The organism is Segeticoccus rhizosphaerae (assembly GCF_005222685.1).
GTDB classification, from domain to species: Bacteria; Actinomycetota; Actinomycetes; order Actinomycetales; family Dermatophilaceae; genus Segeticoccus; species Segeticoccus rhizosphaerae.
The window spans coordinates 1-82,940 of sequence record NZ_SWMA01000017.1; the positions used below are offsets into that span (position 1 = coordinate 1).

An 82,940-nucleotide genomic window follows, 5' to 3' on the forward strand; every position below is an offset into this window, starting at 1 on the left:
CCAAAGTGATCACACTCCAATGGTCGAGTGTTCACTTTTCACCGCCGAAACTGTCCAATCTTCGAGCGCCGTCGACATCCGGTCCTCCCGCAACAGGAACCCTCCACGGGAACAAGCAGGTCAGGGCCCCGTAGGCAATCGTGCCGCTTCGGCAGCCCCGGATGACACCCGCCGCTGACACTTCATCTGTGCAGGTCAGGGGCCTTTTCTGCAGGTCATGAAGCGGAGGGCGTGGGATTCGAACCCACGAGACGGTTGCCCGCCTAGCGGTTTTCAAGACCGCCGCACTAGGCCACTATGCGAGCCCTCCTGGCCACCGGAAGGACGAGACCGGTGAGCAGAGGCCACCGTATCGGCACCCCCACCGCAGCGGCCACCCGCACGGGCGCGACCCACTGCCCGCCGGCCCGGGGCGCCCCGGCGCCTCTGGGTTGAAGCAGCCGGGGCTCGGGTCGATGAACTCCCGGGTGCCCAGGACCCGTATTGCGTTGAGTGCCCCGATGACGCCGAACTGAAACGCTTGCCGCACCTCAGCGCCGACGATGTTGCCGGGGGTCCGGGTCCTCTCCGGTGAGGGCCACCATCTCCGCGACCTCGCGCAGTTTGCGCTGCGTGGCCTGTGAACCCTTCACAAGCAGCGCGAAGGCGTCGTCGCCGTCGATCCTGTAGCGCTCCATCAGAACGCCCTTGGCCTGTCCGATGATGTCCCTCGTCGTCAGGGCCGCGCGAAGCTCCGCCTCGGTCCGTGCCCCCACCATGGCCACTGCTGCGTGCGACGCCAGCAGCAGTCCCACACTCTCCGCCTCCTCGTCGAAGGCGGCCGCACGCCCCGAGTAGAGGTTGAGGGAGCCGGTGCTGTCTCCCTCGACGAAGAGCTTGATCGACAGGATCGACCGGACGCCCAGCTCCCCCGCGAGAGCCGAGAACTCCGGCCACCTCGTGTCCTGCGACAGGTCGTCGACCTTCACGATCTGCTGGTCGGGAGCAAGCGACTGGCACGGCCCCTCGCCCGTGGCGTACTGGATCGCGTCGAGCTTCTCGGCCATGGGGCCGGTCGCCACAGGTGTGCTGATCGCCCGCGGCGAGATCATCGTGATCCCTGCGTAGTCGGCGGCCGGCACGTCCAGCACCGCCGCCTGCACGAGGCTGCGCAACACCTCGTCGATGTGCTCCCGGGCGTGGAAGATCCGCGCGAGCTCCCGAAGCGTCCTGGTGACACCGTTCCGGTCGTCGTGGGCCTCCGACGAGCTGTGCGCCCCCTCACCGTCATCGACGGGCATCCACGCATCACCTCCGGTGGTCGCGACGCCAACGGCTGGCGGCACCACCTCACGTTACGCGATCGACGCGGCACACGAAGGCTTGTCAGAGGACCCGCGCAGTGGTTTCATCAGAAAGAACCACGGTCCAGCAGCGTCGGCCATTCCCTGTCCTCAGGACTCGCCATGCAGAGGTGTGCTGCTTCCCAGACCCGTACCGGCCCGACGATCTCCCGGCTCGTCCTGACCCACCCCGATCCCGCAGGGTCGGAGGCCGAGGACCTGCTCCAGCGGCTCCAGTCGGAGACGGACCCAGACGTCATACAGCGATTGCGCGACCGGATCGCGGTGCTCAACCTGGGGCTCGTCGAGTCGATCGCCTCTCGCTACCGAGGCCGAGGCCTGGAGTGGGAGGACCTGGTCCAGGTGGGCCGGCTCGCGCTGTGCAAGGCCGTGATCGGCTACCGGCCGGGGCGGGGGTCGAGCTTCAGCGCCTACGCCACCCCCACCATCGCGGGCGAGATCAAGCGCCACTTCCGCGACCATGCCTGGGGGGTGCGCCCGCCCCGTCGCCTGCAGGAGTTGCAACGCGAGATGCGGTCGTGCGAGGAGGAACTCGGCCAGGTGCTGGCACGGGAACCGAGCCGCAAGGAACTCGCCGAGGCCCTTCACGTCGGCGCCGACGCGGTCGACCAGGCCCACCTCGCCCAGCACCTGTCGGCCACCATCTCGCTGGATGCCCCGTCCACCCACAGCGCCACCCGTTCGCTGGCGGACCGCCTCCCGGCCGACGACGACGCCTTCGACCTGATCGACATGCGGGAGTCGTTGCGGCCGGCGATGAAACACCTCGACGTCCGCGAACGCAGGATCGTCTACCTGCGCTTCGTCGGCGGCTACACGCAGGAGCAGATCGGTCACGAGCTGGGGATCAGCCAGATGCAGGTGTCCCGGCTGTTGTCCACGATCCTCACCAAGCTGCGCGCGGACCTGACCAGCCCGGCCCGCGCGAGCTGACGAGCTGACCGGCGGGGCGGCAGCCGGATGCCTCGGAGTGCTTGACGCGCCGCATCATGGCAGGGTGAGGGTGGAAGCAAGATCCTCCGCACAGGAAGGAACAAGCCATGGGAAAGGTCTCTCTGCTGATCGGCTTCGGCGCGGGCTACGTGCTCGGCGCGAAGGCCGGCCGGGGCCGCTACGAACAGATCAAGAGCGGCACGAGCAAGGTGTGGCACAACCCACGGGTGCACACCACCGTCACCGACATGAGCAGCAAGGTGAAGGACAAGGCACCGGCCGCGGCCGGCTCGGCGTTCGACGCGGTCAAGTCACGCGTCGGCGGCGAGGACCTGCCAGCCGGGGCCCACCGCGGCACCGACGGACGGCTGCACGGCGACACGAGCGGCTACGGGCCAGGCGGCGACAGGCTGCCCTGACTCGACCCACCGTTGCTGGGTGAGGGCGTCATCCATGACGCCCTCACCCAGCAACTTCTCGGGGCGGCCTCAGATCCAGATGGCGGGATCCCGGAACATCAGCTCGTAGGGATCCTGCCCGGGATCGGGGAACCGCACCCGCGCCGGTATGCCGGTCGCCACCGCCCCCGCGGGGACGTCCCGGACCACGACCGCGTTCGCCCCGATCTGCGCGTCGTCACCGATCTCCACGGGACCGAGCACCCGGGCTCCGGCCCCGAGCGTCACCCGGTCACCGACCGTGGGATGCCGCTTGACCCGCCGCATGGAGCGGCCGCCCAGCGTGACCCCGTGGTACATCATCACGTCGTCACCGATCTCGGCGGTCTCCCCGATCACGACACCCATCCCGTGGTCGATGAAGAACCGCTTGCCGATCCTCGCCGCCGGGTGGATCTCCACACCGGTGACCGCCCGGGTGAGCTGGGACAGCAGCCGAGCGGGGAGCCGGCCACCCGGCAGCTGCCAGATGCGGTGCGCCACCCGGTGGGCCCACACCGCGTGCAGGCCGGAGGACGCGAGTGTCATCTCGAGCGGCGACTCCACCGCGGGGTCGCGCTCGACCGCGGCGTCGATGTCCTCCCGCAGCCCACGCACGGCCCGCCCGAGCCCGCCGAGGCGGGAACGGCGAGCGAGCGGGGCAGGAACGCGCAGCATCGTCGGCAACCGGTCAGCCCTGGTCGGCGAACAGGATGGTGGACAGGTAGCGCTCGCCGAAGTCCGGCAGGACGACGACGACCGTCTTGCCCGCGTTCTCCGGTCGGGCCGCGACCTGGGTGGCCGCCGCGAGCGCCGCGCCCGAGGAGATCCCGACGAACAGGCCCTCCTCGGCGGCCGCGCGACGGGCATACCGCACCGAGGCCTCCACGTCGACCGGAAGCACCTCGTCGTAGACGTTGCGGTCGAGGATCTCCGGGACGAAGTTGGCGCCGAGGCCCTGGATCTTGTGCGGCCCGGCGGGCTTGCCCGACAGGATGGCCGACTCGGCCGGCTCCACGGCAATGACCTTGACCTCGGGCTTGCGCTCCTTGAGCACCTGCCCGACCCCGGTGATGGTGCCGCCCGTGCCGATCCCGGCGACCAGCACGTCGACGTCGCCGTCGGTGTCGCTCCAGATCTCCTCGGCGGTCGTCTCCCGGTGGATCTTCACGTTGGCCGGGTTCGCAAACTGTCGCGCCAGCACCCCACCGCGCTCCTTGGCCACCTCCTCGGCCTTGGCGAGGGCACCCGACATACCCTCCGAGCCGGGCGTGAGGACCAGCTCCGCGCCGTACGCCTTGAGCAGGCCGCGGCGCTCCTGGCTCATCGTGTCCGGCATGGTCAGCACCACGGTGTAACCACGGGCCGCCCCCACCAGCGCGAGCGCGATGCCGGTGTTGCCACTGGTCGCCTCGACGATCGTGCCGCCCTCCTTCAGCTCGCCGGCGGCCTCGGCCGCGTCCACGATCGAGACGCCGATGCGGTCCTTGACGCTGCCGGCGGGGTTGAAGGACTCGAGCTTGGCCAGCACCGTCGCTCCGGCGCCGTCGGTGATCCGGTTGAGCCGGACCAGCGGTGTGTTGCCGACCGTGCTGGTGATGTCGTCGTGGATGGGCATGTACGAACCGCCTCGTGAGTCGTGTCGGAAAGGGCTGCTCACGGCAACCTTCGTCCCGTTATGTCTATTCCAAGTCCATGTTATGAAACTGCCTCCACGAGCTCGTATGCCGTCCGCGGCGCTCATCGTCGACGGCGCCACTGCGGGAGCCGCCGAGGGCGCGACGCTGCTCACACAGGGACTCCGGGGGGCGACTGCAGCGTGGTCGATCCGTAGACTCCGGCCCATGTCAGCCCTGCAGATCGTCGCCCTCGTCATCGGACTGGGCATCACCGTCGTCGCAGTAGCGCTCTTCGTCCAGACGATCGCGCAGTTCGTGGCGGTCTTCCGCGTGGGCCAGCCCGAGCCGGGACGCACCGACGATGCGGGGACCCGCGCCGTGACCCTGGTGCGGGAGTTCCTCGGGCACACCCGGATGGCGCGGCTGCCGCTGGTCGCGGCGGCGCACTGGTTCGTCATGGTGTCGTTCGGCCTGTTGATCTTCACCCTCGTGACGGCATACGGGCAGTTGTTCGACCCACACTTCGCGCTGCCGCTGCTCGGGCACTTCCTCGCCCTCGAGTGGGCGACCGAGGTCATCGCCTGGCTGTCCCTGATCGGCATCCTCGTGCTGATGACGATCCGCCAGGTCAAGCACCCTCGCAAGCTCGGGCAGAGCTCCCGCTTCTTCGGATCGACGTTCTGGCAGGCCTACTTCGTGGAGCTGGTCATCCTCGGCGTCGTCATCTGCATCCTGCTGCTGCGCGGGTTGGAGTACGCGCTCGCGCACGCGGGCGGCGAGGGCTTCGCCAGCGCGCTGCACTTCCCCCTGACCTTCTTCATCGGCAGGGCCTTCGGCGGGCTGAGCGTCGGCGCGGTCGAGGCGACCATCGTCGTCATCGCGACGATCAAGATCGTGATCTCGATGGTCTGGATGATCACCATCGCGAGGACCCCGACCATGGGGGTGGCGTGGCACCGTTTCCTGGCCTTCTTCAACATCTTCCTCAAGCGGCACGCCGACGGGCGGACCTCGCTGGCCGAGCTCCAGCCGATCAAGGTCGCCGGTGAGCCGGTCGACTTCGAGAACATCGAGGAACTGGACGAGGACGCAGCCCTCGGGGTGGGCAAGGTCGAGGACTTCACCTGGAAGGGGCTGCTGGACTTCACCACCTGCACCGAGTGCGGCCGCTGCCAGAGCCAGTGCCCGGCCTGGAACACCGAGAAGCCGCTGTCGCCCAAGCTGCTCGTCATGGCCCTGCGCGACAACGCCCACGCCAAGGCACCGTGGCTGCAGGCGACCGAGGAGACCCGCAGCCAGCTGACCAAGGACGGGGATGCGCTCGCCACGCTGTCCCAGCTGCCGCTGGTGGGCGAGACGGGGTATGACGTGTCGGCGCCGCTGGGTGCCTACAACCCTCTCGGAGAGGGCACGTCCGGAGCGGTCATCGACCCCGACGTGTTGTGGTCGTGCACCACCTGCGGCGCCTGCGTGGAGCAGTGCCCCGTCGACATCGAGCACGTCGACGCGATCGTCGACATGCGCCGCTACCAGGTGCTGATCGAGTCCGCCTTCCCGAGCGAGCTGGGCGGTCTGTTCAAGAACCTCGAGAACAAGCAGAACCCGTGGGGCATGTCCGCCCGGGCGCGGCTCGACTGGGCCAAGGACCTGCCCTTCGAGGTCAAGGTCGCGGGATCCGATGTCGAGAACCTCGACGAGGTGGACTACCTGTTCTGGGTCGGGTGCGCGGGCGCCTACGAGGACCGGGCCAAGAAGACCACCCGGGCGGTCGCCGAGCTGCTGCACACGGCGGGCGTCTCGTTCGCCGTGCTGGGTGACGGCGAGACCTGCACCGGCGACCCGGCCCGACGCGCCGGCAACGAGTTCCTCTTCCAGATGCTGGCGCAGCAGAACGTCGAGACCCTGAACGAGGTCGGCGCCACCAAGATCGTGGTGACCTGCGCCCACTGCTTCAACACCATCAAGAACGAGTACCCGCAGGTGGGCGGCAGGTACGAGGTGGTCCACCACACCCAACTGCTCAACCGGTTGGTGCGCGAGAAGAAGCTCGTGCCGATCAACCGGCCCTCCGAGGCCGACACCTCCGGCGCCGCCTCGACCGGGTCGATCGTCACCTACCACGACCCGTGCTACCTCGGCCGCCACAACGGGGTCTACTCGCCTCCCCGGGAGCTGATCGGCGCCCTCCCCGGCGTGGTGATGCGCGAGATGGAGCGCAGCCGCGAGAAGTCGTTCTGCTGCGGCGCCGGCGGCGCCCGCATGTGGATGGAGGAGAAGCTGGGCACCCGGATCAACAACAACCGCACCCAGGAGGCCCTCGACACGGGGGCCGAGCGGATCGCGATCGGCTGCCCCTTCTGCCGGGTCATGATGTCCGACGGCCTGACCGAGAAGCAGACCGGCGGGGCCTATGAGGACGTCGAGGTCGTCGACGTGGCCAACATGCTGCTCGCCGCGGTGCGCCGCGGCGGCGACACGGTGTCGGCGGACGCCAGGGAGTGAGGCGAGACCGTCGGACGGGGGGTAGGCCACGGCTCTCACCGGCGGGATCGGCTCGTCGAGGGGCGCGGCGCTGGTGAGCACACGGCATACCGGCGCGTCGTTAGGGTGGCAGGCATGACGCAGACGCTCGGAGATCTCGGGGCGGTCAAGTGCTGGGGCAGGGTCGTCGACGAGATGGCGTTCCGCTCGCCGTGCAGCGTCAAGAGCGCGCTCGGCGAGAACCCCAAACGGGTCTACGGCGACAAGAAGGTGCTGCCCTCCACCCGGCTCGGCGTGGCGGCCGTCATCCGCGACGCGTTCACCAGCGCCCAGGACTATGCCCGCAAGCGCGCGAAGAAGGGCTCCACCGAGGACTTCGACCCCACCCGTGAGGTCTTGGCGAAGGTCCTGTCGGGCGAGCTGCCCTGGTGCCAGCACTGCCACCGAGCCGACGACATCGCCACCGCGGTGCGGTTGTCCGAGGAGTTCGGCTACCGGCTGGTCGTCAACCACGGCACCGAGGCCCACCTCATCACGAGCTACCTCGCCGAACGCGACATCCCGGTGGTCATCGGGCCCCTGTTCACGTCACGGTCCAAGGTGGAGGTGCGGCGCCGCTCGCTCGCCAACCCCGGCAAGCTGCACGACGCCGGCGTCACCATCGCGATCACCACCGACCACCCCGTCGTCTCGATCGACTTCCTCGTCCACCAGGTGTCGCTCGCCGTCAAGGAGGGGCTCGACCGGGACGAGGCGCTACGCACCATCACGATCAACCCCGCGCGGATGCTCGGCCTCGACGACCGGGTCGGTTCGATCGAGAAGGGCAAGGATGCGGACCTCGTGGTCTGGTCGGGCGATCCGCTCGACGTCTTCTCGCGCGCCGAGAGGGTGTGGATCGAGGGACGCTCGGTCTACGCGTATGACGAGGCACACCACCGCGGGCAGGTCGCCGAAGCGTTCGAGTCCTGACCCGTGTCGGGCGCCGGGGACGACCCGCGGGACAGCACCCGTGGCCGGGACGAGCCGGGCAGTGGCGACGCATGGTCGTCCCTCGCCGATACCTTTGTGGACCAGGCCTATCCGTCCGTGAAGGGGCGGGTCCGCACCTTCGTGCTGCACCACCAGTTGACCGAACAGCTTCCCCCGCCCCCGGCCTCCGTGCTGGACGTGGGCGGCGGTGCCGGCAACCAGTCCGTCCCGCTGGCGCGGGAGGGTTACGACGTCACCCTGCTCGACCCGTCCCCGGCCATGCTGGCCAAGGCGAGGGAGCGCCTGGCGCGAGAGCCTGCGATGGTGCGTGGCCGGGTCCGGCTGGTGCAGGCGCGCGGTGAGGACGCCGTCGAGGCGACGGGCGGTCGGCGGTTCGACGCCGTGCTGTGCCACGGAGTGATGATGTATGTCGAGGATCCCGGCCCGCTGGTCGCTGCGTTGTGCGACTGCGTGGCCGCGGAGGGCCTGCTGTCCGTGATGGCCCTCAACGCGCGGACGCTGGCCATCCGCCCCGCCCTCGAACGCCGTTGGTCGGATGCCTTGTCGGCGTTCGAGGCGTCCGGTGAGCGCGGGGTCCTCGGTGTCGACACGCGAGCCGACACGGTGGAGGAGCTGTCGCAACGGCTGCGCTCCCACCAGGTCGAACCACTGGTCTGGTATGGCGTGTGGCTGTTCGCCGACTGGATGGCCCTGGACGCCGCGGACGCCGAGGAGGCGCGCGCCATCGCCGTCGTCGAGTTGGAGGCCAGCCGCCGCGACCCCTACCGCGGGATGAGCCGGGTCTTCCATCTGCTCGGTCGCAAGCGCGCGTCGCACGCCATCGGCTGAACGTCGCTGCCCGGACCTCGCCACCTCCCCCTCCGGCCGGCCTCCGGGCCGCTGCACCGGCGATGGCCACCTCACGGGCGTTCCTCTGACGGGTCACACTCCACAACCGAGCTCGCGATCGTCGCGGCGTCCACACCGGCCACGAGGGCCCTCCCGAGGGCTGCCGGCCCGGCCTACGTTGCCGTCATGTGGGGAGATCAGGAAGACGTTCGACAGGTGCGTCGCCACGCGTTGCGGTTGGCCGAGTCGTTGCGGGCGGATGCCACGTCGTTGTCCGCGGCGGGGCACGTGCAGTGGGACTCGACCGCCGCACACGCGTTCCGGGCGGTGCTTGCCGACGAAGTGCGGGTGACCCGAAACTGCGTTGAGGACCTGGAGCAGGCAGCAGGGTTGCTCGAGGCCCACGCGCGATCCGTCGACGAGCACCTCATGGTGCTGCGGCACCTGGCGGTGGGCTGATGACACAGGCCACGGCGGCGCCGGGAGCTGCACCGCTCGCGCGGCCGCGCCACCGGTTGATCAGCGAGTCCGAGTGGCGACGCTGGTGGCAGGCGATGCCGGCGCCCGGCCTCCCGGCCTGGGTGCGTCCGTTGCCGATTCACGGGACGGCACACGGTCGACCCCAGCCCGACGGGCCGGAGCGGGCGGTGCCGCCGGGCGCGGACGCGGTGACGGTGGGTCTGCTGGAGACGGTGGCGCAGGCCACCACGGCGCTGGAGCTGCGCACCTGCGCCGGCAGGCGGGGACTCCTCGGGGTCTTCGCCGTCGCCGAGGCAGAGGTCGTGGGCCTGCGGCGCGAGCTGCTCTCGGTCGACGGTGGAACCTCGCTGCGCGCGCTGCCCGGGCTGCGACTGTCCGGGCTGGGCGTGGACCGCCTGGTCGAGGCGGTCATGGGTCTGGTCCCACCCGACCACGAGGTCTCCGGTCGGTCGGCCGTGCGACTTCCGGTTGCCCGTGCCTTCGCGCTGGTCGACGCCGCTCGCTGCGACGCGACCGGTCTGCGGGAAGCGGCTGCGGCAGAGCTCGGCGAGGGCCAACCCCTCGGCGTCCTCAACTCCCTGGCCCGCGGCCTGCGCGGGACGCTGGACGTTCGGGTGAGCGACGTGGCGGAGCCGGGGTGTGCCTTCGCCTCGTGGTTGCTGAGCGAGGAGGGGTGGGTCTGGGTCTGGGCGCGGGGCACCGAGGTGGTCCACGTCCCGGTCAGTCGCTCCGCGATCCGGGCCCGCGTCCTCGCCGGGCTCACGGCACAGCTGGGCGGACGCCGTGGGGGCGGCGGTGGGTGACCTCGAGGTCCGTGGCGGCCGAGCCGGGGTGACCGCCGGGCTGGCCGACCTGCGACGCGCAGCCGATCACCTGGACCGGGTCGGTGACCTCCTGCGCACCGGTGGCCTGGCCGGCATACGCCTGGCGACGGACCCGGGACTCTTGGCATCGGTGGTGTGGAGCCCGCGCACCGGACTGCGTGCGATCGCCACGCTCGGCCTCGTCGGAGGGGCGCCCGGCGGCCTGCTGGCGATCGCGCTGCGGGTCGAGGTCACGGCCCGTTCGGTGCGGGCGGCCGCAGCGGCCTATGAAGCGGTCGACGCGGCCGTCGACCGGGCCCTCGACGAGGTGCAGGGCGAGCTGGTCCGGGGGGTCGGGCTCGCGATCGGGTCGGTGGCGCCGGAGGTGCTGCTGGGCGGCGGGGCGCTCGTTCTCGGCGACCGGCTTCACGACGCACTTCCGGACCCCGCGCAGGACGCACTCGAGGGGCTGCTGCTCCGCTCCGGCGTGTCGGCGGCGGCAGACGATCTCGCGCAGGACGCCGACGACCTCTGGCGCGCAAGCCTGTTCGAGGCCCCGTGGATCACCGACGTGGTCGCCGGTTCAGCACCGGAGCTCATGCAGGGCCTCGTCGAGGGCGCCGGGCCGTGGGCGGTGTGGGGCGTCAGGAGCGCGGCGTCAGCGACGGGTGCGCCCTGGCCGCCGACCTCCTACGAGGACGCGGTGGCCGTGATGATCGCGGGCGGTGCACTGTTCGGTGCCTTCGACGACCACGCGCCGCGCGAGGTGGGTCGCGTCGATCCGATGCCCGGGAGCCATCCACCCCGAGACCTGGCCGACCTGTTCAGTCAGGACGCCGGGCTCACCGATCACCGGGCCCACTCACGGGTCCGCATCGTGCAGGTCCCACAGCCGGACGGCAGCTCGGCGTGGATCGCGCAGATCCCGGGCACCCAGGAGTGGAGCCCACACGCCGGCACCAACCCGTTCGACCTCACCGGGGACCTGCACCTGATGGGTGGTGACACGACCACGGCGATGCGCTCGGTGCGCCGGGCCCTCGAGTCGGCGATGGCGGAGGCGGGCGTGCCTGCCGGTCAGCCGGTCCTGCTCAGCGGGCACAGTCAGGGCGGCATCGTCGCCGCGGCACTCGCCGCCTCCCCCTCCTTCCGCCGCCGCTTCCACGTCACCCGCGTCGTGACCAGCGGCGCACCCATCGCCCGGTTCGCGATTCCACCCTCCGTGCGCGTCCTCTCGCTGGAGCACGAGCAGGACATCGTGCCCCGGCTCGAGGGCCAGGCCAATCCCGACCGGGCCACCTGGGTGACGGTGCACCGGGACGTGTCCGGCGAGGTGCACGACCCGATCGCCGCGCACGACCGCACGCTCTATGCGGAGACTGCGCGCGACACCGAGGCCTCGACCGACCCGTCGCTCGTGGCGTGGCGCCGTGGCGAGGAGAGGTTCTTCCACGCCGGCGGCCGGATCCGTGAGTATGCCGTTGGCCGGGTGACTGGTCAGCCCTCGCCGGCCGGGCCCACCTCCGGCTCGGCCAGCTGCTCCGTCCCGCCGGCTCCGGGCACGCCGGCCCCGACCGACTCGAGCTCCAGCTCGGACTCGGCGTCCAGATCGGTTGCCGCGCCGCTGAACTGAGCCGAGTAGAGACGGTAGTAGGCACCTCGCTGCTCCAACAGCTGCTCGTGGCTGCCCTGCTCGACGATCTGGCCGGACTCCATCACGAGGATGAGGTCCGCGTCGCGGATCGTCGACAGGCGGTGCGCGATCACGAAGCTCGTCCGGTCGGTGCGCAGCGCATTCATGGCGCGCTGCACGAGCACCTCGGTGCGGGTGTCGACCGAGCTGGTCGCCTCGTCCAGGATCAGCAGGGACGGATCGGCCAGGAAGGCCCGCGCGATGGTGAGCAGCTGCTTCTCACCCGCGCTGACGTTGCTTCCCTCCTCGTCGATCACCGTGTCGTAGCCGTCGGGCAGCGTCCGCACGAACCGGTCGACGTACGTCGCCTCCGCCGCCTCGAGGATCTGTGCCTCGGTGGCCTCGAGGTTGCCGTAGGCGATGTTGTCGCGGATCGTGCCGCCGAAGAGCCAGGTGTCCTGCAGGACCATGCCGATCTGGCCGCGCAGGTCGTGCCGGGTCAGGTCGGTGATGTCGACGCCGTCCAGGGTGATCCGTCCGGAGTCGAGCTCGTAGAACCGCATGACCAGGTTGACCAGGGTGGTCTTGCCCGCGCCGGTCGGCCCCACGATGGCGACCGTGTGGCCCGGGTCCGCGACCAGGGACAGGTCGTCGATGAGCGGCTTGTCGGGTTGGTAGCGGAACGACACGTGCTCGAACTCCACCCGCCCGTGCCGATCGGCGGGGAGCGACGTCCCGGTCCGCTCGGGCACCTGCTCGTGCGCGTCGAGCAGGTCGAAGACCCGCTCGGCCGAGGCCACCCCGGACTGCAGCAGGTTGGCCATCGAGGCGACCTGGGTCAGCGGCTGGGTGAACTGGCGGGAGTACTGGATGAACGCCTGCACGTCGCCGAGGCTCATCGAGCCTGAGGCGACCCGCAGCCCGCCGACCACCGCCACGATGACGTAGCTGAGGTTTCCGATGAACATCATCGCGGGCATGATGATGCCGCTGACGAACTGAGCCCCGAAGCTGGCCTGGAAGAGCTCCTCGTTCTTCTTCGCGAAGGAGGCCTCGACCTCCTTGGAACGACCGAAGACCTTGACCAGCTCGTGCCCGGTGAAGGCCTCCTCGATCTGGCCGTTGAGCTCACCGGTGTGGGTCCACTGCCGGACGAACAGCTTCTGCGAACGCTTGGCGATCTGCTGGGTCACGATGATCGAGACGGGGATCATCACCAGCGCGATGATGGCGAGCAGCGGTGAGACGACGAACATCATCACCAGGACACCGATCACGGTGAGCAACGACGTGAGCAACTGGCTCATCGTCTGCTGCAGCGACTGCTGGATGTTGTCGATGTCGTTGGTGACCCGGCTCAGCAGCTCGCCACGCGGCTGGTTGTCGAAGTAGCCGAGCGGCAGGGTGTTGACCTTCTCCTCCACCTGGCGGCGCAACCGCATCACGGTCCGCTGCACCGCGTCGTTGAGCAGGTAGCCCTGGATCCACATGAGCAGCGAGGCACCGACATACAGGGCGACGACGAGGAGCAGCACCCGACCGAGTGCGGCGAAGTCGATGCCGAGGCCCGGGGCGAGGGTGACGTCCGAGTTGGCCCGCATGCTCGCGAGCATGTCGGCGAAGTTGCTCTCGCCCTGGGCCCGTGCGGCTGCGATGGCCTGGTCGACCGTGATCCCCTGCGGGATCCGGCTGCCGATGAACCCGGCGAAGATGACATCGGTGGCGCGGCCGAGGATCTTGGGACCGAGCACACTCAGCCCGACACTGACCACCGCGAGGACCAGGACGGCGATCACGCGTGCCCGCTCCGGCCGCAGCTGTCGGATCAGGCGCTTGGCCGAGGGGCCGAAGTTCATCGACTTCTCGGCCGGCATGCCCATGCTGCCGAACTGGGGACCGCGCGACTGCGGCTTGTTGAGCCGCGGCGGAACGGCGGCCTGGCCCTCCGGCCCACCGGGCTGGGCGGGCTCGGTGTCGGGGGCGGGTGGCTCCTCGGGCCGCTGCCCGTGCTGGTCGGTCATGCCACCTCCTCCACGGCGAGCTGGGACTCGACGATCTCCACGTAGGTCGGGCAGGTCTCGAGCAACTGCTCGTGCCGCCCCACCCCCACGAGCCGGCCGTCCTCGAGCACGAGGATCTGGTCCGCGTCGGTGATGGTGGACACCCGCTGGGCCACGATGACGACCGTGGCCTCCCGCGTGTGCGGCCGCAGGGCCGCGCGCAGCCGGGCATCGGTCGCCAGGTCGAGCGCGGAGAAGGAGTCGTCGAAAAGGTAGACCTCGGGCTCGGCGACGAGGGCCCGCGCGATGCACAGGCGCTGCCGCTGGCCACCCGAGACGTTGGTGCCCCCTTGCGCGATCGGGGTCTCGAGCCCGTCCGACATCGCCTCGACGAAGTCACGCGCCTGCGCGACCTCGAGCGCCTGCCACAGCTGCTCGTCGGTGGCGTCGGGGTTGCCGTAGCGCAGGTTGCTGGCGACGGTGCCGGTGAACAGGTAGGGCCGCTGGGGGACGAGCCCGATGCGGTGCCACAGCAGCTCCGGATCGAGGTCACGCACGTCTACGCCGTCGATGCGCACCGTCCCGGCCGTGGTGTCGATGAGCCGGGCCAGCAGCCCGAGCAGGGTGGTCTTGCCGGCACCGGTGCTCCCGATGATGGCCGTCGTGCGGCCGGGAACCGCGCGCAAGGAGATGTCCTGCAACACGGGTTGGTCCGCACCGGGGTAGGTGAACCCGGCGTGGTCGAGCTCCACCAGGCCGCTGGCGACGGCTCGCACCGGCTGCGCCGGCGGCAGGACGGACGAGTGGGTCTGCAGCACCTCGCCGATCCGCTCCGCGCACACCGACGCGCGCGGGATCATGATCGCCATGAAGGTCGCCATCATCACCGACATGAGGATCTGCATGAGGTAGGTGAGGAACGCGGTGAGCGACCCGACCTCCATGGCGCCGCTGTCGACCCGGTGCCCACCAAACCAGAGCACGGCCACACTCGACGCGTTGAGGATCAGCATGACGGTCGGGAAGATGAGCACCATCAGCCGCCCGACGCCGACCGCGGTGGCGGTCAGGTCGGAGTTGGCCTCGCCGAAGCGCTGGGTCTCATGGGGCTCCCGAACGAAAGCCCGGACCACGCGGATACCGGTGATCTGCTCGCGCATGATCCGGTTGACCGCGTCGATCTTCTTCTGCATCAGCTTGAAGCCGGGCACCATGCGCCGGATGATCAAGCCGATCGAGATGACCAGGACGGGCACGGCCACGAGCATCAGCCAGGACAGCCCCACGTCCTGGCGCAGGGCCATGATGATGCCGCCGACGCACATGATCGGCGCCGCCACCATCATCGTGCAGCTCATCAGCACCAGCATCTGGACCTGCTGGACGTCGTTGGTGTTCCTCGTGATCAGCGACGGCGCGCCGAACTGGTTGACCTCCCGGGCCGAAAAGCTGCCCACCCGCGAGAACAGGGAGGTCCGCACGTCGCGCCCGAAGCTCATGGCGGTCTTGGCGCCGAAGTAGACCGCCACGACCGAGCAGATGATCTGCACCAAGCTGACGGCCAGCATCCAGATGCCGGTGTGCAGGATGTATCCCGTGTCCCCCACCGCGACACCCTTGTCGATGATGTCGGCGTTGAGGCTGGGCAGGTAGAGCGAGGCGATCGTCCCGACCAGCTGGAGCGCCACGACGGCGAGCAGCCAGGCCCGGTAGCGACCCAGTTGCGAACGCAGGAGTCGGATCAGCACGTGAGGTCTCCCGAGGTGGTGGCAACAGCGGGTATGCCGGGTGGGTGGGTGGCGAGCGTGCCGTCCAGCAGCACGTCGACGATCTGCGCCGGGGTCAGCAGGTGGTGGTCGGCGATCTGGGCATGACTACCCGAGAACGTGAGCAGCCGCATCAGATGGATCAGCTCGGCGGGCTCCACGCGCAGCAATCCACGGTCGGGCTCGATCAGGGCAAGCATGCGGGCGTGGGCCTGGTCCCGCCACGGATCGGCTCCGCCCTCCTCGCAGTTGTCCCGCGCCCGGGGTGGCTCGATCATGCCCACGGCCGCCATCAGGGCAAAGACGTCGAGGAAGCGGTTCTGCACCACTCGCACGATGTCGGTCAGCCGGTCCCGGAGGTCCTGGTCGGGGTCGACCGCCATCAGTCCGTCGACCAGCTTGCCGGGAGCGAAGGCGGCCCGGATCGCCTCGTCGACCAGCTCGTCCTTGGAGTCGAACACCCGGAAGATCGTCCCCTCGGCCACGCCGGCGGCCTCGGCGATCTGCCGGGTCGTCACGTCGCGCCCGTGCTCGAGGAGCAGCCCCAGCGTCGCTTCGATGAGCAGCGCCCGCCGCTCGTCGCGCGGCAGCGGCGTAGCGCGTCCCGACCGCCCGGATCGGGCAGATCGCCGGCCCGGGTGGGGAGGCGGGGCGCCGGGCCCCGGCGTGGCGGGGATGGCAGCAGTCACGTCTTGCAGCATAAGTGAGTGAGCGCTCACTCACCAACTCAATTTCCACCGACCCCGCGTGGGGTCAGGCCATGTCGTCCAGGGGGCGCAGCTCGTCCGCGTAGGAGACGGAGGTGCGGCGGAGCACCCCTTCGACGGACATGGCGTACTGCCCCATCCGCCACAGGGGCGGCGAGTAGGCGTGGATCGACACCGAACCCGCATCACGGCCGACCATCCGGTGGATGTGGTCCGGCCCGAAGGAGTAGGCCCGCCCGGCGGGGACCTCGGTCTCCAGGCTGGGCACACCGATGGCCAGGTTGTGCTCGGTGACGGCTCCCTGGGTCACCGCGACCGCCCCCGAGGAGGTGTCGTGGTCGTGCCAGCCGGTGTCGTTGCGTGGAGTCCAGCACAACACCCAGACGTCGACGTGGGCGTCGCGGTGCAGCGAGACGTAGTGCCGGTGCTCGTCGCTGAACGCCACGTGCTGCGCCCACTGCGCCGGATCGCGGGCGATGGCGGTGGCGAGCTCGAGCAGCTCGTGCTGGTCGAGGTCCCGGCCGGGCAGCCGGTCGAGCGTGGTGCCCGCAGGGACCTCCGTCAGCGCGACGGCGTGCCGAGCGGCCACCCCCGTCCGGGTGGCACTGGTCTCGGGAACGGTCATGGTCATGGTCGTCTCCCTCCTTCGAGGAGTCGTCGAGGATTGTCAACGTGTATGGCGTGGCTCGCCGCCGCGCCCATGCGCAGCTGCGACGGGGTGATCGGCTCGGCATAGGGCCGGTCGCTGCCGAGCACCAGCGCGTCGATGCCGAGGACGCGGGCAAGGGCGTCGAGGGCCTGCGGCCCGTAGGACGAGGTGTCCGCGAAGACGCCGGGGTCGATCGGGCCGAGGGAGCCTCCCCGCGCCTGCAGGCGCTCGTGGTGGACCGGGGCGAGGCCCGCCCCCGCGGCGAAGCAGATCCGCAGACCGGGCAGCAACGACCGGCCCGCGACGTGCCACGCCCACCAGCTGGCTTGCAACTGTGCGGGATAGCTCACGAGTGCCGGCCACCAGCCCGGCAGCTCGGCGCCCGGCGTCGCCCCCGTGGCGGCAGAACCGCCCGCAGCGCCGGCGACCGGTCCGGGGTGGACGAGCACAGGGCGGTCGGCGCGCACGCAGACCTCGAGCACCGTGGCCAGCCGCTCCAGGTCACATGGAGTGGCCAGCGCGGTCGCCGGGACCTGGAGTCCGACGAACCCCTCGGCGAGCAGCCCTGCGAGGCCGGCGAGATCGGGCTCGGTCGTGTGGACCGAGGCCCAGGCGGCGAACGGCGGCGGCAGGGCGCGGGCCCCCTCGTGCCAGGCGTCGAGCAACGGTGTCGCCTCGGCGGCCGACAGCCCCTCGATGCCCAGCGGCGCGGACAGCGAGAGGGCGGCGACGGCGCGGTCGTCGGGCTCACCTGCGGCTCGCTTGGCCGGTTCGTGGGCCGCCGGATCCACCTCGAACGGCGGCTCACCGTCCAGGTGCAGCGTCCAACCGACCAGGCGAGGGGGCCGCTCCCGACGGCGGAGGGCCTCGACCAGAGGCTCGGGCCACAGGTGCTGGTGCACGTCGATGCTGCCTCGAGGCACGTCATACGGGCTCATGACCGGGCGCCTCCTCACCACGTATGAATGGTTTAACCGCTTCACTGAACCCTTTCAGTGAAGCGGTTAAACGCGAGTCTGTCAACCACTCTCGCGGCATCGGGCCAAGGGACGACTAGCGTTGGGCCATGGCCGGCCGACGCAAGCGACTGACCCTGCGCGACATCGCCGACGAGACGGGGTTGTCGGTCGCGGCGGTCTCCTACGCGCTGCGCGGCATCCAGGTGCCGGAGGAGACCCAGGTCCGCGTGCGCGAGGCGGCCGACCGGCTGGGCTACGAGGCCGATCCGATCGCCCGGGCCCTCGCCTCCGGCCGCACCGACACCGTGGGCGTGCTCTGCGGTTCGCTCGAGGACAACTGGCAGCAGTCGGTCGCGGCGGCCCTCGGCCGGGCGTTGCTCGAGGCGGGGCTCACGTCGGCGATCGTCGACGCCGTGAACGACCCGCTCACCGAGGTGACCATGACCAAGCGCCTGGTCGACCAGCACGTGGACGCGATCATCACCCTCCCGCTCGACCCGCGGTCACCGCACTGGGTCGAGGCGGCCCGCGACGTGCCGATCGTGGCGGTCGGCGACGGATTGCCGGGCGCGGCGACGGCCGCTGAGGTGGTCTTCGACAACACGGCGGGCGTCACCGACGGCCTCACCCGGCTGGCGGACGCCGGGCACACCCGCGTCGCGCTGCTCACGCCCGGCGGCGTCGAGACACCGGATCGCCCGGCCGAGGCCGTGGTGCGCAAGCTGGCGCCCACGCTGGGGGTCTACGCCGACTTCCTCACGACGCCCCACGACCTCGAGGCGGCGAGCCAGGTCGTGCAGGAGGTCCTGGCGAGCGAGGACCCCCCGACTGCCTTCCTGTGCCTGTCCGACTCGATCGCCTACGGGGTCTATGCGGCGGCGGCCGAGCTCGGGCGCACGATCCCGGACGACCTGTCCGTGATCGGCTACGACGACCGTCCCGTCTCGCGGCTGCTCAGCCCACCGTTGTCCACCTACCGCTGGCCGATGGCCGAGCTCGTCGCCACGGTCGTCAAGGTCACGACCAAGGCCATCGCCGGCAAGCACAGCAGGCGCAAGGTACTCCCTCCGACGCCGCAGCCGCGCGCGTCGGTGGGCCCGCCGCCGCGCTGACCGGCGCGCGACCCTCAAGAACTGCTGGTGAGAGCTGACGTCGCGTCGCTCCTCAGGTCAGGCCCTTGGACGACAGCCAGTCCTTCGCGACCGTGTTGGGGTTCTTCTTGTCCGACACGACCTCCTTCACCAGCTCGCCGAGCTGTGCCGTGTCCAGCTTCTGCGACACGGCGTTGAGCGCCGCCTTGACGGTGTCACCGGCCTTGGCCTTGTTGATCAGCGGCACGACGTTCTGGGCGGCGAAGAGGTTCTTTGGGTCCTGCAGGATGACCCAGCCGTTCTGCGCGATGGAGGGGTCGGTGGTGAAGACGTCGGCAGCATCGACCCGGCCCGACTTCAGCGCCTGGATGGTCAGCGGCCCGGCGGTGTCGAGCGAGACGAACGACTTGAAGTTGAGGCCGTACTTCTTCTTCAGACCCGGCACACCCGTCTCGCGGGTCTTCCACTCCGGCGGGCCACCGAGGTTCAGCTTGCCGGCCACTGGCTTGAGGTCACCGATCGACTTCAGGTTGTACTTCTGCGCGGTCTGCTTGGTGACCACCACCGCGTCCTTGTCCTGCGCCGCGGACTTGTCCAGGACGATGAGGTTTGCCGGCAGCGCCTTCTGCAACGCGGCATACACGTCATCGGGTGAGACCGCAGTGGCCTTCTTGTCGAAGTACTGCAGCAGGACTCCGGTGTACTCCGGGATCAGGTCGATCGATCCGTCCTTGAGGCCGGGGATGTAGGTCTCGCGGCTGCCGATGTTGGGCTTGGTCTCGACCTTGACCCCCTTGGCCTTGAGCGCCTCGGCGTAGATGTTCATCAGCAGCACGTTCTCGGGGAAGTTGGCCGAGCCGACGACGATCGTGTCGGAGGCCGCCGTCTTGCCGGTGGCCGCGTTGCCGAGGGGCGACGAGCCATTGTCGCTGCCGCAGGCGGCCACACCCAGCAATCCCACCACCGAGACCAACGTGACGAGCGTCCTCGAGCGGTTCATGGTGCTTCTCCTGTCGGTTCAGTTGATCAGGTGCGGGGGGTCAGCGTGCCGTGGAGAGCGTGTTCACGGACTCGGCCTCGATCACGTCGGAGCTTGCTGTGGTCCGAGCGTAGCGGCCGGTCAGTCCGCGGGAAACGACAAATCGCTGCACCGCGATCAGGACCAGGTCCACGAGCAGCGCCAGCACGGCCACCAGCACCGCGCCTGCCGCCATCTGGGGGAAGTCCTGCTGGGCGAGGCCGTCGATCACGAACCGGCCCAGGCCGCCGAGGGAGACGTAGGCCGCCACGGTCGCGGTGGCGATGATCTGCAGTGCCGCGCTGCGGATGCCGGAGATGATCAGCGGTAGGGCGCAGGGAGTCTCGACCTGGGTGAGCACCTGTCCACCCGTCATACCCATGCCGTAGGCGGCGTCGCGGGCCTCGGCGTCGACGTTCTGGATGCCGGCGTAGGTGTTGGTGAGGATCGGCGGAATGGCGAGCAGGACCAGCACGATCACGGTGGGCAGCAGGTAGGCGATGCTGAACGGGAGGCTGCCCGACATCACCAGGACGATCAGGGTCAGCAGGCCGAGGCTCGGCAGAGCGCGGAACGAGTTGGCGATGCCGGCGATGAGGAAGGTGCCCTTGCCGGTGTGCCCGATGTACATGCCCAGCGGCAGCGCGATGAGGGCGGCGATGACCAGCGAGATCGCGGAGTACTCGAGGTGCTGGACCAGCCGGTGCAGGATCCCCTCGGTGCCGCTCCAGTGGGCCGGGTCGGTCAGCCAGTCGATGATCTGGTTGATCACGGCGTTGCCTCCTGCCGGCGCCAGGGCGTCAGGACCTTGGTCACGCCGAGGATGATCGCGTCGAAGACGAGCGCGAGGATGACACACCCGATGATCCCCAGGCCGATGGGGGTGTAGTACTGCAGCTGGAAGCCCGACGTGAACAGCTGTCCCAGCTGCGGCACGCCGATGATCGCGGCCACCGACACGAGGCTGACGTTGGAGACGGTGGCGACCCGGACGCCGGCGGCGATGACCGGCACCGCGATGGGCAGCTCGACCCGGATCAGCCGGCCGAGCCCCTTGTAGCCCATCGCGGTCGCGGCCTGGGTGACGTCGTCGGGGACCGAGGCGAGGCCGTCCGCGACCGTGCGGACGAGCAGCGCGAGGGTGTAGAGCGACAGGGCGATGATGATGTTGACCGGGCTGAGGATCTGGGTGCCGAGGATCAGCGGCATGAAGACGAACAGGGCCAGCGACGGGATGGTGTAGAGCAAGCCCGTCACGGCCACGAGCGGTGCGTAGACGAGCCGGTAGCGGTTGGCCAGCCACCCGATCGGCAGCGCGAGCGCCAGCCCGATGAAGAGCGGCGCCAGCGACAGGACCACGTGCCAGCCGGTCCAGCGCAGCAGCGTGCTGGCGTTGTCGGAGATGTAGGAGAGCATCAGCCGGTCCCGCTGCCCGCCCCGGCGCCGCTGCGGGCGTCGCTGCGCCGGGCTTCGATGAGGTCGAGCACCTCCTGCGCCGTGACGGTGCCGAGGAGACGGCCGTCCGCGTCCACGATCACGCCGCGACTCGAGGGTGACGACAGCGCGGCGTCGAGCGCCTCGCGCAACGTGCCGTCCTGCTTGGCCGTGGTGCCCCCTCGGTGCAGTCGGCTCCCCTCCGCCGGCCCGGTGTCGTCGCTGGAAGCACGGTCCACCCAACCGGCTGGCCTCCCGTCGCTGTCGACGGCGAGGACCCACCGGTCGGCCGAACCGCCGTCAACGCTCACCGCCGAGCCCAGCCGGACCGTCTCCTCGGCGTGCACCGGGATCTCGCCGGAGCGCGCGAACCCCAGTGCGCGGTAGCCGCGGTCACGTCCGACGAAGTCGGCCACGAAGTCGTCGACCGGCCGGGCCAGCAGGTCCGCGGGGGCGGCGAGCTGCGCCAGGTGTCCGCCGACCCGCAGCACCGCCACCTGGTCGCCAAGCTTGATCGCCTCGTCGATGTCGTGGGTGACGAAGACGATGGTCTTGCCGAGCTCGTCCTGCAGCCGCAGGAACTCGTCCTGGAGCTGGTGCCGCACGATCGGGTCGACCGCGCTGAACGGCTCGTCCATCAGCATCACCGGAGGATCGGCCGCCAGCGCCCGGGCGACACCCACGCGCTGCTGCTGTCCGCCCGACAGCTGGCCGGGGTAGCGGTCGACGAGCTCGCTGGAGAGGCCCACCCGGTCGAGCAGCTCGCGGGCCCGGTCGCGCGCCTGCTTCTTGTCCCAGCCGAGCAGCTTGGGCACGGTGGTGACGTTGTCGAGGATGGTGCGGTGGGGGAACAGTCCCGCGTGCTGGATGACGTAGCCGATACCGCGCCGCAGCTCGGCGGCGTTCATGCTGGCCGTGTCACGGTCGTCGATGAGGATGCGACCACCGGTCGGCTCGATCATCCGGTTGATCATCCGCAGCGAGGTCGTCTTGCCGCAGCCGGACGGACCGACAAGGACGGTGATCTGACCGGTCGGTGCCTCCAGGGTCAGTTCGTCGACAGCCTTGGTGCCGTCCGGGTACTGCTTCGAGACGCCGTCAAAGCGGATCATGTGCTTCAACCTAACCGAGATGGCCGACACAATCATCGAGTGACAGACACCAATACCGGCGATGACGTCGCGGGACGGCCACGAGTCGACCTCGACGGCGCACCGCTCCGCCTGGCCGACCTGCCCGGCATCGCGGGCGGCTGCGGGGTCTCACCGACCGCGGCCGGCCTCGCACGTGCCCGGGAGAGTTACGAGCTGGCGGTGCGACTCGCCTCCGAGAGGCCGCTCTACGGGCGCTCCACCGGGGTGGGCGCCAACCGGGACGCCGCGACGCAGGAGGCGTATGGACGTCCGCCCACCGAGGCCTCCACCGACCAGTCCGTCCAGCCTCCGGGTGGCCGGACGGAGGCGACCGGTGCTCCCACTGGTCCGGGTGGCGCTCCGGGCGGGACGGATCCGGCGGTGCGGCTGCTGCGCTCGCACGCCGCCGGCACAGGCCCCCTCTACGAGCCGGCCACCGTCCGGTGCGCCCTGGCCATCCGCGCCAACCAGCTGCTCGCAGGAGGCGCCGGCGCCTCGCCGGAGCTTGCGACGGCACTGGCCGAGCTGGCCTCCGGCCCGGACGGCGACCTTCCCCTCGTGCACCGCCACGGTGGCCTGGGCACCGGCGACCTGACGGCGCTCGCCGAGGTGGGCCTCACGCTGCTCGGGGAACGTCCTCGCGCCGACGGGAGCACCCGGCATACGCTCACGCTGACCCGGCACGAGGCACTCCCGCTCATGTCCAGCAACGCCTTCGGGGTCGCCGAGGCCGGGCGCGGGTGGCTGGCGCTGGACCAGCTGTCCGCGGCGGCCCTGACGGTCTCGGCCCTGTCCTTCGTCGCGCTGCGGGGCAACCCCGAGGCGATCGGGCCCGCGGTCGCGCGGGCGACCCCGTTCCCGGGTGCCGCGCGCACCGCCGAGACGGTGCGCGGACTCGTCGGCTCCGACCTCGACGAGCCCCAGCAGATCCAGGACTTCTTCGGCCTGCGCACCTGGCCGCAGTCGCACGGCCCGCTGCTGGACGAGCTGGTGCGGCTGCGGCAGGTCGTGGAGGCGATGACCGGCGCCCCCTCGGAGAACCCGCTGTTCATCGACGGGACCGCGAGCCACCAGGGCGGCTTCCACGCCACCTACCTGACGCTCGCGGTCGACGGGGCGCTGCTCGCGCTGACCCGGTCCGCGGAGGCCGTCCGTTCCCGCCTCGCGCACCTGCTGTCCGGGGAGGTCGACGAGCTGCCGCGCTTCCTCGCCGGGACCGAGCCGGGTGCCTCGGGGCTGCTGATCACCGAGTACGTCGCGGGGGCGGCCCTCGGCCGGATCCGTGCCGCGGCAGGCTCCCCGGCCGGTGTGCTCACCGCCGCGGGGTCGCTCGGCGTCGAGGACCTGGCCGGGATGGCACCGGTCGCCACGGCCCGGTTCGGCGGTGAGGGTGGCGTCCTGGAGGCGTATGCCGAGCTGCTGGCCACCGAACTCGTCGCCGCCGTCCGCGCGCTGCGGCTGCGCGGCGTCGTCCTCCGAGACCGGCTCGGCCAGACCCTCCGGCTGTGCGACGACCTGCCCGCCGGCCTCGAGGACCGCGACCTGGCGCCGGATCTGGAGCTCGCACAGGCCCTCCTCCCCCGCCTGGCCACGCCGCCCTCCTGACCGGACACCGGTCAGCAGGAGGTGGCCGAGGCGACGAAGGCCCCGGCCAAGCGGTGCCACACGTCCGGGCGCCACAGCATCGTGTGCTCCAGGCCGTCGAGGCGGTGCAACCGGGCGTCCGTCCCGGCCGCCTGCGCCCGTGCGACGTAGCGCGCCGAGGCGTCGGGGTCAGTGATGCGGTCCGCCCCGCCGTGCAGGACCAGCAGCCTCCTGCCGGCCAGCTGGTCGACCGGCTCGGGCGGGCCCTCCGGCAGCCACGGCGCGAGCGCCAGGACGCTGGAGACCCCCGGCTCGCCCGCCGCCCGCAACGCGACCCGCCCTCCCATGGAGTGCCCGAGCAGCACGATCGGCCACTGGGGGAAGCGCAGCCGCAGCTGGGCGAGGGCCTCGCGCGCCTCCCGCAGTGGCGGCCCCTCGCCGTCCCAGGACCGGGAGGCGTAGCGCAGCGTCGCCACCGCGATGCGGCCGCGCCCGACGGTGCGCAGCTGCCAGGCGAACGGCAGCATCCGCAGGTATGCCGGGTCGAGGACCGTCATGGGCACGTCACCCGAGGCCTGCCCCCCGGGCAGCAGCAGCACGAGCGCACGGCACCGCCGGCCCGCGTGGACGCTCAGGTGCGCCCGGCGCTCAGGCACTGGTCACAGTTCCGCGCGGGAGAAGTTCTGGAAGGAACGGCTGGCGGTGGGGCCGCGCTGGCCCTGGTAGTGGGAGCCGTACTTTGCGCTGCCGTAAGGGTTCTCGGCCGGGCTGGAGAGCTGGAAGAAGCACAGCTGGCCGATCTTCATCCCCGGCCACAGCATGATCGGCAGGGTCGCCACGTTGGACAGCTCGAGGGTGACGTGCCCGTTGAACCCCGGGTCGACGAAACCCGCCGTGGCGTGGGTCAGCAGCCCGAGCCGCCCCAGTGAGGACTTGCCCTCCACTCGCGCGGCGATGTCGTCCGGTAGCGTGACCTGCTCGTAGGTGGACCCGAGGACGAACTCCCCCGGGTGCAGCACGAAGCCCTCCGTCTGGTCGACCTCGACCAGGTGGGTCAGGTCGGGCTGGTCCTGCGCCGGGTCGATCACGCCGTACTTGTGGTTGTCGAACAGCCGGAAGTACTTGTCCAACCGCACGTCGATGCTGGACGGCTGGATCAGCCCCGCGTCATACGGATCGAGGCGCACACGCTCGCTGTCGATCTGGGCACGGATGTCTCGGTCGGAGAGGAGCACGGCGACAGGCTAGCCTGCCCCGATCCGTCGCTCGCGATGCCGTCTCCCGCGGGGCTGGCGAGCCAGGAGGTCACCGCCTGCGGTCGCGTGCTCGACCGGGGGAAGGAGTGCGAAGGAGCCGGGCGGGCCACCCCCGGGCCGGTCGGTTACACTTCCGCGAGCGCCACCGTCACGCCTGTGCGGCTGGCTCTGCGGGCGTAGTTCAATGGTAGAACATCAGCTTCCCAAGCTGAATACGCGAGTTCGATTCTCGTCGCCCGCTCCACCGACGAATCGCGCCGCCGACCAGCCCGATTCGGTTCCTGCCACCACCTCGGCCCCTGACGTCATACAAGGCGCCCGCGCGAGCCTTCGAGCATCAGTCACCCCGCTCCTGAGAACCGGCTGAGAAGTGCCACCCGGCCTCGGGAATCCTCACCGTCGGTCGGACGTTCAGCCCGCATGACCACTACCCAACCGGCCGCCCCGGCGCAGGCAGATCCCGGCGTCGTGCGCCGCTGGCTGGCCGACGAACGAGCCGCGGCCCTCCTCCGCCTGAACGCGCTCACCAAGGACTTCGACGACATGGTCGCGGCGTCCGCGTCGATCTCGATGGACGACGAGCACGACCCCGAGGGCAGCACCATCGCCTTCGAGCGCTCCCAGGTCAGCGCCCTGGCCGACCAGGCCCGCCGACACCTCGCCGAGCTCGACGACGCCGAGGAGCGGCTGCAGGCCGGGCGCTACGGGCTGTGCGAGTCGTGTGGCTCCGTGATCCCGGCCGGACGGCTCGAGGCCCGGCCCACGGCGACGCTGTGCATGAGCTGCGCGTCCCGCCAGCGCCACTGACGGTGGACCCGGGAGACGCCGGTTTCAGGGCTGCGTCCATCCACCGGTCCGTGCGACGGCCCCGGGGTGCGTCGCGATTTCTCTCGGCGTAAGGTAAGGCTCACCTAAACCCTAGAAGTGAGGTGTGTGCCGACCATGCGCGCTCGTCGTCCCGCGGCCCTGCTGGCCGTGTCCCTGTCCGTCGCCCTCGGCCTGGCCGCCTGCGGCGGGAGCAGCAGCGGCGACCCCGCCTCTGGCGGCAGCGGCAAGGCCGAGCTGACGCTCTACAACGCGCAGCACGAGGACCTCATGCAGCTGATGGTCAACGGCTTCGAGAAGAAGACGGGCATCTCGGTGCAGATGCGCAACGGCGACGACTTCGAGATGGCCAACCAGCTCGTCCAGGAGGGCGACAAGACTCCCGCCGACGTCTTCGTCACGGAGAACTCTCCCGCGATGACGCTGGTCGCGAGCAAGGGCGGCTTCAACACGGTCGACAAGAGCACGCTGGCCAACGTGCCGAGCAAGTTCGTGCCCTCCGACCACCTGTGGGTCGGCTTCGCCGGCCGCTCGACCGTGCTCGCCTGGAACACCCAGCAGCTGAAGTCGGCCCAGCTGCCCACCTCGATCCTCGACCTCGCCGAGCCGAAGTGGAAGGGCAAGGTCGGCTTCTCGCCGAGCGGCGCCGACTTCCAGGCCATCGTCAGTGCCGTCCTGAAGCAGGAGGGCGCGGCGAAGACCGAGGCCTGGCTGAAGGGGCTGAAGACCAACGGCAAGATCTACGACGGCAACAGCACCGTGATGAAGGCCGTCAACAGCGGCGAGATCCAGGTCGGCGTGATCTACCACTACTACTGGTTCAAGGACCAGGCCGAGTCCGGCGCCAACAGCAACCACGTGCAGCTGAAGTACTTCGGCCACCAGGACCCGGGCGCCTTCTTCTCCATCTCCGGCGCGGGCGTGCTCAAGGCGAGCAAGCACCAGCAGGAGGCGCAGGAGTTCGTGGCCTACCTCACCAGCCCGGCGGGCCAGAAGATCCTGGCCGAGAGCGCCGCCATGGAGTACCCCCTCAACCCCAAGGTCGCGCCCAACCCGAAGCTCAAGCCGATCAACAAGCTGGATGCGCCCACCATCGACCCGTCCACCCTCAACGGGCCGAAGGTGGTCGAGCTGATGCAGCAGGCGGGCCTGCTCTGAGGTGAGCGTCTCCGGTCAGGTGGTCGAGGCCCTGCTCCCCGCCGGGGGCAGGACCCGACGCGGCTCGTGGAGGCAGAGCCATCCGCCCACCCTGGTCGCCTTCGCGGTCCTGGTGGTGCTGCTTGCCCTGATCCCGCTCTTCTTCGTCGTCGGCTACACCGTCGACATGGGCTGGGCCCAGCTGCGGGAGATGGTATGGCGTCCGCGCGTCGGCGAGCTGCTGGTCAACACCACCCGGCTCACCGTGGGCTGCGTGCTCGCCTCGGCCGTCATCGGCACCGGTGCCGCGTGGCTGGTGGAGCGGACGACCCTGCCCGGCAAGCGGCTGTGGCACGTGCTGCTGACCGCGCCGCTCGCGGTGCCGGCCTTCGTCAACAGCTTCGGCTGGGTGTCGATCACCCCCAAGGTCGAGGGTTTCGGCGGCGCCCTGCTGATCGTGACGCTCTCCTACTACCCGCTCGTCTACCTCCCCGTCACCGCGTCGCTGCGGGGGCTCGACCCGGCCCTGGAGGAGACCGCCCAGTCGCTCGGACTCGGCCCGTGGCGTGCCTTCGCGCGGGTGGTGCTGCCCCAGCTGCGGCCGGCCCTGCTCGGGGGCGGCCTGCTCGTCGGACTGCACCTGCTGGCCGAGTTCGGCGCGCTGCAGATGCTGCGCTACCCCACCTTCACCACGGCGATCTACGACCAGTACCGCTCCACCTTCAGCGGCCCCGCGGCCACCGCCTTGGCCGGGGTGCTGGTCATCTGCTGCGTCATCCTGCTCACCGTCGAGCTGCGGCTGCGCGGCAAGCAGCGGTATGCCCGGGTCGGTCGGGGCACCGCTCGCGCGCTCCGACCGCGCCCCCTGGGCCGGCTCACCGCGCCCTCGCTGCTCGCCGTGCTGGCCGTGGTCGTCCTTGCCATCGGGGTGCCGATGGGCAGCCTGGTGCACTGGCTGGTCGTGGGGACCTCCACCACGTTCCCGGTGGGCGACCTGCTGGTCACCGGCGGCACCTCGGTCGGGCTGGCTGCGGCGGCGGCGCTGCTCACCACGGTGCTCGCGCTACCCGTGGCGTGGCTCGCGGTGCGGCACCGGTCGGCCGTGACCACCGGACTGGAACGCAGCACCTACTTCGGCAACGCGCTGCCCGGCATCGTCGTGGCGCTCGCGCTGGTCACCGTGTCGCTGAAGTTCTTCTCGCCCGTCTACCAGACGGTCTGGCTGCTGGTCGCCGCCTACGCGATCGTGTCGCTGCCGCGGGCGATGGTCAGCGTCAAGGCCGCACTGGTGCAGGCGCCACCTCTGCTCGAGGACGTCGCGCACTCCCTCGGACGGGGCCCGCTGGAGACCTTCCGCCGGGTCACCGTCCCGCTCATCGCGCCGGGGCTCGGCGTGAGCGCCGCCCTGGTCTTCCTCGCCGTGGTCACCGAGCTGACCGCCACCTTGCTGCTCGCCCCCATCGGCACCCGTACGCTGGCCACCCAGTTCTGGAGCAACTCCTCCAGCGTCGCCTACGGGGCTGCGGCTCCGTATGCCGCCCTGATGGTCCTCATCTCCATGCCGGCGACGCTGGTGCTCACCCACGCGACATCCCGGAGGTCCAGCGCATCATGACCGGCTTGACCCTGCGCGGCGTGTCCAAGAGCTTCGGCGGCACACCGGTCCTGCACGAGATCGACCTCGAGGCGCCCGCCCGGTCGTTCACGGCCGTGCTCGGGCCCTCCGGCTGCGGCAAAACCACGATGCTGCGCCTGATCGCCGGCTTCCTCACGCCCGACTCCGGCACCATCTCCTTCGACGACCGGGTGGTCTGGGGTGGCGGCCGCAACGTGCCCGCCCAGAAGCGGCGGGTCGGCTACGTGCCGCAGGAGGGTGCGCTGTTCCCCCACCTCGATGTCGCCGCCAACATCGGCTTCGGCCTGCCACGGGCCACCCGCCGCGAGGGCCGCACGGTCGAGGAGCTGCTAGCCCTGGTCGGGCTGGCGCCGTCGCTCCGGACCCGGATGCCGCACGAGCTCTCGGGCGGGCAGCAGCAGCGGGTGGCGCTCGCCCGCGCGCTCGCGCCGTCACCCTCGGTGGTCCTGCTCGACGAGCCGTTCGCGTCGCTCGACACCGGTCTGCGGGCAGGCACCGGGCGAGCCGTGGCCGAGGCGCTGCGGGAGGCCGAGGCCACCGCCGTCCTGGTGACCCACGACCAGGGTGAGGCGCTCTCCCTGGCCGACCAGGTCGCCGTGATGCGCGACGGCCGGTTGGTGCAGGCCGACTCACCGCGGGCGATCTACGAGACCCCGGCCGACGAGGGCGTCGCCCAGTTCCTGGGTGCGTCCATCGTGGTGGACGTCTCGCTGGATGCCGCGGACCGTCATACCGGCCGGGCCTCTTCGCCGCTCGGACCGGTGACCCTGGCCGGCGCCAACGGCAACACCGGTCGGGCCCGCGCACTGGTGCGGCCGGAGCAGATCAGGCTGTGCGAGCGCGGTCAGGGGGTGCCGGCGTTGGTGACCGAGGTCAGCTACTACGGACACGACGCCGCCGTGCGCCTCACCGTCGAGGGCGACCACCGGCTGCGAGTCACCGCACGAGTGCTCGGGCTCTCGGTGCCCAGCCCCGGCGAAACGGTCGGCCTCGAGGTCACCGGCGGAGTGACCGTCTTCGACCCCTCGCACTGATCCCCGAACCGGCCCCCAGCTGGGACGTCCTGCGAAGTGGTCGCCCCGGAAGCCGCACCGCAGGACGTCCCACCACGGCACGGGGGAGGTCCCGGTGACCGGGTCAGCTGGCGGGCGCCGGATGCCCGGCCGTGGCGGCCGTGTGCTCGACGGCCTGCCGCTCGAGCCTGCGCAGGTCGCGCGTGGCGGTGTGGAGCGAGGAGGGGTCGCCCGCGCGCAGCAACCGGTCGAGGTGCCGCACGTCACGCGGGTTCAGGCCGGCGGCCCGGGCGGCGCGCAGGCTCTCCGGGCTGGTGATGGCGGGCACGACGAAGTGCGCTGCGGTACCGGCGGTATCGGTCCCCTGGCTCGGCGCCGGGTTGACCCGCAACTCGGGCTTGGCCGGCGCGACCCGCACGGTCTGCCCGGTCAGACGGGGCCCGATCAGGTTGGCGTAGGCCACGTTGCCCGCCCGGTTGGGGTGGTAGGACTCGTCGACCGGCCAGGACAGCCCGTTGATCCACTCGGTGTCGTCGCAGACGGCGTGCCCGGTGGAGGCGCTGCGCACATCGATACCGACTCCTTCGTCCGCGAAAGTGCCCCTCAGCCTCCTCCCCAGCCCGTGCTCGGCAAACCACGTCCAGCCCCTGGTTCGGTCAAGGAATGGTCAGCAACCGGATCGCCGTGACCGAACGTTCACCGATCTGCTTGCCAGGGTTACTGATGAGTAGCATGATGGAAGTTACCCGCCGGTAGGCGGGCGGAGCCGGCGGTGCCGTTCGCCGCCGACCTCATTACGGAGCATCGGAGGACGAGCCGCCATGGGCCACTACAAGAGCAACGTGCGTGACCTGGAGTTCAACCTGTTCGAGGTGCTGGGGCGCCAGGACGTGCTCGGCACCGGGCCCTACGCGGACGTCGACGCGGACACCGCGCGCGAGATCCTGCACGAGGTCGCGCGGCTGGCCGAGCACGAGCTCGCCGAGAGCCTGCTCGACTCCGACCGCACCCCGCCGGTCTTCGACCCCGAGCACAACACGGTCACGTTGCCGGAGTCGTTCAAGAAGTCCTACCGGGCCTACCTCGATGCGCAGTGGTGGCGACTCGACGTGCCGGCCGAGCTGGGCGGCACCGTGGTTCCGCCGTCGTTGCGCTGGGCCGTGGCCGAGCTCGTCCTGGGCGCCAACCCGGCGGTGCACATGTACTCCGCCGGGTTCTCCTTCGCCAAGGTGCTCTACACCCTCGGCACCGAGGACCAGAAGAAGCTGGCCCGGCACCTGGTCGACCGGCACTGGGGCTGCACCATGGTGCTGACCGAGCCGGACGCCGGCTCCGACGTGGGAGCAGGCCGCACCAAGGCCGTGCAGCAGGACGACGGCACCTGGCACATCACCGGCGTCAAGCGCTTCATCACCTCGGCCGAGGCCGACATCTACGACAACGTGGTGCACTTCGTGCTCGCCCGGCCCGAGGGCGCGGGCCCGGGCACCAAGGGCCTGTCCCTGTTCATCGTGCCGAAGTACCACGTCGATCTCGAGACCGGCGAGCTCGGCGAGCGCAACGGTGCCTACGTGACCAATGTCGAGCACAAGATGGGGCTCAAGGTGTCCACCACGTGCGAGGTCCGGTTCGGCGAGGACCAGCCTGCGGTCGGCACCCTGCTGGGCGACTCACACGACGGCATCGCGCAGATGTTCCGCATCATCGAGTTCGCCCGGATGATGGTCGGCACCAAGGCAATCGCCACCCTGTCGACCGGGTACCTCAACGCGCTCGACTACGCCAAGCAACGCGTGCAGGGGCCCGACCTGACCCAGCAGACCGACAAGTCCGCCCCCCGCGTGACGATCACCCACCACCCGGACGTGCGCCGCAGCCTGATGCTGCAGAAGGCGTATGCCGAGGGGTTGCGTGCTCTGGTGCTCTACACCGCCAGCCAGCAGGACATCGTGGCCCGGGCACAGCTCGAGTCGGGCGTCGAGGAGCTCGATCCGCAGTCGGAGGCGGGGCTGGCGAGCCGGGTCAACGACCTGCTGCTGCCGATCGTCAAGGGGGTCGGCTCGGAGCGGGCCTGGGTGCTGCTCGGGACCGAGTCGCTGCAGACGTTCGGCGGTTCGGGGTTCCTGCAGGACTACCCGGTCGAGCAGTACGTCCGGGACGCCAAGATCGACACCCTCTACGAGGGCACGACGGCGATCCAGGGACTCGACTTCTTCTTCCGGAAGATCATCAAGGACAAGGGGCAGGCGCTCACCCACCTCGCCACGCAGGTACAGGAGTTCGCCAAGGGGGCGGGCTCCGGTGACGAGCTGGTCCGCGAGCGCGAGCTGCTCGGGCAGGCCGCCGAGGACATGCAGGGCATCCTCGGCGCGATGGTGGGCTCGCTGATGGAGTCCGACCCCCGCGCCGAGGGCGGCGACGTGCGCAACCTCTACAAGGTCGGGCAGAACACCTCTCGGCTGCTGATGAGCGCCGGTGACGTGGTCATCGGCTGGCTCCTGCTCCGGCAAGCCGAGATCGCGGGGCGGGCCCTCGCCGCCCGCGCCGCCGAGCTGTCCGATGCAGACCGGTCCTTCTACCAGGGCAAGGTCGCCGCCGCCTCGTTCTTCGCGCGCACGGTGCTGCCGAAGCTCGCCGCGGAGCGCGCGATCGCCGAGGCCACCGACAACGCCCTGATGGAGGTCCCCGAGGACGCCTTCTAAATCCGGCTCCGTCACTCGCCGGGGCGGGGAAGGCGCCGGTCGTCGAGGACCGGGAAGCTCTTGCGGTAGGCGGCGACCGCGGCCAGGTCGACCTCGACGCTGAGCACCTGCTCGTCCTCACCGGCCTCGGCCAGGACCTCACCGTTGGCGGCCACGACCTGGCTGTGGCCGCCCATCGGCACCCCGGCGTGGGTCCCGGCAGTGTTGCAGGCCACGACGATGCACTGGTCCTCCACCGCACGGGCCCGCGCCAGCAGGCTCCAGTGCGCGACCCGTGGCATCGGCCACGCCGCGGGCACGACGAACATCGACGCACCGAGGTCGAGCTGGGCCCGGTAGAGCTCGGGGAAGCGCAGGTCGTAGCAGGTCGAGAGCCCGGCGCGTGCGGTCCCGGCGCCGTCGGGGACGTCGAGCACCACCAGGTCCTCACCGGCCTCCATGAGCAGGGGCTCACCCCGGCCGAACCCAAAGCGGTGGATCTTGCGGTAGGTCACCACCAGGTTGCCCCCGGCGTCGAACACCAGCGAGGTGTTCCAGAGGTCCTTGCCCTCCGGTCCGTGCGACCCGTCGGCCGGGCGCTCGACGATAGAGCCCGCGTGCAACAGGACGCCCGCGTCCCTGGCCGCCGCGGCCATGGCCGAGGCAATGGGCCCGTCCACGGGCTCGGCGCGCTCCTGCCAACCCTGGTAGGCGAATCCGCCTGCGCCCCACAGCTCCGGCAGCACGACCAGGTCGTGTCCGGCCTGGGCGCGGACCAGCTGCGCCACCCGCTCGGTGCGGTCCGCCACGCTCTCCTCATCGCCGTATGCGAGCTGGATCATCGCGATGCGCATGTCACTCTCCTGGTGTCGTCGGAGCTCCTCCGGGGGTCACCGTGTCGTCCGGCCGCGTGGCCGGCGTGGTCGAGCGCTCGGTCACCGGGCCCCGCCCGGCCAGGGCGGCGAGCTGGGCGTTGTAGGCACGCAGCTCGGCGTCGTCGTCGCGCTCCGCCTGCCGGTCGCGCCGCTTCGCCGTGGCCGCCTCCGACCGCATCCACTGCACGCAGACGATGAGCGCGAGCAGCATCGTGGGGAGCTCGCCGACGCCCCAGGCGATGCCGCCGCCCTTCTGCTGGTCGCCGATCGGGTTGGTCATCCACGACAGGTGCAGGGCGTTGAAGAAGTCCGGCGCCAGCAGCGAGGACCCGGTCATCAGGGCGACACCGAAGAAGGCGTGGAAGGACAGGGTCGCGAAGAGCACCAGGAGGCGCAGCGACGGCGGCCACCTCTTGGGGCCGGGGTCGACGCCGATGAGCACCCAGGCGAAGAGGTAGCCGGCCAGCATGAAGTGCGTGACCATCAGCACGTGCCCCGTGTGGGTGCGCAGCGCCAGCTCGAACAGCGGCGAGTAGTAGAAGACGATCAGGCCGAGGAAGAAGATCAGCGCCGCCACGACCGGATTGGCGACCGCCCGCAGGTATCTCGAGTGCACCACCGCGAGGACCAGCTCGCGCGGCCCGAAGGTCTTGTCCTTGCGGGCGTGCAGGGTGCGCAACGCGAGCGTGACCGGGGCCGCGATCACCAGCAGCATCGGCGCGCCCATGGAGATGATCATGTGCATGGTCATGTGCATGGAGAACAGCACGTGGCCGTAGACCCCCGGCGCTCCGTCGACGGCGTAGAGGAAGACCAGCCACCCGGCGATCCACGACACGGTGCGCATCACCGGCCAGCGGTCGCCACGCCGGTGCAACCGCACCACGCCCGCGAGGTAGAGACCGATCGCAACGACCGCGACGGTGGTGAACAGCCATTCCGTGCGGTATGTCGTGACCCACCGTGCCGCGGTCAGCTGCGGGGGGGCGTAGTAGCCGGTGAGGGAATAGGCCGCGTCGGCGTTCTGCGGTGGCGTCTCGGCGACGGGCGGTGCGCTGCGGGCCAGCACCGTCGCCATGCCGATGGCCGCGCTCATGATGACGACCTCGACGGTGGCCAGCCGGGCGAAGGCGCGCCTGGCCAGGGGGTCGTCACGCAGCCGTTCCACGACGACCCGACGCTGCCGCCAGCCGGCCGCGCCTAGCAGCAGGAGGCAGACGGACTTGCCGATGACAAGGCCGCCGTATGTCGTCCAGAGCCCACCGAAGCCACCGAGCCGGATCGCCGCGTTGAGGATGCCGGACAGCGCGACGAAGGCGAAGCACCACCCGGCCAGCGTCGAGTAGCGGGCCACGCTCACCGCCAGCCCCTTGCCGAGCAGGGGCCGCAGCACCAGCAGGGCGATCAGGCCGCCGACCCACAGGCTCACCCCGACCAGGTGGAACGCGAGGGAGTTGACCGCGGCGTCGTGGCCGGTGGACCCGGCGGCGTGGCCGGCCAGGGCCAGCGGCAGCACGCCGAGCAGGCTGAGGAAGAACAGCCAGGTCATGCCCGTGCGGGTGCGGGTGAACGAGGCACCTGCGGCCACGACGAGCGCGACACCGGCGCTGATCCCACCGACCCGCAGGATGTCCAGCTGCCAGACGAACGCCTTGAACTGCTCCAGGAAGCCCGGGTCACTCATCCGCACGCTCGACAGGTCGGAGAAGGACAGGACCAGCCCGACGACCGCGGTGACGAACCACACGGCAGCCGCGCCCGCGGCATACCGGGTTGCGGTGATGCGCCGGGAGGTCCTGGGCGCCTCCGGCACGATCATGCCGGCCATGAGCAACAGCCCGATGGTGGCGGCCATCGAGAGATCGTGCACCGCGCGCACCAGCGGTAGACCCCACCGCACCACCGCCCCCGTGTCGCCGAGGTCGAGCGTGGCCGTGGCGCCGGTGAACAGCGCAGCAGGGACCACGACGACCAGTGCCACCAGGGCGGCGGCCACCAGGATGCCCCGTGCAGGCCCGGCGGGCGCGCGGGCGACAGAGGGCCGTGTGGACATGGCACCAGCCTAAGTAGGGTGGGCCCATGCCCATGCACCCGGCGCCACCTCAGGACCTGCGCGGCCTGGTCCAGGCCTTCAGCCAGACGGCGCAGGCCGTCCTCGACCTGGGTCACGGCTGCCGCGACGCCGACTTCGAGCGCGAGACCCAGTGCCCGGGGTGGACGGTCAAGGACCAGCTGTCGCACATCACCGGCATCGAATCGCGGCTCGAGGGGGTACGTGAGCCGGAGGTCGCGGTGCCGGACTACGCACACGTCAACGGGGAGGTCGGCCGACGCATCGAGGAGTCGGTGCAGCTGCGGCGCGGACGGCCGGGCCCCGACATCGTGGCCGAGCTCGACCACGTGCTCGCCGGGCGGTTCGCCACGCTGAACAGTCCCGGGCTCTCCGAGGAGAGCATCATCCCCGGGCCGTTCGGGCCCGCCGAGGCCGCCGAGGTGCTGCGGCTGCGCTCCATCGACGTCTGGGTGCACGAGCAAGACATCCGCCAGGCCCTGGCCCGGCCCGGCAACCTCGACTCCCCCGCGGCGACGGTCTTCCTGCGCTCGCTGTTCGACGCACTGCCGATGCTGGTCGCCCGGCGGGCCGGGCTCGAGCTCGGCACCATCGTGATCATCGACGTGAGCGGCCCGATCCTCGCCCGGACGGGAGTTCGCGTCGAGGCGGGCGCCGACGGGCGGCCCTGGGGGCACAAGCTGTTCACCGGCGAACGTGTCGAGGACGACGTGCCCGGTGAAGACGGGCCCACGACCAGTCTGTCCCTGTCCACCGATGCGCTCACCCGCCGTGCCGCAGGGCGGGTGTCCGCGGCGGACACGGCCTACCAGGTCACCGGCGACGAAGAGGTCGCCCGGCGGGTGTTGGACGCGATCGTCGTCACGTTCTGAGCCGGCGCTGCCCCGAGCGGATCCGCTCGTCCGGTGAATTTGCGCCGGGTGGGGCCCGGCGTTAATACTTGTATGTTGCAACCAACTACAAGGACTGTCCACCATGCCCGTGAACGTCGCCGAAGCCGGCCAGTTGAGCGTGAGCCTGATCCGGCTCATGAAGCTGATGAAGAGCATCCGCACCCATGCCCCGCGGCCGCACCCCGCCATCGAGAGCGCGGCCTACCCGATCATGTTCACGCTCGTGGAGGGACCTCAGCGGGTCTCCCGCCTGGCTGACGCCGTCCACTCGGACGTGTCCACCGTGAGCCGGCAGACCTCGGCGCTGGCCGAGCTCGGCCTGCTCGGCAAGGTGCAGGACCCCGACGACGGCCGCGTCTGGATGCTGTCGCTCACCGCCGAGGGTCAGGAGCTGGTGCAACGGCTGAAGGAGCAGCGGGCCGAGTGGTTCTCGTACCTGCTGCAGGACTGGGACCACGCCGACGTGGTCGCCTTCGCCCGGAGTGTCGACCGTCTCACGACGGCCTGCGACCGCGAGCGCCAGCGGTTCATGGCCTCAGCCGTCGACTCCACCGGTGCCCGAGTCGCCACCGCCGACGAAACCCCCGCTGCCACCCCCACCGACGAGGAGCTCGCCCGATGACCACCACTGCGCCACCGGCCACCGCACCACCGCAGGACGGCGTCTTCACCCACCGGCAGATCCTCACCATCTTCGTCGGCCTGATGATGGGGATGTTCCTGGCCGCTCTGGACCAGACCATCGTGGGCACGGCGATCCGGGTCATCGCGGACGACCTGCACGGGCTGGACAACCAGGCCTGGGTGACCACGGCATACCTGATCACCTCGACCATCGCGACGCCGCTGTGGGGCAAGCTGTCCGACATCTACGGCCGCAAGGGCTTCTTCATCTCGGCGATCAGCATCTTCGTGGTCGGCTCGGCGCTGTGCTCCTTCGCGACCTCGATGTACATGCTCGCCGGCTTCCGCGCCCTGCAGGGAATCGGTGCAGGCGGGCTGATGTCGTTGGCGCTCGCGATCATCGGCGACATCGTCTCGCCGCGTGAGCGGGCGAAATACCAGGGCTACTTCCTCGCGGTCTTCGGCACCTCGAGCGTGCTCGGCCCGATCGTGGGCGGCTTCTTCGCCGGCTCGTCGTCGATCCTCGGCATCACCGGCTGGCGCTGGGTCTTCCTGGTCAACGTGCCGATCGGGATCGCCGCCCTGCTCGTCGTGGGCAAGACCCTCCACCTGCACCACGTCCGTCACGACCACCGGATCGACTGGTGGGGCGCCGCCTCGCTGATCGTCGCGCTCGTGCCGCTGTTGGTCGTGGCCGAGCAGGGTCGCACCTGGGGCTGGGGCTCCGGCACGGCTCTGGCCTGCTACGTGGTCGGCGTGATCGGCGTCGGGCTGTTCGTGGCGGCGGAGCACCGGATGCAGGAAGAGGCCCTGATCCCGTTGCGCATCTTCAACAACCGGGCCATCACCATCACCATCGTCGGAAGCGTGATCGTCGGGCTCGGCATGTTCGGCGGCATCATGTCGATCCCGCTGTACCTGCAGATCGTGCACCAGGCCACCCCGATGTCGTCCGGTTTCATGATGCTGCCGCTGGTGCTCGGCATCATGATCAGCTCGATCGTCTCGGGCCAGCTGATCTCGCGCACCGGGAAGGTTCGCATCTTCCCGGTCCTCGGCGCCGCGATCATGGTCATCGGGCTCCTGCTCCTGTGGCGGGTCAGGGCCGACACCTCGCTCGTGGTCGTGATGGCCTTCATGCTCGTCTTCGGCCTCGGGCTCGGCAACACGATGCAGCCACTCACGCTGATCGTGCAGAACGCGGTGGCGCCTCGGGAGATCGGCATGGCCACCAGCTCGGCGACGTTCTTCCGCCAGATGGGCGGCACCCTCGGGGTCGCCATCTTCCTGTCGATCCTGTTCAGCTCGGCCGGATCCAAGATCCAGGGCGCGCTCCAGCAGGCCGTGCCGACGCCGGCCTTCCAGCAGGCGCTGCACGACCCGAAGCTGATGCAGGATCCGCAGACCGCGAACTTCGTCAAGGCGCTGACCCACGCCGGGCAGGGCGGGGGCGGGGGCGGTGCCGGTGGCACGGGGATCCTCAACGACTCATCCGTGCTGGGCAAGCTGCCCGACGCGCTGGCGTACCCCTTCCGGGTCGGCTTCTCCGACGCGATGGACCTCGTCTTCCTCATCGGCGCCCTCGTCGTGGTGCTCGGGTTCATCGTGCTGCTCTTCCTGCCACGGATCGAGCTGCGGACCCAGTCCGGAATGCAGGCCGCCGCCGCGGAGCGTGCCGCCGCGGCCGAGGCGGCGGCACAGGCCGACCATGACGTGCACGGCTCAGAGGGAGCGGGGGCCGGGCCGAATGCGCCGATGGCACCGCCCTCCCCTGGTATGCAGGGCCCCGACGCGCACGGCGACGCGGACTCTTCGCCCTCCGAGGATGGACACGGGCCGGGGCGCCACGCGATCGCCGAGCTGACCGCGCCCGCCGGCGCGGCAGCGTCCGGAGACGCCAAGAACGGCGACGGCGCGGACGGCGACGGTCGAGCCGCGTCTGAGCTCGTCCTGGCTGCCCTGCGCCGAGTCGAGGCCCGGGCGGCTGGGCGCGACCTGAGCGGCCAACCCACCGGCCGTCACCGCGCCTGACCCCGAAGTTGCTGGGGGAGGGCGTCATCGATGACGCCCTCCCCCAGCAACAACGCGAGGCCGCGGGTCGAGGGGGGCGCCGCGGGAGCGCAGCACCTGCCTGACCTGATCCAGGAACCGATCCTCCTGCAGGATCCAGCCCGAGGTTGGGGATCCGCAACACCACGCGCCGGCCCATGACGACGTCGTTCTGGCGCAGCGCGTCGTCGAGGCGGTTCAGCGGTTGCTCGTGCTGTACACCGTCGACCTCGACGACCACGCCGTATTCCTCCCACTCCACGTCGAGGTAGGCACGGCCGCCCGGTCGACGACGCACGACCTGCCGGCTCGGCTCGGGCAGGCCGCGTTTGCGGCGCAGCCGCGCGAAGTCGAGGCGTTGCTGGCAGGTCATCAACAGGATCAGCGCGGCCTGCCGATCGGTGTGCGCCCAGGCGGCGGCGCGCACCGCTGCCACGATCGGCTTCACCCGCGGGATCCCGACCCGCACGATGTCCTCCTCGTGCCAGGCCATCACCTCGTGCACCCGCAGCTCGGGGAGGCGGTGCGGGTCGCGGCCATGTTGCACGCTCAGGTGCAGCGACTCGTCATACCCACGCAGTCCGGCGGCCGCGAGCGCAGTGACCCCGTCGAGCACAGCGCCCGCTCCGACCTCGAACACCGCCTGCCACCACTGTCCTGACTGCGCGAGTTCGCCGCGGTGGGTCGCGACGGTGTTTCGCCTGGACTCTGCCCAGCGACCGCACCGACGTTCGGTGCGCACCCGAGCCTTTCCGGCGCCGAACGCGCGTGCCTGCGCACGGGACACCACACCGCCCTGGGTGATGGCGAGCGCCTCGACCGCCTCGACGACCGCGGCTCGCCTGACCGTCCGCGACGTGCGCCCCTCGTCGTTGTTGCTGGGAGAAGGCGTCGTCGGCGGCCCCTTCTCCCAGCGACGAGCGGGAGGAGGGGAGGGGGAGAGATCAGGCCCAGACGAGGGCCTTGCTGGGGTCCTCGAGCACCGCCGCCACGTCGGCGAGGAACCGCGACCCGAGATCTCCGTCGACCAGGCGGTGGTCGAAGGCGACCGACAGCTGGGTCACCCACCGCGGCTTCACCTTGTTGCCGACGACCCACGGCATCTTGCGAATCGCACCGAAGCACAGGATCGCCGACTCCCCGGGGTTGATGATCGGCGTGCCGTTGTCGACGCCGAAGACCCCGACGTTGGTGATCGTGATCGTGCCGCCGCTCTGCGCTGCGGGCTGGGTGCGCCCGGCCCGCGCCGTCGACACCAGGTCGGCCATCGCGTCGGCGAGCTGCCGCAGCGACATCTGGTCGGCGTCCTTGATGTTGGGCACGATCAGCCCGCGGGGGGTCGCCGCGGCGATGCCGAGATTGACGTAGTTCTTCTGCACGATCTCGCCCGCGGCCTCGTCCCAGGTCGCGTTGATTCCCGGGTTGCGATGCACCGCGAGGCACAGGGCCTTGGCCACGATGAGCAGCGGGGACACCCTGACGTCGCGGAAGTCGCGGTCGTCGCCGAGGCGGTCGACGAGCTTCATCGTGCGGGTGACGTCGACGGTGATGAACTCGGTGACGTGCGGGGCGCTGAACGCCGACCCGACCATCGCCTGTGCGGTCATCTTGCGCACGCCCTTGATGGGGATGCGCACCTCCCGCTCGCCAGAGCGCGAGAACACCGGCGGTGCGTATGCCGTGCCGCCACCACCGTCAGCCGGCTCACCCGCCGCCGCGGGCGCCTCGGCGCCACCGCCACCCAGGAAGGCGTCGATGTCAGCGCGGGTGATGATGCCGTCGCCGGCGGAAGCGGAGACCTGGGCCAGATCCACGCCACGGTCCTTGGCGTACTTGCGGACCGGCGGCTTGGCCAACGGCCGTCCGCCGTTCCCGACTCCCGCGCCGGGCGCGGCCCCGGCGCGCGACGTCGGACCTGCGCCGGTGGCAGCGACGGGTTCGGGAGCGCGCGGGCTCTCCTGCGCCGCAGCCTGCGCCGGCGCGTTGCCGGCCACCGGACCACCTGCCTGCCCCATGACGGCCTGGACACCCTCTGCGGCCCGACCGGGCGCAGCGCCGGCCGATTCGGCAGGGCCCTTGCGCCTGCGACGCTTGCCCGACGATGCCGACGGGCCGTAGCCGACCAGATTGGCCACCCGCTCCTCGCCCTCGGCGGCTCCACCCTCTGCCTCGGGTGACGCGGACGGCTCGGCCTGGTCGCCGGCGCCCTCCACCTCGACGGAGACGATCGGCTGCCCCACGTCGACGGTGGTGCCCTCGGCCACGAGGAGCTCGATGATCTTGCCCTCCCACGGGATCGGCAGCTCGACGAGGGACTTGGCCGTCTCGATCTCGACGACGATGTCATTGGTCTTCACCGTGTCACCCGGCTTGACCTTCCAGGTGACGATCTCGGCCTCGACCAGACCCTCACCGGGGTCCGGGAGATTGAAGTGCTTGACGCCCATGTTCGTGTCTCTCCTTGTTCGCCGCGGCGCCTCAGTAGGCGAGGGCCTTGTCGACCCCGTCGAGGACGCGGTCCAGGTTGGGCAGGAACTCCTCCTCGAACCGGCTGGGCGGGTAGGGGATGTTGTAACCACCGACCCGCAGCACGGGCGCCTCGAGGTGGTAGAAGCACTTCTGCTGGATCTCGGCGGCGATCTCGGCACCCATGCCGAGGAAGGTGCTGGCCTCGTGGACGACGACCACACGGCCGGTCTTCTCTGCGGACGCGGTCACCGTGTCGAGGTCGAGCGGCGAGAGCGAGCGCAGGTCGATGACCTCCAGGGAGCGCCCCTCGTCGGCGGCCGCCCCGGCGGCCTCCATGCAGGTCTTGACCATCGGGCCGTAGGCGATCAGCGTCACGTCCGTGCCCTCGCGCAGGACCCGTGCTTCGTGCAGACCTCGCGGTGCGCCCGCGGCCTCGTCGATCTCGACCTCGGCACGCTCGTGGTAGCGCCGCTTGGGCTCGTAGAACATCACCGGGTCATCGCACTCGATGGCCTGCTGGATCATCCAGTAGGCGTCCTCGGGGTTGCTGCAGCTCACGACCCGGAGGCCCGCGGTATGTGCGAAGTAGGCCTCGTTGGACTCGCTGTGGTGCTCGACCGCGCCGATGCCGCCGCCGAACGGCACCCGGATGACCATCGGCACCTTGAGGTAACCGAGCGAGCGCGAGTGCATCTTGGACACCTGGCTGATGATCTGGTCGAAGGCCGGGTAGATGAACCCGTCGAACTGGATCTCGACCACCGGGCGGTAACCGCGCAGCGCGAGGCCGACTGCGGTGCCGAGGATGCCGGCCTCGGCGAGCGGGGTGTCGATGACCCGCTCCTCGCCGAAGTCCTTCTGCAGGCCCTCGGTGATCCGGAAGACACCGCCGAGCTTGCCGATGTCCTCACCCATCAGCACGACCTTGGCGTCCTTCTCCATCGCCGCCCGGAGACCCGCGTTGAGTCCCTTGGCGAGGGTGAGCTTCTGGCCCGCCATGTCAGTTCCCCTCCTCGAAGCCGGCGTGGTAGGCGATCAGCTCGGCCCGTTCCCGGTCGATCACCGGGTGCTGCTCGGCATAGACCTTGTCGAACATCGTGGGCAGCTCGGGGTCGGGCATGTTCTGGCAGCCGGTGCGGATCTCGGCCGCCAGCGCGTCCGCCTCCGCGTCGATGCCGTCGAAGAACGCAGGGTCCGCGATCCCCTCGCGCTCCAGGTGGGAGCGCATCCGCTTGATCGGGTCCTTCTCGCGCCACAGGTCGACCTCGGCCGAGACGCGGTACTTGGTCGGGTCATCGGAGGTGGTGTGCGCGCCCATCCGATAAGTGAACGCCTCGATCAGCGTGGGTCCCTGACCGGAACGGGCCTCGTCCAGCGCATGCTTCGTCACGGCATACACCGCGAGCACGTCGTTGCCGTCGACCCGGACGCCGGGGAAGCCGAATCCCTTGGCGCGTTGGTAGGGCGGGACCCGGAACTGCCGCTCATTGGGCTCGGAGATGGCCCACTGGTTGTTCTGCACGAAGAAGACAACCGGCGCGTGTGCCACCGACGCGAAGACCAGCGCCTCGTTGTAGTCGCCCTGGGCGGTGCCGCCATCGCCGGTGAACGCCATCACCGCGGTGTCGCGCGAGGGGTCGCCGGTGCCGACCGCGCCGTCGCGCTGGACGCCCATCGCATAGCCGGTCGCGTGCAGCATCTGGTTGCCGATGACGATCGTGTAGAGGTGGAAGTTGTTGGCGTTGGAGTCCCAGCCGCCGTGGTTCACGCCACGGAACATCCCGAGCAGGTTGAGCGGCGGGACACCCTTGCACCAGGCCACGCCGTGCTCGCGGTAGCCGGGAAACGCGTAGTCCTGCGTCGACATCGCCCGACCGGCGCCGACCTGGGCGGCCTCCTGGCCCAGCAGCGACGGCCACAGCCCGAGCTCGCCCTGGCGCTGCAACGCGTGCCCCTCGGCGTCGACGCGGCGCACGAGCACCAGGTCGCGGTAGAGGCTGCGCATCGTCTCGGGGTCGAGGCCCTCGAGGATGGGTTCGTATGGCTCGCAGTTGCCCCGGCTGACGCGCTTGCCGTCGGCGTCGAGGAACTGCACCATCTCCGGGCCACCGTCGGTGACGTCTCTCACGGGCACTCCGGGGGCCACGGTCTCGTGGTGGTGGGGGCTGCTGATCTCGCCGAGATCGCGCTCGGGAACCGGCGCGACGTCCTGGTCGCTCACGGGCACTCCTTCTACTGCGACCCAGCCGGGTGAGGCTCGGTCGGCTCGGGCCCCGGCCGAGGGGGCGGGGTCTCCGCCGATGGCCGTCCGGGGCGGACTCACGCACGCGTTGTGGCGGCGCTCACAGGCCTAGCAGGGAACACGCTACCGGGCGCGGGGCTGCGTCTCCCAGCCCGGTCGGGTCGGACAGCAAAGCGGCCAGCCCGTTGTGGTGGTGCGCCGACCGGGAGCAGGTCCAGGAGGCGGCGGTGACCATGCCGAGACCGTGGCGCGGGGCCGCCCGCCGGGAGGGTCCGCGGCGATCACGTCACGGGCATCGAGCCGATCTCGGCCACCAGCGCCTCGGCAAGGCGGGCGTAGTCCTCCAGGTCGTTGTAGGGTGCAGCGCTGAGTCGCAGCCATCCCCGGCCGGCGTGCCAGAGCACCTGGGCCTCCACGCTGGCCGCGCTCAACCGCTCGTAGAGCTCATCGGCGGCGTCCCCGGTCGCCGCGACCCCGTCCGGCAGGGCGAGCAGCCGCAGCTGGGGCGCGGGGTGCGATCCGCCGCTCGGGCTCGTGACGGCATACCCCGCCTCCGCGAACGCCTTGGTCACCAGCACGGCAGCGTCGTCGAGCAGGGTGGTGGCGCGCTGCGCGATCACCGGGCCTCCCGCCGACTCCCAGAAGTCGAGGGCGGCCGGCAGGCTGAGCCACGCGCTGTAGTCGTCGGTGCCGCGCATGTCGAACGGCCCGGGGAAGGGTTCGCCGTGCGCCCAGCTCGTCGTGAGCGGCAGGCAGCTCTCGCGGCGGGCCGGCGCCACCCACAGCACCGTCGTGCCGCGCGGTGCGTAGCCCCACTTGTGCCACGTCCCGGTCCAGTAGTCGGCTCCGCTCCCGGCCGGCCGCGCCAGGAGCTGACCGGGCACGTGGGCGGCGTCCACGAAGGAGAGTGCGCCGAACTCGCGCGCGAGCCTGGTCAACTCGGTCACCGGCAGGACCCGCCCGGTCGGCGACGTGACGTGGTCGATGACGACGAGTCGCACCCGGCCTCCACGGCCGATGACTTCCTCGGCGACCCGCCGGTGGGCGGCGACCAGTTCGTCGTCGGTGACGCCGACCGGCACGTCCACCGTGACCATGCCGGCGCCGGTGCGGTCGCACCAACGCTGCGCGGCTCGTTGCACCGCGCCATAGCCCTGGCTGTTCACGAGTATGACGTCACCCCGGCCGAGCTCACCCGTGCCGGCGAGGCTGCACAGCACGGTCGAAACCGCCTCGGTCACGTTGCGCACCAGGGCGATCGCGTCGGGCTCGACGTCGAGGAACGCGGCTCCGACAGCTCGCGCTCGGGCCACCTGCTCCGGCTTCTCGATCCGGTTGAACCGCATCGGGTTGGCTTCGGCCCGGCGCCGCCAACGCTGCTGCTCCTCCTGCACGACGATCGGCACGGCGCCGTAGGAGCCGTGGTTGACGTGGGTGATGGCTGGGTCGAGGGAGAAGGAGTCGCGCACCCGACCGAGTCTGCCAGCCGCTGAGCACCTCGAGCTCGCGGCGGGTCAGCCGGTCGAGCGTCGCCGGGTTGTGCCGGACCGCCCGGCCGGGAAACGGCCGAGGAGCCGGCGGACGAGCGCCGGGGCGAGCACGGCGTCCGAGCCACGCGTGACCCGTCGGATCGCTGGACGATGTCCCTCACCGGTGCCCGTGCGACCATCGCGTCGTGGCGGTAGAGCCGTCGGCGGACATGCTGAGGGTGCTCGCGGGCCGGTTGGCGGACGAGGGGCGGCAGGCCGCAGTCGAGCCGCGGCAGGCCACCTTCGAAGACCTCTCCCCTGGCGCCGGGTCGTTCGGCGCCCGGGCGTGGTGCCCGACATCGACGACGAGCGCAGCCTGACGAGCTGGGCCGAGGACGAGATCGGTGCCGAGCCCCTCCTCGGGGAGACCTCCGCCTCCCACTACTACTGGGACTGGGCTCTCCGGGTGGACGACTATTTCGCGCTGCTGGCCACCACGTCCCAGTATGCCGTGGCCGCACCGGACGTCCGCGCGCGTCTGTTCGAGGGGCTCGGCCGCGTCCTCGGCGCGCAGGTCCGGCTCGAGGGCCGCACACTGTTGCTCACCGTTCGCCCGTCGACGACGAGCACCCGCACCCGGAGGGGGACCACATGGCCAGGCTGATCTACTCCGCGATCACGTCGCTGGACGGCTACGTCGAGGACGAGCAGGGGCAGTTCGACTGGGCCGAGCCGGACGCCGAGGTGATGGCGGCCGTCAACGAGCTCGAGCGGCCGATCGGCACCTACCTGTACGGGCGGCGGATGTACGACACCATGGTCTTCTGGGAGACGGCCGACACCGGCCCGGACCAGCCTCCCGGGGACCGCGACTTCACGCAGCTGTGGCGGGCGGCCGACAAGGTCGTCTACTCCCGGACGCTCCGTTCGGTCGCGAGCGCACGGACGCGCATCGAGCGCCAGTTCGTCCCCGCCGCGGTGCATCGGCTCAAGGAGGCCTCGTCGGCCGATCTCAGCATCGGTGGTGCGGAGCTCGCCGGCCAGGCGATGGCTGCGGGCCTCGTCGACGAATGCCACCTGTTCCTCAACCCCGTCATCGTCGGCGGCGGGAAGGGCGCGTTGCCCCGCGGAGTGCGCGCTCGGCTCCAGCTGGTGCACGAGCGCCGTTTCGCCGGCGGTGTCGTGCACCTCCACTACCGCTGCGTCTGATCGGCCCAGGCCGAGTGGCTCAGCCGCCCGGGTTCTCACCACTGCCGCCCGCGCCCGCGGACCATGCGGGCAGCTCCTGCAGCGCCCAGCGATTGCCGTCCGGGTCCGAGAAATGGACGAACCGGCCCCACGGTTGCTCGTCCACCTCACTGACCTCGATGCCGCGCCCGGCCAGCTCCGCACGGACCGCCTCGGCGTCGCCGATCACCATCTGCAGATTGTCCAGCGACCCGGGGGTCATCGCGGTGAGGCCCTTGCCGATCGCGATCGAGCATGCCGACCCGGGCGGAGTCAGCTGCACGAAGCGGATCTCGTCGCTGACGGTGTGGTCGTGGTCGGCGTTGAAGCCGGCCTTGACGTAGAAGTCCTTGGCCCGGTCGATGTCGCTGACCGGGACGCTCACCAGTTCCAGTTTCATGTCCATGCGGCAACGGTAGGGCGCTTTCCGGTCAGGTTTCGTCCTGATATTCACGGCTTTCGGGTCCTGTCGGTGCCCAGTGCCAAGATCGTCGCTGTGGCCGAGCGTCCCCTGGTTCCCGAAGCGTGGGTGGAGCGCATCGGCGCCGTGCTGGAGTCGTTCCCACGCTGCCACCGCGAGGACGCCTGGGTCGGTGTGCGCTGGCGCGTCGGCCAGGCCACGGTGGCGCACGTGTTCGGCGGCGAGGACCAGGCGTTCCGGATCACCTTCCGCGCCGACGCCGACGAGGTCATGGCGCTGGAACACCTGGGCCCGCCGTACTTCCGCAGCGAGTGGGGCCGCAACGTCGTCGGCGTCTACCTCGACCCGGACACCGACTGGCAGGAGCTCGCGGAGCTGCTCACCGACTCCTACTGCCTCCAGGCCCCTGCCCACCTGGCCCGCCTCGTCGAGCGGCCGGACGCGCCCGAGGGCTGACTCCGCGACGTGCGGATTCGCCCGCGAGATGGTCGGGCACCCGGACGGCATACGCGACGCGCGGCATGCGGAGCCCGTCGTAATCTCGTCACATGCCGGAAGCGGGAGAGTCGAGGGCGTCGGAGGCGGCGCGCCTCGCCCGCGGAGCGGTGGACTGGCTGGTGGACGGGCCGTCGCCGGAGTCGGAGGATCCGTCGCTCTACAGCGGACTGGCCGGAGTGGTCCTGATACTGCACGAGGCGCACCACCATTTCGATGAGGACCGCTATGCGCGCGCCGCCGAGCGGGGAGCCGACCGGCTGACCGGGATGCTCGACAGTCTGGAGGACTGCTCGCTCTATGGCGGGCTCGCCGGCATCGCCGTCGCCCTGCGCGCACTGGGCCGGGACGAGGCCGCCGACCGTGCGCTCCACCGGGTCCGGGATGGATTCGACGGGGAGCGTTGGAACCAGATGTTCGAGCTGCTCCAGGGCAATGCCGGCATCGGGCTCGGCGCCCTGCTCGCGGGTGACGTCGATCTCGCCGTGGCGGCGGTCACGCCCTACCTGACCTCCGCGGATCCCACTGCAGGTGGGGTCAACTGGGCGGTGCGCCCCACGGCACCGCGGTCGCACCACGTTGCGCACGGCACGCTGGGGATCGCTTATGCGCTGGCCGCGATCGGGGACGCAGCCGGCCGCGAGGACCTGGTCGCGATGGCGCTGACCGGAGCCGCCGACGTGGTCAGCCGCAACGAGGCCGGCCCGGAGGGCTTCCTGGTCCCGCACTCCGACCCGCCGCACCGTCCCGAGCTGATCGAGCGCTACAGCTATGGCTGGTGCAACGGACCCGCCGGTGACGCCCAGGTGTTTCGCCTGCTGGCCCGGATCACCGGGGACCACCGGTGGACGGTGCTCGTGGATCGCTGCTGGCACACCATCAGACGGTCCGGGCTGCCCACCCGGATCCGACCGGGCTTCTGGGACAACAGTGGTCGGTGCTGCGGCACGGCCGGGGTGTTGGCCCTGGCCTGCGACCGCCTGGTCGAGCGCGGTGACGACGTCGGCTTCGCCGAGGTACTCGTCGACGACCTCGCCGCTCGAGCGACCGTCGACGAGGCTGGTGCCAGATGGTCCAACTTCGAGCACCGGGTCACGCCGAGCGACTTGGAACCCGAGCCTGGTTGGGCGATGGGCAACGCCGGGATCGCCCGGGAGCTGATGCGGTACGCGCGGCTCCGGGGCGGTGGCGCCCCCGGCTACGCCGTCACCTGGCCGGACCACCCACCGACCGAGCCAGCCGGCCGCGATTGACTGGTCCCATGTCATCCGACCCCTGGCAGATCGACCGGCTCGACCTGGACGGCTACCTGCGCCGGCTCGGCATCGCCGCGCGGCAGCCGAGCAGGGCGGCACTCGACGAACTGCACGAGGCGCACGTGCACACGTTCACCTTCGACAACATCGACGTGCTCCTCGGTGACCACCCCGGTGTCGGGCTGGACGCCATACAGGACAAGTTCATCGGCCGCGGACGAGGCGGCTACTGCTTCGAGCACTCCACGCTCGTCGCGGCCGCCCTGGAGCGGCTCGGCTACCGGGTCCGGCGCCATCTGGGGCGAGTCGGCGACCCCGAGGCCGGCGCCCAGCAAGGACGCACGCACATGGTCGTCGAGGTGGTCCTCGACGGCGAGCGGCTGCTGTGCGACCCCGGCTTCGGGATGAGCCTGCTGCGACCGATCTCGATGATCGACGGAGCCGAGGACGACTACCCGCCGGGCTGGCGCCACCGACTGCGTCGCACCGATGACGGCGCCTGGGCGCTCGACCGGGCGCGGGAAGACGGCTGGCAGGTCACTCACACCACCGACGAGCTGGAGGTGAAGCCGGTCGACGTCCGCATGGGACACCACTACACCAGCACCTACCCGGGCTCGCACTTCACCACTGGCTTGATGGTCGCCAAGCACCTTCCCGGCCGGCACGTCACCGTGACCGGCGACTCACTCACCGTGCGCAGACCCGGCGCGCCGACCGAGCACCGGCCGTTGGGCGACGGCGAGGTCGAGGAGTGGCTCGAGACGCTTGCGACAGGCCTGACGCCCGACGAGCGGGTGCGCCTGCTCGCCACGCTGGGGGCACCGGGCTCGTAGCCACCAGACCCGGACCCGCGCCCGGTAGCTACTGCAGCGAAACCCCAGGGCCGTCCCCCGACAGCGACAACAGACCGTCGGGGGACGCGGCGACCGCTGGAGCGGAGGTCGTGCGGAGAGCTCAGGCGTCCTGCGTCGCGACGGCGATCGCCGAAACCTCGAACTCGAGCTTGACCTTCTCGCTCACCAGCACGCCGCCCGTCTCGAGGGCCGCGTTCCAGCTGAGGTTCCAGTCCTTGCGGTTGATCGTGGCGCTGCCCTCGAAACCGGCGCGCAGGTTGCCGAACGGGTCACGCGCGGTGCCGCTCGCCTCGAAGTCGATGGTCACCGGCTTGGTGACGTCCTTGATCGTCAGGTCCCCGGTGACCCGCCAGGTCGAGGCGTCCACGCGGGAGACGTCGGTCGAGATGAAGGTGATCTCGGGGTAGGTCTCGACCTCGAAGAAGTCGGCCGACCGCAGGTGGCCGTCACGGTCCGCCGAGTGCGTGTCGATGCTGGCGGTCTTGATGGTGACCGAAGCCGACGACGCGGCCGGGTTCGACGCGTCGATCTGGGCGGTGCCGTCGAAGTCGTTGAACTGGCCGCGCACGGTGGTGACCATCGCGTGCTTGGTCGAGAAGCCGATGCGGGTGTGCGCCGGGTCGAGGGTCCAGCGCCCGGCGAGCTCGTCGGCCGAGGGCAACTCGGCACGCTTGGGGGCCACCGTCGTGGTGGCGTCGGGACGGGCGGTGCGGTTGCGACGGAACAGTGCCATGTGAAGACTCCTTGTTTGGTGTGACCCGGGTGCGGGTCTGCGTGCTGACACTCCCTCAACTTAGTTGATTGTTCAACTATTCCCTCGATGATCACTTTCTTTGTGCACGCCGGTGTCGATCGGCGGCGGCCTGAATCGTCATCTCCACGAACCGCCCGCGACGAGGAAGGATGAGCCCATGCGTTACACGCTGCTGTTGCACTACCCGGAGATGACTGCCGAAGAGCTCGGTGAGGACGCCCTGACCGAGGGGATGGCCGCCTTCGACGCCTACGCGAAGGCCCTCGACGACGCCGGCGCGTTGCTGTCTGCGGAGGTCCTTGCCCCGAGCTCGGCGACGACGACCATCAGCCGCAAGACGGGCGAGCTGCTCGTCCAGGACGGCCCGTTCGCCGACACGAAGGAGCAGCTCGGAGGCACCTTCGTGATCGAGGTGCCGGACCTGGATGCCGCGCTCGCCTGGGCGGAGCAGGCTCCGTCTGCCGTTTACGGCGATGTCGAGATCCGTCCGACTGCGACCCGATTCGTCGACGGCGCCTGGACGCAGTGGACCTTCCCCGGCGAATGACGGGGGACCTGAGCGACGTGCAGGTGCGGGCGGCGGAGCTCGCCCGCACCTCCTACGGGCGCTTGCTTGCCCTCCTCGCGGCATCCACACGTGATCTCGCCCTCGCCGAGGACGTGCTCGCCGACGCGTTCGAACGCGCGCTGCGGACCTGGCCCACCGGAGGCGTGCCAGATCGCCCGGAGGCTTGGTTGCTCACCGTGGCGCGGAATCGCGCCCGCGACGCACAGGGCTCGGCGGCCGCGCGCACCTCGGTGCCGATCGATGCAGTGGACCGCCGCATCGCCGTGATCATGTCGGTCGACCCCGAAGCCATTCCCGACAAGCGGCTGGAACTGCTCTTCGTGTGCGCCCACCCGGCCATCGACCCCGGCATTCGCACGCCCCTCATGCTCAACACGGTGCTCGGGCTCGATGCCGCTGCCGTCGCCGCGGCGTTCGCCCTGCCCCGCGCGACCATGGCGCAACGCCTCGTGCGGGCCAAGCGGAGGGTCCGTGAGGCGGGAATCCCGTTCGCGGTGCCGTCACGCGCCGAGCTCCCTGCCCGCCGCGCCGCGGTCCTGGAGGCCATCTACGGCGCCTACGCGATCCAGTGGCAGGTCGCGGGCGCTCAGGAGCGCACCTCGCTGGCGGACGAAGCCCGCTACCTGGCGGTCCTGCTCGCCTCGCTGCTCGACGATGCGGAGGCCTGCGGTCTCGCATCGCTGATCTCGTTCGCCGCGGCGCGGGCGGACGCGCGTGAGGTCGACGGCGTCTTCGTGCCCCTGGACGACCAGGACATGACCCAATGGGATCCCGCACTGATCACCGACGGCGAACGACTACTGCGCGGGGCAACGCAGATCCGCGCGCGAACGAAGGAACCCATCGGCCGCTTCCAGCTCGAGGCTGCCCTCCAGGAGGCTCACGCCGCACGCCGGTATGACGACCGGATCGACTGGCAGGGGGTCCTGCAGCTCACCGAGGCGCTCACCAGGGTCGCGCCGACGCTCGGAGCCCGGGTCGCCCTGGCGGCCGCCCGCGCACGGGTCGACGGGCCGGACGCCGGGCTGGGCGAGCTCGAAGGCATCGACGATCCACTGGTCGAACGATTCCAGCCTGCCTGGGCCACCCGTGCCCAACTCCTCCTCCAGAGCGGACGCCGCCAGGAGGCCGCCCTCGCCTACGAGCGGGCGATCTCGCTGACGACCGAACCCGCACTCCGCAGGTTCCTCCAACACCGGCGCCACACCCTGGGGTGACGAGCACCCGGATGTCACAGGCTGCCGCGCTGCCTCGTCTTCGATGGTGACAGGCAAGCAGCGAAACGGGAGCGTGACGAGATGCGAGTGTTCGTGGCAGGTGGGACCGGGGTCGTCGGGCGTCGTCTGGTGGAGCAGCTGGTGGGCCGTGGCCATCAGGTGGTCGCCACCACGACGAGCACCGGCAAGCTGGCGCAGCTGGAGGGGTTGGGTGCCGAGGGCATCGTGATGGACGGCTTGGATGCGGCCTCGGTGGGCGAGGCGGTGGCCCGCGCGCAGCCGGACACGATCGTGAACGAGATGACGGCCCTGTCCGTGGCACACGCCGGCAAGCCCAACCCCAGGAGGCCCGCTCACTTCTTCGCCACCACCAATCGGCTGCGCAGCGAGGGGACCGACCATCTCCTGGCCGCGGCCGAGGCGGCCGGCGTTCCCCACGTCGTCGCCCAGGGGCACGCCAGCATGAACGGCGTCCGCCAGGGCGGGTGGGTGAAGAGCGAGGAGGACGGTCTGGAAGTCGTGGAGGGCACGAGGGCGATCCGCCATCTCGAGGAGGTGGTCGTCAGAGCCGGCGGCGCGGTCCTGCGCTACGGCGGTTTCTACGGGCCGGGCGCCAACGAGGACCAGGTCCGGCTCGTGCGGAAGCGCCTGGTCCCTCTCGTCGGGGCCGGCAGCGGGTACTTCTCCTGGGTGCACGTTGACGACGCGGCGAGCGCTACGGTCCTTGCGGTGGAGCAGAAGGCGAGGGGCGTGTTCAACATCGTCGATGACGAACCGGCACCGGTCAGCGAGTGGCTGCCCTATCTCGCCGAGTGCGCGGGGGCCAAGCCTCCGCGTCGGGTCCCTTACTGGCTGGCCAGGCTGCTGGCCGGCGAGATGATGGCGGGCGTGATGGTCGAAGGGCGTGCCTTCTCCAACGCCAAGGCAAAGCGGGAGCTCGGCTGGGAGCCGCAATACCCCTCGTGGCGACAGGGCTTCAAGGAAACCCTCCGATGACGCAGGCAGAGGAGTTCGAGGAGCTGCGACCCCTGCTGTTCGCGATCGCCTACCGCATCCTCGGCAGCGTGGCTGAGGCCGAGGACGCGGTCCAGGAGACGTGGATGCGCTATGCGACCTCCTCGACCCGGCCCACGTCGACCAGGGCCTTCTTGTCGGCGGTGGTCACGAGGGTTTCCATCGACGTGCTGCGTTCGGCGCGCGTCCGACGGGAGACGTACGTCGGGCCGTGGTTTCCCGAGCCGTTGGTCAACGATCCGTATGACGACCCGGAGCGCTCGGCGGAGCTGGCCGACTCCGTGTCGACGGCGGCCCTGTTGCTGCTCGAGCGGCTCACCCCGCTCGAGCGGGCCGTCTTCGTGCTGCGGGAGGTGTTCGGGTTCGGCTTTCCCGAGGTCGCAGTGGCCGTCGAGCGCTCCGAGGCAGCGTGCCGCCAGCTCGCGACCAGGGCACGGCGTCACATGGACCTCGGGCGCCCTCGGTTCGAGGCGGACCGCCGCGAACGTGAGGAGCTTGCGGCACGCTTCTTCGAGGCGCTCCGAAATGGCGATGTCGACGGATTGAGGCGGTTGTTGGCCGCCGACGTGCAGATGGTGGGCGACGGCGGGGGGAAGGCGCCGGCATTTGCTCGAGGTGTGATCGGTGCCGACAACGTCGCGCGAGTCCTTGCCTCGACCTTCCCATGGCTGACCCGGATCGACGCGAGGGTGGAGGCGCACACGTTGAACGGGCACCCGGGTGCGATCCTGCGCGATCGGGACGCCAAGGTCATCGGCACGTTGACGCTGGACGTGCTCGACGGGCAGATCCAGATGATCCGCTCGGTGATCAACCCCGACAAGCTCGGGCACCTGGGTCCCGTGGCGGACGCCTGGGCGCTCGACAGCGAGGTGAAGCGGGCCCGCCGGTCGTCCAAGGACTGAGCCCGAACGGCCGTCACTCGTCGATGCGGAACCCGACCTTCATCCCGACCTGGTAGTGCTCGACCTGCCCGTCCTCGAGGTGCCCACGGATCTGGGTCACCTCGAACCAGTCCAGGTTGCGGACCGTCGCCGACGCCCGCTGCAGCCCGCTGCGGATGGCGTCGTCGACGCCGTCCTGGGACGTGCCGACGATCTCGGTGACGCGGTAGGTGTGCGTGGACATGGGCTCTCCCGGATGCTCGACGTGGTTGCTCGACGTGGTTGCTCGACCTGCTCATCGATGCTGACCCGGCCATTTCACCGTGCCCCCGCGATCTTGTCCACGGCCAGGGAAGGGCTGCCAGGTTGCCCACCCGCTAGATGCCCAGCGCTGCCACAGCAGTCCGGGTCCGGGTGACGAAGTCGAGCGCGGTGGGCGGCGGGCCCTGCGCGAGGTGCGCGAGCAGGATGCTGCGGAAGGGCAGAGCCGGTTCGATCTGCAGCACCCGCACCCCCGGGTCGGCCATGTTCACCGACAGCGCGGGCATCACCGCCGTCCCGATCCCGGCGCGCACCATCGCCTGCACCGCCGCGTTGTCGTTGCTGCGGAAGGCGTAGGACGGTCGGATGCCCGCGGCGGCGAAGCCCTGTTCGGCCAGGTCATGGCACACGCAGTGGTCGTGCCCGATGACGGGACGTCGCGCGACCTCGCTGATCGGCAGCACGTCGCGCGCCGGGTCGTCGACCGGCACCATCGCGACGAACGGGTCGCGCACGATCTCGTGGACGACCAGCTCGTCGGACTCGACGGGGCCGACCAGGAAGCTCACGTCGAGCCGGGAGCTGCGCAGCGCCCTGGTCAGGACCTCGTTGTCGTCGCTCTCGAGGACACTGACCTCGACCTCTGGACGCTCCCGCCGGACCTCGCTGAGGATGCCCGGGAGCAGTCTCGCCGACACCGACTGGAAGGTGCCGATCGCCAGACGTCCCCAGGCGCCCTCCCGCACCGAGGCGACTCGCACGTCGAGCAGGTCGGCAGCGGCCAACATCTCCCGTGCGGTCGCGAGCACCTCCCTGCCGGCCGCGGTCAACACAGCTGCTCGTGGACCGCCGCGGCGGTCGAACACCCGCGCGCCCAAAGCCTTTTCGAGTGTCGCGACCTGGCTGGTGATCGCAGCAGCAGAGTAGCCGAGGCGCTCCGCGGCACGCCGGTAGGAACCCTCCTCCTCGATCGCGACGACCGCCGCGAGGTGGCGCAGACTGAGCTCGGAGGCGGACACGCTCCCAGCATAGTGAGTGTTCGCTTTTATCGAACGCTACGGATGTAAATGGCCACTTTTCCTGCCCGCTCGCTTCTGTCACGCTGAGGTCGTCCGCCCCGAGAGCACGAAGGATGACCATAGTGACCATGACCGCTCCCCACCCCGCATCCGTCATCGACGACGCCTCCGTGACCGAATTCGCCGAGACGGGGTCGGTCCTCGTGCGAGGTCTGTTCAGCCCTGACGAGGTCGCCACCATCGAGCAGGGCATCGAGAAGGTCCTCGCCGACCCCAGCCCCCGCTTCAAGGTGGCCAGCAGCGACACCGACCCGGGCAGCTTCGTCGAGGACTTCTGCAACTGGCAGCGGATCGAGGAATTGCGGCAGATCGCCTTCAGCTCACGTGCGGCCGACGTCGCTGCGGCACTCACCGCCAGCCGTCAGGTGCGCCTCTACCACGACCACGTGCTGGTGAAGGAGCCACGCACCCGGCAGGAGACGCCGTGGCACCAGGACCAGCCCTATTACAACGTCGACGGTTTCGCCAACTGCTCGATGTGGGCGCCGGTCGACTCCGTGCCCGCCGAGTCGACGCTGGAGTTCCTGTCCGGGTCACACCGTCAGGGCTGGCTGATGCCGCGCTCCTTCATGACCAACGAGGCCAAGTGGTTCCCCGAGGGCTCGCTGAACGACCTGCCCGACGTCGAGGCCGATCGCGGCGCCCACGACATCCGCGGCTGGGCCATGGAGCCGGGGGACGCCGTGTTCTTCCACATGCTCACCCTGCACCACTCGTATGGCGTACCCGGCACCTCGCGACGCCGCGCGTTCTCGTTGCGGTTCCTCGGCGACGACATGGTGCATGCCCCACGCCGCTGGGTCACCTCCCCGCAGTTCGACGGCCTCGAGGACGAGCTGCCCGGCGGATCGCCCATGGACCACCCGCTCTTCCCCGTCCTGCGCGAGACCGCCTGAGGTCCCCGCCGCCGGGAGACCAAGGGTGGCTGCCAATCCCCGGGACCGTATGGACGAAATGGGCCGTTCGGCCGATGTGGCGGTGCGAGCAGGAGATCTAGCCTCGGTCCGGGGCAAGTCGACCGACCGCCCTAGAACTCACCGCACCGCACGCACGCCGGAAGAAGAGACGCCACTGATGAGTACCACCAAGTCCAAGGTCATCAACGGCGTCGCCGGAGCTGCGCTGCTGTTCGTCGGCGTCGGTATCGGGGCGGCGGGCAACTCCCCGGCCGCACCGGCTGCCGCTGAACCGGCCCCGACCGTCACCAAGACGATTTCGGTCCCCGGGCCAACCGTGACCGAACCCGCCGAGGCCGCCGGTCCGGTCACCACCAAGACGGTCAAGGTCCCCGGTCCGGTCACCACCAAGACGATCAAGGTCCCCGGTCCGGTCACCACCAAGACGGTCACCGTCAAGGTCAAGGCCGCCGCGCCCCAGGCGCCCGCGGTCGAGGACAAGCCCGCTGCGGTCGACACCTCCGGGGAGACGGCTTCCCAGAGAAATGCTCGCGACAAGGCCGGTGAGTACCTGGAGTACACGTCGTTCTCTCGCAGCGGTCTGATCGACCAGCTGAAGTTCGAGGGGTTCAACACCAGCGATGCCACGTATGGGGTCGACGCCGCACACGTCGACTGGAACAAGCAGGCGGCGCTCAAGGCCAAGGAGTACCTGGAGTACACGTCGTTCTCTCGCAGCGGTCTGGTCGACCAGCTCGAGTTCGATGGCTTCACCACCGCACAGGCCACCTACGGGGTGGCCCAGACCGGTCTCTGACTCCGACTCGGACCTGATGCCTTGGCGAGGCGCTGAGCCAGTCCTCGGCTCGAACCGAGGCGATCCATCAGCAAGCCCATCGCAGTGTGCAGTGACGGCCTGCGCACGGCCAACGCCGCTGTGGCCGGCCCGTTGCAGGATCAGCCGCGGCGGTCGCGGAAGGCTGCCGCCACCTCGATCAGCCGGTCGTTGGCCTCGGTCTCGGCCACCGAGCAGCGGCACCCCTCGCCGGCGAAGGGCCGCACGGTCAAACCGGCCTCGTCCGCTGCGGCGGCGAAGTCCATGGTGTCCTCACCGAGTGGCAGCCAGACGAAGTTGGCCTGCGTCTCGGGCAACTCCCAGCCCTGGTCGCGCAGCGCCTTCCACATCCGGTCGCGTTCGAGGACCAGCGCATCCACGCGTTCGGCCAGCTCGTCGTAGGCCCGCAAGCTCGCGATGGCGGCGCGCTGGCCCAGGTCGGTCACGCCAAACGGCACGGCCGCCTTGCGGAGTGCTGTCGCGACCGGCTCCTGCGCCACGGCATACCCCACCCTCAGCCCGGCGAGCCCGTAGGCCTTGCTGAAGGTGCGCAGCACCGCCACGTTGGGATGCGCGCGGTAGAGGGCCAGCGCGTCGGGCACCCGCTCGTCGCGCCCGAACTCGAGGTAGGCCTCGTCGATGACCACCAGCACATCGGACGGCACCTTCCCGAGGAAGGTGTCGAGCTCGTCGGCGTGCACGGCCGGCCCGGTGGGGTTGTTGGGGGTGCACACGAGGATCAGCCGCGTCTTGTCGGTGATCGCGGCAGCCATGGCGGGCAGGTCGTGACGCGCGTCGGCGTCGAGTGGCACCTGCACCGAGGTCGCGCCCGACAGTGCGACCACGATCGGGTAGGCCTCGAACGACCGCCAGGCGTAGACCACCTCGTCGCCCGGCTCGCAGGTGATCTGGATGAGTTGCTGCAGCACTCCCACGCTGCCGGTGCCCGTGGCGAGGTGTTCGACGGGAACGCCGAGGTGCTGGGCGAGCGAACCGGTCAGCGCACTCACCGACATGTCGGGATAGCGGTTCACCAGGCCGGCAGCGTCACGCAGGACCTCCACGACGCTGGGCAACGGCGGGTAGGGGTTCTCGTTGCTGCTCATCTTGTAGGCCGTGATGCCTTCGCGCTCAGCGGCGGGCTTGCCCGGCTTGTAGGCGGGCACCGCGTCCAAGGTGCTGCGCAGACGGACCTTGCCATCGGGAGTGCTCATACCTGCACTGTATTGCGACCGCCCACCCGGCGAGCCAAGGCCCACCGCCACCTCGAGGGGGGTTTCACCTGTCACGATGGGCGCATGAAATCGTTCGCCATCAAGGTCCTGGTCAACGCAGTCGCCCTCTGGGTCGCTGCGCTCGTGATCAAGGGCATCGAGTTCGATTACCACGACAGCTCGCTGACCAGCAAGATCGGCACCATCCTCGTGGTCGCCGTGATCTTCGGTCTGATCAACGCGGTCATCAAGCCCGTGGTGAAGTTCTTCGCCTTCCCCTTCATCATCCTCACCCTGGGGCTGCTCACGCTGGTCATCAACGCGGCCATGCTCGAGCTGACGTCATGGGTAGCGGGTGGGCTCAGGCTGGCGTTCCACGTCGACGAGTTCTTCTGGGACGCGGTGCTCGGCGGCATCATCATCACGTTCGTGAGCATGATCTTGCACCTCATCCTGCCGGACGGTAACGATGTCCACCGCTGACTGCGCGGGCGGGCGCCCGGAGCCCTCGGCCGTGACCGTCCCGACCGCCGACGGATCGATGCCGGCGCACCTCTGGCGGCCGGCTCCCGGCACCGCCTCCGGCGCGGGTGTCCTCGTCTTCCAGGAGATCTTCGGCGTCACCGACTACATCCGTTCGCGGTGCGCCGACCTGGCCGCGCTCGGCCACACCGTGCTCGCGCCGGAGATCTACTGGCGTCTCGACGACACCGACGTGGACGAGTCGCACCCGGACTTCCTGCAGCACGCCATGGCGATCGTCGGTCGGCTCGACTGGGACCTCGCCGTGTCCGACGGACAGGCAGCGTTTGCCCACCTGCGCGGTCTCCCCGGAGTTGACCGGGTCGGCCTGCTCGGCTTCTGCTTCGGCGGCGGCCTGGCGTGGAGCGTCGCGGCCAGGGAGGACGCCGACGCACTGGTCAGCTACTACGGTTCGGCGATCCCCCAGTTGCTGCACCTCGCGCCGGAGATCCAGACCCCGAGCCTGCACCACTTCGGGCTGGCCGACACCTTCATCGACCAGGAGACGGTGGAGCGGATCCGGGACGCCGTGGCCGGGCCGACCACCCGGTTCGAGACCTACGAGGGCGCCGGGCACGCCTTCGACAATCCGCACCCGGTGTTCCACCACGCGCAGGCCTCCGAGGCCGCCTGGCAGGTGACGATCGACTTCCTGGCCGCGCACTTGGCTGGCGGCTGAGCCACACAGAGCGACACGGCCCAGCCCCTCCCGTCCCCTCCCAGGGCGTCCTGCGGTCTGGCGACCCCGACAACCACACCGCAGGACCTCCCCCAAGACGTCCTGCGCCCCGGCGGCCCCGGCGGCCCCGACAACCACACCGCAGGACCTCCCCAAGACACCCTCTGGTCAACGCGGGGCGGAGCGTGCCTCTAGCCGCCCTCGGGCTGCAGCGTGCCGCCGATACCGTCCTCGAGGTACAGCGTGTCGCGGGCACCCGTCCCCGCCTGTGCCTCGGCCGCGGCCGCATCGAGGCTGCGCAGGAAGCGCATCACGTAGGGCGCCACGTGTGCCTCCGCGTCGTCGAGGGTGCACCAGTGGAGGGCCTGGATCTCGCGACGCTCCAAAGTGACGGTCTCCTGCAGTCGCGCCGGCGTGACGCCGACCAGTTCGAGGTCGAACACGAAGAGCACGGCGTCGGACCAGGCGCGGTAGGGCGGCAGCCAGTTGACCGCGGCGAGCCGGGTCGGGCGGACGTCGACCCGCAGTTCCTCGGCGATCTCACGGACGAGCGCGAGTGCGGGTGACTCGAGGGGGTCCACCACTCCGCCCGGCAGGTCCCACTCCCGCTTGTAGGTCAGCTCGCACAGCAGGACCCGGCCCTGCCCGTCGCGCAGGATTCCTTGCGCGATCACGCGTTTGGTCGGCAGCGCGGCGTTGAGGATGCCGAGAAACCCGTCCCGGCTCTGCGGCTCCGGATCGGTCGCGAGGCGCCCGAGCAGGACGTAGTCGTGCCGCTCGCCCCGTGTCGCGGCCGCACCGCGAAGGACCCCCTCGCGGCGCAGCCCGGCTCGTCCTGCGGTGCGCAGGGACGGCAGGTTGTCGGGCTCTACCTCGGCGAAGACACGTGCCAGACCAAGGGATTCGAATGCGTAGCCGATGAGCAGGCGCACCGACCGTGACGCGACGCCGAATCCCCGGTGCCGCGGAAACACCGCCCACGAGAGCCGTCCGGTATTCCCCTCCAGCCGACGCACCTCGACGGCGCCGGCCACCTCGCCGCGGTGCTCGACCAGGAAGCTGACGATCCGTCGATCGTCGGCGTAGGAGGCGTGCCAGCGCTCGATCGCCTGGCGCTGCGTCTCGGCCGACGGCACGATCCCGTCGAACCCGAACCAGTAGGCGATCTCCTCGTCATGCTGCAACCGAGCCTGCTCGACGTCGTTGAACGTCCACGGCCGGATCGTCACGTCACCGTCGCGCAGTGTCGGCTGCGGCGGCGGCGAGGTGCCTGGTGCGGAGGGTTCGGCCACGTCCGCACTCTAGGCGAGCGAACGGCTCGCCACCCCGGGCGGTAGCGGCAACCGCGGGGCTGGCCCTCAGGGGCGCCTCAGCCACTGAAGTGGCCGGCTCGAGCTCAGCGGCCGTGCTCCATCCGGCGGACGAGCTCGGGGTGGTGGCGGGCGGCCACGTCGGGGTGGGCGCGCATGCGGCTCTTGAGGGCGTTGGCGCCATACGTGTCGTGGATCGGGTTGTCGGCGTCGACGGTGACCCCGCGAGACTCCCGGGCGAGCTCCTGGGGCAGGGTGAGGCGCGGGATCCGCGCAGACAGGGCGGGGTTGAAGAAGAACGGGATCGAGATGCGGTCGGTGTCCGGCTGCGGGGTGATGACGCGGTGCACGGTCGCCTTGAGGTAGCCGTCGGTGGCGACCTCGAGCAGCTCGCCGATGTTGACGATGAGGGCGCCGTCGACGGGGGGCGCGTCGATCCACTCACCGTCCCGCTCCACCTGGAGGCCGGCCTTGCCCGGCTCCACGAACAGCAGCGTCAGGACGCCGGAGTCCTTGTGCTCGCCGACGCCCTGATCGCTCTCGCCGGCAGGGCGGCCGGGGTAGCGAACCACCTTGGTCAGTGTGGAGGGACGATCGGCGAAGGCCGGGTCGAAGACGTGCCGGTCCTGCCCGAGCGACTCGGCCCACTCCCGCAGCAGCTGCAGGGCCACGCCACCGAGGGTCTCGTTCCACCGGGTGAGCACCTTCTCGAGCTCCGGCAGTGCCGGCGGCCACTGGTTCGGCCCCTCGAGGATGTCCCAGTCGGCCTCCCCGGGCTCCCGGGCCGGGCGCTCGGGGCCGACGTCGACCTGCTCACGCCAGTCCTGACGCCCCTTGGTCCGCTCGCCTCCGAGACGGGTGTAGCCGCGGAAGTGGGGGCTGCGCACGTTCTCGATGGCGAGCTTGTCGGCTTCCGGCAGGGCAAAGAACCTCCGTGCCACGTCGAGCAGCTCGTGGCGCAGCGCAGGGTCGATGCCGTGGCCCACCAGGTAGAAGAAGCCGTAGTCGTGGGTCGCCCGCCGCAGGTCCTCGCGGAACTGCGGGGCGGTTGCCCGGTCGGCGGCCAGACTCAGGTCGAGCACCGGCAGGGAGGACATGAGGGATATAGGCGACCCGGCTGCGCGCGCCCCCGAGTCCGTCGGGTGAACTGTGACGTGCATAAGCCGACGTTAGAAGATCGGAAACTCCCGCGCATACGAGGTCACATCATGAGACCGTCCCGGCGAAGGAGGCGGTTGCCAGAAGCGGACGTCCTGCAGACGGGTCGCTCAGGCAACCAGAACGCAGGACGTCCCGGCTTGGGGGGCGACCGGGGCGGGTCAGATGTGGCGGCGGGAGGTGATCACCCGGAACCGGTTGGCGACGAAGGCGGCGTCGGTGTAGGCCGCGTTGGCCGCCGGGTTGGCGCCGGTGCCGTGGTAGTCGCTGAACGCCGCGGTCTGGTTGACGAAGACGCCGGCGGTGAGGTTCTCCGACAGCGCCACCCCGGCATCGGCGGCCGCCTCACGCGCATCCTCCAGGACCGGCTCCGAGGTGGAGTAGACCGACGCCGTCATGGCTCCGTGCTCGCGGATCGTGTCCCGCATCCGCTCGAGCGACTGCCCGGTCGAGTCGGTCGAGATGAGGAACGAGACCGGCCCGAAGCACTCCTGCGTGTATGCCGTGTCGTTGGCCACGTCGACCGACACCAGTCCGGGGGTTCGCACCACGGCATCCGGGTAGGTCGGGTGGCTGACGGCGCGGGTGTCGAGCACCACATCGCCACCGAGCCGCTGGGCCAGCCCGGGCAGGTCCGTGGCGCGCGCCCGCACGTCGTCGTTGACCGTGGCGCCCAGCACCTCGACGGCCTTGGCGTCGTCGGCGTTGAACGCGGTCAGGGCCTCCCCGAGGTGGTGGCCGAACTCCTCGAACGTCAGGCGGCCCTCGTCGGTGTCGACGCCGTCCCGCGGGAGGTAGACGTTCTGCGGCGCCGTGCACATCTGCCCCGAGTAGAGGGACAGCGAGAAGGCCAGGTTGCCGAGGAGGCCCCGCAGGTTGTCGGTCGAGTCGACCACGATCGTGTTGACCCCCGCCTTCTCGGTGTAGACGAGCTTGCCGAGCGCGGCGCCCTCCCGCTCGAGCCACCCGCCGAACCCGGGCCCACCGGTGTAGTCGACGATCGCGACCTCGGGCCGCTCCACCAGGTCCTTGGCGAGGCCCTCGCCGTCGTCCTCGGCGGCCAGCTGCACCAGCGCCCGGTCGAATCCGGCCTGGGCCAGCACGTCGCGGGCGACCTCCACGGTGATCGCGAGCGGCAGCACCGCCCGCGGGTGCGGCTTGACGACCACCGGGTTGCCGGTCGCGAGCGAGGCGAAGATGCCGGGGTAGGCGTTCCACGTCGGGAACGTGTTGCAGCCGATGACCAGCGCCACCCCGCGCGGCACGATCCGGTAGTCCTTCTGCATCCGCAGCGGGCCCTTCTTGCCAGGCTTCTCCCACACGACCGACTCCGGCACCCGCTCCTGCTCGACGAGCGCCGCGACCACCGCCTCCAGGGCGCGGTCCTGCGCGTTGGGACCGGCGGCCTGGAAGCTCATCACGAACGGCTGCCCGGAGGTGTGCATCACGGCGTTGGCGATCTCGAACGACCGCTGGTTGATCGCGTCGATGATCTCGACGCACACCGCCGCCCGCGTGAGCGCGCCGGCGTCACGCCATACCGGCATGGCTGCCTGGGCGGCGGCCATCGCGGCGGGCACGTCGAGGTGCGGGTAGCCGACCCGCAGCTCTGGCCCGTAGGGCGAGACCTCGCTGCCGACGGTGCGCCCGTCACCGGGCTGGTCCGCCAGCGCCGTGAAACCCTCCGTGAGCCGCCCCTCGAAGGCGGTCTTGCCCTCGCTGGCCGCGGTCTCGCCGTAGACCCGCGGGGAGGGCGACTCGGGGTAGCGCGAGTAGTAGGTGCGCCCGGCGAGTGCGGCCTTCGCCTCCTCCAACGTCTCGCGGTGCTTCCCGATCAGGGGGTGAACGGTGGCGGTGGTCGTCACAGGAATCCTCACGCGTCATGGATTGGCAGGTGTCCGTCGTCCGAACTCGTCTTACCGAAACTCTACGCGTCTGCGAACATGTGTCACATGGCTCCCTCAGACGAACCAGAACTCGAGCACATCGCCGTCGTCGGCACCGGCGCGATGGGCACGGGAATCGCCCAGGTGGCGGCGCAGGGCGGCCACCCGGTCCACCTCGTCGACACGATGCCCGGCGCGGCCGAGGCGGCCCGCGACCGCCTGGCCACGACGCTGAACCGGCTGGCGAACAAGGGCAAGATCACCCTCGCCGAGGCGGACACCACGATCGCCAACCTCAACGTGGCCGACGACCTCGCCTCGCTGCCACCGTGCCTGCTGGTCATCGAGGCGATCCGGGAGGATCTCGGCGACAAGTGCCAGCTGTTCGGCGAGCTGGCCGACCACCAGCCGCGCACCACCATCCTCGCGAGCAACACCTCCAGCCTGGACATCACCGAGATCGCGAGCGCCATCCCCGATCCCGAGCGCGTCATCGGCCTGCACTTCTTCAACCCGCCCCCGCTGATGCGCCTCGTGGAGATCATCCGCGGCGACCAGCACGACGACGAGGCGAGCAGCGCGCCACTGCGCACCGCCGACGCCCTGATGCGCGAGTGGGGCAAGACACCGGTCCACTGCACCTCGACGCCCGGCTTCATCGTCAACCGGGTCGCGCGCCCCTTCTACGGCGAGGCGCAGCGGATGGTGGCCAACGGGGTCGCCGACGCGGCGACGATCGACCTCGCCCTGCGCGAGTACGCCGGCTTCCGCATGGGGCCGCTGGAGCTGACCGACCTGATCGGGCAGGACGTCAACCTCGCGGTCGGCACGTCCGTCTGGGAGCAGACCGGGCGCGACCCGCGCTATGCCCCCACCGACTTCCAGCGCGAGCTCGTCGCCGAGGGTCGCCTCGGTCGCAAGAGTGGGCGGGGCATCTTCACGTATGACGAGTCGGGCCGAGCGCTCGATGCGTCACCCGACGCGGCGCGCGCCCAGGAGCTCGTGGGTGGGCCGGTGGACACCGACCCCGTGGCCCGGACCCTGGCCATGCTCGTGAACGAGGCCGTCGACCTCGTGGCCCGGGGCGAAGCCACTGCCGACGACGTCGATACCGCGATGAAGCTCGGGACCAACTACCCCAAGGGGCCGCTCGAGTGGGGGCGGGAGATCGGCTACGACGTGGTGGCGGCGCAGCTGGCCGAGCTGGACCGGGTCTTCCCCGGCGGCCGCTACCGCGCCAGCGCGGCGCTGACGGAGGCGACGACAGCGTGAGAGTCGCTGCCAAGCAGGGATCCGAGGGTCGAGGAACGCACCCGGACGGCGTGGACGGCACGGACGCCACGGACGCCACGGACGCCACGGACGGAAGCCTGGCGTGACCTCGACCGCGGACCTCGCGCACGTCCACGCGATGTGGCAGGACGACCTCGCCTCGAGGTCGTTGGGCATGGAGGCCCTGGAGGTCGACCACGACGGGTCGCTCGGCCGCTCGAGGGTGCGGATGCCGGTGACCGAGACCATGGTCAACGGGCACCGGATCATGCACGGCGGGCTGATCTTCACCCTGTGCGACTCGGCGTTCGCGCTGGCCTGCAACGCGGGCGGCCGTCTGACCGTGGCCTCCGGCTGCGACATCACTTTCGTCACCTCGGCGCGGCTCGGCGACGTCCTCGTGGCCGACGCCCGCGAGCGGACGACATACGGGCGCAGTGGCATCACCGACGTCACGGTGACCCGAGAAGCCGATGGCGCGGTGATCGCGGAGTTCCGCGGCCGGTCGCGCAACCTGTCGCCCCGGACGTGACGCCATCGCCCCGACCGCACAGCAAGGAGTCCCCGGCATGAGCAACCTGCCCGTCATCGAGCCCCGGCCAGACCTCTACGACGAAGCCGAGCGCTGGTCGCTCGATGAGATGCGGGCGCACCAGCTCGAGCGGCTCCAGTGGTCGGTGCGGCAGGCCTACGAGCACGTGCCGCACTACCGGGCTGCGTTCGAAGAGAAGGGGATCCATCCGGACGACGTCAAGGCACTCGAGGACGTGCGGATCCTTCCGTTCACGACCAAGGCCGATCTGCGGGCCAACTACCCGTTCGGGATGTTCGCCGTCCCGCGGGAGCAGGTCAACCGGGTGCACGCCTCCAGCGGCACGACGGGCAAACCCACCGTGGTCGGCTACACCGCGGAGGACATCCGCACCTGGTCCTCGGTGATGGCGCGGTCGCTGCGCGCATCGGGAGTCGTGCCCGGCGACGGGGTGCACGTGTCCTACGGCTACGGCCTGTTCACCGGTGGGCTGGGCGCCCACTACGGCGCGGAAGCCCTGGGGTGCATGGTGATCCCGATGTCGGGCGGCCAGACGGAGAAGCAGATCCAGCTGATCACCGACTTCCGGCCGCGCGCGATCATGGTCACCCCTTCCTACTTCCTGTCGTTGCTCGACGAGATGGAGCGGGTGGGCCTCGACCCTCGCGAGTCGTCGCTCGAGATCGGCGTGTTCGGCGCCGAGCCGTGGACGCAGGCGATGCGCGAGGAGATCGAGCAGCGAGCGGGCATGCACGCCACCGACATCTACGGCCTGTCCGAGGTGATGGGTCCGGGTGTCGCCCAGGAGTGCGTCGAGACCAAGGACGGGCTGCACGTCTGGGAGGACCACTTCTACCCCGAGATCGTCAACCCGCTGACCGACGAGCAGGTGGAGGAGGGGCAGGTCGGCGAGCTGGTCTTCACCTCGCTGACCAAGCAGGCGATGCCGGTGCTGCGCTACCGCACCCGTGACCTGACCAAGCTGATGCCCGGCACCGCGCGCCCTGCCTTCCGGCGGATGGAGAAGGTGACCGGGCGCACCGACGACCTGATGATCGTGCGCGGTGTCAACGTCTTCCCGACCCAGATCGAGGAGATCGTGCTCGAGGAAGAGGGGCTCACGCCCTACTTCCAGTGCGTGCTGACGCGCCCGGGCCGGATGGACGAGCTCACCGTCAACGTCGAGGCGGAGCCGAGCGTCGCGCCGGAGACCCGGGCCGAGATCGCGCGGCGGCTCCAGCACGACATCAAGTCCCGGATCGGCACGACCGCGAAGGTGAACGTGGTCGAGCCCGGCGGGGTCGAGCGGTCAGTCGGCAAGGCGCGCCGCATCGTCGACCAGCGCGGCTGACCCCCCGTCCCGACTTCGGGGGGTCACATCTGGTCGGGGGCCTGGACGCCGAGCAGGTCGAGACCCTGCACCAGCACCCGGAGCGTGGCCGCCGAGAGCGCCAGGCGCGAGGCACGCACCACCGGGTCCTCCGCCCCCAGCACCGGGCAGTGCTCGTAGAACGCCATGAACGACTGCGCCAGCTCGAACAGGTAGGTGCACAGCCGGTGCGGCTCCAGCGCGTCGCCGACCTGCGCCACCACCCGCCCGAAGCCCAACAGCCGCAGCGCCAGTGTGTGCTCGGCCTCGTGCCGTATGACGACCGGTCCCGTCGCCGACGCCGGCTCGGCCCCCGCCTTACGGAAGATGGAGCGGACTCGCGCCGCGGCATACTGCAGATAGGGCCCCGTGTTGCCCTGCAGGGCCAGCATCCGGTCGAAGTCGAAGACGTACTCGCTGTCGTGGGCGACGGACAGGTCGGCATACTTCACCGCGCCGATCCCCACCTGGTGGGCGATCTGGGCGCGGGTGTCGCCGTCGAGGTCGGAGCGCGCCTGGTCCACCACCGCCGTGGCCCGCTCCACGGCCTCGTCCAGCAGCGCACGCAGCCGGATCGGCGCGCCACTGCGGGTCTTGAGGATCTTGCCGTCGCTGCCGAGGACGTTGCCGATCTGCACGTGCACGGGCTCGACGGTGTCGGGCAGCCACCCGGCCTTGCGTGCCGTGGCGTAGACCATTTGCAAGTGCAGGTGCTGCGGCGCACCGATGACATAGAGGATCCGGTCTGCGTGCAGCTCCCTCACCCGATGCCGGATCGTGGCGAGATCGGTGGTGCCGTAACCGTATCCGCCGTCGCTCTTGCGGATGATCAGCGGCACCGGCTTGCCCTCGCGGCCGGTGTAACCCTCGAGGAAGACGCAGAGCGCCCCCTCGTCGACCACGGCGATTCCCCTGCGCTCGAGGTCATCGCAGATCCCGGCCAGCTCGTCGTTGTAGGTCGACTCCCCCGCGAGGTCGTCGTCGGTGAGGGTCACGTCGAGCTGCTCGTAGATCGAGTTGAAGTAGGCCGTCGAGAGGGCGATCAGCTCGCGCCAGAGCCGCCGGGTGTCGGGATCGCCGGCCTGCAACGCGACGACCCGGGCCCGCGACCGCGTCGCGAAGTCCGCCGAGCCGTCGAACTTGGCGCGAGCGGCTTGGTAGAACGCGTTGGGGTCCGAGCGCAGCAACCCGGCCTCCTTCGAGCCCTCCCCCACCTCGAGCAGGTGCTCGATGAGCATGCCGAACGGGGTGCCCCAGTCGCCGATGTGGTTCTGCCGGATGACGTCGTGCCCCAGGTGCTCGAGGGTCCGGGCCAGCGCGTCGCCGACGACCGTCGTGCGCAGGTGCCCGACGTGCATCTCCTTGGCCACGTTGGGCGCCGAGTAGTCGATCGGGATGACCTGGCGCTCCTCGCGGGCCACGCCGAGCCGGTCGTCGGCGAGCAGCCCCTCGACCTGCCCACCCAGCCACTCGTCGCGCAGCGTCAGGTTGAGGAAGCCGGGCCCGCTGACTTCGACACTCGCGCACACGTCATCGAGCTGCAGCTGCGCGAGCAGGGCTGCCGCCACCTCGCGGGGAGGCCGGCCGAGCCGTTTGGCGAGGGCGAGCGCCGCGTTGACCTGGTAGTCGGCGAACTGCGACGGGCGGATCGCCGGATCCGCGTCCGCGAGCTCGGCGCCGAAGGCAGCGCCCAGCCCGGCCCGGACACGTTCGGCGAGGAGGTGCGAAGGGTCGGCCACCGCCTCACGGTATCGATCCGCTCACTGGTGCTGGGAGAGGGCGTCAGATCTGACGCCCTCTCCCAGCAACAAGCGGGTATGGCGGGTGGTCAGCGGCCCGCGTCGTGGCGCCACCGCCCGGTGGAACCCCAGAAGGTCGGGTCCCACCGCACCGAGCCGATGCGGGTGTCCTCGCCGTGGCCGGGGTGCACGACCGTGTCGGTGGGCAGCGTGAACAGGCTCTTGCGGATCGAGGACTGCAGCGAGTCGTAGTCGGAGTCGGCGTGGTCGACGCCGCCGGGCCGGCCGGGTCCGAGGGTGTCGCCGGTGAAGACGACGCCGAGGTCGGGGGCATACCAGCACACGCCGCCGGGTGTGTGCCCCGGCGTGTGCAGTGCGCGCAGGCGAACCCCACCCATCACCAGGGACATGCCGTCGACGACGTTGACGTCGGGCCGCCGGGAGGGATACTGCACGACCCAGAGCGGGAAGTCGTCCTGGTGCAGGAAGATCAACCCGCCGGTGGCCTCGGCCAGCCCGACGGCGGCGCTGATGTGGGCGTCGTGGGCGTGGGTGACCAGGATCGCCTTGACCGGCGTGGCACCGGCCAGCTCCAGCAGCGCCGAGACGTCGCCCGCGGGGTCGATGACGGCGCACTCCCGTTCGTCACCACAGCACCAGACGTTGGTGTCGTGGGCACAGGTGTCACCGTCGACCCCGATCCGCCCGGGGACGACGAGCCGTTCGACCCGCGAGGTCACGCGCCCGGTCCAGCACACGTCATACAGTCACCCTATGCGCGTTCTCGTCTCAGGAGGGGCCGGATACATCGGCTCCCACACCGTCATCCAGCTCATCGCCGCCGGGCACGACGTCCTCATCGTGGACAACTTCGCCAACGCCAAGCCGACCGTGGTGAACCGGCTCGAGGCGATCACCGGCCGGCACCTGCCGGTCCAGGCCTTCGACCTGCGCGACGTCGACAAGACCGAGCACCTCTTCGCCCACGAGCAGCTCGACGCGGTGATCCACTTCGCCGGCTTCAAGGCGGTGGGAGAGAGCGTCGAGAAGCCGCTGGAGTACTACGAGAACAACCTCGGCACGACCTTCTCCCTCGTCCGGGCGATGCGCCGCCACGGGGTGGCCAAGCTGGTCTTCAGCTCGTCGGCCACCGTCTACGGCACCGACCAGGAGTCGGCGACCGAGGACCGGCCGACGTCGGCGACCAACCCCTACGGCTGGACCAAGGTGATGCAGGAGCAGATCCTGCGCGACGTCGCCGTCGCCGACCCCACGATGCGGATCGCGCTGCTGCGCTACTTCAACCCCGTCGGCGCGCACGAGTCGGGCACCATCGGCGAGGACCCGACCGGCATCCCGAACAACCTGATGCCCTTCATCGCCCAGGTGGCGGTCGGGCGGCGCGAGAAGCTGCGGGTGTTCGGCGACGACTACGACACCCCCGACGGCACCGGCGTGCGCGACTACATCCACGTCGAGGACCTCGCCGCGGGGCACGTCGCCGCGCTCGCGAGGCTGGCGCGGACCGACGACCCGATCAGCACCTGGAACCTCGGCACCGGTACCGGCACCTCGGTGCTCGAGCTGCTGCACGCCTTCGAGCGGGCGGTCGGGCGGGAGCTTCCCTATGAGGTGGTCGAGCGGCGCGCCGGCGACATCGCCACGTCGTATGCCGATCCGTCCCGGGCGCAGGCCGAGCTCGGCTGGGTTGCCAAGAAGTCCATCGACGACATGTGCGCCGACCAGTGGCGCTGGCAGTCGCAGAACCCCGAGGGATACCCCGACGCCTGACGCCACCGTGGCGCGAGCGCCTCAGGCCTGGGCGAGCTCGCGGTCGCCTGCCGAGCTGCCCTCGACACCGGATTCCTCGCCGGTCTCCCGTCGCCGCCGGGAGCGGATGACGAGCCGCCAGACGAGGATGATCACGCACGAGTAGAAGGCACCGACCAGCAGGTCGATGACGTAGTGCTCGCCGCAGTAGACCAGCACCGTCCCCATCGCGAGGGGATACAGCGCGAGCAGGACCCGGCGCCACCACGGGGCACCGATCATGAAGAACAGCGCCACCATCGTCGCGAAGCCCATGTGCAGCGACGGCATCGCCGCGACAGGGTTGAACAGGGCCTGGCCGTCGTGCAGCATCCGCTCCGCGACGCCCAGCCCGAGCCGGTTCCACCCGATCCCGGTGATCCGGTGCACCGGCTCCGAGATGACCCCGTCCTGGTAGGCCATCCACGGCGGCGCCATCGGGTAGACCATGTAGGTCGCGATGCCGACCACCGCGAGGGGCACGATCACCGCGACCCACTGGCGGAAGCGACGACGGTTGGTGATCCACAGGATCATCGCGATCAGCGGGGTCGCGATGAAGTGGGTGATGTAGACGAGGATGGCGGCCGCGTCATACCAGTGCGACTGGCCGGCGACATAGAAGTGCTGCTGCATCCAGGCGTTCGGCAGCACCCCGCCGAACAGCCAGGTGTCGAAGGTGACCGGCGCCTGGATGTGCAGCGGGAAACCGACCGCGTTGTGCGACCCCTCGACCATGACTCCCCCGGCGTAGTGGCCGAGCGCACCGTAGGAGTAGTCGTAGGCGAACATCACCAGCGTGAAGGGCATCCAGTCGAGGATCATCCACAGCCAGGCCCGCCACCCCTTGCCGAGCACGGCGATGGTGAGCCCGATGAAGATCCACAACGTGATGGCGCCGCGGTCGAGCGGAATGCCCTCGGTGCTGACGAAGTAGACGATCGCCGCGACGTAGAGCACCGCGAGAACCCATCTCGTGACACGCCAGAACTGGCGGCGGTCCCCCGTCGCCGGCTCCGACCTGCGGTCCTCCCGGGCTGCCTGCAGCACCCCTGAACGATAGGTCACCTCGCCGGGCGCCGCGCCACGGACACGGAGATCGCGCCGGGGAGGGACGACAGGGGTATGCCGCGTCGCCGCCTACCTACGGGTAACCGGATCCGCCGTGCCGAGACGCGGAGGATAAGGCAACCTTGGAGAGTGAGCTCGTTCCTGGACGACCTGGCGCGCCAGGCCCTCGACCGCGAATCCCGTGGCATGACGCGTCGTCTCGTGGTCCAGACCCACGACCAGCAGCTGGACCTCGCCGGCAACGACTACCTCGGTCTGCGTCAGCACCCGCACGTCCAGTCCGGCGCGATCGCGGCGGTCGAGGACTTCGGGACCGGCTCGGGTGCGCCGCGGTTGATCACCGGGACGCTGCCGATCCACGCCGAGCTCGAAGAGGCCCTCGCGGACCACCTCGACGTGGAACAGGCCCTCGTCTTCTCGACCGGCTACCTGGCCAACCTCGGCGCGATCTGCGCGCTCGCCGAAGCCGACACCACGATCATCTCGGACGCGCACAACCACGCCTCGCTGATCGACGGGGCCAGGCTGGCGCGCGCCGAGGTGGCGGTCTTCCCGCACGGCGACCTCGACGCGGTCGAACGGCTGCTGCGGCAGCGCACCACTCCCCGCGCGATGGTGGTGGTCGAGTCGGTCTCCAGCATCCTGGGTGACGCGGCACCGCTGACCGAGCTGGTCGAGCTCACCGACCACCATGACGCGACCCTGCTCGTCGACGAGGCCCACGCCGTGGGCGTCCGCGGACCGCGCGGCGGGGGCCTGCTACGGCAGCTGGGGCTGGCTGGCCTCGACCACGTCGTGGTGACCGCGAGCCTGTCGAAGGCGCTGGCGGCGCAGGGCGGGGTCGTCCTCGGGCACCGGATGCTGTGCGAGCACCTGGTCAACACCGCGCGGCCGTTCCTGTTCGACACGGGGCTGGCCCCCGCGAGCGCCGGCGCGGCGCTCGCCGCCCTCGACGTCATCGAGGACGAGCCGCAGCTGGGGGAGCGGGCCATGGCCCACACCGCCCGCCTGGCCGAGGCCTGTGGTCTCGAGACACCGGCCGGGCCGTTGATGTCGGTCCTGTTGCCCGGCTCCCGCGAGGCCCTGGTGGCCGCCGATATCTGTGCCGCGCACGGCGTGCGCGTCGGCTGCCTGCGACCGCCGTCCACCCCGGACGGCACCTCGCGGCTGCGGATCACCGCGCACGCCAACCACACCGAGATCGATGTCGCGCACGCCGCCAAGGTGCTCTCGGAGATCACCCAGCCCCGGTGACCCGGTTGCGCTGGAGTTCAATGAGCGCATGACGACCCACTCGCCATACCGGATCTCCTTCGTCTGCACCGGAAACATCTGCCGGTCGCCGATGGGCGCCGTGATCCTGCGCCGGCTGCTGGAGGACGAGGGGCTGCAGGGGCAGGTCGAGGTGGACTCGGCCGGCACCGGCGACTGGCACGTGGGCAACGAGGCCGACGAGCGGACCCTGCGGGCCCTGACCCAGCACGGCTACGACGGGGCCACCCACCGGGCGCAGCAGCTGGACCAGGCCTGGGTCGCCGACCACGACCTCGTCCTCGCCGCGGACCGCTCCCACCTGGAGCAGCTGAGGGACAGCGCGCCCGACCTGGCGGAGCGGGTGCGGCTGCTGCGGGAGTTCGACCCGGAGGCGGTCGCCGCGGGCCAGCTCGAGGTCGACGACCCCTACTTCGGCGACGCGGCCGGCTTCGACCGCTGCCTGGCGGAGGTCGAGCGGGCCTGCCGCGGTCTCGTCGAGCACGTGCGGGAGCGGTTCGCCGCGGGGTGACCGGGCCAGGTCACCGGGAGCAGGCGTTCGGCTGCTGGCGGCCTCTGGGAGGATGAGGACCATGGCTCGTCTCGCTGACGCATCACCCCCGATCGCCCTGGGCGCCCTCGACGGCCGCTACCGCGCCGCGGTGGCGCCGCTGGTCGATCACCTCTCGGAGGCGGCGCTCAACCGCGAACGGGTGCGGGTCGAGGTCGAGTGGTTGATCCACCTGACCGACCACGCGGTCGTGCCCGGCGTGCCGGCGCTCACGCCGGACCAGCAGTCGAGGCTCCGTGCCGTGGTCGACGACTTCGGGCCCGACGAGATCGCCGAGCTGGCGCAGATCGAGCGGGAGACCGTCCACGACGTCAAGGCGGTCGAGTACTTCCTCAAGCGCCGACTGGCGAGCATCCTCGGCGAGGAGGCACACGGCATACCGGAGCTCGTGCACTTCGGCTGCACCAGCGAGGACATCAACAACCTGTCCTACGCGCTGATGGTGCGCGGCGCGGTCACCGCGGTCTGGCTCCCCCGTGCGACCGCACTGGCCGACACGGTCGGCGAGCTCGCCCGCGATCTGCGTGACGTGCCGCTGCTCGCGCACACGCACGGGCAGCCGGCGACACCGACGACCATGGGCAAAGAGCTGGCAGTGCTCGCGTTTCGACTCGACCGACAGCTGCGCCGGGTGCGGGGCGCGGACTACCTCGGCAAGCTGAACGGCGCGACCGGCACGTATGGCGCGCACGTCGCCGCGGTGCCGGACGCGGACTGGCCCGCGATCTCACGCGAGTTCGTCGAGGGCCTGGGCCTGACGTGGAACCCGCTCACCACCCAGATCGAGAGCCACGACTGGCAGGCCGAGCTGTATGCCGACGTGGCGCGGTTCGGTCGGGTGCTGCACAACCTGTGCACCGATGTCTGGACCTACATCTCGATGGGCTACTTCGCCCAGGTGCGGGGTCACGGCACGGTCGGTTCGTCGACGATGCCGCACAAGGTCAACCCGATCCGCTTCGAGAACGCCGAGGCCAACCTCGAGGTATCGGCAGCCCTCCTCGATGTGCTCGCGTCGACCCTGGTGCAGTCGCGGCTGCAGCGCGACCTCACCGACTCCTCGATGCAACGCAACATCGGCACGGCGTTCGGCCACTCGCTGCTCGCGATCGACAACGTCGCCCGCGGCCTGGCCGGGCTCGATGCGGTGCCGGAGGCGATGGCGGCCGACCTCGAGGCCAACTGGGAGGTGCTGGGCGAGCCGATCCAGTCCGCGATGCGCGCGCTCGGGGCCCAGGGGGTCGCCGGGATGGAGAACCCCTACGAGCGGCTCAAGGAGCTCACCCGCGGGCGACGGATCAACGGCGAGCTGCTGCGCGAGTTCGTGCGCGGGCTCGGGCTGCCGGCCGACGTGGAGAAACGCTTCCTGGAGCTGACGCCGCAGACGTATGTCGGGTTGGCACCTCGCCTGGTCGACTTCCTCGCGCCGCGTGGCGCCTCCGAGTGACCCGGGACACCGTGAGCCGCACTGCTAACCTCCGCGACATGATCGTGCACGAGGCGACGTACAGCCCGAGCAACGTCGTCTCGGTCATCCACCGGACCCGGCTGCGGGCCATCCTCAAGGAGCTCAAGGCCCTGCCGCTGCCGCAGACCGGGCGCTACGCCGACTTCGGGTGCTCGAACGGCTACATCCTCGACCTGGTCCGCTCGAGCGTCCTCTCGCCGCAGTGGCGCTGCGTCGGCTACGACCGCAATCGCCGGCTGCTCGAGCTCGCCCGGGCGCGCCGGCTGGACAACACGCGGTTCGCAGCCCTCAACCTCAACAAGGGCCGGATCCCGCCGGTGCCACCCTTCACGCTCTGCACGAGCTTCGAGACCCTGGAGCACACCGGCAACTTCCGCGCCGCGATCACCACCATCGTCGAGTCCTGTGCTCCGGAGGGGTGGATCCTGGTCAGCATCCCCGTCGAGAAGCGGCTGCCCGGGTTGCTCAAGCTGCTGAGCCGGCCGCTGGTGCGTCGGCGCCCCTACGGCGACTTCTTCGGGGGGCGCAGCCGCTGGGAGTACGTCCGCGACGTCGCGCTGGGCCGCGACATCGAGCGCCACCGCGCGCCGGTCCAGGACGGGTGGGGCCCCCACCTCGGGTTTGACTGCGACCGGTTCGAGGAGTTCCTCCAGGTGGAGCTGATCGAGACCGGTCGCTGCACGCTGCTGCGGGCGGTCCGCACGTTCGGCGGCTTCAACCGGCTCTACCTGCTGCGCCGCCCCGCCGATCTCGCTGCTCGTTGAGGTCCGACTCCCCTCGCATTCGGCCGGGAATACCCCATAGGGGTATGCTGGTTGGCAGTGGTGAGACCACGCCGGACGCCCGCGGACTCCGACGCACCGACCGACCCGCTCAGACCCACAGGAGGCAGCAGTGACCGGATACTCCGGCAGCAAGGACGACTACCTCAAGCGGCTGCGGCGGATCGAGGGCCAGGTCCGTGGCATCCACAAGATGGTCGAAGAAGACACCTACTGTATCGACGTGCTCACCCAGGTCAGCGCGGTCACCAAGGCGCTGCAGGCGGTCAGCCTCGGCCTGCTCGAGGACCACGTCGGTCACTGCGTCGTCGACGCGGCCCGCGAGTCCGACGAGTCCGCCCAGGTCAAGGTGCGAGAGGCCTCGGACGCCATCGCGCGCCTGGTCCGCAGCTGAGCCGACCCCGGACTTCCCGCGCAACCGGACCACCCGACATACCGGAGGAATCATGAACAGCACCACCGTCACCGTCTCGGGCATGACCTGCGAGCACTGCGTGCGCGCGGTGACCGAGGAGCTCACGGCACTCGACGACGTCACCGAGGTGACGATCGACCTGCACGCCGGCGGCGACTCACCGGTCACGATCACCAGCTCCGCGCCCCTCGACCCCAGCGCCGTGCGCGCGGCCGTCGAGGAAGCCGGATACACCGCCACCGCCTGAGGACACCGATGGGCACCACCGCCAGCCAGACCGCCAACCACCCCGCCACGGAGCACGAGCTCGACCTGGCCATCACGGGAATGACGTGCGCGTCCTGCTCGGCCCGGATCGAGCGCAAGCTGAGCAAGCTCGCCGGGGTCGAGGCCAGCGTCAACCTCGCCACCGAGAAGGCACACGTGCGGTATGCCGACCCGTTGACCGCGGAGGACCTCGTCGCCGAGGTGGGCAAGACCGGCTACGGCGCGACGGTCATCGGTCCGCGGCCTGAGGACGGCGCGCGGTCGGGGGCCCAGGAAGGCCGTGCCGCCAGTCAGCAGGTTCGGCCACCGCGGACCTCCGATGCCGACCCCGCCGGCCAGCTCCCGCAGCGCCCTGTCGCCGGCGACGAGAGCCTGCGCCGGCGCGCGCTCGTCTCCCTCGCGCTGGCGGTGCCCGTGGTGCTGGTCGCCATGGTCATGCCGCTCGGCCGCGCCCTCGGCCCTGCCGCTCCGTGGATCGAGCTGGTGCTCGCGACACCGATCGTGCTCTGGGCCGCCCTGCCCTTCCACCGCGCGGCCGCGATCAACGCGCGGCACCTGGCCTCCACGATGGACACGCTCGTCTCGCTGGGTGTCACCGCGGCCTACCTCTGGTCCTTCGTGGCCGTGCTCACCGGATTCACCGACCACCTCTACTTCGAGGTCGCGGCAGTCGTCACCACCTTCCTGCTCGGTGGCCGGTATGCCGAGTCGCGCGCCCGCGCGTCGGGTAAGTCCGCGCTGGAGTCCCTGCTCCAGCTGGGCGCCAAGGACGTCGCGGTGCGCAGGATCGACCCGCGCACCCGCGTCACCACCGAGCAGCGGATCCCCATCGACCAGCTGCAGGTCGGCGACCAGTTCTTCGTGCGGCCTGGCGAGAAGGTCGCCACCGACGGCGTTGTCCTGGACGGACAGAGCGCGCTCGACACCGCGCTGGTCACCGGCGAGTCCATGCCGGTCGACGTCGGTCCCGGCGATGAGGTCATCGGCGGCACCGTCAACTCCCACGGGCGGCTGATCGTCGAGGCGCGCCGCATCGGCGCCGACACCACGCTCGCGCAGGTCACCCGCCTCGTCGAGCAGGCCCAGCAGGGCAAGGCGCCCGTGCAACGGCTGGCCGACCGGGTGTCGGCGGTCTTCGTCCCCGTCGTCCTCGGCATCGCCGTCGTCACCTTCGTGCTGTGGCTCGTCACCGGTCACGACCTCAGTGCCGCGCTGTCGGCCGCCGTGGCGGTCCTGATCATCGCCTGCCCGTGTGCCCTCGGCCTGGCCACGCCGACCGCTCTGCTGGTCGGCACCGGCCGCGGCGCCCAGCTGGGCGTCCTGATCAAGGGTCCGCAGGTGCTCGAGAGCACCCGCCGTGTCGACACCGTCGTGCTGGACAAGACGGGCACGGTCACCAGCGGCGAGCCGGTGCTGGTCGACGTGGTGGCGGCCGGCAACCTCGATCCGGTCGCCGCACTTCGGGCGGCTGCCGCCGTCGAGTCCGGCAGCGAGCACCCGATCGCCCGGGCGGTCGTCGACGCGGCCACGGCTCGTGAGCTGTCGGTGCCCGCGATCAGCGACTTCACCAACCTCCCCGGCTCAGGCGCCCGCGCCACCGTGAAGGACACCCCGGTGACGGTGGGCAAGCTCGACCTCTTCGACCGCGTGCCGGGGGAGCTGCAGACCGCCTCGGGCCGTCGCGCGGGCACCACGGTCTACGTCGGCTGGGAGGGCAGCGCGCGTGCGGCCCTGACCGTCGCCGACCAGGTGCGGCCGACCTCCGCAGCGGCGGTGCGGTCGCTGCGCGAACTGGGCCTCACGGCATACCTGCTGACCGGCGACCACGAGCAGGCGGCGCGGGCCGTGGCCAAGGAGGTGGGCATCGACCCGACTCGCGTGATCAGCGACGTGCGCCCGGATGACAAGCACCGCGTGGTGGTCGAGCTCCAGCAGCAGGGCCGCGTCGTGGCGATGGTGGGCGACGGGGTCAACGACGCAGCTGCGCTCGCCCAGGCAGACCTGGGACTTGCGATGGGGTCGGGCACCGACGTGGCGATGGAGTCGGCCGACATCGTGCTGATGCGGCCCGACCTCGGCGCGGTCGTCGACGCCCTGGGGCTGTCCCGACGGACACTGCGGATCATCCAGCAGAACCTCGCCTGGGCCTTCGGCTACAACGTGGCGGCGATCCCGTTGGCCGCCTTCGGCCTGCTCAACCCGATGATCGCCGGTGGAGCGATGGCCCTGTCGAGCGTGCTCGTGGTGACGAACAGCCTGCGGCTGAAGGGTTTTGCTCGGCGCTGACCACTCTGGCCGCAGCTGCTCCGCGGCAGTGCCCTCAGAGGGTGACGTCGCCCTGGGTGGTGCGGAAGCTGACCGACAGCAGTCCGGGGGTGCCGTGCGGTGCGACGAAGCTGAAGTCGATGCCGGGCTCCCAGTAGTTCTCCCGGAGCGGAAGACCGAGCCACTCCCGGACCCGGTTCGGGTCACCGGCGATCTGGAAGCCGGACAGTGCCACCCCGCCGCTCGAACCGAGCAGCGATGGGTGCACGTCCTTGGTGATCCACTGGATGTAGAAGGGCAGCTGCGGGTCGGCCATCAGGCCCTTGACGCCCAGCTGGCGCCACGTCAGCTCGACCCCGTCGGGACGGTGCCGGTTGCCGGGGACCGCCTCACGGCCCAGGCGCTGCTCGGGTTCGGTCATGTCGTCGACCGCGACGACCCAGGCCATCCAACCGCCACCGGCCTCGGATCGGGCCCGCACGGCCTGGCCGAACGGCGCCTTGTCGGAGGCGGGGTGGTCGAGGACCTCGACGACCTCGAGGAAACGGCCCTCCTCGAGCGGCAGGATGACGTTGCGCGTCCCGAAGCGTGGGTGGATCCCACCGTCACAGGGCTCGATGCCCAGCGCCGAGGCGAGACGTTTGGCCGTGGGGACCAGACCGTCGGACTCGGCGGCGTAGGAGACATGATCGACGCGCATGCGACTCATCGTGGCACAGCAGACGATCTGCGCCCGAGCCGGGTCAGGCCCGGGCCCTGCGCTGTCGAACCGCCTCGTAGACCACGACCGCCGCCGACGTCGCGACATTGAGCGAGTTGGCCTTTCCGACCATCGGGATGCGGACCTTGTGGGCGGCCGCGGCGAGGACTTCGGCCGTGAGGCCGTGCTTCTCGGCGCCCACCGCGATGGCGACCGGGCCCGTGTAGTCCACCTTGGTGTAGTCGAGGTCGGAGTCCGGCGTCGTGGCCACCAGGGCGATGCCGTGCGACTCGAGCCAGGCCAAGGTGGCGGCCGTCGTGTCGGTGGCGACCGGCACCGAGAAGACCGTGCCCTTGCTGGCGCGGACCAGGTTGGGGTTGCCCCAGTCGGTGATCGGGTCGGCGGCGATGACCGCGTCCGCGCCCGCCGCGTCGGCCGTGCGCAGCATCGCGCCGAGGTTGCCGGGCTTCTCGACCCCCTGGCACAGCAGAGCCAGGGCCGTCGGTCCGGCGTCGAGTTCGCGGCAGGTCCGTGCGACGGAGTCCACCACCGCGAGGAACCCGTCGGGACCCTCGCGGTAGGCGACCTTCTCGAACGCCGCCCGACCCAGCTGCAACGTCTCTGCGCCGAGCGCCGCCACCCGGTCCACGAGCCCTCGCTGCCCCGCCGGGTCGGCCATCAGCTCCGGACACCAATAGAGTGAGCGTGGCACCAGACCGGCGTCGAGGGCGAGAGTCAGCTCCTCGAAGCCCTCGAGCAACGTGTGACCGGCTTGTTCGCGGGCACGCCTGCGGCGGAGGGCGACGAGGGCCTTCAACCGTGCGTTGGCCGGCGAAGTGATGATGAGCTCGGTCATGACAAGGACAAGCATGCCCGATCCGGGGCACTGGTGAAGAAGGGGATCACATGACGCAACAGGGGATGCCGCACGGACAGCCGTCGATGACGCGGTTCGTGGTGCGCCAGAAGGTCACCATGATGGTGAACCGCTACATGATCCACGCGCTGGACGACGCAGGGATCGAGGGGCCGATGGTCGCAGTCGCCCAGCAGAAGCGGATGGCCTTCAAGGAGCAGGTCACCTTCTACAGCGACGAGGCGCGGACGACGCCGGTCTTCGGGTTCAAGGCGCGCACGCGGATGGACTTCGCTGCGACGTATGACGTCACGGATGCCCAGGGGCAGCCGATCGGCTGGTTCAAGAAGCAGTTCGGCAAGTCGCTGCTGCGCTCGACGTGGACCCTCGCCGTCCCTCAGGCCGGCCTCGAGGCGGTCGGCGCCGAGCGCAACCAGACCGTCGCCATCCTGCGTCGGTTCTGGGGACTGGCCCCCTACATCGGTGACATCCCTCTGCCGTGGCAGTTCCACTTCGACTTCTTCACCGGCGACGGGATCCGGGTGCTGTCCTCCAACCGCCGTCGAAAGGTCCGTGACCAGTACGAGGTGGAGCTGCCCGCCGCGCCCGACGGCACCCACCTCGACTGGCGGGTCGGGGCGGCGATGGCGGTGGCGCTGGACGCCCTCCAGTCACGCTGACCCGGGCGCGAGCGGTGCACAAAGGCAGGTGACCGGCCCGCCGCCCTGTGACACGATCGCCGCCATGGACGCCGCCGTCTTCGTCACCTGGCTGGTCAGCGCCCTGCTGATGATCGCTCTCTTCGGGGTGGTGATCCGGCGCCTGCTCGGCGTGCGCATCGGCACGGCGCGCACCCTGCTCGCTGCCTTCCTCGCGCTCTGGATCACCCCCTACACGCTGAAGGCGATGATCCCCCACTCGTCGCTGAACAACCCCAGCGGTGGCGAGTTCGGGCTCTACCTCGGGCTCTCCGTCGGGGTCGCCACCGTCTCGGCCATGCTCGTGCTCGTCGTGGCGGAGATCCTCGTGCCAACCGGGTCCGTGCCCGGCCCCCTGGAGCTCTTCCGCTCCTGGCGCGGCCGGGTGGCCCGAGCCAGGCGCTACTCCGGCATCCTGCGGATCGCCGTGCGGCACGGACTCGGTCGCTTCCTCCGGGGCAGCGCCCACAGCGGGCTGCACACCTCGACCAGTCGGCAGGGACTGGCACAAAACCTGCGCGAGGCGCTCGACGAGGGCGGGGTCACCTTCGTCAAGCTCGGGCAGCTGCTGTCCACGCGGCGGGACCTGCTGCCCGCCGAGTTCGTCAGTGAGCTCACGTCGCTGCAGGACCAGGCGACACCCGTGTCCTGGACTGACGTCTCGGCGGCGCTGGACGGGGCGCTCGGCCGCCCCGTCGACGAGGTGTTCACGTCGATCGACGAGCAACCTCTCGCCGCCGCCTCCATCGGCCAGGTCCACGTGGCCCGGCTGGCCTCCGGTGAGTCCGTCGTGGTCAAGGTGCGACGACCGGGCATCGAGCAGGTCGTCGAGCGCGATCTCGACATCGTCGGCCAGCTCGCGGCGACGCTCGAGGCGCGCACCTCGTGGGGGCACTCCATCGGACTTCGTGCCCTGGCAGACGGCTTCGCCCGGGCCCTGCGCGAGGAGCTCGACTTCACCGTGGAGCGGGACAACATGCGCGCGGTCGCCGCGTCGCTGGGACCGGCGGACGGCATACGGGTGCGGGTGCCCACGCCCGTGACCGACCTGTGCACCGCACAGGTTCTGGTGATGGACCGCCTTCCCGGCACACCCTTGGGGTCAGCCGGCCCGCTGCTCGGACGGCTCGGGGACGACGTCCGGCAGCGGATCGCGGCCACGCTGCTGGACGCGGTGGTGGGGCAGATGCTGACCGTCGGGGTGTTCCACGCCGATCCGCACCCGGGCAACATCCTGGTCGACGACGACGGCGCCCTCGGGCTGCTCGACCTCGGCTCGGTGGGGCGTCTGGACGGGACCACCCGGGAGGCCTTCGGGCGGCTGCTGCTCGCGATGGACCGGATGAACTCGCTGGCCGCCACCGACGCCCTGCTGGAGCTGGTCGACCGGCCGGACGAGATCGACGAGCGGTCACTGGAGCGGGCGCTCGGACAGGTGCTCGTGCGCTATGCCTCGCCGGGCAGCACCGTGGGCGCCGCGGCGTTCACCGCGCTGTTCCGGCTGGTGACCGAGACCGGGTTGGCGGTGCCGTCGGACATCGCCGCCGTCTTCCGGTCGCTCGCGACGCTCGAGGGCACGCTCAGCTGGATCGCCCCTGGTTTCAACGTGGTCGACCACGCGCGGCAGATCGGCCGGGAGCGCTTCGGCACGTTGCTGCAGCCGCGTGCGGCCACGCAGTTGCTCGAGGACGAGCTCGCCTCGCTGCTACCCACCCTGCGACGGCTCCCCCGTCGCGTCGACCGGATCGGGGACGCCCTCGAGCACGGCCGCCTGAAGGTCAACGTCAGCCTGTTTGCCGACCGCCGCGACCGCGCCCTGGTGATCGACCTGCTGCACCGCGTCCTGCTCACCGTGCTCGGCGCGACGGCGGGCATCATGGCCGTGGTGCTGCTCGGCATCGAGGGCGGGCCGAGAGTGACGCCGACGCTCGGCTTGTTCGCGGTGTTCGGCTACGCCCTGCTGGTGTGCAGCATCGTGCTCGTGCTCCGGGTGCTCGGCCTGATCTTCCGCCGCGAGTAGCCCGCCCCCGCCCCACTCCCAGGAGGAATCTTCGTGAGGTTTCGGCCGGCGGATTCAAGCGGTGGGTGCAACACCGTGTGGATCTGACTGTTCCGACAGTAGTTGGTCGAGGGTTTCGGCGGGGGTGCGCCAGCCGAGGCGTTTGCGGGGCCGGTCGTTGAGCTCGGCGGCGACCATGTCCAGGTAGCCCG

The 82,940-nt window shown here is 70.5% G+C and carries 78 protein-coding genes, 2 tRNA genes and 1 pseudogene; 45 read left to right on the forward strand and 36 right to left on the reverse strand.

Annotated features, from left to right (window positions below; genetic code table 11):
* Positions 1-223: 223 nt before the first annotated feature.
* Positions 224-310, reverse strand: a tRNA-Ser gene (locus tag FCN22_RS12420).
* Between the two features lie 220 nt (positions 311-530).
* Positions 531-1,280 carry a GAF and ANTAR domain-containing protein gene (locus FCN22_RS12425; RefSeq protein WP_137121877.1) on the reverse strand — a complete coding sequence of 250 codons (750 nt, stop codon included), beginning with the start codon at positions 1,278-1,280 and terminating at the stop codon, positions 531-533.
* A gap of 165 nt (positions 1,281-1,445) precedes the next feature.
* Here FCN22_RS12425 and FCN22_RS12430 point away from each other — a divergent pair, with 165 nt between their 5' ends.
* Together FCN22_RS12430 and FCN22_RS12435 are read left to right on the forward strand one after the other, a co-directional pair.
* The gene (locus tag FCN22_RS12430) at positions 1,446-2,276 is read left to right on the forward strand and encodes a sigma-70 family RNA polymerase sigma factor (protein ID WP_137121878.1); all 831 of its coding nucleotides are present in this window, start codon (positions 1,446-1,448) and stop codon (positions 2,274-2,276) included.
* A gap of 107 nt (positions 2,277-2,383) precedes the next feature.
* A complete protein-coding gene (locus FCN22_RS12435) occupies positions 2,384-2,695 on the forward strand; it encodes a hypothetical protein (RefSeq protein ID WP_137121879.1) in 312 nt (103 codons plus the stop codon).
* 69 nt (positions 2,696-2,764) lie between these two features.
* On the opposite strand, the gene epsC is transcribed toward FCN22_RS12435, so the two are convergent.
* Both epsC and cysK read right to left on the reverse strand, forming a co-directional pair.
* Positions 2,765-3,391, reverse strand: coding sequence for a serine O-acetyltransferase EpsC (epsC, locus tag FCN22_RS12440; protein WP_137121880.1), 627 nt, complete (start codon positions 3,389-3,391; stop codon positions 2,765-2,767).
* Between the two features lie 13 nt (positions 3,392-3,404).
* Positions 3,405-4,331: a cysteine synthase A gene (gene cysK, locus FCN22_RS12445; RefSeq protein ID WP_137121881.1), complete on the reverse strand. Its 927-nt coding sequence runs from the start codon at positions 4,329-4,331 to the stop codon at positions 3,405-3,407.
* Positions 4,332-4,557: 226 nt separating this feature from the next.
* On the opposite strand from cysK, the gene FCN22_RS12450 reads away from it, so the two are divergent.
* From FCN22_RS12450 to FCN22_RS12470, 5 genes are all read left to right on the forward strand, one after another.
* Positions 4,558-6,834 (forward strand): (Fe-S)-binding protein, encoded by a 2,277-nt coding sequence (locus FCN22_RS12450; protein ID WP_137121882.1) that lies wholly within the window; start codon positions 4,558-4,560, stop codon positions 6,832-6,834.
* A gap of 114 nt (positions 6,835-6,948) precedes the next feature.
* Positions 6,949-7,785, forward strand: coding sequence for an amidohydrolase family protein (locus FCN22_RS12455; RefSeq protein ID WP_137121883.1), 837 nt, complete (start codon positions 6,949-6,951; stop codon positions 7,783-7,785).
* Between the two features lie 3 nt (positions 7,786-7,788).
* Entirely contained in the window at positions 7,789-8,634 is an 846-nt protein-coding gene (locus tag FCN22_RS12460; protein WP_137121884.1) for a class I SAM-dependent methyltransferase, read from the forward strand.
* Between the two features lie 186 nt (positions 8,635-8,820).
* Positions 8,821-9,093, forward strand: coding sequence for a hypothetical protein (locus FCN22_RS12465; protein WP_137121885.1), 273 nt, complete (start codon positions 8,821-8,823; stop codon positions 9,091-9,093).
* Positions 9,093-9,917 carry a hypothetical protein gene (locus FCN22_RS12470; RefSeq protein ID WP_137121886.1) on the forward strand — a complete coding sequence of 275 codons (825 nt, stop codon included), beginning with the start codon at positions 9,093-9,095 and terminating at the stop codon, positions 9,915-9,917. The genes FCN22_RS12465 and FCN22_RS12470 overlap by 1 nt, the downstream gene beginning before the upstream one ends.
* Before the next feature lie 1,497 nt (positions 9,918-11,414).
* Here the strand turns inward: FCN22_RS12470 and FCN22_RS12475 are convergent.
* From FCN22_RS12475 to FCN22_RS12495, 5 genes are all read right to left on the reverse strand, one after another.
* Complete coding sequence (locus FCN22_RS12475; RefSeq protein WP_137121887.1) at positions 11,415-13,571, reverse strand: ABC transporter ATP-binding protein; 2,157 nt, start codon at positions 13,569-13,571, stop codon at positions 11,415-11,417.
* Positions 13,568-15,298 carry an ABC transporter ATP-binding protein gene (locus tag FCN22_RS12480; RefSeq protein WP_137121888.1) on the reverse strand — a complete coding sequence of 577 codons (1,731 nt, stop codon included), beginning with the start codon at positions 15,296-15,298 and terminating at the stop codon, positions 13,568-13,570. The genes FCN22_RS12475 and FCN22_RS12480 overlap by 4 nt, the downstream gene beginning before the upstream one ends.
* A complete protein-coding gene (locus FCN22_RS12485; protein ID WP_162308197.1) occupies positions 15,292-16,005 on the reverse strand; it encodes a TetR/AcrR family transcriptional regulator in 714 nt (237 codons plus the stop codon). Before FCN22_RS12485 ends, FCN22_RS12480 begins: the two co-directional genes overlap by 7 nt.
* Before the next feature lie 64 nt (positions 16,006-16,069).
* Positions 16,070-16,654, reverse strand: coding sequence for a cysteine dioxygenase (locus FCN22_RS12490; protein ID WP_238384706.1), 585 nt, complete (start codon positions 16,652-16,654; stop codon positions 16,070-16,072).
* Positions 16,651-17,610 (reverse strand): amidohydrolase family protein, encoded by a 960-nt coding sequence (locus FCN22_RS12495; RefSeq protein WP_137121890.1) that lies wholly within the window; start codon positions 17,608-17,610, stop codon positions 16,651-16,653. Before FCN22_RS12495 ends, FCN22_RS12490 begins: the two co-directional genes overlap by 4 nt.
* Before the next feature lie 128 nt (positions 17,611-17,738).
* On the opposite strand from FCN22_RS12495, the gene FCN22_RS12500 reads away from it, so the two are divergent.
* Complete coding sequence (locus tag FCN22_RS12500; RefSeq protein WP_137121891.1) at positions 17,739-18,743, forward strand: LacI family DNA-binding transcriptional regulator; 1,005 nt, start codon at positions 17,739-17,741, stop codon at positions 18,741-18,743.
* A gap of 52 nt (positions 18,744-18,795) precedes the next feature.
* Here FCN22_RS12500 and FCN22_RS12505 read toward each other — a convergent pair whose 3' ends face one another.
* From FCN22_RS12505 to FCN22_RS12520, 4 genes are read right to left on the reverse strand one after another with little or no spacing between them, the layout of a single operon-like run.
* Positions 18,796-19,722 (reverse strand): ABC transporter substrate-binding protein, encoded by a 927-nt coding sequence (locus tag FCN22_RS12505; RefSeq protein WP_137121892.1) that lies wholly within the window; start codon positions 19,720-19,722, stop codon positions 18,796-18,798.
* A 40-nt stretch (positions 19,723-19,762) separates the two neighbouring features.
* Positions 19,763-20,512, reverse strand: coding sequence for an ABC transporter permease (locus FCN22_RS12510; protein ID WP_202911555.1), 750 nt, complete (start codon positions 20,510-20,512; stop codon positions 19,763-19,765).
* Complete coding sequence (locus tag FCN22_RS12515; RefSeq protein WP_137121893.1) at positions 20,509-21,156, reverse strand: ABC transporter permease; 648 nt, start codon at positions 21,154-21,156, stop codon at positions 20,509-20,511. Before FCN22_RS12515 ends, FCN22_RS12510 begins: the two co-directional genes overlap by 4 nt.
* A complete protein-coding gene (locus FCN22_RS12520; protein WP_137121894.1) occupies positions 21,156-22,286 on the reverse strand; it encodes an ABC transporter ATP-binding protein in 1,131 nt (376 codons plus the stop codon). The genes FCN22_RS12515 and FCN22_RS12520 overlap by 1 nt, the downstream gene beginning before the upstream one ends.
* Positions 22,287-22,325: 39 nt before the next feature.
* On the opposite strand from FCN22_RS12520, the gene FCN22_RS12525 reads away from it, so the two are divergent.
* Positions 22,326-23,912 (forward strand): aromatic amino acid ammonia-lyase, encoded by a 1,587-nt coding sequence (locus FCN22_RS12525; RefSeq protein ID WP_162308198.1) that lies wholly within the window; start codon positions 22,326-22,328, stop codon positions 23,910-23,912.
* 11 nt (positions 23,913-23,923) lie between these two features.
* Here FCN22_RS12525 and FCN22_RS12530 read toward each other — a convergent pair whose 3' ends face one another.
* Both FCN22_RS12530 and dcd read right to left on the reverse strand, forming a co-directional pair.
* Complete coding sequence (locus FCN22_RS12530; RefSeq protein WP_137121896.1) at positions 23,924-24,547, reverse strand: alpha/beta hydrolase; 624 nt, start codon at positions 24,545-24,547, stop codon at positions 23,924-23,926.
* A gap of 3 nt (positions 24,548-24,550) precedes the next feature.
* Positions 24,551-25,126: a dCTP deaminase gene (dcd, locus tag FCN22_RS12535; RefSeq protein WP_137121897.1), complete on the reverse strand. Its 576-nt coding sequence runs from the start codon at positions 25,124-25,126 to the stop codon at positions 24,551-24,553.
* A 191-nt stretch (positions 25,127-25,317) separates the two neighbouring features.
* Between dcd and FCN22_RS12540 the strand changes: the two genes are divergently transcribed.
* From FCN22_RS12540 to FCN22_RS12560, 5 genes are all read left to right on the forward strand, one after another.
* Positions 25,318-25,391, forward strand: a tRNA-Gly gene (locus FCN22_RS12540).
* 176 nt (positions 25,392-25,567) lie between these two features.
* Entirely contained in the window at positions 25,568-25,954 is a 387-nt protein-coding gene (locus FCN22_RS12545) for a TraR/DksA family transcriptional regulator (RefSeq protein WP_137121898.1), read from the forward strand.
* A gap of 135 nt (positions 25,955-26,089) precedes the next feature.
* Positions 26,090-27,130, forward strand: coding sequence for an iron ABC transporter substrate-binding protein (locus tag FCN22_RS12550; RefSeq protein ID WP_137121899.1), 1,041 nt, complete (start codon positions 26,090-26,092; stop codon positions 27,128-27,130).
* Between the two features lies 1 nt (position 27,131).
* Positions 27,132-28,724, forward strand: coding sequence for an ABC transporter permease (locus FCN22_RS12555; protein WP_238384707.1), 1,593 nt, complete (start codon positions 27,132-27,134; stop codon positions 28,722-28,724).
* Entirely contained in the window at positions 28,721-29,779 is a 1,059-nt protein-coding gene (locus FCN22_RS12560) for an ABC transporter ATP-binding protein (RefSeq protein ID WP_137121900.1), read from the forward strand. Before FCN22_RS12555 ends, FCN22_RS12560 begins: the two co-directional genes overlap by 4 nt.
* Positions 29,780-29,882: 103 nt before the next feature.
* Here the strand turns inward: FCN22_RS12560 and FCN22_RS22240 are convergent, their stop codons facing one another.
* Positions 29,883-30,326 carry a hypothetical protein gene (locus FCN22_RS22240; protein ID WP_238384708.1) on the reverse strand — a complete coding sequence of 148 codons (444 nt, stop codon included), beginning with the start codon at positions 30,324-30,326 and terminating at the stop codon, positions 29,883-29,885.
* A gap of 253 nt (positions 30,327-30,579) precedes the next feature.
* Between FCN22_RS22240 and FCN22_RS12570 the strand changes: the two genes are divergently transcribed.
* Positions 30,580-32,460 (forward strand): acyl-CoA dehydrogenase, encoded by a 1,881-nt coding sequence (locus FCN22_RS12570; protein WP_137121901.1) that lies wholly within the window; start codon positions 30,580-30,582, stop codon positions 32,458-32,460.
* Positions 32,461-32,471: 11 nt separating this feature from the next.
* Here the strand turns inward: FCN22_RS12570 and FCN22_RS12575 are convergent, their stop codons facing one another.
* Together FCN22_RS12575 and FCN22_RS12580 are read right to left on the reverse strand one after the other, a co-directional pair.
* The gene (locus FCN22_RS12575) at positions 32,472-33,293 is read right to left on the reverse strand and encodes a carbon-nitrogen family hydrolase (RefSeq protein ID WP_137121902.1); all 822 of its coding nucleotides are present in this window, start codon (positions 33,291-33,293) and stop codon (positions 32,472-32,474) included.
* A 1-nt stretch (position 33,294) separates the two neighbouring features.
* Positions 33,295-35,367, reverse strand: coding sequence for a bifunctional copper resistance protein CopD/cytochrome c oxidase assembly protein (locus FCN22_RS12580; protein WP_137121903.1), 2,073 nt, complete (start codon positions 35,365-35,367; stop codon positions 33,295-33,297).
* A 26-nt stretch (positions 35,368-35,393) separates the two neighbouring features.
* On the opposite strand from FCN22_RS12580, the gene FCN22_RS12585 reads away from it, so the two are divergent.
* The 4 genes from FCN22_RS12585 to FCN22_RS12600 all read left to right on the forward strand — a co-directional run bounded on the left by FCN22_RS12585 (position 35,394) and on the right by FCN22_RS12600 (position 39,612).
* Positions 35,394-36,257, forward strand: a complete 864-nt coding sequence (locus tag FCN22_RS12585; RefSeq protein ID WP_137121904.1) for a maleylpyruvate isomerase family mycothiol-dependent enzyme — start codon at positions 35,394-35,396, stop codon at positions 36,255-36,257.
* A gap of 103 nt (positions 36,258-36,360) precedes the next feature.
* Positions 36,361-36,900, forward strand: a complete 540-nt coding sequence (locus FCN22_RS12590) for a MarR family winged helix-turn-helix transcriptional regulator (RefSeq protein WP_137121905.1) — start codon at positions 36,361-36,363, stop codon at positions 36,898-36,900.
* Complete coding sequence (locus FCN22_RS12595; protein WP_137121906.1) at positions 36,897-38,933, forward strand: MDR family MFS transporter; 2,037 nt, start codon at positions 36,897-36,899, stop codon at positions 38,931-38,933. Before FCN22_RS12590 ends, FCN22_RS12595 begins: the two co-directional genes overlap by 4 nt.
* A gap of 229 nt (positions 38,934-39,162) precedes the next feature.
* Positions 39,163-39,612, forward strand: coding sequence for a hypothetical protein (locus FCN22_RS12600; RefSeq protein WP_137121907.1), 450 nt, complete (start codon positions 39,163-39,165; stop codon positions 39,610-39,612).
* 283 nt (positions 39,613-39,895) lie between these two features.
* Here the strand turns inward: FCN22_RS12600 and FCN22_RS12605 are convergent, their stop codons facing one another.
* From FCN22_RS12605 to FCN22_RS12620, 4 genes are all read right to left on the reverse strand, one after another.
* On the reverse strand, positions 39,896-41,398 hold the full coding sequence (locus tag FCN22_RS12605; RefSeq protein ID WP_137121908.1) for a dihydrolipoamide acetyltransferase family protein: 1,503 nt from the start codon (positions 41,396-41,398) through the stop codon (positions 39,896-39,898).
* Positions 41,399-41,429: 31 nt separating this feature from the next.
* Positions 41,430-42,419, reverse strand: a complete 990-nt coding sequence (locus FCN22_RS12610) for an alpha-ketoacid dehydrogenase subunit beta (RefSeq protein ID WP_137121909.1) — start codon at positions 42,417-42,419, stop codon at positions 41,430-41,432.
* Position 42,420: 1 nt separating this feature from the next.
* Positions 42,421-43,641 (reverse strand): pyruvate dehydrogenase (acetyl-transferring) E1 component subunit alpha, encoded by a 1,221-nt coding sequence (gene pdhA, locus FCN22_RS12615; protein ID WP_373681306.1) that lies wholly within the window; start codon positions 43,639-43,641, stop codon positions 42,421-42,423.
* A gap of 302 nt (positions 43,642-43,943) precedes the next feature.
* A complete protein-coding gene (locus FCN22_RS12620) occupies positions 43,944-45,131 on the reverse strand; it encodes an aminotransferase class V-fold PLP-dependent enzyme (protein WP_137121910.1) in 1,188 nt (395 codons plus the stop codon).
* Between the two features lie 346 nt (positions 45,132-45,477).
* On the opposite strand from FCN22_RS12620, the gene FCN22_RS12625 reads away from it, so the two are divergent.
* Both FCN22_RS12625 and FCN22_RS12630 read left to right on the forward strand, forming a co-directional pair.
* On the forward strand, positions 45,478-45,795 hold the full coding sequence (locus tag FCN22_RS12625) for a hypothetical protein (protein WP_137121911.1): 318 nt from the start codon (positions 45,478-45,480) through the stop codon (positions 45,793-45,795).
* Positions 45,783-46,340 carry a dihydrofolate reductase family protein gene (locus tag FCN22_RS12630; protein WP_137121912.1) on the forward strand — a complete coding sequence of 186 codons (558 nt, stop codon included), beginning with the start codon at positions 45,783-45,785 and terminating at the stop codon, positions 46,338-46,340. Before FCN22_RS12625 ends, FCN22_RS12630 begins: the two co-directional genes overlap by 13 nt.
* A gap of 19 nt (positions 46,341-46,359) precedes the next feature.
* Here FCN22_RS12630 and FCN22_RS12635 read toward each other — a convergent pair whose 3' ends face one another.
* The gene (locus FCN22_RS12635) at positions 46,360-46,764 is read right to left on the reverse strand and encodes a VOC family protein (protein WP_137121913.1); all 405 of its coding nucleotides are present in this window, start codon (positions 46,762-46,764) and stop codon (positions 46,360-46,362) included.
* 66 nt (positions 46,765-46,830) lie between these two features.
* On the opposite strand from FCN22_RS12635, the gene FCN22_RS12640 reads away from it, so the two are divergent.
* The 3 genes from FCN22_RS12640 to FCN22_RS12650 all read left to right on the forward strand — a co-directional run bounded on the left by FCN22_RS12640 (position 46,831) and on the right by FCN22_RS12650 (position 49,366).
* Positions 46,831-47,235, forward strand: a complete 405-nt coding sequence (locus FCN22_RS12640) for an MmcQ/YjbR family DNA-binding protein (protein WP_238384709.1) — start codon at positions 46,831-46,833, stop codon at positions 47,233-47,235.
* Positions 47,236-47,327: 92 nt separating this feature from the next.
* Entirely contained in the window at positions 47,328-48,527 is a 1,200-nt protein-coding gene (locus tag FCN22_RS12645) for a lanthionine synthetase LanC family protein (protein WP_137121914.1), read from the forward strand.
* A gap of 8 nt (positions 48,528-48,535) precedes the next feature.
* A complete protein-coding gene (locus FCN22_RS12650; protein WP_137121915.1) occupies positions 48,536-49,366 on the forward strand; it encodes an arylamine N-acetyltransferase family protein in 831 nt (276 codons plus the stop codon).
* 121 nt (positions 49,367-49,487) lie between these two features.
* Here FCN22_RS12650 and FCN22_RS12655 read toward each other — a convergent pair whose 3' ends face one another.
* Positions 49,488-50,120, reverse strand: coding sequence for a YceI family protein (locus tag FCN22_RS12655; protein WP_137121916.1), 633 nt, complete (start codon positions 50,118-50,120; stop codon positions 49,488-49,490).
* A 178-nt stretch (positions 50,121-50,298) separates the two neighbouring features.
* Here FCN22_RS12655 and FCN22_RS12660 point away from each other — a divergent pair, with 178 nt between their 5' ends.
* The 4 genes from FCN22_RS12660 to FCN22_RS12675 all read left to right on the forward strand — a co-directional run bounded on the left by FCN22_RS12660 (position 50,299) and on the right by FCN22_RS12675 (position 53,845).
* On the forward strand, positions 50,299-50,688 hold the full coding sequence (locus tag FCN22_RS12660) for a YciI family protein (protein ID WP_137121917.1): 390 nt from the start codon (positions 50,299-50,301) through the stop codon (positions 50,686-50,688).
* Positions 50,685-51,926 (forward strand): RNA polymerase sigma factor, encoded by a 1,242-nt coding sequence (locus FCN22_RS12665; RefSeq protein WP_202911557.1) that lies wholly within the window; start codon positions 50,685-50,687, stop codon positions 51,924-51,926. Before FCN22_RS12660 ends, FCN22_RS12665 begins: the two co-directional genes overlap by 4 nt.
* An 81-nt stretch (positions 51,927-52,007) precedes the next feature.
* Positions 52,008-52,922: an NAD-dependent epimerase/dehydratase family protein gene (locus FCN22_RS12670; RefSeq protein WP_137121918.1), complete on the forward strand. Its 915-nt coding sequence runs from the start codon at positions 52,008-52,010 to the stop codon at positions 52,920-52,922.
* Positions 52,919-53,845, forward strand: coding sequence for an RNA polymerase sigma-70 factor (locus FCN22_RS12675; RefSeq protein ID WP_137121919.1), 927 nt, complete (start codon positions 52,919-52,921; stop codon positions 53,843-53,845). The genes FCN22_RS12670 and FCN22_RS12675 overlap by 4 nt, the downstream gene beginning before the upstream one ends.
* A 13-nt stretch (positions 53,846-53,858) precedes the next feature.
* Here FCN22_RS12675 and FCN22_RS12680 read toward each other — a convergent pair whose 3' ends face one another.
* A complete protein-coding gene (locus FCN22_RS12680) occupies positions 53,859-54,068 on the reverse strand; it encodes a dodecin (protein ID WP_137121920.1) in 210 nt (69 codons plus the stop codon).
* Between the two features lie 133 nt (positions 54,069-54,201).
* The gene (locus FCN22_RS12685) at positions 54,202-55,104 is read right to left on the reverse strand and encodes a LysR family transcriptional regulator (protein WP_137121921.1); all 903 of its coding nucleotides are present in this window, start codon (positions 55,102-55,104) and stop codon (positions 54,202-54,204) included.
* Between the two features lie 128 nt (positions 55,105-55,232).
* On the opposite strand from FCN22_RS12685, the gene FCN22_RS12690 reads away from it, so the two are divergent.
* Together FCN22_RS12690 and FCN22_RS12695 are read left to right on the forward strand one after the other, a co-directional pair.
* Positions 55,233-56,060 carry a phytanoyl-CoA dioxygenase family protein gene (locus tag FCN22_RS12690; RefSeq protein ID WP_137121922.1) on the forward strand — a complete coding sequence of 276 codons (828 nt, stop codon included), beginning with the start codon at positions 55,233-55,235 and terminating at the stop codon, positions 56,058-56,060.
* A 178-nt stretch (positions 56,061-56,238) separates the two neighbouring features.
* Positions 56,239-56,877 carry an Ltp family lipoprotein gene (locus FCN22_RS12695; protein WP_137121923.1) on the forward strand — a complete coding sequence of 213 codons (639 nt, stop codon included), beginning with the start codon at positions 56,239-56,241 and terminating at the stop codon, positions 56,875-56,877.
* A 140-nt stretch (positions 56,878-57,017) separates the two neighbouring features.
* Here the strand turns inward: FCN22_RS12695 and hisC are convergent, their stop codons facing one another.
* Positions 57,018-58,109 (reverse strand): histidinol-phosphate transaminase, encoded by a 1,092-nt coding sequence (gene hisC / locus FCN22_RS12700; RefSeq protein WP_137121924.1) that lies wholly within the window; start codon positions 58,107-58,109, stop codon positions 57,018-57,020.
* An 84-nt stretch (positions 58,110-58,193) separates the two neighbouring features.
* Here hisC and FCN22_RS12705 point away from each other — a divergent pair, with 84 nt between their 5' ends.
* Together FCN22_RS12705 and FCN22_RS12710 are read left to right on the forward strand one after the other, a co-directional pair.
* Positions 58,194-58,592, forward strand: coding sequence for a phage holin family protein (locus FCN22_RS12705; protein ID WP_137121925.1), 399 nt, complete (start codon positions 58,194-58,196; stop codon positions 58,590-58,592).
* A gap of 31 nt (positions 58,593-58,623) precedes the next feature.
* Positions 58,624-59,310, forward strand: a complete 687-nt coding sequence (locus FCN22_RS12710) for a dienelactone hydrolase family protein (protein ID WP_238384710.1) — start codon at positions 58,624-58,626, stop codon at positions 59,308-59,310.
* Positions 59,311-59,501: 191 nt separating this feature from the next.
* Here FCN22_RS12710 and FCN22_RS12715 read toward each other — a convergent pair whose 3' ends face one another.
* From FCN22_RS12715 to paaN, 3 genes are all read right to left on the reverse strand, one after another.
* On the reverse strand, positions 59,502-60,602 hold the full coding sequence (locus FCN22_RS12715) for an NUDIX hydrolase (protein ID WP_238384711.1): 1,101 nt from the start codon (positions 60,600-60,602) through the stop codon (positions 59,502-59,504).
* Between the two features lie 104 nt (positions 60,603-60,706).
* Positions 60,707-61,717, reverse strand: a complete 1,011-nt coding sequence (locus FCN22_RS12720) for an isopenicillin N synthase family dioxygenase (RefSeq protein WP_137121927.1) — start codon at positions 61,715-61,717, stop codon at positions 60,707-60,709.
* Between the two features lie 222 nt (positions 61,718-61,939).
* Positions 61,940-63,643 carry a phenylacetic acid degradation protein PaaN gene (paaN, locus tag FCN22_RS12725; protein WP_137121928.1) on the reverse strand — a complete coding sequence of 568 codons (1,704 nt, stop codon included), beginning with the start codon at positions 63,641-63,643 and terminating at the stop codon, positions 61,940-61,942.
* Between the two features lie 87 nt (positions 63,644-63,730).
* On the opposite strand from paaN, the gene FCN22_RS12730 reads away from it, so the two are divergent.
* From FCN22_RS12730 to paaK, 3 genes are all read left to right on the forward strand, one after another.
* Positions 63,731-64,936 (forward strand): 3-hydroxyacyl-CoA dehydrogenase NAD-binding domain-containing protein, encoded by a 1,206-nt coding sequence (locus tag FCN22_RS12730; RefSeq protein ID WP_238384712.1) that lies wholly within the window; start codon positions 63,731-63,733, stop codon positions 64,934-64,936.
* Positions 64,937-65,039: 103 nt separating this feature from the next.
* Positions 65,040-65,468: a hydroxyphenylacetyl-CoA thioesterase PaaI gene (paaI, locus tag FCN22_RS12735; protein WP_238384713.1), complete on the forward strand. Its 429-nt coding sequence runs from the start codon at positions 65,040-65,042 to the stop codon at positions 65,466-65,468.
* Between the two features lie 37 nt (positions 65,469-65,505).
* On the forward strand, positions 65,506-66,819 hold the full coding sequence (gene paaK / locus FCN22_RS12740) for a phenylacetate--CoA ligase PaaK (protein ID WP_137121930.1): 1,314 nt from the start codon (positions 65,506-65,508) through the stop codon (positions 66,817-66,819).
* 23 nt (positions 66,820-66,842) lie between these two features.
* Here paaK and argS read toward each other — a convergent pair whose 3' ends face one another.
* Together argS and FCN22_RS12750 are read right to left on the reverse strand one after the other, a co-directional pair.
* Positions 66,843-68,576, reverse strand: a complete 1,734-nt coding sequence (gene argS, locus FCN22_RS12745) for an arginine--tRNA ligase (protein WP_137121931.1) — start codon at positions 68,574-68,576, stop codon at positions 66,843-66,845.
* Positions 68,577-68,665: 89 nt separating this feature from the next.
* Positions 68,666-69,316 (reverse strand): MBL fold metallo-hydrolase, encoded by a 651-nt coding sequence (locus tag FCN22_RS12750; RefSeq protein ID WP_137121932.1) that lies wholly within the window; start codon positions 69,314-69,316, stop codon positions 68,666-68,668.
* A 34-nt stretch (positions 69,317-69,350) separates the two neighbouring features.
* On the opposite strand from FCN22_RS12750, the gene galE reads away from it, so the two are divergent.
* Positions 69,351-70,367 (forward strand): UDP-glucose 4-epimerase GalE, encoded by a 1,017-nt coding sequence (galE, locus tag FCN22_RS12755; protein WP_137121933.1) that lies wholly within the window; start codon positions 69,351-69,353, stop codon positions 70,365-70,367.
* Between the two features lie 21 nt (positions 70,368-70,388).
* On the opposite strand, the gene FCN22_RS12760 is transcribed toward galE, so the two are convergent.
* Positions 70,389-71,435: a phosphatase PAP2 family protein gene (locus FCN22_RS12760; protein WP_137121934.1), complete on the reverse strand. Its 1,047-nt coding sequence runs from the start codon at positions 71,433-71,435 to the stop codon at positions 70,389-70,391.
* 150 nt (positions 71,436-71,585) lie between these two features.
* Here FCN22_RS12760 and FCN22_RS12765 point away from each other — a divergent pair, with 150 nt between their 5' ends.
* The 7 genes from FCN22_RS12765 (at position 71,586) to FCN22_RS12795 (ending at position 78,496) form a co-directional block, all read left to right on the forward strand.
* On the forward strand, positions 71,586-72,710 hold the full coding sequence (locus FCN22_RS12765) for an 8-amino-7-oxononanoate synthase (RefSeq protein ID WP_202911558.1): 1,125 nt from the start codon (positions 71,586-71,588) through the stop codon (positions 72,708-72,710).
* 28 nt (positions 72,711-72,738) lie between these two features.
* On the forward strand, positions 72,739-73,239 hold the full coding sequence (locus FCN22_RS12770) for a low molecular weight protein-tyrosine-phosphatase (RefSeq protein ID WP_137121936.1): 501 nt from the start codon (positions 72,739-72,741) through the stop codon (positions 73,237-73,239).
* Between the two features lie 61 nt (positions 73,240-73,300).
* Complete coding sequence (gene purB / locus FCN22_RS12775; RefSeq protein WP_137121937.1) at positions 73,301-74,725, forward strand: adenylosuccinate lyase; 1,425 nt, start codon at positions 73,301-73,303, stop codon at positions 74,723-74,725.
* 38 nt (positions 74,726-74,763) lie between these two features.
* On the forward strand, positions 74,764-75,510 hold the full coding sequence (locus tag FCN22_RS12780) for a class I SAM-dependent methyltransferase (RefSeq protein WP_137121938.1): 747 nt from the start codon (positions 74,764-74,766) through the stop codon (positions 75,508-75,510).
* A 130-nt stretch (positions 75,511-75,640) separates the two neighbouring features.
* Positions 75,641-75,922: a metal-sensitive transcriptional regulator gene (locus FCN22_RS12785; RefSeq protein WP_137121939.1), complete on the forward strand. Its 282-nt coding sequence runs from the start codon at positions 75,641-75,643 to the stop codon at positions 75,920-75,922.
* Between the two features lie 52 nt (positions 75,923-75,974).
* Positions 75,975-76,190 (forward strand): heavy-metal-associated domain-containing protein, encoded by a 216-nt coding sequence (locus tag FCN22_RS12790; RefSeq protein WP_137121940.1) that lies wholly within the window; start codon positions 75,975-75,977, stop codon positions 76,188-76,190.
* Between the two features lie 8 nt (positions 76,191-76,198).
* Positions 76,199-78,496, forward strand: coding sequence for a heavy metal translocating P-type ATPase (locus FCN22_RS12795; RefSeq protein WP_137121941.1), 2,298 nt, complete (start codon positions 76,199-76,201; stop codon positions 78,494-78,496).
* Between the two features lie 34 nt (positions 78,497-78,530).
* Here FCN22_RS12795 and FCN22_RS12800 read toward each other — a convergent pair whose 3' ends face one another.
* Together FCN22_RS12800 and FCN22_RS12805 are read right to left on the reverse strand one after the other, a co-directional pair.
* A complete protein-coding gene (locus FCN22_RS12800) occupies positions 78,531-79,175 on the reverse strand; it encodes a VOC family protein (RefSeq protein WP_137121942.1) in 645 nt (214 codons plus the stop codon).
* A 43-nt stretch (positions 79,176-79,218) separates the two neighbouring features.
* Positions 79,219-80,031, reverse strand: a complete 813-nt coding sequence (locus FCN22_RS12805) for a TrmH family RNA methyltransferase (RefSeq protein ID WP_137121943.1) — start codon at positions 80,029-80,031, stop codon at positions 79,219-79,221.
* Between the two features lie 50 nt (positions 80,032-80,081).
* On the opposite strand from FCN22_RS12805, the gene FCN22_RS12810 reads away from it, so the two are divergent.
* Positions 80,082-80,711 carry an LURP-one-related family protein gene (locus FCN22_RS12810; protein WP_202911559.1) on the forward strand — a complete coding sequence of 210 codons (630 nt, stop codon included), beginning with the start codon at positions 80,082-80,084 and terminating at the stop codon, positions 80,709-80,711.
* Positions 80,712-80,775: 64 nt separating this feature from the next.
* Positions 80,776-82,749 (forward strand): ABC1 kinase family protein, encoded by a 1,974-nt coding sequence (locus FCN22_RS12815; RefSeq protein WP_137121944.1) that lies wholly within the window; start codon positions 80,776-80,778, stop codon positions 82,747-82,749.
* A gap of 54 nt (positions 82,750-82,803) precedes the next feature.
* On the opposite strand, the pseudogene FCN22_RS22960 reads toward FCN22_RS12815, so the two are convergent.
* Positions 82,804-82,940 (reverse strand): annotated as a pseudogene (locus tag FCN22_RS22960) (IS30 family transposase); the annotation flags it as partial.

Coding starts and splice junctions, on each gene's coding strand:
- FCN22_RS12465 (WP_137121885.1), top strand. CDS start 8,821: ATGTGGGGAGATCAGGAAGACGTTCGACAGGTGCGTCGCCACGCGTTG.
- FCN22_RS12585 (WP_137121904.1), top strand. CDS start 35,394: ATGCCCATGCACCCGGCGCCACCTCAGGACCTGCGCGGCCTGGTCCAG.
- FCN22_RS12595 (WP_137121906.1), top strand. CDS start 36,897: ATGACCACCACTGCGCCACCGGCCACCGCACCACCGCAGGACGGCGTC.
- FCN22_RS12490 (WP_238384706.1), bottom strand. CDS start 16,654: ATGACCATGACCGTTCCCGAGACCAGTGCCACCCGGACGGGGGTGGCC.
- FCN22_RS12810 (WP_202911559.1), top strand. CDS start 80,082: ATGACGCAACAGGGGATGCCGCACGGACAGCCGTCGATGACGCGGTTC.
- FCN22_RS12780 (WP_137121938.1), top strand. CDS start 74,764: ATGATCGTGCACGAGGCGACGTACAGCCCGAGCAACGTCGTCTCGGTC.
- FCN22_RS12470 (WP_137121886.1), top strand. CDS start 9,093: ATGACACAGGCCACGGCGGCGCCGGGAGCTGCACCGCTCGCGCGGCCG.
- FCN22_RS12650 (WP_137121915.1), top strand. CDS start 48,536: ATGTCATCCGACCCCTGGCAGATCGACCGGCTCGACCTGGACGGCTAC.
- FCN22_RS12675 (WP_137121919.1), top strand. CDS start 52,919: ATGACGCAGGCAGAGGAGTTCGAGGAGCTGCGACCCCTGCTGTTCGCG.
- FCN22_RS12455 (WP_137121883.1), top strand. CDS start 6,949: ATGACGCAGACGCTCGGAGATCTCGGGGCGGTCAAGTGCTGGGGCAGG.
- FCN22_RS12605 (WP_137121908.1), bottom strand. CDS start 41,398: ATGGGCGTCAAGCACTTCAATCTCCCGGACCCCGGTGAGGGTCTGGTC.
- paaK (WP_137121930.1), top strand. CDS start 65,506: ATGAGCAACCTGCCCGTCATCGAGCCCCGGCCAGACCTCTACGACGAA.
- FCN22_RS12790 (WP_137121940.1), top strand. CDS start 75,975: ATGAACAGCACCACCGTCACCGTCTCGGGCATGACCTGCGAGCACTGC.
- galE (WP_137121933.1), top strand. CDS start 69,351: ATGCGCGTTCTCGTCTCAGGAGGGGCCGGATACATCGGCTCCCACACC.
- FCN22_RS12770 (WP_137121936.1), top strand. CDS start 72,739: ATGACGACCCACTCGCCATACCGGATCTCCTTCGTCTGCACCGGAAAC.
- FCN22_RS12680 (WP_137121920.1), bottom strand. CDS start 54,068: ATGTCCACGCACACCTACCGCGTCACCGAGATCGTCGGCACGTCCCAG.
- FCN22_RS12545 (WP_137121898.1), top strand. CDS start 25,568: ATGACCACTACCCAACCGGCCGCCCCGGCGCAGGCAGATCCCGGCGTC.
- FCN22_RS12705 (WP_137121925.1), top strand. CDS start 58,194: ATGAAATCGTTCGCCATCAAGGTCCTGGTCAACGCAGTCGCCCTCTGG.
- FCN22_RS12500 (WP_137121891.1), top strand. CDS start 17,739: ATGGCCGGCCGACGCAAGCGACTGACCCTGCGCGACATCGCCGACGAG.
- FCN22_RS12575 (WP_137121902.1), bottom strand. CDS start 33,293: ATGCGCATCGCGATGATCCAGCTCGCATACGGCGATGAGGAGAGCGTG.
- FCN22_RS12720 (WP_137121927.1), bottom strand. CDS start 61,717: ATGTCCTCCCTGCCGGTGCTCGACCTGAGTCTGGCCGCCGACCGGGCA.
- FCN22_RS12505 (WP_137121892.1), bottom strand. CDS start 19,722: ATGAACCGCTCGAGGACGCTCGTCACGTTGGTCTCGGTGGTGGGATTG.
- FCN22_RS12630 (WP_137121912.1), top strand. CDS start 45,783: ATGGCCAGGCTGATCTACTCCGCGATCACGTCGCTGGACGGCTACGTC.
- FCN22_RS12805 (WP_137121943.1), bottom strand. CDS start 80,031: ATGACCGAGCTCATCATCACTTCGCCGGCCAACGCACGGTTGAAGGCC.
- FCN22_RS12695 (WP_137121923.1), top strand. CDS start 56,239: ATGAGTACCACCAAGTCCAAGGTCATCAACGGCGTCGCCGGAGCTGCG.
- FCN22_RS12425 (WP_137121877.1), bottom strand. CDS start 1,280: ATGCCCGTCGATGACGGTGAGGGGGCGCACAGCTCGTCGGAGGCCCAC.
- FCN22_RS12560 (WP_137121900.1), top strand. CDS start 28,721: ATGACCGGCTTGACCCTGCGCGGCGTGTCCAAGAGCTTCGGCGGCACA.
- FCN22_RS12515 (WP_137121893.1), bottom strand. CDS start 21,156: ATGCTCTCCTACATCTCCGACAACGCCAGCACGCTGCTGCGCTGGACC.
- cysK (WP_137121881.1), bottom strand. CDS start 4,331: ATGCCCATCCACGACGACATCACCAGCACGGTCGGCAACACACCGCTG.
- purB (WP_137121937.1), top strand. CDS start 73,301: ATGGCTCGTCTCGCTGACGCATCACCCCCGATCGCCCTGGGCGCCCTC.
- hisC (WP_137121924.1), bottom strand. CDS start 58,109: ATGAGCACTCCCGATGGCAAGGTCCGTCTGCGCAGCACCTTGGACGCG.
- FCN22_RS12430 (WP_137121878.1), top strand. CDS start 1,446: ATGCAGAGGTGTGCTGCTTCCCAGACCCGTACCGGCCCGACGATCTCC.
- FCN22_RS12610 (WP_137121909.1), bottom strand. CDS start 42,419: ATGGCGGGCCAGAAGCTCACCCTCGCCAAGGGACTCAACGCGGGTCTC.
- FCN22_RS12655 (WP_137121916.1), bottom strand. CDS start 50,120: ATGGCACTGTTCCGTCGCAACCGCACCGCCCGTCCCGACGCCACCACG.
- FCN22_RS12570 (WP_137121901.1), top strand. CDS start 30,580: ATGGGCCACTACAAGAGCAACGTGCGTGACCTGGAGTTCAACCTGTTC.
- FCN22_RS12815 (WP_137121944.1), top strand. CDS start 80,776: ATGGACGCCGCCGTCTTCGTCACCTGGCTGGTCAGCGCCCTGCTGATG.
- FCN22_RS12795 (WP_137121941.1), top strand. CDS start 76,199: ATGGGCACCACCGCCAGCCAGACCGCCAACCACCCCGCCACGGAGCAC.
- FCN22_RS12435 (WP_137121879.1), top strand. CDS start 2,384: ATGGGAAAGGTCTCTCTGCTGATCGGCTTCGGCGCGGGCTACGTGCTC.
- FCN22_RS12590 (WP_137121905.1), top strand. CDS start 36,361: ATGCCCGTGAACGTCGCCGAAGCCGGCCAGTTGAGCGTGAGCCTGATC.
- FCN22_RS12800 (WP_137121942.1), bottom strand. CDS start 79,175: ATGCGCGTCGATCATGTCTCCTACGCCGCCGAGTCCGACGGTCTGGTC.
- FCN22_RS12450 (WP_137121882.1), top strand. CDS start 4,558: ATGTCAGCCCTGCAGATCGTCGCCCTCGTCATCGGACTGGGCATCACC.
- FCN22_RS12475 (WP_137121887.1), bottom strand. CDS start 13,571: ATGACCGACCAGCACGGGCAGCGGCCCGAGGAGCCACCCGCCCCCGAC.
- FCN22_RS12645 (WP_137121914.1), top strand. CDS start 47,328: ATGCCGGAAGCGGGAGAGTCGAGGGCGTCGGAGGCGGCGCGCCTCGCC.
- FCN22_RS12665 (WP_202911557.1), top strand. CDS start 50,685: ATGACGGGGGACCTGAGCGACGTGCAGGTGCGGGCGGCGGAGCTCGCC.
- FCN22_RS12520 (WP_137121894.1), bottom strand. CDS start 22,286: ATGATCCGCTTTGACGGCGTCTCGAAGCAGTACCCGGACGGCACCAAG.
- FCN22_RS12660 (WP_137121917.1), top strand. CDS start 50,299: ATGCGTTACACGCTGCTGTTGCACTACCCGGAGATGACTGCCGAAGAG.
- FCN22_RS12580 (WP_137121903.1), bottom strand. CDS start 35,367: ATGTCCACACGGCCCTCTGTCGCCCGCGCGCCCGCCGGGCCTGCACGG.
- FCN22_RS12550 (WP_137121899.1), top strand. CDS start 26,090: ATGCGCGCTCGTCGTCCCGCGGCCCTGCTGGCCGTGTCCCTGTCCGTC.
- FCN22_RS12730 (WP_238384712.1), top strand. CDS start 63,731: ATGGCTCCCTCAGACGAACCAGAACTCGAGCACATCGCCGTCGTCGGC.
- FCN22_RS12495 (WP_137121890.1), bottom strand. CDS start 17,610: ATGAGCCCGTATGACGTGCCTCGAGGCAGCATCGACGTGCACCAGCAC.
- FCN22_RS12635 (WP_137121913.1), bottom strand. CDS start 46,764: ATGGACATGAAACTGGAACTGGTGAGCGTCCCGGTCAGCGACATCGAC.
- epsC (WP_137121880.1), bottom strand. CDS start 3,391: ATGCTGCGCGTTCCTGCCCCGCTCGCTCGCCGTTCCCGCCTCGGCGGG.
- FCN22_RS12670 (WP_137121918.1), top strand. CDS start 52,008: ATGCGAGTGTTCGTGGCAGGTGGGACCGGGGTCGTCGGGCGTCGTCTG.
- FCN22_RS12690 (WP_137121922.1), top strand. CDS start 55,233: ATGACCGCTCCCCACCCCGCATCCGTCATCGACGACGCCTCCGTGACC.